Source organism: Stenotrophomonas sp. TWI587, assembly GCF_039674145.1.
Classification (GTDB): domain Bacteria; phylum Pseudomonadota; class Gammaproteobacteria; order Xanthomonadales; family Xanthomonadaceae; genus Stenotrophomonas; species Stenotrophomonas maltophilia_AY.
This window is the reverse complement of the sequence record NZ_JBDJMW010000007.1, coordinates 170368-269410: the sequence shown is the minus strand read 5'-3', so window position 1 is coordinate 269410 and position 99043 is coordinate 170368. Positions and strand designations below refer to the sequence as shown.

At 64.7% G+C, this 99043-nt stretch carries 88 protein-coding genes, 2 tRNA genes and 2 pseudogenes; 38 read left to right on the top strand and 54 right to left on the bottom strand.

All coding sequences use genetic code 11. The features are described from left to right. Positions 1 to 163: 163 nt before the first annotated feature. From ABE464_RS13770 to ABE464_RS13760, 3 genes are read right to left on the bottom strand one after another with little or no spacing between them, the layout of a single operon-like run. Positions 164 to 1003 carry an MBL fold metallo-hydrolase gene (locus ABE464_RS13770; protein ID WP_346472421.1) on the bottom strand — a complete coding sequence of 280 codons (840 nt, stop codon included), beginning with the start codon at positions 1001 to 1003 and terminating at the stop codon, positions 164 to 166. A gap of 21 nt (positions 1004 to 1024) precedes the next feature. Next, a complete protein-coding gene (locus ABE464_RS13765) occupies positions 1025 to 1351 on the bottom strand; it encodes a hypothetical protein (RefSeq protein WP_346472420.1) in 327 nt (108 codons plus the stop codon). After that, complete coding sequence (locus ABE464_RS13760) at positions 1344 to 1904, bottom strand: hypothetical protein (RefSeq protein ID WP_346472419.1); 561 nt, start codon at positions 1902 to 1904, stop codon at positions 1344 to 1346. Before ABE464_RS13760 ends, ABE464_RS13765 begins: the two co-directional genes overlap by 8 nt. Before the next feature lie 158 nt (positions 1905 to 2062). On the opposite strand from ABE464_RS13760, the gene ABE464_RS13755 reads away from it, so the two are divergent. Further along, positions 2063 to 2965 carry a LysR substrate-binding domain-containing protein gene (locus ABE464_RS13755; protein ID WP_346472418.1) on the top strand — a complete coding sequence of 301 codons (903 nt, stop codon included), beginning with the start codon at positions 2063 to 2065 and terminating at the stop codon, positions 2963 to 2965. Between the two features lie 266 nt (positions 2966 to 3231). On the opposite strand, the gene ABE464_RS13750 is transcribed toward ABE464_RS13755, so the two are convergent. The 9 genes from ABE464_RS13750 to ABE464_RS13710 form a co-directional block, all read right to left on the bottom strand. Next, the gene (locus ABE464_RS13750) at positions 3232 to 5217 is read right to left on the bottom strand and encodes a relaxase/mobilization nuclease and DUF3363 domain-containing protein (protein WP_346472417.1); all 1986 of its coding nucleotides are present in this window, start codon (positions 5215 to 5217) and stop codon (positions 3232 to 3234) included. A gap of 460 nt (positions 5218 to 5677) precedes the next feature. Further along, on the bottom strand, positions 5678 to 6277 hold the full coding sequence (locus tag ABE464_RS13745; RefSeq protein WP_346472416.1) for a S26 family signal peptidase: 600 nt from the start codon (positions 6275 to 6277) through the stop codon (positions 5678 to 5680). Continuing rightward, entirely contained in the window at positions 6274 to 6831 is a 558-nt protein-coding gene (locus tag ABE464_RS13740; RefSeq protein WP_346472415.1) for a DUF2840 domain-containing protein, read from the bottom strand. Before ABE464_RS13740 ends, ABE464_RS13745 begins: the two co-directional genes overlap by 4 nt. Continuing rightward, positions 6828 to 7115: a chromosome partitioning protein ParB gene (locus ABE464_RS13735; RefSeq protein WP_198833932.1), complete on the bottom strand. Its 288-nt coding sequence runs from the start codon at positions 7113 to 7115 to the stop codon at positions 6828 to 6830. Before ABE464_RS13735 ends, ABE464_RS13740 begins: the two co-directional genes overlap by 4 nt. Beyond that, positions 7112 to 7750, bottom strand: coding sequence for a ParA family partition ATPase (parA, locus tag ABE464_RS13730; RefSeq protein ID WP_198833954.1), 639 nt, complete (start codon positions 7748 to 7750; stop codon positions 7112 to 7114). Before parA ends, ABE464_RS13735 begins: the two co-directional genes overlap by 4 nt. 289 nt (positions 7751 to 8039) lie before the next feature. Next, positions 8040 to 8888, bottom strand: a complete 849-nt coding sequence (locus ABE464_RS13725) for a replication initiator protein A (protein ID WP_346472414.1) — start codon at positions 8886 to 8888, stop codon at positions 8040 to 8042. Between the two features lie 26 nt (positions 8889 to 8914). Beyond that, the gene (locus tag ABE464_RS13720) at positions 8915 to 9196 is read right to left on the bottom strand and encodes a helix-turn-helix domain-containing protein (RefSeq protein ID WP_014995090.1); all 282 of its coding nucleotides are present in this window, start codon (positions 9194 to 9196) and stop codon (positions 8915 to 8917) included. Between the two features lie 74 nt (positions 9197 to 9270). Then, positions 9271 to 10077: a DUF2285 domain-containing protein gene (locus tag ABE464_RS13715; protein ID WP_346472413.1), complete on the bottom strand. Its 807-nt coding sequence runs from the start codon at positions 10075 to 10077 to the stop codon at positions 9271 to 9273. A gap of 322 nt (positions 10078 to 10399) precedes the next feature. Further along, positions 10400 to 10747, bottom strand: a complete 348-nt coding sequence (locus ABE464_RS13710; RefSeq protein WP_346472412.1) for a DUF2958 domain-containing protein — start codon at positions 10745 to 10747, stop codon at positions 10400 to 10402. A 265-nt stretch (positions 10748 to 11012) separates the two neighbouring features. Here ABE464_RS13710 and ABE464_RS13705 point away from each other — a divergent pair, with 265 nt between their 5' ends. After that, entirely contained in the window at positions 11013 to 11303 is a 291-nt protein-coding gene (locus ABE464_RS13705) for a helix-turn-helix transcriptional regulator (RefSeq protein ID WP_346472411.1), read from the top strand. A gap of 33 nt (positions 11304 to 11336) precedes the next feature. Here the strand turns inward: ABE464_RS13705 and ABE464_RS13700 are convergent, their stop codons facing one another. Continuing rightward, on the bottom strand, positions 11337 to 11651 hold the full coding sequence (locus ABE464_RS13700) for a DUF736 domain-containing protein (RefSeq protein WP_346472410.1): 315 nt from the start codon (positions 11649 to 11651) through the stop codon (positions 11337 to 11339). 606 nt (positions 11652 to 12257) lie between these two features. Here ABE464_RS13700 and ABE464_RS13695 point away from each other — a divergent pair. Genes ABE464_RS13695 through ABE464_RS13685 form a run of 3 tightly spaced genes read left to right on the top strand, consistent with a single transcriptional unit; the run spans position 12258 to position 13890 of the window. Continuing rightward, positions 12258 to 12764, top strand: a complete 507-nt coding sequence (locus ABE464_RS13695; RefSeq protein WP_346472409.1) for a MarR family transcriptional regulator — start codon at positions 12258 to 12260, stop codon at positions 12762 to 12764. Next, positions 12761 to 13537 carry a DNA alkylation repair protein gene (locus ABE464_RS13690; protein WP_346472408.1) on the top strand — a complete coding sequence of 259 codons (777 nt, stop codon included), beginning with the start codon at positions 12761 to 12763 and terminating at the stop codon, positions 13535 to 13537. The genes ABE464_RS13695 and ABE464_RS13690 overlap by 4 nt, the downstream gene beginning before the upstream one ends. A gap of 14 nt (positions 13538 to 13551) precedes the next feature. After that, complete coding sequence (locus ABE464_RS13685; protein WP_346472407.1) at positions 13552 to 13890, top strand: DUF6616 family protein; 339 nt, start codon at positions 13552 to 13554, stop codon at positions 13888 to 13890. A gap of 149 nt (positions 13891 to 14039) precedes the next feature. Here ABE464_RS13685 and ABE464_RS13680 read toward each other — a convergent pair whose 3' ends face one another. From ABE464_RS13680 to ABE464_RS13670, 3 genes are all read right to left on the bottom strand, one after another. Beyond that, complete coding sequence (locus tag ABE464_RS13680) at positions 14040 to 14219, bottom strand: hypothetical protein (RefSeq protein ID WP_346472406.1); 180 nt, start codon at positions 14217 to 14219, stop codon at positions 14040 to 14042. A gap of 89 nt (positions 14220 to 14308) precedes the next feature. Further along, entirely contained in the window at positions 14309 to 16393 is a 2085-nt protein-coding gene (locus ABE464_RS13675; protein WP_346472405.1) for a ParB/RepB/Spo0J family partition protein, read from the bottom strand. An 81-nt stretch (positions 16394 to 16474) separates the two neighbouring features. After that, positions 16475 to 17305 (bottom strand): DUF932 domain-containing protein, encoded by an 831-nt coding sequence (locus ABE464_RS13670; protein ID WP_346472428.1) that lies wholly within the window; start codon positions 17303 to 17305, stop codon positions 16475 to 16477. 566 nt (positions 17306 to 17871) lie between these two features. Between ABE464_RS13670 and ABE464_RS13665 the strand changes: the two genes are divergently transcribed. Further along, positions 17872 to 18885, top strand: coding sequence for an SIR2 family protein (locus ABE464_RS13665; protein ID WP_346472404.1), 1014 nt, complete (start codon positions 17872 to 17874; stop codon positions 18883 to 18885). A gap of 9 nt (positions 18886 to 18894) precedes the next feature. Next, positions 18895 to 20628, top strand: coding sequence for an ATP-binding protein (locus ABE464_RS13660; protein ID WP_346472403.1), 1734 nt, complete (start codon positions 18895 to 18897; stop codon positions 20626 to 20628). Between the two features lie 51 nt (positions 20629 to 20679). Here the strand turns inward: ABE464_RS13660 and radC are convergent, their stop codons facing one another. The 4 genes from radC to ABE464_RS13640 all read right to left on the bottom strand — a co-directional run bounded on the left by radC (position 20680) and on the right by ABE464_RS13640 (position 25017). Then, positions 20680 to 21189 carry a DNA repair protein RadC gene (gene radC, locus ABE464_RS13655; RefSeq protein ID WP_346472402.1) on the bottom strand — a complete coding sequence of 170 codons (510 nt, stop codon included), beginning with the start codon at positions 21187 to 21189 and terminating at the stop codon, positions 20680 to 20682. Between the two features lie 335 nt (positions 21190 to 21524). After that, complete coding sequence (locus tag ABE464_RS13650; RefSeq protein ID WP_346472401.1) at positions 21525 to 22880, bottom strand: DUF3526 domain-containing protein; 1356 nt, start codon at positions 22878 to 22880, stop codon at positions 21525 to 21527. Continuing rightward, the gene (locus ABE464_RS13645) at positions 22877 to 24307 is read right to left on the bottom strand and encodes a DUF3526 domain-containing protein (protein ID WP_346472400.1); all 1431 of its coding nucleotides are present in this window, start codon (positions 24305 to 24307) and stop codon (positions 22877 to 22879) included. Before ABE464_RS13645 ends, ABE464_RS13650 begins: the two co-directional genes overlap by 4 nt. Further along, a complete protein-coding gene (locus ABE464_RS13640; RefSeq protein ID WP_346472427.1) occupies positions 24304 to 25017 on the bottom strand; it encodes an ABC transporter ATP-binding protein in 714 nt (237 codons plus the stop codon). Before ABE464_RS13640 ends, ABE464_RS13645 begins: the two co-directional genes overlap by 4 nt. A 316-nt stretch (positions 25018 to 25333) precedes the next feature. On the opposite strand from ABE464_RS13640, the gene ABE464_RS13635 reads away from it, so the two are divergent. The 3 genes from ABE464_RS13635 to ABE464_RS13625 all read left to right on the top strand — a co-directional run bounded on the left by ABE464_RS13635 (position 25334) and on the right by ABE464_RS13625 (position 31582). Next, complete coding sequence (locus tag ABE464_RS13635; RefSeq protein WP_346472399.1) at positions 25334 to 27496, top strand: TonB-dependent siderophore receptor; 2163 nt, start codon at positions 25334 to 25336, stop codon at positions 27494 to 27496. A 722-nt stretch (positions 27497 to 28218) separates the two neighbouring features. Further along, entirely contained in the window at positions 28219 to 30372 is a 2154-nt protein-coding gene (locus ABE464_RS13630; RefSeq protein WP_346472398.1) for a TonB-dependent siderophore receptor, read from the top strand. Positions 30373 to 30400: 28 nt separating this feature from the next. Next, positions 30401 to 31582, top strand: coding sequence for a PepSY-associated TM helix domain-containing protein (locus tag ABE464_RS13625; RefSeq protein ID WP_346472397.1), 1182 nt, complete (start codon positions 30401 to 30403; stop codon positions 31580 to 31582). 87 nt (positions 31583 to 31669) lie between these two features. On the opposite strand, the pseudogene ABE464_RS13620 reads toward ABE464_RS13625, so the two are convergent. The 6 genes and pseudogenes from ABE464_RS13620 to ABE464_RS13595 all read right to left on the bottom strand — a co-directional run bounded on the left by ABE464_RS13620 (position 31670) and on the right by ABE464_RS13595 (position 37323). Then, positions 31670 to 32687: pseudogene (locus ABE464_RS13620) on the bottom strand (PDDEXK nuclease domain-containing protein). Then, positions 32684 to 33898, bottom strand: coding sequence for a site-specific integrase (locus ABE464_RS13615; protein ID WP_346472396.1), 1215 nt, complete (start codon positions 33896 to 33898; stop codon positions 32684 to 32686). Before ABE464_RS13615 ends, ABE464_RS13620 begins: the two are co-directional and overlap by 4 nt. 244 nt (positions 33899 to 34142) lie before the next feature. Next, positions 34143 to 34646 carry a hypothetical protein gene (locus ABE464_RS13610; protein ID WP_346472395.1) on the bottom strand — a complete coding sequence of 168 codons (504 nt, stop codon included), beginning with the start codon at positions 34644 to 34646 and terminating at the stop codon, positions 34143 to 34145. 39 nt (positions 34647 to 34685) lie between these two features. Beyond that, on the bottom strand, positions 34686 to 34979 hold the full coding sequence (locus tag ABE464_RS13605) for a LysM peptidoglycan-binding domain-containing protein (protein WP_070426094.1): 294 nt from the start codon (positions 34977 to 34979) through the stop codon (positions 34686 to 34688). Between the two features lie 94 nt (positions 34980 to 35073). Further along, positions 35074 to 35892, bottom strand: coding sequence for an NADPH-dependent 7-cyano-7-deazaguanine reductase QueF (queF, locus tag ABE464_RS13600; RefSeq protein WP_346472394.1), 819 nt, complete (start codon positions 35890 to 35892; stop codon positions 35074 to 35076). A gap of 99 nt (positions 35893 to 35991) precedes the next feature. Next, complete coding sequence (locus ABE464_RS13595) at positions 35992 to 37323, bottom strand: M20 family metallopeptidase (protein ID WP_265308729.1); 1332 nt, start codon at positions 37321 to 37323, stop codon at positions 35992 to 35994. Between the two features lie 228 nt (positions 37324 to 37551). Between ABE464_RS13595 and ABE464_RS13590 the strand changes: the two genes are divergently transcribed. From ABE464_RS13590 to ABE464_RS13555, 8 genes are all read left to right on the top strand, one after another. Continuing rightward, on the top strand, positions 37552 to 38790 hold the full coding sequence (locus ABE464_RS13590; RefSeq protein ID WP_346472393.1) for an efflux RND transporter periplasmic adaptor subunit: 1239 nt from the start codon (positions 37552 to 37554) through the stop codon (positions 38788 to 38790). 88 nt (positions 38791 to 38878) lie between these two features. After that, positions 38879 to 42118 (top strand): efflux RND transporter permease subunit, encoded by a 3240-nt coding sequence (locus tag ABE464_RS13585; protein ID WP_346472392.1) that lies wholly within the window; start codon positions 38879 to 38881, stop codon positions 42116 to 42118. A gap of 34 nt (positions 42119 to 42152) precedes the next feature. Continuing rightward, the gene (locus tag ABE464_RS13580) at positions 42153 to 45275 is read left to right on the top strand and encodes an efflux RND transporter permease subunit (protein ID WP_346472391.1); all 3123 of its coding nucleotides are present in this window, start codon (positions 42153 to 42155) and stop codon (positions 45273 to 45275) included. Between the two features lie 243 nt (positions 45276 to 45518). Then, entirely contained in the window at positions 45519 to 47621 is a 2103-nt protein-coding gene (locus ABE464_RS13575; protein WP_346472390.1) for a TonB-dependent receptor, read from the top strand. Positions 47622 to 47762: 141 nt separating this feature from the next. Beyond that, positions 47763 to 49940, top strand: coding sequence for a YccS family putative transporter (gene yccS / locus ABE464_RS13570; protein ID WP_346472389.1), 2178 nt, complete (start codon positions 47763 to 47765; stop codon positions 49938 to 49940). Between the two features lie 82 nt (positions 49941 to 50022). Continuing rightward, on the top strand, positions 50023 to 51912 hold the full coding sequence (locus ABE464_RS13565; RefSeq protein ID WP_346472388.1) for an MFS transporter: 1890 nt from the start codon (positions 50023 to 50025) through the stop codon (positions 51910 to 51912). Between the two features lie 111 nt (positions 51913 to 52023). Then, a complete protein-coding gene (locus tag ABE464_RS13560) occupies positions 52024 to 52383 on the top strand; it encodes a CD225/dispanin family protein (RefSeq protein WP_123729974.1) in 360 nt (119 codons plus the stop codon). Continuing rightward, positions 52383 to 52802: a DUF2752 domain-containing protein gene (locus ABE464_RS13555; RefSeq protein ID WP_346472387.1), complete on the top strand. Its 420-nt coding sequence runs from the start codon at positions 52383 to 52385 to the stop codon at positions 52800 to 52802. Before ABE464_RS13560 ends, ABE464_RS13555 begins: the two co-directional genes overlap by 1 nt. A gap of 9 nt (positions 52803 to 52811) precedes the next feature. On the opposite strand, the gene ampE is transcribed toward ABE464_RS13555, so the two are convergent. The 5 genes and pseudogenes from ampE to ABE464_RS13530 all read right to left on the bottom strand — a co-directional run bounded on the left by ampE (position 52812) and on the right by ABE464_RS13530 (position 56444). Then, on the bottom strand, positions 52812 to 53705 hold the full coding sequence (gene ampE, locus ABE464_RS13550; RefSeq protein WP_346472386.1) for a regulatory signaling modulator protein AmpE: 894 nt from the start codon (positions 53703 to 53705) through the stop codon (positions 52812 to 52814). 120 nt (positions 53706 to 53825) lie between these two features. Next, a complete protein-coding gene (gene nudC, locus ABE464_RS13545) occupies positions 53826 to 54731 on the bottom strand; it encodes an NAD(+) diphosphatase (protein ID WP_346472385.1) in 906 nt (301 codons plus the stop codon). 70 nt (positions 54732 to 54801) lie between these two features. Then, a complete protein-coding gene (gene erpA, locus ABE464_RS13540; RefSeq protein ID WP_346472384.1) occupies positions 54802 to 55191 on the bottom strand; it encodes an iron-sulfur cluster insertion protein ErpA in 390 nt (129 codons plus the stop codon). A 133-nt stretch (positions 55192 to 55324) separates the two neighbouring features. After that, positions 55325 to 55690, bottom strand: a pseudogene (locus tag ABE464_RS13535) (polymer-forming cytoskeletal protein); the annotation flags it as partial. Between the two features lie 4 nt (positions 55691 to 55694). Continuing rightward, positions 55695 to 56444 carry a DUF6776 family protein gene (locus ABE464_RS13530; protein ID WP_346472383.1) on the bottom strand — a complete coding sequence of 250 codons (750 nt, stop codon included), beginning with the start codon at positions 56442 to 56444 and terminating at the stop codon, positions 55695 to 55697. Positions 56445 to 56625: 181 nt separating this feature from the next. Between ABE464_RS13530 and ABE464_RS13525 the strand changes: the two genes are divergently transcribed. From ABE464_RS13525 to ABE464_RS13515, 3 genes are read left to right on the top strand one after another with little or no spacing between them, the layout of a single operon-like run. Further along, the gene (locus tag ABE464_RS13525; protein ID WP_346472382.1) at positions 56626 to 57252 is read left to right on the top strand and encodes a DUF4126 domain-containing protein; all 627 of its coding nucleotides are present in this window, start codon (positions 56626 to 56628) and stop codon (positions 57250 to 57252) included. Between the two features lie 57 nt (positions 57253 to 57309). Further along, positions 57310 to 59169 carry an EAL domain-containing protein gene (locus ABE464_RS13520; RefSeq protein ID WP_346472381.1) on the top strand — a complete coding sequence of 620 codons (1860 nt, stop codon included), beginning with the start codon at positions 57310 to 57312 and terminating at the stop codon, positions 59167 to 59169. A gap of 2 nt (positions 59170 to 59171) precedes the next feature. Continuing rightward, positions 59172 to 61496, top strand: a complete 2325-nt coding sequence (locus ABE464_RS13515; RefSeq protein WP_346472380.1) for an ATP-binding protein — start codon at positions 59172 to 59174, stop codon at positions 61494 to 61496. Position 61497: 1 nt separating this feature from the next. Here ABE464_RS13515 and bfr read toward each other — a convergent pair whose 3' ends face one another. The 3 genes from bfr to ABE464_RS13500 form a co-directional block, all read right to left on the bottom strand. After that, complete coding sequence (bfr, locus tag ABE464_RS13510) at positions 61498 to 61968, bottom strand: bacterioferritin (protein ID WP_019185321.1); 471 nt, start codon at positions 61966 to 61968, stop codon at positions 61498 to 61500. A gap of 106 nt (positions 61969 to 62074) precedes the next feature. After that, positions 62075 to 62281, bottom strand: a complete 207-nt coding sequence (locus ABE464_RS13505; protein WP_088433582.1) for a (2Fe-2S)-binding protein — start codon at positions 62279 to 62281, stop codon at positions 62075 to 62077. A 117-nt stretch (positions 62282 to 62398) separates the two neighbouring features. Next, positions 62399 to 63031 (bottom strand): RNA pyrophosphohydrolase, encoded by a 633-nt coding sequence (locus ABE464_RS13500; protein ID WP_179459853.1) that lies wholly within the window; start codon positions 63029 to 63031, stop codon positions 62399 to 62401. 120 nt (positions 63032 to 63151) lie between these two features. Between ABE464_RS13500 and ABE464_RS13495 the strand changes: the two genes are divergently transcribed. Then, a tRNA-Met gene (locus ABE464_RS13495) sits at positions 63152 to 63228 on the top strand. Positions 63229 to 63277: 49 nt separating this feature from the next. Further along, positions 63278 to 63352, top strand: a tRNA-Gln gene (locus ABE464_RS13490). 450 nt (positions 63353 to 63802) lie between these two features. On the opposite strand, the gene rpsI is transcribed toward ABE464_RS13490, so the two are convergent. Both rpsI and rplM read right to left on the bottom strand, forming a co-directional pair. Continuing rightward, a complete protein-coding gene (gene rpsI / locus ABE464_RS13485) occupies positions 63803 to 64195 on the bottom strand; it encodes a 30S ribosomal protein S9 (RefSeq protein ID WP_017354549.1) in 393 nt (130 codons plus the stop codon). A 2-nt stretch (positions 64196 to 64197) separates the two neighbouring features. Next, entirely contained in the window at positions 64198 to 64626 is a 429-nt protein-coding gene (gene rplM, locus ABE464_RS13480; RefSeq protein WP_017354548.1) for a 50S ribosomal protein L13, read from the bottom strand. A 182-nt stretch (positions 64627 to 64808) separates the two neighbouring features. On the opposite strand from rplM, the gene coq7 reads away from it, so the two are divergent. Next, complete coding sequence (gene coq7, locus ABE464_RS13475) at positions 64809 to 65453, top strand: 2-polyprenyl-3-methyl-6-methoxy-1,4-benzoquinone monooxygenase (protein ID WP_346472379.1); 645 nt, start codon at positions 64809 to 64811, stop codon at positions 65451 to 65453. 152 nt (positions 65454 to 65605) lie between these two features. On the opposite strand, the gene sugE is transcribed toward coq7, so the two are convergent. Beyond that, positions 65606 to 65923 (bottom strand): quaternary ammonium compound efflux SMR transporter SugE, encoded by a 318-nt coding sequence (gene sugE / locus ABE464_RS13470; RefSeq protein ID WP_123729965.1) that lies wholly within the window; start codon positions 65921 to 65923, stop codon positions 65606 to 65608. A 169-nt stretch (positions 65924 to 66092) separates the two neighbouring features. Beyond that, entirely contained in the window at positions 66093 to 66887 is a 795-nt protein-coding gene (gene speD / locus ABE464_RS13465) for an adenosylmethionine decarboxylase (protein WP_019185315.1), read from the bottom strand. A gap of 170 nt (positions 66888 to 67057) precedes the next feature. Between speD and crp the strand changes: the two genes are divergently transcribed. Then, positions 67058 to 67723, top strand: coding sequence for a cAMP-activated global transcriptional regulator CRP (gene crp / locus ABE464_RS13460; RefSeq protein WP_088433580.1), 666 nt, complete (start codon positions 67058 to 67060; stop codon positions 67721 to 67723). A gap of 124 nt (positions 67724 to 67847) precedes the next feature. Next, positions 67848 to 68609, top strand: a complete 762-nt coding sequence (locus ABE464_RS13455; protein ID WP_346472378.1) for a sulfite exporter TauE/SafE family protein — start codon at positions 67848 to 67850, stop codon at positions 68607 to 68609. 49 nt (positions 68610 to 68658) lie between these two features. Here ABE464_RS13455 and ABE464_RS13450 read toward each other — a convergent pair whose 3' ends face one another. The 10 genes from ABE464_RS13450 to ABE464_RS13405 all read right to left on the bottom strand — a co-directional run bounded on the left by ABE464_RS13450 (position 68659) and on the right by ABE464_RS13405 (position 77043). Continuing rightward, complete coding sequence (locus tag ABE464_RS13450) at positions 68659 to 69375, bottom strand: haloacid dehalogenase-like hydrolase (RefSeq protein WP_346472377.1); 717 nt, start codon at positions 69373 to 69375, stop codon at positions 68659 to 68661. After that, positions 69372 to 70166, bottom strand: coding sequence for an indole-3-glycerol phosphate synthase TrpC (trpC, locus tag ABE464_RS13445; protein ID WP_346472376.1), 795 nt, complete (start codon positions 70164 to 70166; stop codon positions 69372 to 69374). Before trpC ends, ABE464_RS13450 begins: the two co-directional genes overlap by 4 nt. A gap of 63 nt (positions 70167 to 70229) precedes the next feature. Beyond that, positions 70230 to 71267, bottom strand: a complete 1038-nt coding sequence (gene trpD, locus ABE464_RS13440) for an anthranilate phosphoribosyltransferase (protein WP_346472375.1) — start codon at positions 71265 to 71267, stop codon at positions 70230 to 70232. Positions 71268 to 71299: 32 nt separating this feature from the next. Continuing rightward, the gene (locus ABE464_RS13435) at positions 71300 to 71878 is read right to left on the bottom strand and encodes an aminodeoxychorismate/anthranilate synthase component II (protein WP_259258836.1); all 579 of its coding nucleotides are present in this window, start codon (positions 71876 to 71878) and stop codon (positions 71300 to 71302) included. A 2-nt stretch (positions 71879 to 71880) separates the two neighbouring features. Continuing rightward, on the bottom strand, positions 71881 to 72666 hold the full coding sequence (locus ABE464_RS13430) for an SIMPL domain-containing protein (RefSeq protein ID WP_346472374.1): 786 nt from the start codon (positions 72664 to 72666) through the stop codon (positions 71881 to 71883). A gap of 65 nt (positions 72667 to 72731) precedes the next feature. Next, positions 72732 to 74207, bottom strand: a complete 1476-nt coding sequence (gene trpE, locus ABE464_RS13425; RefSeq protein ID WP_346472373.1) for an anthranilate synthase component I — start codon at positions 74205 to 74207, stop codon at positions 72732 to 72734. Positions 74208 to 74374: 167 nt separating this feature from the next. Then, a complete protein-coding gene (yegS, locus tag ABE464_RS13420; RefSeq protein WP_346472372.1) occupies positions 74375 to 75307 on the bottom strand; it encodes a lipid kinase YegS in 933 nt (310 codons plus the stop codon). A gap of 191 nt (positions 75308 to 75498) precedes the next feature. Continuing rightward, a complete protein-coding gene (locus tag ABE464_RS13415; RefSeq protein WP_346472426.1) occupies positions 75499 to 75981 on the bottom strand; it encodes a GNAT family N-acetyltransferase in 483 nt (160 codons plus the stop codon). Between the two features lie 12 nt (positions 75982 to 75993). Further along, positions 75994 to 76671 carry a ribulose-phosphate 3-epimerase gene (rpe, locus tag ABE464_RS13410; protein WP_346472371.1) on the bottom strand — a complete coding sequence of 226 codons (678 nt, stop codon included), beginning with the start codon at positions 76669 to 76671 and terminating at the stop codon, positions 75994 to 75996. Between the two features lie 42 nt (positions 76672 to 76713). After that, positions 76714 to 77043 (bottom strand): DnaJ domain-containing protein, encoded by a 330-nt coding sequence (locus tag ABE464_RS13405; RefSeq protein WP_346472370.1) that lies wholly within the window; start codon positions 77041 to 77043, stop codon positions 76714 to 76716. A gap of 143 nt (positions 77044 to 77186) precedes the next feature. Here ABE464_RS13405 and ABE464_RS13400 point away from each other — a divergent pair, with 143 nt between their 5' ends. The 8 genes from ABE464_RS13400 to ABE464_RS13365 all read left to right on the top strand — a co-directional run bounded on the left by ABE464_RS13400 (position 77187) and on the right by ABE464_RS13365 (position 85028). After that, positions 77187 to 78113 carry a phosphoribosylaminoimidazolesuccinocarboxamide synthase gene (locus ABE464_RS13400; protein ID WP_346472369.1) on the top strand — a complete coding sequence of 309 codons (927 nt, stop codon included), beginning with the start codon at positions 77187 to 77189 and terminating at the stop codon, positions 78111 to 78113. Between the two features lie 135 nt (positions 78114 to 78248). Further along, entirely contained in the window at positions 78249 to 78731 is a 483-nt protein-coding gene (locus ABE464_RS13395) for an Mpo1-like protein (protein ID WP_346472368.1), read from the top strand. 359 nt (positions 78732 to 79090) lie between these two features. Continuing rightward, positions 79091 to 81919 (top strand): monovalent cation/H+ antiporter subunit A, encoded by a 2829-nt coding sequence (locus ABE464_RS13390; protein ID WP_346472367.1) that lies wholly within the window; start codon positions 79091 to 79093, stop codon positions 81917 to 81919. Further along, positions 81919 to 82302, top strand: coding sequence for a Na+/H+ antiporter subunit C (locus ABE464_RS13385; protein ID WP_346472366.1), 384 nt, complete (start codon positions 81919 to 81921; stop codon positions 82300 to 82302). Before ABE464_RS13390 ends, ABE464_RS13385 begins: the two co-directional genes overlap by 1 nt. Beyond that, a complete protein-coding gene (locus ABE464_RS13380) occupies positions 82299 to 83834 on the top strand; it encodes a monovalent cation/H+ antiporter subunit D (RefSeq protein WP_346472365.1) in 1536 nt (511 codons plus the stop codon). Before ABE464_RS13385 ends, ABE464_RS13380 begins: the two co-directional genes overlap by 4 nt. Beyond that, positions 83831 to 84337, top strand: coding sequence for a Na+/H+ antiporter subunit E (locus tag ABE464_RS13375; protein WP_346472364.1), 507 nt, complete (start codon positions 83831 to 83833; stop codon positions 84335 to 84337). The genes ABE464_RS13380 and ABE464_RS13375 overlap by 4 nt, the downstream gene beginning before the upstream one ends. Beyond that, positions 84334 to 84618, top strand: a complete 285-nt coding sequence (locus ABE464_RS13370) for a K+/H+ antiporter subunit F (protein ID WP_019185292.1) — start codon at positions 84334 to 84336, stop codon at positions 84616 to 84618. Before ABE464_RS13375 ends, ABE464_RS13370 begins: the two co-directional genes overlap by 4 nt. Further along, positions 84615 to 85028, top strand: coding sequence for a Na+/H+ antiporter subunit G (locus ABE464_RS13365; protein ID WP_346472363.1), 414 nt, complete (start codon positions 84615 to 84617; stop codon positions 85026 to 85028). Before ABE464_RS13370 ends, ABE464_RS13365 begins: the two co-directional genes overlap by 4 nt. A 75-nt stretch (positions 85029 to 85103) precedes the next feature. Here the strand turns inward: ABE464_RS13365 and ABE464_RS13360 are convergent, their stop codons facing one another. After that, complete coding sequence (locus tag ABE464_RS13360) at positions 85104 to 86060, bottom strand: sodium:calcium antiporter (protein WP_346472362.1); 957 nt, start codon at positions 86058 to 86060, stop codon at positions 85104 to 85106. Positions 86061 to 86160: 100 nt separating this feature from the next. Further along, a complete protein-coding gene (locus ABE464_RS13355) occupies positions 86161 to 86769 on the bottom strand; it encodes a hypothetical protein (protein WP_346472361.1) in 609 nt (202 codons plus the stop codon). Between the two features lie 130 nt (positions 86770 to 86899). Here ABE464_RS13355 and ABE464_RS13350 point away from each other — a divergent pair, with 130 nt between their 5' ends. The 3 genes from ABE464_RS13350 (at position 86900) to ABE464_RS13340 (ending at position 88303) form a co-directional block, all read left to right on the top strand. Next, entirely contained in the window at positions 86900 to 87397 is a 498-nt protein-coding gene (locus ABE464_RS13350) for a hypothetical protein (RefSeq protein WP_346472425.1), read from the top strand. A 139-nt stretch (positions 87398 to 87536) separates the two neighbouring features. Beyond that, positions 87537 to 88004 carry a hypothetical protein gene (locus ABE464_RS13345; RefSeq protein WP_346472360.1) on the top strand — a complete coding sequence of 156 codons (468 nt, stop codon included), beginning with the start codon at positions 87537 to 87539 and terminating at the stop codon, positions 88002 to 88004. After that, on the top strand, positions 88001 to 88303 hold the full coding sequence (locus tag ABE464_RS13340; protein WP_346472359.1) for a plasmid stabilization protein: 303 nt from the start codon (positions 88001 to 88003) through the stop codon (positions 88301 to 88303). Before ABE464_RS13345 ends, ABE464_RS13340 begins: the two co-directional genes overlap by 4 nt. 8 nt (positions 88304 to 88311) lie before the next feature. On the opposite strand, the gene hmgA is transcribed toward ABE464_RS13340, so the two are convergent. Both hmgA and hppD read right to left on the bottom strand, forming a co-directional pair. Next, positions 88312 to 89613, bottom strand: a complete 1302-nt coding sequence (hmgA, locus tag ABE464_RS13335; protein WP_346472358.1) for a homogentisate 1,2-dioxygenase — start codon at positions 89611 to 89613, stop codon at positions 88312 to 88314. Positions 89614 to 89733: 120 nt separating this feature from the next. Then, the gene (gene hppD, locus ABE464_RS13330) at positions 89734 to 90849 is read right to left on the bottom strand and encodes a 4-hydroxyphenylpyruvate dioxygenase (protein WP_346472357.1); all 1116 of its coding nucleotides are present in this window, start codon (positions 90847 to 90849) and stop codon (positions 89734 to 89736) included. 127 nt (positions 90850 to 90976) lie between these two features. Between hppD and ABE464_RS13325 the strand changes: the two genes are divergently transcribed. Beyond that, positions 90977 to 91465, top strand: coding sequence for a MarR family winged helix-turn-helix transcriptional regulator (locus ABE464_RS13325; protein WP_259258821.1), 489 nt, complete (start codon positions 90977 to 90979; stop codon positions 91463 to 91465). 31 nt (positions 91466 to 91496) lie between these two features. On the opposite strand, the gene ABE464_RS13320 is transcribed toward ABE464_RS13325, so the two are convergent. Both ABE464_RS13320 and ABE464_RS13315 read right to left on the bottom strand, forming a co-directional pair. Then, on the bottom strand, positions 91497 to 92639 hold the full coding sequence (locus ABE464_RS13320; RefSeq protein WP_346472356.1) for a hypothetical protein: 1143 nt from the start codon (positions 92637 to 92639) through the stop codon (positions 91497 to 91499). A gap of 174 nt (positions 92640 to 92813) precedes the next feature. After that, on the bottom strand, positions 92814 to 98954 hold the full coding sequence (locus ABE464_RS13315) for an IPT/TIG domain-containing protein (protein WP_346472355.1): 6141 nt from the start codon (positions 98952 to 98954) through the stop codon (positions 92814 to 92816). Between the last annotated feature and the right edge of the window lie 89 nt (positions 98955 to 99043).

Genomic DNA, 99043 nt, shown 5'->3' with positions numbered 1-99043 from the left:
TCTTCGCTGAAAATGCGTTCGCCTCGGGAGTTCAGGCGGCAACAGGCTGCAGGCGCTGACCAGGCGCTTTATTGCGAATAGGGTGGGGTCGGGAATACAGGGGCAAGATCATCAGGCTGCTTGTGCGGGAGGGTGTGCCTGACAGACTGCGCGCGCTTCTCACTCAGGACTCGTAAGAAATCCTGTAGGTATGTCCTGTCCGCTCGACCTGCGCAAACCCGAGTTCGCCCAGGTGCATCCCAGCGATCAGAAGTTTGTCCGAGCTGACAACATCCAATAGTTTTGATCGTGTTTCGGCGGAGAGAATCGGATCTTGGTCGAATGCAATGGATACGTCGGGACGAGCAATTTGGATCTGGGGGAAATGAACGATATCCCCCCAAACCAGCAGACTACGATCATCGGATTCGATGCGATAACCGGAATGCCCTGCGGTATGTCCTAGAAGGGACATGGCACTAATGCCAGGGAGAACTTCGCTATCAGTAAACGTGCGCATCTTCTCCCGATACTGATCGAACACCTTCCGAGCAAACATAAAGTTGCCACGAGCCCGCTCACTCGCTCGGCTGAGGTTGCCATCATCCTTCCAAAAAGAAACCTCACGCTGGTGGACGACTAACTCTGCATCGGGAAAGGCAGCTTCCCCTGACGAGTCAAGCAGCCCCCCAACATGGTCGGGATGTGCATGGGTCAGAAGAATGGTGTCAATGTCAGAGGGCTGCACACCAGCAAGTGCGAGATTCGCTATCAACTTTCCACCCCATTGCTTGAACCCGCCAGCTCCCGCGTCGATGAGGATCGTGCGACCCCTTCCACGCACCAGGTAACAGTTGATGTGAATCGAGGATGGGTCGCTCACGCCTGCGTCCTGCTGCAACTTGGACGCCTCCATAGGATCGATATTGGAGAGAAGATCTAGACTTGCGGAAAGGTATCCGTCACTGATGGCCGTGATCGAAAACTCGCCGATCTGCTGGCCTGGAAATTTCATTTTGTTCATTGCGGCGCTCCTTGCGCGTAATCAGTTCCGCGCATAGATGGCGGGGGCCGGATAGCCGAAGCAACGGATGCGCGCCGTTAGCCCCGTATGACGCTTTATGGCCTCATCCAGTCGCGCCATGAAGGCGTCCATGACCAATGGCGTTCTGAGCGGTTCGAGGCGGTACTTGATTTCCGCGTAAGCAGAATGCCCGCGCCCCTGGCGAGCAGCGACATAGATGACATGCACGTTGTCCAGCGCAGCCTGGAGGACGTCCGTGCAAAGCCGAGTGCATCGTTCGGTGAGTTCCGCCAGATTCGCTTCGGGCGGCATCTTTTCCGCCTGGATGAAGATCGTCAGGTTAGGCATGTTGGTTCTGCCCCAGCGTCTGGGACACTGCGCCATTGCCACTCGTCAATTGCGCGGTCATCGGGGCATAGAGGTGCACGTCCTTCGGAAGGGTTTCCACACTGAGACTGATGGAGCTATTCAGCTTCGCCAGCCACCTGTTTTCAGGAAATTTCTCCAATGCGACGGCCCGCATCAGATCAGGCTTGAGCCCCATCTCGATGAGCGGCTCGGGACCGACTGCGCTCACGATCAGATGGTCTCCTTCACCGATGGCAGGCGCGCGTTCCAGGCCGCCATAAAGATTGCGGTGCCAATCGGTGATGTGCTGCTGCCAACGAGCGAAATTGCCGCCACCCTTCTGGCGGTACTCATCGCCCTCAAGCACGGCCAGACCGTCGATCGAGTGGATGGCAAGGTAGACGGGGCAACCAGCGCTCAACGCCTTGAATCGCTGCGAGGTATGGAACCCGCTTACTGAAATAAGCGCGGGCAACTTTTCCAGGCTGTAGAAATCATTCCACTCTGCTTCGCTGGCTGGGTCGGCAAAGCTGCATTCGACGGTATAGATCATGGATCACTCGCTACCGGACCTCTTGTGCATCTGGCCCTCGTTGTTGACGTTGCATCATGTTATGGCTCCGGTCTCAGCGCATAAAACGATTTATCAGTATGCTTCAGTGACAAAAGATCAAGCTTGACTGGATCGCCATACCCAAACCGAGAACGTTTATGCGAAGGAAGATTCCCAGCAGCACGGCCCTGACGGCATTTGAGGCGGCTGCGCGCCACGGCAGCTTTGCGCGCGCGGCAGAGGAACTGTCTTTGACTGAAGGAGCCATCAGTCGCCAGATTGGCCGGCTGGAGGCCTTCCTCGGGGTTTCGCTGTTCGAGCGGATCGGCAATCGTGTCCGGCTCCTGCCCAACGGGGAGCGCTACGCGGCCCAGGTTCGCGAATCGCTCGACCGCCTGGATCGGGACAGCCAGTACTTGATGGGGCAGCGGAGCGATGGCGCGAGCCTGGACATTGCCACTATCCCGACGTTCGCGATGCGATGGCTCATTCCTCGCTTGACACGATTCCAGCAAAAGCATCCGAACATCACTGTGCATTTGGCCGAGCGCATGGACCCCTTTGTCCTGGCCGGGAGCGGATTTGATGCCGCCATCCATTTCGAGCACCCAGCGTGGACGGGAATGCGGACTCACCAGCTTTTGCATGAAGTGCTGGTTCCGGTTTGCCATCCTGAACTTCTGACAGGACGCAAACGAAAAACCGCACTGGACGAATTACCGCGCCTGCACCGACGACAGAACCCGGAAGCTTGGCTTCAGTACTCCCAGGAGACGGGAACCCCGCTGACCAATCCTGCAATTGGTGCACGCTATGACCTCCATGGAATGTTGATAGAAGCCGCATTGGCCGGCCTCGGTGTTGCGCTAGTACCGCGCCTCTACGTTGAAACCGAACTTGCGCTAGGAAATCTGGTGGCCCCGTGGCCAGAGGGGAAAACCATTTCCAAAACCTTCTGCCTCATCCTCCCCGAGCCCATCGGATTGAGCAGAGAGCCAATACAAGCGTTTGCTCAATGGCTGCTCGACGAAGCGAAAAAGGGAACAACGGTTGACTCGTAGGAAATATTTTTCCTCCATTGTTATCAGATAGACGGGCTTGGGCTTCACCGTCATACCGCACCATGCACGCCGGATGTTTTCCCGTCCTGATGCCATTCGAGTGGTCGAAGGTGGTGAAGCGGTGGTCGATACGCTGTGGCTGATCCATCGAGCCGAATGGCCGCTCCCATCGCGTGCGGCATTTGTCGTCGAGCACCTGAAGCAGACGATGAGGTCGCCCGAAACCACAACGAAGCAACGACCTCGACGATCTTGAGCCGCGATCGTCAGCCGATGGACGGGCCTCGCTGCCGCCCAACCTCCCACGACATCCCGCTACCGCGCACCGTCGCCGCGAGCTGCTGCCCCAGCCGCTGTTCGATCACCGGCCGCCACGGCACCAGGCTGAACCCCATTCCATCATCGAGCATCGCGTAGCGCCCGCTGGCGAGAATAATGGAGCGCCGGTAGGTGCCGACGACGCGCTGGCCGTCTGTGACAGGGCGATGCTCCAGGCCAGTTTCCGCCGCAATGTCCTTGGCGGCCTGTACCAGTTCCCGACTGCGCAACGTGCCCAGCAGGTTGCGGGCAAGGATGACGCGCTGCCCGCGTCGCTCGGCCAGTCCTTGTTCGGCCAGGAAGTCGGCGCGCTGCTGCATGGCCTGCTTGGCATCGCCGCCAAAGCCCAGGTCGCCCAGCCCCTTGCCGCCGCCAATCAACTGCTGATCCAGCCAGGTCGCGCCGATCACCCGCGCCTGCCGCTCGATGGGCAGGTGCGATTTCAGTTCCACCGCCACGCCGCCCAGGCGCTGCGCGTCGTACTGGCGGCCACGCTCGGCCAGGTCGTCCGGCACTTTCCATAGCCCTTCGGCCACGCGCTCCACGATGCCGGCCCGGCGCAACGCTTCCAGTCGCCGGACGTGGGCGGCGACAACCTCCTGCGGGTCGCGTCCGGGCTTGGCCCGGCCCTGTTCGATGGACCGGTGATGGTCGGCACGGTACAGGCCATCGCTCGCCAGCGCGGCGATGTTCTTGTCGGCAGCGCGCACGTCGGCCGACCCCTTCACCTCCACCACCGCGCCCGTGGGGTAGTTCGCCAGTTCGTCGCGGGCGTTGAGCGCGACATAGTGGGCCTTGCCGTCCACGCCGTCGATGACCAGATAGCCCCGGTCGTGCAGCTCGTCGGCCAGCCCCTTCGCGGCGACGAGGCCGATGACGGTACGGCCATCGTCGCCCGGCTCGAACACCGACAGCTCTCGCGGCTGGCCGCTCATGGCCCGCTGCATGGTTCGGATGATGTCGCCGCGCTCGCCCAGGGCGCTCATGGTCTTCTCGGCATCGGCATGGACGGCCCAGGTGCCGGGCTGCACCTCGTCGGCCAGGCCCAGGCGCTGCAAGCGTTGCAGGCGACCGATCAGCAGCAGGCGCTGGCGTTGCAGCCGGGGTTCGTTGAAGCGTTCGATCTGCACCCGACAATCCTCGCCGGCCTCTCGTTGCAGGGTGCGGTCGAGGCTCGTCCACCGCTCTTGCTCCACCTCGCGCTGCAAGGTCTGCTGGATCTCCAGTTCGGTGCGTGGCCCCAGCCATTCCGTCGCCAGTTCGGCGGCCCGATGGCGAAAGCCGTGGGCGATGTAGTCGCCCGCGATGATGAGATCTTTGCCGGTGTCGTCGCGCCCGCGCACGATGAGGTGCGTATGCGGGTTGTCGGTGTTCCAGTGATCGACCGCCACCCAATCCAGCCGCGTGCCCAGGTCGGCTTCCATGCGGTTCACCAGATGCCGGGTGTAGGTGCGCAGGTCGTCCAGCTCGGCCCCGTCCTCGGGCGAGACGATGAAGCGGAAATGGTGCCGGTCATCCGCGCAGCGTTCCTTGAAAGCGTCCAGGTCGGCTTCGTCCACCTGCGGCCCGTAGGCCCGGCCCGGTTCGCCATCGCGGCCTGCGCCGTCGCGTTCGACGTAGCGCAGGTGTTTGGCGAGCGATTGCGGGCTGGCCCGCTGGTGATTGACCAGCAAGGTCTTGATGGTCACGCGCCGCGACATGGGGGTTAGCTTCGCCCCGGCGAAGCACGCCGCCGTGTGGCCGCGCCCGAGGCGCGAGCCGGGGCGCTGGCCGGTGCCTCGCGCCGATGCCGGACGGCGCACCGTGGACTTGCCGCTGCTGGCCTTGCCCGCCTGCTTGAGCACCATGGAAACAAAGCTCTGCCCCTGGCCCTTGCCCCGGTTCTTCGGGGCGCTGGGGCGCACGCGGAAATCGTCGTCGCGGCGGTCGGTCATGGCCGCGCTCCCTGCAAGCTCTGGCGTGCCCTGTCGTGCGAAGCACGCGGACATGCCTGCATTGGCGCGGGACTCGTGCCACAAGCGGCACGGCGGCGAAGCCGCTCCGTGCCGCGCCACCCCCACGTGCAGACAGGCTTTCGACGCGGCCCGGTGCCGCGTCCTTTTGTCTTGCCTTCCGCCTTTGCCCTTCGCTGTCGCTCTGGGCGTCGGCGGCCCGGCGGCGCTGCGCTGCTTGCAGCCAGCCCGCCGGCGAACGCGCAGATGGACGCGATGGGGGCCGCAGGCCGTGCGCGTTCGAGGCAAGACGCCTGCACGCTGGACGGCTGCGCCGGATGTTGCGCGAAGCGCGGCGCGAATGCGCCCGCGCTGCACGCGCGACCACACGGCGGCGGCAGCCGGAACGGCATGCCCGATGGCACGATGAGAGGCACGGCAACGTGCAGCGAATCGGCGGCCATCATGGGCGTGCCTCCAGCCAGACCGGATGCGCGACGCCGATCATGCCGGATGCGCTGACTGGGCCGAAATAGCGGCTGTCGAACGACGCCGGATTGGTCACGCTCAACAGGAACAGCTCGCCCGGTTCGAGGCGGCGGCAAAGCTGCAAGGATGGCAGCGGCCGGCCTAGCCGGTCGGTAGGCAGCGCGGCGGCCGCAGGCACGCCGTCGATGCGTACCTGCCCGGCGACGATGCAAACGTGTTGCGGCGCGACCGCGCCCACACGTTTGAGCAGCGGAACGCGGGTCGGCAGGTAGCCGCGCTGCGCAGCCATCATGGCGGCCCTGTCTGGCAGCGGCACCAGCACGATGCTGTCCACGGACAACGGACGTGGCAGCGAGGCGGTGCGCGGGTCGAACGGGTCGATGCGATACCAGCCGACCGCCACGCTGTCGGACGGGTTGTAGGTCAGACGCGGCAGCGGCGACACGAAAGCCGCCCAGGCCAGCGCAGCGAGGCCGACGGCGGCGAAGCCCGCCAGCACGATGCGAGCGCGTAGGCGCGAGCGAGGAAGCTGCGCGACTTCGGGTGCGCGTGCGGTGCTGGAATCAGCAGTCATGGCAGCGCCCTCCCGGCCAGCCAGGCGGCGTGCCGCTCGGCGGTGTATTCGGGCAGCGGCAGGCGGGCCTCCAGACGGTTGCCCAGCGTGCGCCAGTACGCGGGCGACACGTCGATGGCGGCGATACCCTGCGCTTCGATGTTGTCGATGCGTTCCAACACGGCACGCACCGCGTTTTCGCCTTCGGCGTGCAGCAGCAGGCGTGCGCCCGGTCGCACGCCGGGGATGCGCTGCATGTCGTCCAGCGGCGTGGCGGCTTGCATCACCATGAGTTGCCAGCGGATCGTGCCGTAGTCGTTTGCTTCCCAGCGCACGCGGCAGAACATTGCGCGCGGTAGGAACACCGCGCAGCGCCGCCAGCGGTCGAGCCGCAGCGTGCGCGCCGGCTCGCCGAAGCGCAGGTAGAGTTTGAAGCGCGGTTCGATGTAGGCGAGCGATACGCGAGTCAGCGGCACGCTGCCAGCCTGGCCGGCGAGCGTCGAAAGCGAAGGCGGCGGCGCAGTAGCCGGTGCAGCCGTTGCCGCGTGAGCGGCAGGCGAAGCGGATGCGTTCATGGCGTGTTCTCCCTGCGGTGTTCTGGAAACTCGCGCTCCAGCAAACCGCGCAGCAGGTCGGCCACGGTCACGCCTTGCGTGAAGGCCGAGACCTTTATACGTGCCCGCATGGCAGGCGTGATGTCGAGGGTCAGGCGTGCGGTGTAGAGGTCGCACTTGTTGAGCGCATCGGCGTCGCCTTGGCGAATCCACGCCTCGGCGTGCGGATTGGCGGGCGGACGCGCGCCGATGCCGACCCGCTTGGCCGGGCGTTTGCCGTTGGGTGGGTTGCTGTTGTCGCTCATGACGGCCACCGCAGCAGCTCATCGACCAGCGCGGTGATTTCCTGCGCTGCAGCGCTATCGGGAGCCGTCTCCCGCACCAATCGCCCCGCAGTCACGCTATCGGCAAAGACGATGCGCTGACGCACCTCGCTGCGCAGCGCTGGCAACGGCTGTTCGGCCAAGGCTTGCCGTGCTTCGCGCCCGATCACCGTGGTACTGACGCGCCGGTTGATGACGAAGGCCGCGCGCAGCGCAGGCCGGAACACCTGCGCCTCGCGGATCAACGCCACCATCTCGGCACTGGCCCACAGGTCGTAGGGGCTGGGCTGCACCGGGATCAGCACCCGTTCGGCCGCCAGCAGCGCGGAGCGCGCCAAGGCGGCAATCCTGGGCGGCCCGTCGATGATGACGTGATCGGCGCGGCGGGCCAGCTCTGGTGCTTCCTGGTGCAGCGTCTCGCGTGCAAGGCCCACGGCGCTGAACAGCCGGGGTAAGCCTTGCTGGCTTCTGCGCTGCGTCCAGTCCAGCGAGGAACCCTGCGGGTCGGCGTCCAGCAGCACGACGTGCTGACCACGCATCGCCAGCTCGCCCGCGATGTGGGTGGCGAGCGTGGTCTTGCCGACACCGCCTTTCTGGTTGAGTAAGGCAACGATCATGGCGCGGCCCTCCAGTTTGGAAGACCGGACTGCTTTTGCCGTGCCGAACGGGATGGTTTTTGGAGTTTTTGCTGGCTGGTTTTTCGGCCTGCGGTAGTTGTCCACCGCGATGCTGCTTCTCTATCAATAGTTAGATAATTTAAGTTAGTAATGTTAGAGGGATCGCAAACCCGCTCCGTTACTGGCTTTCCGGCGTTTTCGTACTCCTGATAGCACGATAGGCGTACTCCTGATAGCACGACACCTCTTACTCCTGATAGCACGACCCCATCCACAGCTTGTACCGCTGTTATCCCCGTGCCGTCTGCGGCACGGGCCGGAAGGTCAGCAATTCCATGTCTTCCTCGGGAATCCGCACGATGCCCAGCTCGTACCCCGGCAGCGATTGCCGGGCAACCAGCGCCCGCAGGTCGTAGGCGAAATCCGAAAACCGCGTACTGCTGCCGGACTTGCGGTGCAGATGCCGGAAGTCGAACTGCCAGCCGTATTCCTGCCTGCCACCATGCTTGCGCACCAGGCGGTACAACCAGCGCTCGATGCCGCCCGTGAGTCGGAAGTACGTCGGGTCGATGGTCAGCACCAGGGCGGCATCCAGTACGCCCGCATAGAACCAGTCCGGCAGGATCAGCTCGATGCCCAGCGGCGTGCCGTTGGCATTGGCCAGTTCCTTCCATTCGTTGATCCACGAAAAGCGGTGCAAGCGCCTTCCCGTCGTTTCGCGGATGGATGTGGCTACCGTGGTCGATTGCAGCCGATCTAGCGCGGCCTTGAGACGCTGGTAGTCGCGCAGCGACTTGCCGCGCCCGATGAAGCGCAGGATCTCGTAGGGCGTGGCCTGCATCCGCCGGGACGGCTGGATGCCCGCGTCCTTGGCTTCGACGATCTGGCTGGCGGCCCAGATCAGGATGTCCGCATCCCAGATGGTGGCGATGCCATGCTCCTGCGTGCCTTCCACGCGGATGGTGATGTTGCCGCTGCGAAAGTCGATCGGCGCGGTGCGCCGCGACTTCGCCAGCGAGAAGAACGGATACGCCATCAAGTCCTGAGCATCGCGCGGTGCCATGTCCTCGCCCGGCAGTGCGCGGAACAGGTCGAGCTGTTCGCGCTGCTGCAAGGCGTGCCCTGGTGGGCGGGACATGGCGATGGCCACCGGCGATGCGCTGATCAGCGCGCACGGCTGTCAGCCGAGTGGTGCTCGGCATATTCAGGATCGGAAGTGGTCTCGAAGCTGCGCGTTTCCGCCCAGGCATCGAGGTCAGCCACGGCGTACATGACGCGGCGACCGAACTTGCGAAACTTCGGGCCACCACCGATGACGCGCTGTTTCTCCAGCGTGCGCGGTGACAGGCGCAGGTAGTCGGCGGCTTCATCGTTGGTGAGATAGCGCTGGGGTTGTGCGGGTGTGGCAACGGGAGCGGCGGCAGGCCGCAAGGGAGCGGGTCGCATGGGATGTACCTCCATCAAGCCCAGCCACACAGCGCAGCCGGATGGAGCAGTCTCAAGAAACTTGAGGCTCTTGCTCAGGGACGTTCTGCAGGGGATGCGAAACGTCCCCCCTCATGCGAAGTGACAGCCGGAAGCTGTGCCAGACGGCGATAGCCGCCACGCATCAGCCCATCGCCCCGGCGCACCAGCCGCCGCACGCGGGCGCGCAGAGCGCTGTCGGCGTGCCAGTCGGCGGCAACGGCATCCGCACCAAACAGCCCTTCGGCGACTTCGCGCAAGGACGCACCCGCCAGGGTCGCGTCCAGCGCCTGAAGCGTGTGCAGTTCCAGCAATGCGGACAGCGGCGGACGTGGCCGAACGGTCGCCGCAGGTACGGCACCGGCTGCTACGGCGATCTTGTTCAATTCGCTCGCCAGGGCTGCATAGCGTTCGCAAGGCGAGGCGCAGGCCCGGATGGCATAGGCGTAAGCCATGCCGTCGGCCAGGCCGGGCGCGAGCACGAAGCGCAGGCAGCAGCCGGGCCAGCGCGCCACCAGCACCAGGCGCTTGCCGTCATGGATCAGGTGTTTGTGGCCCGGCAGCTTCCAGAACTCAAAGCACAGAGCATCGGGCGGCGGATCGGCGTCCGGGTAGAGCTGCACTACGGCATCGTGATCGGGGAACCAGGCCGGGTGCGCGTCCCGCGCATCCAGAGCGGGATCTTCCAGCAGGCGCAGCCCCCAATGCCCGGCAGTATCCGGCTGGCGACGACGGCGCAGCCAGTCGTGCCGATAGTCTGGATGACGGCGCAGGTACTCCCAGGCCAGCGCCGGGCCATCCAGATGCAGAACGTAGAGATAGGCCGCCGTGGCATACCACGGCTCGGCACTGCGATCAGCCATGAGGCAACCTCCCTGTGCTGGGGATGCGTCGCCACGGCGAAACGGCGTGCTACGAGGCCATCGTCAAAACGTCATGGGTGAAGCGTAAACTGGCAGTGTCAAGACCGATGAACTCCGATGCGTTGCTGAAATCGTCCGAGTGCGACGGCGGCAACGCACTCCACTGGCATGCCGCGTCGGTCAGCTTGCCGCAGCCCGCGCCAGGCATCATGACCGTTTCGATCTGGCATGCACCGCTTCGGTGCAACACCGCCGATTCAGACCTAACGGGTCACAGACCAGACCGAAATAGACACAGTGCGCCACTGCTTCGCAGTGGCCCTCAATCGGTGATCGAGCCGCTGTCTTCGGCCAGTCGCAGGTATTCCGACAACCGCCGCAGCGGCTGGAAGTAGCGATCCCGCATCACGGGCTGCTGGCGCGGCCCGACGATGGCGGCCAGGTCGGACAGCTTCACCGTTCCCAGTGCAGGCATGCCAATCCCCAAGTCGATCAGGCCGTGGGCAGTATCGCCATCGGCTGGGTCGAGCGAAGCCAGTAGCCAGGTGGCATGCGCATCTGGCGTGAACAGGCGTACCACGGGCAGGGGGTCGGTGTCCTGCCCGGCGGCGCGGGCGTGGCCGTTGGCCAGCAGGCACATGCGCTCGTCGGTGGTGATGAGCGTGGTCATGGCTGTACGTCCACGGACTTGCGGAGCAGCAGAGGCGCTTTCACGCCTTCCAACGAAAGCACCAATGCGCAATCCCACGTATCCGCAGAGATGTAGAGGCATGAAGGCACATGCACGGAAGTCAGGAAAGACACGGATCAGGCTCTCCGCTTTTGAAGAAAGCCGCCAATGCGGATTTCAGTAAAGGCGCAAAAACAGGTGAGATCGGATGAATGAGTTAAATATAACGTGGTTTTAATTGTGCTGCGAATCGACGCTTCTGTCTATGCAGAAGCGAACCGTCCAGCGCGGCCGACCGGCCGGCTCCACCACCTTCGACGCCGAGCTGGCCCAGGCCTTCGGCGCAGCCGTGCGTGTGCTGCGCACGGAGCGTGGCATCGCCCAGGAAACGCTGGCCAACCTGGCCGGCATTGAGCGCTCGCACATGGGCAAGATCGAGCGCGGCGAGCATGCCCCGACCCTGGCGATCATCTTCAAGATCGCCGGTGCGCTGGAGTGCAGCACAGCAGCACTGATGGCCGAAGCGGAAAACCGACTTTCGGCTTCCGAGGCGTAGCGCCCCGCCGCGATGGACGGGGCGCTGCGGCGGTTACGCCGCTTTGGGCTTGCTGCGCGACCAGATCAGGTCGTGTGCGCCGTCCTCGCCTTCGATCAGGCGGGCATAGACCGTTGCAGGGAACGATGGATCGTCAAGGGTCACGGACACATAAGAGCGTCCGGCCTCGCTGGTCTTTTTCCACGCTGCGCCGATGTCGTGGCCAGCCGCTTGCAGGCGGTAGTTGGGTGCGCTCTCGTTGTCACCCTTGTCGTTGGGAACCAGCTTGACCTTGACGTTGAGCGTCAGGGTGCGAAGCGTGCCGGTGAAGCCGTCTTTCTCTGCGGTGAAGGTGCCGATGTTTGCCATGATGAATTTCCTTTCGGTTGAACAGGGTTCGCGCCCATCGCGTCCTGTTGTGATCCGATCGGTGGGGGACGGGCTGGCTGCACCGCTTGCGGGCGCAACGCAGTGGAGCGCCTGGAAGCGAAAAGAATTTGTCCCGCGAGGAATGCGCCCAGCGCAGGGGAAATTTTTTTCGCTGTAAGGTTGCAGTCATAGAAGCCCGGCCACCGCCAGGATTCACAAACAGACAGGACGCCTTGGGCCGACCCGCTCCGAAAGGAGCATGGCCGACTCGGCTCCCCGCGTGACGGCTTCACCGGCTCGTGCCCTGGCAGGGCAAGGACAACGCCCAGCGACAAGGTGAACGCGCCCCTGACGTAGCAGGCGGCCTCTTGCTTGAGGTGTGGCGTGGAAGCTCCATTGCAAGGCCGGGTGGCGTGTCGGTGAACCGTCCTTCGTGACGTGCAGGCGACGAACCGCCAGCGTCGAGGACGGCACGCTTTCGTGCAACCTGCGGCAGCAAGCCGGGGCGCAGCCCGAAAGCCCGGCGGCGCATTGCGCCGACACGGCATAGACTGCTTCAAACATCTCACATATAATTAGCCGCCATACTATATGGCGGCATCAATGATGAATCTGGAACAGAAGTACCAAGCGCTACTGCAAGAAGCACAACGTAGGCAACTCCCCGATGTGGCAAGCATCAAGCTGTGCTTTCAAGCGCTGTCTCTGGCATCGGCGATCGACCGCGACTGTGCCGCGCTGCTGGCCCCGCACGGCCTCTCCGAAGGCCGATTCGTTCTGCTCTTTCTACTCAATGCTGCCAGCGAAGGGATGGCCCCGAATGCGTTGGCCGAACAGGCGGGAGTCACCCGCGCCACCGTCACGGGGCTGTTGGACGGGCTGGAACGTGAAGCCCTTATCGAGCGCCAGGCCAACGCCAGCGACCGTCGCGCCCTCCACATCCGACTGACCCGCAAAGGCAAGCAGGTGGCCAAGAAGGTCTTCGACCAGCACGGCCGATGGATCGCCAGCCTGTTCTGCAACCTGTCCGCCCCGGAGCACCAGCAACTGGCGACCTTGCTTGACAAGGTGGCGACGAATCTCGGCGCGTCCGGGCCGGGAAAGCCCCAATGAGCACGACAGCACCACGCAAGGGCGCGATACGCGCATCCGACATTCCCGCCGATGTGCTGGAGGCACTATCACGCGGGGAACTGCCAAGCGCCACGTTGGCGGAAGGGCTGGCACTCGACCAGACCCGACTGCTGCGCACGGTTTTCCCTCATCTGTCGCCGCAAGCCTTGGCGAGCACGGATGCTGCCTGCCAGCTTGGTATTCTCAAGCGCATGGCAGGTATTGGTGCCGTGCTGTTGGAAGAACTGGGCACCGATGGCATTGTGCAATGCCAAGGACATGTCTCTGATACCGTGCGCGGCTGGGCCTGCTTCATGATTGGCGCGCACCCGGAGCTGGATCTGCCGAACCGACTCACTGCCATCCGGCCATTGGCCGATGACGCCCATTTCGGTGTACGCGAATGGGCCTGGATGGCCGTGCGGCGGCACTTGGTTCAGGAACTGAATGCCGCCATCGCGCATTTGGCGACATGGACAATGGAACCCTCCGAACGCTTGCGCCGCTTCGCCTGCGAGGCCTTGCGTCCGCGTGGCGTGTGGTGCGCCCACATCGGCGCGCTCAAGCAGCAGCCGGAACGAGCACTGCCCATCCTCTTGCCGCTGCGTACCGACTCATCCGTCTATGTGCAGGACTCGGTAGCCAACTGGCTCAACGATGCCGCCAAAGATCAACCCGACTGGGTGCGTGGGCTGTGTGCGCAATGGCAGCAAGGCCAACTCAACGACGCCACGTGCCGCATCTGCCAACGGGCCTTGCGCAACCTGAAGTAAAGGAGAACACCGCCATGTCAAATTACCTCGTCGAACTCTATACCCCCAATGCCGCATGGCGTGAACTACCTACCGGCAATCGCCAGCAGTTTCTGGATGGCATTCAGACCGCGATGGGCGGACTGTCCAGCCTTGGTGTCGAAGTGCTGGCATTGAGTGAAACGGATAGGAGCATCGACCACGCCAGCGAGCACCGATTCCTGGGTATCTGGCGCTTGCCTGACGCTCAAGTCAGAGACGCGCTGCTGGCGGGCATCAAGGCCAGTGGCTGGTATGACTATTTCGACCATGTAAATGCCGCCAGCGATACTGGTGGTTTTAGTACTCACTTGGCTGCACTGGCGGCTGAGTGATGATCTTCCGCCCACTTCGCCGCCTGACCGAAAGTGGCGAAGGGGCGATTTTGGTTTTGAGCCTTGAAACCGGGCGCGGCCACCGCCGCGCCCGGATTTTTGGCATTCCCCGCGCCCAAGACGAAACGGCTTGGGCGCGGGGCTGCTCCCTATTCTTTGGTTTCGATAATCCACCACACGGCACGCGGCAAGGCGCGGCCCGTGATGGGGTGTAGGTCGGTCAGGTCGGCGCGGGCTGTCCAGCCGCGAGGCGGGCGGTAGCCGCGCACGTCGCCAGCGCCATGCCAGCGGCGGGCGCGTACCGTGCCGGGGGCGTAGGTCGCGGCCATGCGGGGCGGTTCGTGGTGTCGTGGCTCATGGGGGGATCCTCGGCATGAAGCGCCCCGGCCGAAACCGGGGCGCTATCTGTGGTGCAAGGTCACGCGGCCAGTGCCTCGGCCTGCGGCTGCTCATCCGCCACGGCGGCGACTTCCTCCGGCTGTTCGGCTTCCTCGTCCGCCGCCACTTCCTGCGCGGTCTGCTGCGTGGCTTCGGCGGCGAAGAAGGCGGGCATCCAGCCGGTGCCATCGGCCAGCCGCTCGGCTTCGCTGGCAATGTCGCCTTTCTTCAACTTCGCCAGCCGGGTGACGTGCGCCGGGGCATACTGCTCCACGGCTTCCAGAATCGCGGCCTTCGGCACATGCTGGAAATAGCCGTCAGCGGTGGGCTTCCACCATGCGGCCATGTCCAAGCCGACAGCCTGTGCCAGTTCCGCGCCGGGCTGCTGCGCCGTAGCGCGGGGCGTCACCACGTCCACCGTGGACGCCACGCACACAGTTAGCAGGCGCACCAGTTCATCCTGCGGCTTCGCCAGCAGTGCGGCGAACAGTTCGGCGCTGTCCTCCGGCAAGGCTTCACCCGCTACCTGTTGCAGTTCGCGCAATGCCACAGCGGCGGGCGATTCCGGCCAGTCAGGGGCCATGCCTTCCAGCCGATCTTGCTGGGTCAGCTTCACACCCAGCGGCAGATCGTGGCCGTAGTGGCTGCCTAGCAAGACAGTCTGCACCATGCCATGCACCAGTGCGGCCAGAGCCACCTGCGGATGCCGAGCCACTTCGATTTGCAGCGCGGCGGTACGGTGGGCACTCAAGCGTTGCGCCAGCCGGTCGGACATGGCGGCGGGCTTAGGGGCGTCGTCGGCTTCCTCGCCGGTGTCGTCGTTCCCGGCTTGCCCCTCGCTGCCGAAACCTTGCCGCAGCCGTTCAAGCGTGCGCAGTGCCTTGGCCTCGGCTTCGCGCAGCAGGCCACGATGAATCACGGCCTCGCCGTTGCGGTCGATGGTGACGATGGCACCGGCGGCAGCTTTGACGGCTTCACCGTAGTCCTGCAAGCCATCTTCCAGCGCCTGCAACTGTTCACCCAGGTGTTCGCCTTCCTCCTGCAAGGCTTCGGCCTTTTCTTCATCGTCGGCGTCTAGGGTGGCATCCACGGCCTCGGCCAGCGCCTGCATCTTGGTTTGCAGCTTCTCGATGCGTTGGGCTTCGCGCTTGTTCGGGCTACGGCGTTCCTGCGGGGCACACTGGAAGGCGTGCAGGTCGGCATGGGTCATGCCGGGCGTGGCATCCACCCATGCCCAGCCTTCGGCCTGCACCTCGGCGGCAAGGCTGGCCAGCTTGTCCTGCGCCAACCGTTCCAGCAACGTGGCATCGGTCAGATACACGCCGCTATCGGCTTCCGCGAACAGATCGCGGCGGGTGCCACCGCCTGCGGCCTCGTAAGCAATCAGCCCAACGAAGCGCACCAGCGGATGCCGGTGGGCATCAATCTCGCGCTCGGTCAGGCGGTCGCGCAGGTTGTGCGGACTGCGCTGCCATGTGGGCGCATCGTAGAACGCAGCTTCCTGCGCGGCGTGGTCGTCGGTGATGGCAAGGGCCATCAACTGGTCAAGGCTCACGGCCTCGGCCCGGTAGTCGGCCAGCAGGCGCGGCGACACGTTGGCAAGTTTCAGGCGGCGCTGCACCACCAGCGGCGTGACGCTGAAATCTGCGGCAATGTCCTCGATGGGGCGGCCTTCGGCCACCAGCGCGGCAAATGCCTCGAACTGGTCGGCGGGGTGCATGGCTTCACGCTGCACGTTCTCGGTCAGGCTGGCTGTGCGGGCGGTGCCATCGGCCACCAGCAGGCATGGCACCTCCCATTCCTTGCTGATGCGGTGCTTTTTCGCCAGCAGCTTGAGGGCGGCAAGGCGACGGCCTCCGGCCACGACCTCGTAACGCTCGCCGTCAGCGGTGGCGGTGACGATCAGGTTTTGCAGCAGGCCGACACGCTGGATGCTGGCGGCGAGTTCGGGAATCGACATGCGCGGGGTCTTGCGCACGTTGCGGCCCGTGGGGCGCGATACCAGCCGCGACAGCGGCACAAGAATCAGATTCTTGCTCGGGTCGGCGGCTTCCAGCAGCACGGCAGGCGCGGCGCTGGCCGTGGCGTGGATGGGTTGGGCTTCGGTGTGGTTGATGGCGTTCATGGTGAAAACTCCTTGCGATGATGGAATGCAGCAGCGAATGACGCGGCAAGGGCTGCTGCCTGCCCCTGCCGCACAGGGAAATCAGGCTTTCAACTGGCGCAGGCCATCGGCCAGCAGCCACAAGGCGCGATTGAGGCGAATATCGGAATCAATGCCCTGCACCGGGCGGGTCTGCTGGCGGCGTCCGTTGGCGCTGCGCCCATGCAAACCGCCTTTGGTCAGGTTCTCTTGGGTGCGGTTGAACACACTCCACAAGTCCGGGCGGCGGTCGTCGAACCGGCGCGGCATCAGGATTTGCGATTCGGTGATGGGTGCGGGCTTGTCCGGGTCGTCGTACTTGAGCGACAACGCGGCGCGGGCGAACACTTCGGCCTCGCCTTCGTCCAGCGTGATGGCCTGCATGGATTCGCGGGACTCCAGCGCACGGTCAAAACCGTGCAGCACCTGATAGGCACCTTCGATCACTTGCCCGGCCACATCGCCCTTATGCGGCACGCGCACATCGGCCACGGTATCGCCGCACACCAGCCCATTGCTGCAAACGAAACGGAACATTCCGGCCAGCATCTGGTAACTGCTGGTGCCGTCGTGCGAGTTCAGCAGGATGATTTCGTTGGCTTCACCTCGGGCGTTGATCTGGCTGGCATGACGCAGCCGGATCATGTGCTTGGTGTAGTCGCGCCGGTCTTCGTGGCGGGTGCGGGTCTGCGTCACCATGAAGGGCTGAAACCCTTCCTTGCGCAGTTCGGTCAGCACCGTGGCGGTGGGGATATAGGCGTAACGCTGGGAACGGCTTTCGTGGGGCGTTTCCGCAAAGATGGACGGAGCCACGCGGTGAATCTGGTCATCGGACAGCGGGGAGTCGCTGCGCAGTACCGGGGAACGGGAAGCAAAACGGGATGCAAGCATGATCTTTCTCCTGACGAAAAGGGTTTGCTGTTCAAACCGCACACCGGATTCCAAGATTCGGAGCCCAGCCTTTCGGCGGTTCGGTGCGGTTGGCACGAGGAACCCGGTTGGCCCTGTTGCCACCGTCTTCCCTGAGTTCATCGCCCGCGACGGTCAGGAGCCCACGAACGTGGGCCGTCAAGGAGAAAAGCGGCAGGTAGGTGCGGCCCGCAGGCGCAGCCGAGGACACGGCCTGGCGCGCCTTGATGGCACGCGGCCACGGGCTACAGTCGCGAGCAAGGTGATGGAGTCAGGAGAGACGGCTGGACATGGCAACGGCCGTCCCTGTGTGCTGAACTGCACGCAAGCAAAGCGCGCAGGCCCGAAGCTGGAAGTCGGGCCGTAGGCGTCAGGGATGTGGAAGGCTGGCGAATGCCAGTCCCGTCAGGGATGAGCGAATAGCGAACTTGGAGCAGCGCGGTCCGCGAAGCGGAGACGCAAGACTCTTCTTGGCTTATTATCTATTTGTGTGTTTCTGAAACCAAAGAAATTTTCCATCTCAGGAATCTAAAAATTGAAGGGGTAGCGCCTTGTCTGATGTCAACTACGAAAAGCAAGCTCAGGACTATTACGGCAAGGCTCCTATCATTATTTTGGGTAGTGGAGCCTCGGCTGCACATGGAATGTCTGGCATGTGGGGGCTTGCGCAGCATTTGATCAGTAAGACTGATGTTTCAGGGTTATCTGATGCTGAAATGGGGTCCTGGGGTATCTTCTGTCAGACGCTGACAGATGGCACGGATTTAGAGGCGGCTCTCCACCAAGTAGCAGTATCTGAAGAGCTGACGTGCAGAATCATAAACGCCACCTGGTCACTTATAAATCATGAAGACTGCAGCATCTTCAAGAGTGGCTTGCAAAATAGCTCGATGTTTCCATTGAGCCGCCTGCTTGAGCATATGTTCAAAACAAGCCTGAAAAAGATCAACATCATCACTACGAATTATGATCGCTTGGCCGAGTATGCATGCGAGCAAAGCAGAATTCATCACTACACTGGTTTCACTCACGGATTTTTCCGTCAACTCGCCACGCCTAATGAATTAACCTGCTCGCGCAGAGTAAACATTTGGAAGGTGCATGGTTCTCTCGACTGGTTTCAGTCTCCGCTAGAAGACACCATCGCCATCTCAGGCGCTCAAGAAATCCCAGAAAGATATAGTCCGCAAATCGTAACTCCCGGAACTCAGAAGTACCAGAAAACGCACCTTGAGCCGTTCCGATCCATCATCAATAATGCCGACGTCGCGATTAATGAGGCGGGCTCATATTTGTGCATCGGATACGGATTCAATGATGAACATATTCAACCAAAAATGATGGCCAAGTGTCATCGACAGGGAGCACCAGTGACCCTAATCACATATTCGCTTTCTGATTCTGCCAGGCGACTTATTCTGGGTGGTAAAGCACAGAATTACCTGGCAATCGAACGGGGGGCGACAAATGAGCAGTCCATTGTTTACTCATCCCTGAACAAGTCTTCGTTTACGGTGGAAAAGAACATTTGGAGCCTTGAAGGCTACTTGTCACTCATCATGTAGAGAGGAAATATGCCGATTTTTAACTTTAGGGATGAAGATGCACTTGGGAAGGTTGCCTCCGTTGACACTACGAATGTTATCGTGGATGTGGAGAATGTCGATCACCTCAAAAGGCTACAGGTCAACCACCTCGCTGTACTTCAAAGCAGTCGGCCTGGGCAGCATCTAATTGGCCTCATCACGCAGGTCACCAGAAAGCGAGGCGCCGAGGATCTTTCTGATGATGGAATCATCGGGCAAAACTCGGAATTAAATTTATGCCGTATTGCACTAATTGGAACTATGCTAGATCGCGACGGTGCCAAGGAAAATGTCTTTCGCCGGACGCTCGAAAGTGTTCCTGAGATAGATGCAAATTGTTTTTCACTGGAAGGCGAAAATCTTACTGGATTTATGCGCACCCTCTCCAGTGTTTCAGCGGATGGGAATGCTCTAACACTTGGGAAATACACACTGGATGAGCATGCGGTAGCCTATCTGAATGGCAATAAATTCTTCCAGCGACATGCTTTCATCGGAGGAAGTACAGGCTCTGGAAAATCATGGACAACCGCCAAAATTATTGAGCAGATGTCTGGTCTTTCTACAGCGAACGCCATTGTCTTTGACCTTCATGGTGAATACGCCCCATTGACAGAGCCAGGAATTCAACACTTTAAGGTCGCAGGGCCGGCAGATGTCGAAGCCAAGCGCACGATCTCTGATGGTGTTCTCTATCTTCCTTACTGGTTGCTATCCTATGAAGCGCTGGTTTCCATGTTTGTGGATCGTAGCGATCAGAATGCACCAAACCAAGCCATGATCATGGCTCGCGAGATCAACTATGCGAAAAGAAAATATCTCGAAGATAATGGGCAGCAGGATCTGCTGAAGCATTTCACTGTTGATAGTCCTGTTCCATTCGATCTCGATTTTCTTATGGGGCGACTGAATTCGATTAACGTCGAAATGGTTGCCGGCGCCAAAGCTGGAACTGAAAAGCAGGGCGATTTCTTCGGAAAGCTCGCGCGTATGATTTCCAGGCTTGAGAACAAAATCTCCGACAGACGCCTCGGATTTATGTTTAATGGTGGCAGGGATGTTCTAGACTTTACCTGGCTTGAGAAATTTGCCAGCGCCGCACTGGGCAGTACAGGGGAGAACGGCAAAGCAGGTATCAAGATTATCAATTTCTCAGAAGTTCCCTCGGATGTTCTGCCCTTGATCGTTTCCCTGGTTGCACGTGTCACATTTTCAGTGCAACAGTGGACTCCATCTGAGCTTCGACACCCGATTGCACTCCTTTGTGATGAGGCCCATCTCTACATGCCTCAACGCAACATGGCAGATTCCGCCGATGATATTTCATTAGACATCTTCGAGCGCATTGCGAAGGAGGGTCGAAAGTATGGTGTCAGCCTAGTTGTGATTAGCCAGCGCCCATCGGAGGTAAACAAAACATTGCTTAGCCAGTGCAGCAACTTTGTATCCATGAGGCTGACCAATGCTGAGGATCAAGGTGTAATAAAACGTCTTCTCCCTGATAGCCTCGGTGGCTTTAGCGATATTCTTCCCACTCTCGACACTGGAGAGGCTTTGGTCGTCGGTGATGCCAGCTTATTGCCAAGTCGCATTAGAATCGACGAACCAAAGAACAAGCCAAATAGTGGAACCATTAACTTCTGGGATGAATGGCAGAAACCAGTCAAAGATCGGCGTCTATTGATTGCCGTTGATAACTGGCGCAAGCAGAACATCCAATAGTAAAAAAAGTGCACATAGACTGGAAAAGGGGGTGCAAAGCCCCCCAGGGCTTCAAATCAGCCCTTGCTCCGCAAACGACAAGGTATTCACACCCGCAACAATGACGTGATCCAGCGCGCGCACCTCCACCAGTGCTAGTGCTTCCTTGAGCCGCGGTGTCAGCACCTTGTCGGCGCTGCTTGGCTCAGGGTTCCCGCTCGGATGGTTGTGCGAGAGGATGACCGCCGCCGCATTGGGCCGCAACGCCTCCTTGACCACTTCGCGCGGATACACCGAGGCACTGTCGATGGTGCCGTGGAACATCTCTCGGTACTCGATCAATCGATGGCGCGTATCCAGAAACAGCACCGCAAAGACTTCATGCTCAAAGCCTGCCAGCTTGTTGCGCAGGTACTCTTTGACCAGCGCCGGGGAAGTGAACTCAGCACCACGCTGCATCTTCAGCTCGATGGCCTGGCGTGCCGCTTCGAGAATTTGATCCACCGACGCCGGCAGGTAGCGCCCTTGGGCATCACGCACCAGCAAAGCGTCATCGAACGAGGAAAAGGACAGTTGCGACATGATCGTGCTCTGGTTGCTCGGGCGGAATTGCCCGGAACCGTGGCCAGCACGGCGCAGCGCAAGCAGTCAGGGGTCAAGGACGGCCACAGGCCGCAAGCGAGCTGGCACGCGCAGCCCTTGACGGCGAGAACACCGTGATACGGTGAAGGGAACAGCAAGACCGCCTACACCCCGCTCAGTCACACGCCCGCCGTTGGCAAGTACGCAGCACGCGCAGGCCCGAAAGGGCCGAAGTGGTCTTGGTGTAAATAGAACGTCGCCGAAGTTGACCGACACAGCCAGATGAAACGAAAGACGGCACCGAAGTGCCGTCGTGATCCTTCTTTCCAGTGGTATCAGCGCAATCGGAATCGCCCAATTCCCAATAGCCCCAGTCCTGCAATCAGCCAACACAGCACCAGCAGGATCAGAGCATTCGCGTTCGGTGCCGTCGCATCGTGTGGCTGCGGCTGGAATACTGGGCGAGCCTGGAAATCCGCAGCGCCAAACGGTCGATCATTGAACAGATAGGGATAGTAGAACTCACGGATCTGTCGATGGAAATCCGCAATCCGATCCTGATATACCAACTGCGCAGGCAGATCGGTGCTGGCAATCTGGTGAAGTGCGGCCTGCGCACCGACACCGGGTAGCAGCCAACCGATGCGATCCGTCCATGCCTGCCGTGATAGCAATCCGCCACGGTAGGCTTGCGCCTGTGCGGCCACGCTTTCATCGCCAACCTGATGGAAAGCAAAGTACCACTTCCAGTGGAACCCCGCCGGCAATGGTGCCGTGTCCTTCCATTCCGGGTGATTCACGAAGAATTGCTGCATGGTCTCTTCGCGCGGGATCTCCCATGCACCATGCACGGCCTGACGTTGCGCCAGCATCAGGTCCACACCCTGATGAACCGGAATGGCACGCACCAGCGCGACGTTGGCCAACGTCGGCAATACCAAGGTCAACAGTACCCATGCGCCCATCAGCGCTGTGGCGTTGGCCACCGAGCGCCAGCCACGGGCGGCAATCAGCAGCGACAAACCAACCCAGAACGCCAGATAGCTGGCCGCCACAACAAGAACCATGCCCAGCTTGTCCAGTGCCGTTCCCGCTACGGCAGCACCAAGCACTACCGGCACAGCCAGGCAGACAAACAGCAAGCCATAGCGCAGCACTACGCGCCGCCGCCAAACATGCGCGCCACCGGGCAGCGACAGCAACAGCCGCAAGCGGCCTGACTGGCGTTCTACGGACACCAGATCGTGCAGCAAAGCAATGACAAACAAGGGCACCAGGTAAATCAGCACAAAGGCAAAATCGAATCGACCCGGCAATGCCAGTTCCGGGTTGAACACTTCACCTTCGTACAACTGCGCTTGCAAGCCCAAGGCACGCACCCTCAACACGTAGGGTGCCGCATCACGTAATCCCATTGCCAGAAACGCGGCATGGGAGGGGGCATCCCAAGTGTTGTAGAAGGTGTAATAGGCCGGGCTTCCGGCATCCCCACCTTCTGCATACTGCGCCGCCACGACCGCCACATCCTGTTCGTGCAATGGTGCCAGCCGAGCAATGGTTTGCTGCTGGCGCTCGATTTCATGCAGGCCCGACCACACAGCCACACCTGTCAAACCCAACAGCAAGAGCAGCGCCACCATAGACAGACGCGAGCGCAGCAACAAACGCCATTCGTGGATCAGCCAGCTCATCGCACAGCCCTCCCGAAACGGCCCGCGTGCAGCCAAGTGGCAGCAATCAAGAGACTCAGCCACAGCAGCAGGATGCCTCCTGCCGGCATGGCACGCTGCAAGGTCTGAATTGCCGTCCTCGGCGAGAACTGGAATGGCGGGAAAGACTGCCAGTGCGTGTGGCCGATGCGGTTTTCCTTGTCGGGATCGGTGTCATCGGCATAGGCCAGCTCTTCCGCCTGCAACTGATTCAAGCGCTGTATCAGGTCATAGCGGTACTGCTCTCCTTGCTCCAGAAAACGGCGGAAACTGTCCAGATCAGTACCGGATGCCGTCATCGACAAGCGTCGCAATGCCAGCGTGGGGCTGAGCCAGCCGAAGCCATCGACCATACGATTTTGCTGCACCTGCCGGTCAAGAGTTGCCGCTGCGTAGCGGTTGAACAGTTCACTGGATTTGCGTTCTCCCTCCATGCCAACCAGTCCTTTGAAGTTGACCGGCAAGTCTTCAATTCGTGTAACGCCGTACTTCTGGAGCACCTTGTAGCGGAACGCGGCAAACTTCGGATCATCGGGATTGTGCGCATCACCCAAGGCTAGATACTCACGTTCGACGTGGATCTCGTTTTCGAAGCGGGTTGGCAGTGCGATGGCCGTATTCGCCACATCCGGTACCCAGCGTGGCAACAGAATCACCATCACCGCCCAGACCGCCAGCAATGCGAGCAGTGCATCTCGGCTTCGGGAAAATAGACTAGATACCAGCACGACCATCAGTACCCAGAGCAGAACCCATGCGGTGTAACCAGCCGACAATAGCAAGGTCGGCAGCCAGCCAGTCTGACCGCTGAAGGCAAGCCACATCAGAGCCAGCACTACGGGCAGCAGCACCAGGCCTGCAAAGCCAGACAATGCCAGCCCTTTGCCCAACACGAGCTGCCGACTGCCAACGCCTTGTGCCAGCAGTATCCGAAGGGTGCCGGACTCGCGTTCGCGCGCCACCCCCGCATGGCCGACAAAGACCAGCAACAACGGTACCAACATCTGCAAGACGAAGGCCGGGGTCAACTGGCCAAAGCGCAACAGCAAAGAGGACTGCCGCACATCACCAAAGTTGGCACTGTTCTGACGATGCGCCTCCAGAAAGAGGGTGTTGCCCGTGTAGGCGTCAATGCCGGGATCAAACGCCGCTAGAGAATTGAGCGGCCTGAACAGGAAGTGTCCATAGTGCGCCACCCGATGCGGGTGCCGGTCGGGCTGGGCCTCGAAATCATGATTGGCTTGCGCCTGGTAGCGTGCACGCTCGGCATTGGCATTGCGCTGGTGTTCCCAGGCATTGAAGGCCGCCACCAACATCAGCACGGTAAACAGCGACAAACCTATGAGAGCAACACGGTCACGAAACAGGGATCGCCATTCTTCGCGGGCGATACGCAACGCAACCGTCATACGGCATGCTCCACCTGTCCGGCATAGCGGCGATGGAGGGTACGTACATCAAAGCGATCATCCCCGGTGGCAGCCACTTCCTCCACCAGTCGGCCAGCATCGAGGAACCCGATGCGGTCAGCCACATCAGCAGCACTGAGCAGATCGTGCGTCACCATCAGGATGGCAACGCCTTGCTCACGCAAGAGGCCCAGCAAGCGGTTAAATTCGGTGGTGGCCTGCGGGTCCAGACCGGACGTCGGCTCATCCAGCAGCAACGCAGGCACCTTGCGCGCCAGCGCCAGCGCAATGGCGACCTTCTGGCGCATGCCCTTGGAGAACCCACCGACACGGCGATCGAAGGCATCCGGGGCCAGCCCCGCTGCCGACAGTGCCTGGTCGATCACGTCACGTCCCGCGTTCTGGCCCGCCAGATCAAGCAGGTAGGCAACATTTTCCCGCGCACTCAGGTGCTCGTAGAGAGCGACGTTCTCGGGGATGTAGGCCAGATGGCGGCGTGCCTGGGCAGGCTGTGCAATGGGATCGACCCCTTGCACGCGAACCTGACCGGCACGCGGAGCAATAAAGCCCAGGAACAGGCTCAGTGTCGTGGTCTTGCCCGCGCCGTTGGCACCGAGCAAGGCATAAATCTCGCCGGGGCGGATATGCAAATCCAGTTGCTGGACAATGGTCTTGTTGCCGTAGCTGGCAACAACAGCACTGGCATCCAAGACATAGTCGTTGCTGTCAGCGACGGCAACGGGTACTGCTTTTTCTTCGGTACTCAAGCGCAGAGCCTTTCTATCAAATTTGGATGTCATGTGGCGCACCGCTTCAAACGACGAAAGGCACGACACGCTTACCAGCCCGCCACAGTTCGCCACCGCTATTGCAACTTTGTTGCAATTGATAATGAGAATGTTATATCATCACAAATTGTAATGCACCACTTCTGTGCGTCGCGCCTAGCCTTTTTCGCTTATCTCAGCGGTACGCCAGCGCCTCCAGGGGGTGCTTCCGCCCATCCCATCAGAAGAAAAGGTTGACATGCAGGCTCACGCATTCGTGGCCCCCGTTTGGCGCAAGACGCTGCTCGCGGGCCTCATCTCAGGCATTCTTGGCACCTCTGCCTACGCGCAGGACACCACCCAGGACAGCACTACCGAACTGGATGCCGTCACGGTCACAGCACCACTGCTGAACAAGGCCTTCGAGGTCAATGCGGGTGCCTTCGGCGCCAAGGACACGATGGAAGTGCCGTTGGCCATCCAGAGCTACGGCGCCAAGTCCATTGCGGACACGTCGGCGCGCACCGTCCGCGACGTGCTGGCAATCGACCCATCCGTGCTCAGTTCGTCTTACGGCGGTGGTTTCGACAATTTCCGCCTGCGCGGTTTTGCGATGGACAACTTCAACACCATCCGCCGCGATGGTATGGCGTTGGCACCGCACTACGATGTGCCCATGGAACTGATCGAACGAGTGGATGTGCTCAAGGGGCCGTCCGGCTTCCTGTACGGTTTCAATTCGCCCGGCGGCACGATCAACTACATCCCCAAGCGTCCCACGCGCGATCCCTTCACCAACCTGACGTTGCAAGGCTCGTCCTTGCAGGGAAAGTATATCGCTGTCGATACCAGCAACGCTTTGGCAGATGGTGCTGTAGGCTACCGCTTGAATGCGGGTTACGAGAAAGTCGGCAACTTCAACCACTTTGGTGATCTGGAGCGCAAGTTCGTTGGTTTGGCGACTGACTTCCGTTTCAATGACCGCGCACTGCTGCAATTGAATGCGGACTGGAACTGGAAAAGCGCCATGTCCGATCCGCTGTTGCGCGCCTACCAGAGTGGCCGCGCAGATCCACTGAATCCGGCCAGTTATGTGCTGCCGCCTGAATTTGACCGCCGCGATGCGCTTTCACCGTCGTGGTATCGCCACAAGACCGAGGCTTACAACCTGGAAGCCAAGTTCGACTACACCCTGAGCGATAACTGGACTTCGGTCACGCAAGCGAACTGGTCGCAAGTCAAGCGCCATGGCGGTTACGTCGATCTGTTCGACATCCAGCCCAATGGCGACATTGGCTACGCTGACCTGTATCAGTCGCGCGGAGAGGTCTTCACCACCTGGTCGCTGCAATCCTATCTGTCAGGCAAGTTCACTACCGGCAGTCTGTTCCACGATCTGTTCGTAGGCGCTTCGTATCGCCAGTTCCGCGACAAGAGCCCGTATTGGGATTTCGTTGAAAGCGCCAATGGCATCAGCGTCGGTGACATTTCGGTGGGCAATATCCGTAATCCGGTGCAACCGCCGCGCTGGGACTTCGGCCCGGAACAAGAGATCGACTTCAAATCCAGCATCAAGGAAAGCTCGGTCTTCGCCAGTGACCTGATCACGATCAACGAGCAGTTCCAGGTACTGCTGGGCGGGCGCTACATCTGGTACAAGGCACGCAACCTGTCAGCCACTGCCGAGCCTCAGGACAAGAATGTCTTTGTGCCGACGGGTGCGCTGATCTACCGCCCGACCGATAGCGTGATGACGTACTTCAGCTATTCGCGCGGCTTCGAGAAGGGAGACTACGCCCCCTACAACGCCAACAATGCGAACCAGCCGACCAACGCCATCGAGTCCGAGCAATACGAAATCGGCCTGAAAGCAGACATCAACCAGAACCTCAATTTAGGCGTGGCATTGTTCGATATCAAGCGCGATGCCAGCTACCTCAACACGGCCAACGACTATGTCAGCAATGGCCGCTTCCACCATCGCGGGATTGAGTTCAACGCTACCGCTCGTGTCACGCGAGGATTGACGTTGCTGGGCAACGTCGCCTACCTCGATACCGAACTGCAGGATGTGACCGACACCACCACGCTCGGCAAGCGCAGTGAAGGCGTGCCGCGCTGGAAGGGTGCAGTAGGTGCGCGTTATGCGTTCGCCGACATCCCCGGCCTGTCGGTCGATACCACGCTCAGCTACGTCGGCAGCCGTCCTGTCGATGCGCAAAACAGTGGTTTCATCCCCAGCTATACCCTGTGGGATGCGGGTGTCAGTTATGAGACCAAACTGGGCAGTACGCCGACCACCTTCCGCTTACATGCCAAGAACCTGACCGACAAGTATTACTACGCTGGCGTGTATTACAGCGGAGGCCTGGAAGTCGGTCGCGGCCGTGAAGTGTTCCTGTCTGCGAACTTCAAGTTCTAATTGTCGGCATGGCAGGCTTGCCGTACCGATGGACAGCCATGGGAGACGCAATGCGTGTCTCCCATGGTTGCCCCGGGTGCCCGTTACGGGTGGTGGTCAGCGGTTTGAACGCGCCACTGAGATTGGCATTTTGGTTGCCATGTGCTGATGGGACAAGCACGTAGTCGCAAATTCAACTTGATTGCCGTCTGGATCGCGCTATTCGCTATCCTGGTTAATCCTGTCGCGTCCGCGTTTTCCTATACCCAGCATGTTTCTGCTCGCGGTGAGTGGCATGAGCTTTGCCATGGCGGCGGCTTGGCGAAGGTCTTTGTTGCTGCGACAGAAGATTCCGAGCCAGGCACGCCAGATCACAACACGCATCACTGCCCCTTGTGCTGCCTGGGCCATGGCGCATCATGGGCGTTGCCGCCATCGCTACCCGATTGGGTACTTCAGCAACCATCAGGGACGTCATATCCCCGTCCATTCCTTAACACTCGCCATACCTCACATGTGTGGCTTTCGGCGCAACCGCGCGGTCCACCCTCGCATTCCTGATCTTTCCCGACTCAAGGGAGTCTATTCATCCCATCTCGTTTTCTCGCCCATCAGGCGAGTGCTCTGCTGTCGCGCATATTGCCAAGGCAGTCCATCCATGCGAGATCGGGCCAGCGTTTACAGGCGACCAACCGGAGGAGACGACTTCTCCGTGATCGTTCATCAAATCAGGAATGCCACACATGTCATCACAACACTTGCCTGCCAGGATCATTCTGGCCAGCGCGACTGCCGTCGCTTTTAGTACCGCATCGTTCGCACAAACAACCGCCAGTCAAGAACCCATCGCCGAATTGGATGCGGTGACTGTCACAGCACCACCGCTGAACAAAGCACTGGAAGTCAATGCCGGCGCATTCGGTGCCAAGGACACCATGGAGGTTCCCCTCTCCATCCAAAGCTACTCGGCAAAGGCCATCGCCGAGACCTCGGCCCGTACCGTTCAGGACGTTCTTGAAAGAGACCCCTCCGTCACGGGCGCTTCCTATGGAGGAGGCTTCGACAATTTCCGAATCCGCGGATTCACGATGGACAATTTCAATACCTTGCGGCGCGATGGCCTGTCCCTCGCGCCGTACAACGACATGCCGTTGGAACTGTTTGAGCGCGTCGATGTACTGAAGGGACCATCGGGATTTCTCTATGGGTTCAATTCACCTGGCGGTACCGTCAATTACCTGAGCAAGCGACCCACGCGTGAGCCGTTCTTGAATCTGACAGTACAGGGCTCTTCGCTGCAAAACCGCTACATAGCGGTGGATGCCAGCAATTCGGCCATGGATGGCACCGTGGGGTACCGGCTGAATGCGGGGTACGAAAAAACAGGCAACTTCAACCATGCCTATGACATGGAGCGAAAATTCGTCGGCCTGGCAACGGACTGGAAATTGGGTGATCGCACGCTCTTACAAGTCAATGCGGACTACTCCAGCAAGACGGCATTGGCCGACCCTCTGCTGCGTGCCGACCAAAGCGGACGCGCCGACCCCTTGGATCCGTCCAGCTACGTGTTGCCTCCCAAGGTAAATCGGCGTGATGCATTGACCCCTTCATGGTTTCGCCACAAGACCGAAGGCGTCAACGTGGACGCGAAACTGGAACATGCGATCAATGACAGGTGGACTTTTATTGCGCAAGCAAACCACTCCCGTTCCAAACGAAACGGAGGGTTCAATGATTTATTCGATATCCAGCCCAATGGCGATATTGGCTATGCAGACTACTACGTGTCGCGCGGGGAGGTGTTCACCGTCGCATCCGTACAAAGCTATTTGTCCGGCCGATTTTCCACTGGCCCGCTATCTCATGATCTATTCGTAGGTGCAGCTCATAAATATTTTAAGGACAAAAGCCCTTACTGGGATTTCGTGGAAAGTGCGGATTGCGTTACGGTCGCACAGACTTCGGTTGGAAACATCCTCAATCCCGTACAACCATCTCGCTGGGATTTCGGCGAGGAACTGGGAACGGCGTTCACCAGCAGGATCAAGGAGAACTCCGTCTTTGCCAGTGACCTGATCACTTTCAACGACCATTTCCAGGTATTGCTTGGCGGCCGCTACATCCAATACAGGGCGCGAGACCTTTCGGCTGATGCGGTGGCGCAGGACAAGAATGTTTTTGTTCCGACCGGTGCATTGATCTATCGCCCGACGGATCGCATCATGACGTACGTCAGCTATACGCGCGGATTCGAGCACGGCGAGTACGCTCCCTTCTACGCCGAGAACGCCAATCAGCCATCGGACGCCATCGAGTCGGAACAGGTGGAAATTGGTCTGAAAGCGGATATCAACGACTGGTTGAACCTGGGGGTTGCCGCATTCAACATCGACCGCGATGCGAACTACGTGAATCTGGACAACTACTTTGTCAGCGGCGGCCAATACCGCCATCGAGGCGTCGAGTTCACGGGCAATGCCAAGGTCAATAACCAACTGACCGTGTTCGGCAATCTGGCGTACCTGGACACCGAACTGCGCGGCGTGGTCGATCAAACCGTCCTGGGTAAGCGCAGCGAAGGTGTACCTCGCTGGAAAGGTGGTCTCGGTGCGCGCTACGCCTTTGCCCAAGTACCCGGCCTGTCGTTGGACACCATGCTCAGCTACACCGGGAGTCGCCCTGTCGATGCGCAGAACAGCGGCTTCATTCCAGGCTACACCCTGTGGGATGCAGGCATCAGCTATGACACCAAGGTTGGCGGCACACCAACGACCTTCCGTTTGCATGGCAAGAACCTCACCAACAAGTACTACTACGCCAGCGCCTTGTATCAAGGAGGGCTGATGGTGGGCCGTGGACGAGAGGTCTTCCTGTCAGCCCAGTTCCGCTTCTGACATGCTTCGGCGACTGCGGGCAGGCTGCTTGCGTCTGCATCGCTGGTTCGGTCTGGCTGGCGCGGCATTTCTTCTCGTCGTCGGCCTGACCGGCGGCGTTCTGGCCTTTTACGAAGAATTGGACGCGTGGATGGCACCTCAGCTTGTGGCAGCCGAACGACTGGGCCAGCCACGGCTGGATCTGGCTGTGCTGGCCGAGCATGCGCAGGCACTGGCTCCCGAGGTGCTGGTGGTGGAAGCCACCTGGCGCCATGACGGGCGGCAGGCCGAAATTCGCACCCAGCCCCGCGCAGGAACGAATGCCAGCAGTGATCCAGAGTTCGACAGCATTCTGCTCGACCCTTGGACCGGTGCCGAACTGGGGCGGCGTACCTGGGGTGACATCCGGCAAGGTACGATCAATCTCATCCCGTACATTTACCGTTTGCACTATGAGTTGGCCCTCGGGCATCCCGGCATGCTATTGCTGGGCCTGGTGGCATTAGGCTGGACGCTGGATTGCTTCATTGGCCTGGTGCTGACCTTACCCATGCCGACGCAGCATGCAGGTAGTCGCCGGCCAACAAAGCGCTTTTGGTCGCGCTGGGCGCCCGCGTGGAAGATCAAGCATCCGGCATCTGGTACACGGCGGCTGTTCGACCTGCACCGGGCATTCAGTCTCTGGTGCTGGGCGGTGCTTCTGGTGTTTGCCTGGTCCGGCGTGTCCTTCAATCTGCCATCGGTGTATGAGCCAGTGATGCGGGTACTGACCGGATACGTGCAGTCAAAGGCGGTCGCCACACAGCCAGAAACATCCCCTTCATTGTCCTGGCCACAGGCATTGCATCGTGCGCGTTCGGCGATGGATCAAGCCTCTGCAGATCAAGGACTCACTGTGCAGCGCGAAGTCATGCTCCGGCTTCTCCCCGAGCAAGGGTTGTGGCTGTATCGCACCCATACCAGTCGCGATATTCTGGATCGTCGCGGTGCCAGTGACCTGTACATGGATGCTGCCACCGGCCAAGCATTGGATTTCAGATTGCCGACTGGCCAAGACACCGGCACGACCATCACGCACTGGCTTTATGCCCTGCACGTTGCCAATGTGGGCGGATGGCCTTGGCGGGTTACAGTGGTGCTCATCGGTCTTGTTCTAACCCTGCTATCGGTAACGGGGGTATTGATCTGGCAGCGAAAGCGTCGCGTCAAGCTGCCCGCAGTCAAGTCATGACTCAAAGGCTTCATCCTCCGGCCCGATTCTGAGATGCTGACACGCGTAGGTTCAATAGCGGCACGCTTGGACGTATGAATGCTGTTTTCAGGATTTCTCGTCGGACTGCCTCTGCTCGATCTGCAACCGCGCTCGCTCCGTCGCCTGCTGTAACTTCTCGCCCAGCACCGCACGCGGCGGCAAGCTGGTCAGGTACTCGGCAACGTGGATGCCTGACTTGTCCAGTTCCAGCAACTCGATCTGTTCGCGCTTCTTGCCAGTGCAAAGGATGATCCCCAATGGAGAAGCCTCTTCTGCTTCCCGCTCGTGCTTGTCCAGCCAACGCAGGTAAAGCTCCATCTGCCCCTTGTAGGCGGCTTTGAACTCGCCAATTTTTAACTCCACCGCCACCAGTCGGCGAAGCTTGCGGTTGTAGAACAGCAGATCAAGGTGGAAATCCTCGTCGTCGATCTGGATGCGCTTCTGCCGGGCAACGAAGCAGAACCCCGCACCCAGCTCCAGCAGGAAAGCTTCCATTTCGCGGATGATGGCCGCCTCCAGGTCGCTTTCCTGCCAGCTATCCCGCAGCCACAGGAAGTCAAGGATGTACGGGTCGCGCATGACCAGCGCCGGGGTCATGAGCTGCGCATCACGCAGGGTCGCCAGCTCCTGCGCGATGGTTTCTTCCGGCTTTTGGGACAGCGCCGTGCGCTCATACAGCATCGAGTCGATGCGCTCGCGCAGCGTCCGCACGCTCCTTGAGCGCCAGCAGCAGGACGAAATGCGACCAGCTCAATTGTCGCGACAGTGTCGCGACAATTGGTTCCTCGGGAAACGTGGCGGCGAACTTGACCATCCGGCGCAAATTCTTTTCCCCAAAGCCGCGCCCATAGTCGAGGGTAAGCTGCTCGGCCAGGGTCGGCAGGATTTCTTCGCCGTACCCGGCCCGCTGCCCGGCCAGCACCTCCGTATGGATGCTCTGGCCGATCTGCCAGAACAACAGGGTCAGCTCGGCATTGACCGTCGAGGCGACGCGCTGCCTCGATGCCTCGATCAGTGCCCGTATGTCGCCCAGCAGCGTCGTCGGCGCTATGGGTGACGCGATGGATGCCTTACGCTTGGTCATGCTGTCGCCTCCGCAGCCGGAAGATGCTGCTTGGTGCCAGTGATAGTTTTACGCCGGTTCGCCACCAGTTCGGCCGCTTCCCGCACCGGTTTGTCCTCGGTGTGGACGTAGCGCATAAACATCGCCACGGTCTTGTGCGCCGTCAGCACCATGCCGACCTTGACCGGGATGCCCGAGTTGGCAATGTCGGTCGCCGAGCGGTGGCGGATGCCGTGCGTGCCCACATGGGACACGTCGGCGCGCTTGAGGATGCGTGTCCAGCCGCTGTAATACTCGCCGGTGGTCATGTGTTGCCCCGGATGGTTCGGTGACGGGAACACATACGGGCATCCGTCTTGGCGGGGCGCGGTGGACAGCAGCCGATAGGCTTCCTCACTCAATGGCTTGGACATGCCGCCGGTCTTGCTGTCGGGCCAGACCACACGCCGGTTCTCCAGATCGACCCAATCCCATTGGAGCGTGACAATCTCGGAGCGCCGACCGGCGAACTCGAATTGCAACCGGATAGCCAGCGGCAGGACGGCATGATCCAGACCCAGCCCGTCGTTTTCCAGATAGTCGAGATACCGGAACAGCTTGCCCATTTCTTCGTCGCTGATGAGGTGTGTGGCCTTGCCGTTGGGATACATCGGGACGTGACGGCACGGGTTGGTGCCGTCGGGCCGGTAGCCCCACACTTCGGCCAGATTGAACATCTTGCGCATCACGCTGAACGTGCGGTTTGCGTCGGCGGGCTTGTGGGCCATCTTCTTCATCATCGTCGCCACGTCCGGGCGCTTCACGTCCTGCACCTTCATGCGGCCCAGCATCGGGATGATGTTGTTGTCGATGCACTTCTGGTAGCCGACTTGCGTGCTGGGCTTGTTGCGCTGCTTGGAGTGATCCTCCATGAACTTCTTGCACAACTCCGCGACTGTAGGAGCGGATCGGGCCGCTGCCTTGTCGGCGGCCGGGTCGCCGCCCCGGCGCACCTGGGCCAGCCATTCCTGCGCCAGCGAGCGGGCCTGTTCCACGGTCAGTTCCCCGTACAGGCCCAAGGCGGGTTTGCGGCGCTCCCCGGCGTTCGTCCGGTACTGGAGCATAAACACCTTGCGGCCCGCTGGTGTAATCTTGCACAAGAAGCCGGGCACCAGGGTATCCCTGAGTTCGACGGCTTGCGCCTGAGGTTGTGCCGCATCGACTGCGGACTTGGTGAGCTTGATCTTAGCCATGATGACTCCTCGGAAAGACCCGTTTCCAAGAGCCACATGGGGGCCAAGCGGACGGAAGCCGGGTCAGGTTTCAGAAAGCACCGGCATATGTTGAACCCGCGTAACCTATTGATAAACCTGCTGTATAGGGTCTGAGCGCAGTCCAGCGAATTTCGGTGCTGGAGTCATGGTGAAATAAAAAAGACGCAGCCTCGCGGCTGCGTCCATCGTGAGCCTGTTGCCGGGAGAGAGTCGGCGTCTAGGCTTACTTGACCTCAAACTCCTGCGGCGATCCAGCCGCCTTACCATCTACCGTGACTTCCGCGCGGTACTTGCCCGCCGGCCAGCCATTGGCATTCTTGAAGGAGATGTTCGTGGTCTCGGCACCGGTGGTATTGACCACCTGGTTCTGCTCACCGGCGACCTGACCGTTCTGGAAGGTCAGCTTCGCCGCCACGTTGGCATTGTTGGCGCTGCCGTCGGTGCGGATCGAGACGATGATGTCGTCCTTCGGCGCGAACAACGCAGCCGAAGTAACCGTCTTGTCGGCCGCAGCGGTCTTGCCGACAGTCACGTTGGAGACGTTCACCCCGGCCGCGGCGGTCATCGGCTGCGGGGCGGCTTCGGTCATCGGCGCCGGTGCGGCCGGTGTGGTCGCCGCCGGCTGCGCATTGTTGTCAGCGGTGTCTTCTTTCTTCTTGCAGCCGGCCAGGGCCACGGTGGCCAGAAGCGCGGCGAGAACGGCAGTACTGATGGACGACTTCTTCATGGAGGTTGCTCCCTGTGTGATGGTGGGCAGTGCAGCGGATCAGGCTTTGGGCGGCAGTTTCAGGGTCTGGCCCGGCTGGATCTTGTCCGGGTCGTCCAGCACGTCGCGGTTGGCCTCGAAGATGCGCTTCCACGCATTGGCATCGCCCAGTTCCTGCTTGGCGATCTTCGAGAGCGAATCGCCCTTCTGCACCGTGTAGGTGCCTCCGACCTTCTCCGCGGTGGTATCCACCGAGGCGGTCACGCCCGAGAAATCGACCTGATCGACTTTCTGCGCGGTGGTATCAACGCTGGCGCTGACACCGGAAAAGTCGACTTTCTTATCGGTACTCATCCATACACTCCCGTCTTGATTGACGACATGGGAGGCACGGTGTCACAGCCCTTGTTAATGGGGCATGGCGTGGATGTGAAGACGTGCGGAACGCCTACTGGCGCAGGTCGCGGACGGTGCGCGCCGGGGCGGCGATGCCCGGGCTGGCCCGCCACGGGTTGATGTCCAGCCCACCGCGGCGGGTGTAGCGCGCTTCCACTTCCAGCCACTGCGGCTGGCAGCGCTGGGTGATCTCGCTGAAGATCCGTTCGACGCACTGCTCGTGGAACTCGGCGTGTTCGCGGTAGCTGATCAGGTATTTCAGCAGGCCGTCGCGGTCGATCTTCGGGCCGCGGTAACGCACGCTGACGCTGGCCCAGTCCGGCTGGCCGGTGACCGGGCAGTTGGACTTGAGCAGGGCCGAACTCAACGTTTCGGTGACCACCTCATCGGCATCGGCAAACAGGAACTCCGGGGCCGGCGGGCCGTAGCGCTCAATGGTCACCTCGCGCTCGTCCAGCGATTCCCCTTCGGCCTCTTCCACCAGCGGCGGCACCCCGAGCACCACGGTCACCACCGCGCCGGCACACGCCGACAGATCGCGGGTGATGCACAGGCGTGCGGCCGCGTCATCATCGAAGCGCGTGCTGTTGAGCGAGTTGAGATACAGCTTGAACGACTTGGATTCGATCAGGTTCGGCGAGGTGCACGGCACGCTGACCGTGGCCACGGCCACGCGCGGTTTGCCGCGACCGTCCAGCCAGCTCAGCTCATAGGCCTGCCAGCGGTCATGGCCGACGAACGGCAGCGCCGCCTCGTCCAGGCCGATCTCCTCGCGGGCGCCACGGCGCGGGATGGGGAAGAGCAGGCCGGGATCGTACTGCGACGGGTAAGCCACCTCGCGACCGAGGCTGGAGTCCTGGGGGGTATTCATGCCGCCATTTTACGCCGGTAGGCGCGCGGCGTCCGCCGGCGAAAACGAAGAGCCCCGGCCAGCGGCTGGGACCTACCGTCTACCAGCCGTCGTCTGACGTCAGCCTGCGCCAGGCGCCGCAGCCGCCGTCCCATTGAGATAATCCAGGCTCACCTGCAGCAGCGCGCGCAGGCCCACATCCAGCGCCTTCTCATCGAGCAGGAACTTCGGCGAGTGGTTGGCCGGCGCCGTGGCCGGATCGATCCCCTCGCTGGTGGAGCCCACGAAGAAGAACATCCCCGGTACCTGCTGGGCGTACAGCGAGAAGTCCTCGGCGCCCATCTGCAGCGGCGGCTCGTAGACGTTGCCCTCGCCCACCACGGCCTGAAGGCTCGGCAGCATACGAGCGGTCAGTGCAGGATCGTTGACCGTGGCCGGGTTGCCCTCGGACTCGTAGATCTCGGTTTCCGCCTTGGCCCCGTGCGCGGCCGCGGTGTGCTCGGCCACGTTGCGCAGGTCGGCGAAGATCTGCTGGCGCATGCCTTCGTCGAAGGTGCGGATGGTGCCGACCATCTCCACTTCATCGGGAATGATGTTGTAGCGGATGCCGCCCTTGATCGCGCCGAAGGTCACCACCGCCGGCTGCTTGGACAGGTTGGCGCGGCGGCTGACGATGGTCTGCGCGGTGCCGACCAGGTCGGCGGTGGCCACGATCGGGTCCACCCCGTTCCACGGCGCCGAGCCGTGGGTCTGGCGACCGATCACCTTGATCCCGAACCGGTCCGAGGCGGCCATCAGCGGGCCGCCACGCACCGCGATCTGGCCGGCCGGCACGCTTGAGAACACATGCAGGCCGAACACGGCTTCGGGCTTGAAGTCCTTGAACAGCCCTTCCTTGAGCATCAGCGCCGCACCGCCCTCTTCCGGCGGCGGCGCACCCTCTTCGGCGGGCTGGAAGATCAGCATGACTTCGCCGGGCAGGTTCGCGCGCATCTTCACCAGCGCATCGGCCACGCCCAGCAGGGTGGCGGTGTGGGCGTCGTGGCCGCAGGCGTGCATCACCCCGACCGTCTCGCCGCGGTAGGTGCTGGTGGCCTTGGAGGCGAACGGCAGGCCGGTCTGTTCGGTCACCGGCAGCGCATCCATGTCCGCACGCAGGGCGATCCGCGGGCCGGGCTTGCCGCCCTTGATGATGGCCACCACGCCGTGGTGGGCGATGCCGGTCTGCGGCTTCAGGCCCATCGCGCGCAGGCGCTCGGCCACCTTGGCCGAGGTGCGTTCTTCGCGGTTGGACAGCTCCGGGTGCTGGTGGAAGTCACGGCGCCAGTCGATCACCTGGGCCTTGAGGCGGGTCGCAGCGGCGGCCACTTCCGGGCGTTCGGCGGGGGCGGCGGCGGCCAGGCCGGGGGCGGCCAGCAGCAGGGCGGACATCAACAGCGACAGACGGGGCATTGAAGGTCTCCACGGGTCAGAACGGCGGTCGAACCTGAATGTAGGGCATCGGCGCCGGTCGCGCTGTAACTTTCTGCCCCGGCGAACGTTCATGGATGGAACCTCATCCGTCACATCCGGTCTGATCGCCCGTCCCATCCGTCATGCATGAAAGGCCACGGGCGACGAGTATGCTTTGCGCCTAGCCAACCGGGCCCCCGCCCTCCGCCAGCCCTCGGGAGTTATTGAATGTCGCGTTTCTGGAAGATCGTGCTGCTGGTGGTCGCAGTGCTGGTGATTGCCGTTGTGGGTATGCGTCTGATGGGTGGCAAGAAGGGTGACGCGGCAGGCCCTGCAGCCGAAGGGCGCCAGGGCGCTGACCCGGCCAACGCAGGCCCGGTGCCGGTCACGGTGATCGAGGCGGTCCGCCAGGACGTGCCGGTCTACGCCAGCGCGCTGGGCACGGTGGCGGCGATGAACACCGTCACCGTGAGCCCGCAGGTCGGCGGACAGCTGATCAGCCTGAACTTCAAGGAAGGCCAGGAAGTGAAGAAGGGTGACCTGCTCGCGCAGATCGATCCGCGTACCCTGCAGGCCAGCTACGACGAGGCCGCGGCGGCCAAGCGCCAGAACCAGGCCCAGCTCGCCACCGCCCGCTCCAACTACCAGCGCTCCAATTCGGCCGAGTACCGCCAGTACGTGGCCAAGACCGATCTGGACACCCAGCGCAATCAGGTGGCCCAGTTCGAAAGCGCCGTGGCCGCCAACGAGGCCAGCATGCGCGCCGCCCAGGTGCAGCTGCAGTACACCCGCGTCACTGCCCCGATCTCCGGCATCGCCGGTATCCGTGCGGTTGACGCCGGCAACATCGTCAGCGCCGGCACCGCGCTGGTGACGCTGACCCAGATCCATCCGATCCATGTCGTGTTCAACCTGCCCGAGCGCCAGCTGCCGGCCGTGCGCGAGGCCCAGGCCGCCGGCGCGGTGGACATCGCCGCCCTGGACCGCAACGACGCGCACGTCCTTACCGACGGTGGAAAGCTGGACGTGGTGGACAACCAGATCAGCAGCGACAGCGGCACCTTCCGCGCGCGTGCCCTGTTCGACAACGCCGACAATTCGCTGTGGCCGGGCCAGTTCGTCAACGTCCGCATGCAGCTGCGCACCATCGCCGGCGGCGTGGTGATCCCGACCCAGGCCGTGATGCGCGGGCCGGACGGTGAGTACGTCTACATCGTCACCCCGGATAGCACCGTGGCCATGCAGACGGTCAAGAGCGGCGTGGAGGTCGGCGACAGCCAGGTGCAGATCACCGAGGGCCTGAAGGGTGGCGAGCGCGTGGTGAGCGAGGGCCAGTTCCGTCTGAAGCCGGGCGCCAAGGTCACCGCGCTCAAGCCGGGCGAAACCCCGGCCGCACCGACCGAAGCCGAGCTCAAGGCCGCCCAGCAGCAGGGTGGCGGTGGACGCCGCGGCGGCGGTCCGCGCTGATCGCGCCCGCCCTACGTTCCTGACGCCGGCTTACGTGCCGGCGTTCGCCTGATCCAACGCAGCACGACGCACCAGCAAGGACCCGCCCGTGGGCTTTTCGACGATTTTCATCCGCCGCCCGATCGCCACCTCGCTGCTGATGGCGGGCCTGCTGCTGCTCGGCATCCTCGGCTACCGGCAGCTGCCGGTGTCGGCGCTGCCCGAGATCGATGCGCCCAGCCTGGTGGTGACCACGCAGTATCCCGGTGCCAACGCGGTCACCATGGCGTCGCTGGTGACCACGCCGCTGGAGCGCCAGTTCGGGCAGATTTCCGGGCTGGAGATCATGACCTCCGATTCGTCGGCAGGGTTGTCCACGATCATCCTGCAGTTCTCGATGGACCGCGATATCGACATCGCCGCGCAGGATGTGCAGGCCGCGATCCGCCAGGCCACCCTGCCCTCCTCGCTGCCCTACCAGCCGGTCTACAACCGGGTGAATCCGGCCGACGCGGCCATCATCACCCTCAAGCTCACCTCCGACACGCGCCCGCTGCGCGACGTCAACAATTACGCCGACTCCATCCTCGCCCAGCGCCTGTCGCAGGTGCAGGGCGTGGGCCTGGTCTCCATCGCCGGCAACGTGCGCCCGGCCGTACGCATCCAGGTCAACCCGGCACAGCTGTCCAACATGGGTTTGACCCTGGAAGAGCTGCGCAGCGCGCTCACCCAGGCCAACGTCAACGCGCCCAAGGGCTCGCTCAACGGCAAGACCCAGTCCTACTCGATCGGCACCAACGACCAGCTGACCAGCGCCGCCGAGTATCGCGACACCATCATCAGCTACAAGAACGTCCGCCCGGTGCGCCTGTCGGACGTGGCCAACGTGGTCGACGGCGTGGAAAACGACCAGCTGGCCGCGTGGGCCGATGGCAAGCCGGCCGTGCTGCTGGAAGTGCGCCGCCAGCCGGGCGCGAACATCGTGCAGACCGTCGAGCGCATCCGCGCGTTGCTGCCGCAGCTGCAGAACGTGCTGCCGGCCGACGTGCACCTGGAGATCTTCAACGACCGTACCGAGACCATCCGTGCCTCGGTGCATGAAGTGCAGTTCACTCTGATCCTGACCATCGGCCTGGTGGTCGCGGTGATCTTCGTGTTCCTGCGCCGCCTGTGGGCGACCATCATTCCCTCGGTGGCAGTGCCGCTGTCGCTGGCCGGCACCTTCGGTGTGATGGCGTTTGCCGGGATGTCGCTGGACAACCTTTCGCTGATGGCGCTGGTGGTGGCTACCGGCTTCGTGGTCGACGATGCGATCGTGATGATCGAGAACATCGTGCGTTACATCGAACAAGGAAAGAGCGGACCCGAAGCGGCCGAGATCGGCGCGCAGCAGATCGGCTTCACCGTGCTCTCGCTGACGATTTCGCTGGTGGCGGTGTTCCTGCCGCTGCTGCTGATGCCCGGCGTCACCGGCCGCTTGTTCCATGAATTCGCCTGGGTGCTGAGCATCGCGGTGACGCTGTCGATGCTGATCTCGCTGACGCTCACCCCGATGATGTGCGCCTACCTGCTCAAGCCCGATGCGCTGCCCGAAGGCGAGGATGCGCACGAACGCGCGGCCGCTGCCGGCAAGACCACCGTGTGGTCGCGCACCGTGGGCCTGTACGAGCGCAGTCTGGACTGGGTGCTCGAGCACCAGCCGCTGACCCTGGCCGTCGCTGCCGGTGCGCTGGTGCTGACCGTGGTGCTGTACCTGGTCATTCCCAAGGGCCTGCTGCCCGAACAGGACACCGGGCTGATCACCGGCGTGGTCCAGGCCGACCAGAACATCGCCTTCCCGCAGATGGAGCAGCGCACCAAGGCCGTGGCCGAAGCCCTGCGCAGCGACCCGGCGGTGACCGGCGTGTCGGCCTTCATCGGCGCGGGCACCATGAACCCCACGCTCAACCAGGGCCAGCTGTCGATCGTGCTCAAGGAGCGTGGCGACCGCGATGGGCTGGATGAGATCCTGCCGCGCCTGCAGAAAGCCGTGGCCGGCATCCCCGGCGTGGCGCTGTACCTCAAGCCGGTGCAGGACGTCACCCTGGATACCCGCGTGGCCGCGACCGAGTACCAGTACTCGCTGTCGGACGTGGACAGCGCCCAGGTCGCGCTGCAGGCCACCCGCCTGACCGAGGCGCTGCGCCAGCGCCCGGAGCTGGCCGACGTGGACAACAACCTGTCCAACCAGGGCCGCGCGCTGGAGCTGACCATCGACCGCGACAAGGCCAGCGTGCTCGGCGTGCCGATGCAGACCATCGACGACACCCTGTACGACGCCTTCGGCCAGCGCCAGATCTCCACCATCTTCACCGAGCTCAACCAGTACCGCGTGGTGCTGGAAGTGGCACCGGAGTTCCGCACCAGCACCGCGCTGATGAACCAGCTGGCGGTGGCCTCCAATGGCGCCGGTGCGCTGACCGGCAGCAACGCCACCAACTTCGGCCAGGTCACCTCGTCCAACTCTTCCACTGCCACCGGCATCGGCGCGCAGAACACCGGCATTCCGGTCGGCGCCGGCAACATCATCCCGTTGGCCGCCCTGGCCGAAAGCAAGGTCACCAGCACCCCGCTGGTGGTCAGCCACCAGCAGCAGCTGCCGGCGGTCACGGTGTCGTTCAACATCGCGCCGGGCTATTCCCTGTCCGATGCGGTCAAGGCGATCGAAGACACCAAGGCCGGCCTGGACATGCCCTCGCAGGTGCATGCGCAGTTCATCGGCAAGGCCGCCGAGTTCACCGGCAGCCAGACCGATGTGGTGTGGCTGCTGCTGGCCTCGCTGGTGCTGATCTACATCGTGCTGGGCGTGCTGTATGAGAGCTACATCCACCCCTTCACCATCATCTCCACCCTGCCCCCGGCCGGCGTGGGCGCGCTGCTGGCGCTGATGGTGTGCGGCCTGCCGTTGTCGGTGGATGGCATCGTCGGCATCGTGCTGCTGATCGGCATCGTCAAGAAGAACGGCATCATGATGGTGGACTTCGCGATCGAGGCCCGCCGCACCGGTGCCAACGCGCATGAAGCGATCCGTCGCGCGTGCCTGCTGCGCTTCCGCCCGATCATGATGACCACCGCTGCCGCGATGCTCGGTGCATTGCCGCTGGCGCTGGGCACCGGCATCGGCTCGGAACTGCGCCGCCCGCTCGGCATCGCCATCGTCGGCGGCCTGCTGCTCTCGCAGCTGGTCACCCTGTACACGACGCCAGTGATCTATCTGTACATGGAGCGCTTCTCCGAGCGCCTGCGCCAGCGCCGCGAACAGCGCGCGCTGCGCCATGGGCACGCGCCGGCGCAGGAGCCGCAGGCGTGATGATGAGCACCGTAGGCCGTTGCGGAGGCGTTCGATGAACATCTCCGGTCCGTTCATCCGCCGCCCGATCGGCACCGCCCTGCTGGCCATCGGCCTGTTCGTGGTCGGCGTGATCTGCTACCTGCAGCTGGGTGTTTCGGCGCTGCCGAACATCCAGATCCCGGTGATCTTCGTGCACGCCAACCAAGCCGGCGCGGATGCCACGACGATGGCCTCCACGGTGACCGCGCCGCTGGAGCGTCACCTTGGCCAGTTGCCGGGCATCGACCGCATGCGCTCGTCCAGCTCGGAAGGCAGCTCACTGGTCTTCATGATCTTCCAAAGCGACCGCGACATCGATTCGGCCGCGCTGGATGTGCAGACCGCGATCAACTCGGCTCAGTCCGACCTGCCCGCCGGGCTGGGCACGCCGATGTTCCAGAAGGCGAACCCGAACGATGACCCGGTCATCGCGATCGCCCTGACCTCGGAAACGCAGTCGGCCGATGATCTCTACAACGTGGCCGACTCGTTGCTCGCCCAGCGCATCCGCCAGATCACCGGCGTGTCCTCGGTGGATATCGCCGGTGCTTCCACGCCGGCCGTGCGCGTGGACGTCAACCTGCGCCTGATGAACGCCCTCGGCCTGACTGCCGATGATCTGCGCAACGCGGTGCGTGCGGCCAACGTGACCTCGCCGACCGGCTTCCTCACCGATGGCAACACCACCACCGCGATCATCGCCAACGACTCGGTGGCGCGCGCGGCGGACTTCGCCCAGCTGGTGATCAAGACCGCCGACAATGGCCGCGTGATCCGCCTGCAGGACATCGCCAACGTCTACGACGGGCAGCAGGACGCCTACCAGGCCGCGTGGTTCAACCACAAGCCGGCGGTGGTGATGTATGTGTTCACCCGCGCCGGCGCCAACATCGTAGAGACCGTGGACCGGGTGAAGGCGCAGATCCCGACCCTGCGCGACTACTTGGAACCGGGCACCACGCTCACCCCGTATTTCGACCGCACCCCGACCATCCGCTCCTCGCTGCACGAGGTGCAGATCACCCTGCTGATCGCGCTGGCGATGGTGGTGCTGACCATGGCGCTGTTCCTGCGCCGGCTGGCCCCGACCCTGATCGCCGCGGTGACCGTGCCGTTGTCGCTGGCCGGCGCGGCACTGGTGATGTATGTGTTGGGCTTCACCCTGAACAACCTGAGCCTGCTGGCGCTGGTGATCGCGATCGGCTTCGTGGTCGACGATGCGATCGTGGTGATCGAAAACATCATGCGCCACCTCGACGAGGGCATGCCGCGCATGCAGGCCGCGCTCACGGGCGCGCGCGAGATCGGCTTCACCATCGTCTCGATCACCGCCTCGCTGGTGGCGGTGTTCATTCCACTGCTGTTCGCCGAAGGCATGATGGGCGCGTTCTTCCGCGAGTTCACCGTCACCCTGGTGGCGGCCATCGTGGTCTCGATGATCATCTCGCTGACGCTGACCCCGGCGCTGTGCAGCCGCTTCCTGAGCGCGCATGCCGATGCGGGCGAACCGAGCCGCTTCGGCCGCCTGCTCGATGCCGGCCACGACCGCATGTTGCGGATCTACGTGAAGCTGCTCGACTTCTCGCTGCGCCACGCACTGCTGCTGTCGCTGACCCCGCTGCTGCTGATCGGCGCGACCATCTTCCTGTTCGGTGCAGTCAAGAAGGGCGCCTTCCCGGCCCAGGACACCGGGCTGATCTGGGGCCGCGCGAATTCCAGCGCCACGGTCTCCTTCGAGGACATGGTCAACCGCCAGCGCCGCATCACCGACATGCTGATGGCCGACCCGGCGGTGAAGACCGTGGGTGTACGCCTGGGCAGTGGCCGCCAGGGCTCCAGCGCGCAGTTCAATGTGGAACTCAAGTCCCGCAAGGATGGCCGCCGCGAAACCACGGCACAGGCACTGGCGCGCCTGAGTGCCAAGGCCGACCGCTACCCCGATCTGCAGCTTCGCCTGCGCGCCATCCAGGATCTGCCCAGCAACGATGGCGGCGGTGCCAGCCAGGGTGCGCAGTACCGCGTGTCGCTGCAGGGCAACGATCTGGCCCAGCTGCAGGAGTGGCTGCCGAAACTCCAGGCCGCGCTGAAGAAGAACCCGAAGCTGGCCGACGTCGGTACCGACGTGGACGCCGCCGGCCTGCGCCAGAACATCGTGATCGACCGCGCCAAGGCCGCGCGCCTGGGCGTCTCGGTCGGTGCCATCGACGGCGCGCTGTACGGCGCCTTCGGCCAGCGCCAGATCTCCACGATCTACTCGGACATCAACCAGTACAGCGTGGTGGTCAACGCCCTGCCCGAACAGACTGCAACACCCGGAGCGCTGGACCAGATCTACGTGCGGGCCGGCAATGGCGAAATGGTGCCGATCACGGCGGTGGCCGAGCAGGTGCCGGGCCTGGCACCGTCGCAGATCACCCACGAAAACCAATACACCACGATGGAGCTGAGCTACAACCTCGCCCCCGGCACCAGCATGGGCGAGGCCAAGGCCATCATCAACAGCACGGTCAACGGCATGCGCATGCCCGGTGACATCCGCCTGGCCGAGGACGCAGGCTTCGGCTTCGATTCGGACCCGATGGCAATGCTCATCCTGGTGATGGCGGCGATCATCACCGTCTACCTGGTGCTGGGCATGCTGTACGAAAGCCTGATCCACCCGGTCACCATCCTCTCCACGCTGCCGGCGGCAGGCGTGGGCGCGCTGCTGGCGCTGTACGGCACCAACACCGAGCTGTCGGTGATCTCGATGATCGCGCTGGTACTGCTGATCGGCATCGTCAAGAAGAACGCGATCATGATGATCGACTTCGCCGTGGTGGCGCAGCGCGAGCACGGCAAGACGCCGCTGGAGGCCGCACGTGAGGCCAGCATCGTGCGCTTCCGCCCGATCATGATGACCAGCATGGTGGCGATCCTGGCCGCGGTGCCGCTGGCCATCGGCCTGGGCGAAGGCTCCGAGCTGCGCCGCCCCTTGGGTATCGCGATGATCGGCGGCCTGCTGTTCTCGCAGAGCCTGACCCTGCTCAGCACCCCGGCGCTGTATGTGATCTTCTCGTGCCTGCGCGAGCGCTGGGTGGCCCGGCGGGCCCGCCGCAGGGAGCGACGGGCGTTGAAACGCGCCGCACGCGCCTGAGGATCAGCGCGCCTGCACTGAACGTGGTTCATGCAGGTAGGTGCCGACCGTTGGTCGGCACCCCGCCGGATTGACGCTTCCGGCCTAAAAGAGAACAATTCGCATCAGCCACGGTCCTGCACTGCCCCTTGCGATGCCCCGCTGCCGCTGACGCGGCACGCCTGACGACTCAGCCACCCCCTCTTTTTCCGCCTTCTTCTGATCGCGGACGGTGTGCTGCTGTCCGCGGAGGACCCCCACAACATGCGCCAGTCTGTGTCTTTGCTCCCGGCCGTGGTGCCGGGCCGCCGTGCCCTGCGCCCGGCCCTGCTCGCCCTTTCCCTTGCCGCGGCCTGCGCTGCGCATGCCCAGTCCACGCCCGACGGCGCCGCCCGGGCGCGCTCGGCCACCGATCTGGATGCGATCAAGGTCACCGCCGAACGCACCCATACCGACACCGGTGCGCTGGGTGACCGCGCCGTGCGCGATACCCCGTTCGCGATCTCGGTGGTGGGCCGCGAGGATATGGATAAGCGCCAGGTGGTCTCGCTGGGCGAGGCCTTCCTGACCGATCCCTCGGTGGTCACCCAGGTCAGCGCCTACGCCAGCGGCTGGAGCTCGCCGATCCGCAACCGCGGTATCGACCTCAGCTATGACAGCTACCGCGTCAACGGCCTGCAGGTGTCCTCATGGGGCACCGAGTGGCCGCTGGAAGTGATGGAGCAGGTGGAACTGCTCAAAGGCCCCGGCGGCTTCATGTACGGCTTTGGCCAGCCCGGCGGCATCGTCAACTACGTGACCAAGAAGCCGACTGATGTGACCACGCTGTCGGCACAGCTCGGCTGGCGCGAGGCGGGCATCGTCAGCGGCCAGGTCGATGTGGGCGGACGCTTCGGCAACGAGGACATGTTCGGCTACCGCTTCAATGCCTATCAGGAGAAGGGCGAGACCTTCAACGGTGGCGAGGTAGACCGCAAGGTCGGCGCACTGTCGCTGGATGCGCGTCTGAGCGACCGCCTCACCTGGACCTTCGACGGCGTGTTCCAGTCACGCGATCTCAGCAACGAATCCCCGCAGTACTACTTCATCGGCCTGACCGCGCTGCCGCGTCCGCTCGCGGGCGACATCGACAACAGCATCGACGGCAGCTACTACGACACCCGCTCCAGCCTGCTCTCCACCGCGTTGAACTGGCAGATCAACAGCGACTGGAAGGCCAGCCTGAGCTATGGCGTGACCACCTCCTGGAACGACGTCAACAAGATCTTCGCCTACATCGATGACGTCAACGGCGACTACAACGTCAACACCTACGAGCTCGGCGGCAAGAGTGAGTGGAAGCTGGCCCAGGCCATCGTGCAGGGGCGGTTCCAGACCGGCCCGTTGTCGCACCAGGTCGTTGCAGGCGTCTCCCACCAGACCGGCCTGGGCTGGGACCGCCCATACGAATGGAACACCATCGGCCGCGGCAACCTCTATCAGCGCCCGACGCTGCGCCATGACGCGGTCGGCTCGCGCGTGCTCAGCCGCGGCAGCGAGACCGTGCAGCAGGCCGTGTTCGTGAGCGACACGGTCAGCTTCGCCGATGGCTGGTCGCTGCTGGCAGGCGCGCGCTACAACGACTTCGAAAACAAGGGCGCGTACCACACCTATCCGGTCACGCCGACCTACGCGCTGATGTACAAGCCGGCCGATGCGGTGACGGTGTACGCCAGCTATGTCGAGTCGCTGGAAGCCGGCAGCCGCGTCGGCAGCGATTACATCAACGCCGGCGACGTGCTCGACCCGACCATCAGCAAGCAGGTCGAGATCGGCGCCAAGATCGAGTACCCGCGCTGGAGCGCCAATGCTGCCGCTTTCCGATTGGAGCGTGGCGCCAACATCGACCTGATTACTCCCGCCGGCAAGCGGCTGGTGCAGGACGGCATCACCCTGTACGAAGGTGTGGAAGTCAGTGGCGATGTGCGCCTGACCGATGCCTTCACCCTCGGTGGCGGCGTGACCTGGCTGGACCCGACCTACGACAAGCTCTCCCCCGACAGCGTCGCCCAGGAAGGCAACCGCACCGCCGGCGCCGCCCGCTGGCAGGGCGTGCTGCACGCCGACTACAGCATCGCGCAGATCGAGGGCCTGAGTGTGTACGCACTGGCCCGCTACTACGGTGACGTCTACTACGACGCCGACAACACACTCAAGCTGCCCGACTACACCCTGGTCAACGCGGGCGTCGGCTACCGCATGCAGGCCGCCGGCCATCCCGTCACCTGGCGCGCCGGCGTGGAGAACATCGCCTACAGGAAGTATTGGTCCAACGCAGGCGTCGGCATGCCGCGCACCTTCGCGGTCAGCGTGCGGTTCGATATGTAAATTGCACCGGTCCCGCTTTTCGATGCGCACCGACCCACTGTCGGAGGGTCGGCGTGGGCACGCCGACCCAGCCCCGCAGACAGAGGTGTCCCCTTCACCCCGCTCCGGCAATAATGGCGGCCTGCCTTCCGCCGAGTCGCCATGCCTTCGTTCGAAACCCGCGTCAGCCGCCTGTGGGCGCATGAAAAGGCCAGCTATGGCCTGCGGGTGTTCATCGCGCTGTCCGCAGCGATGGGGCTGTGCTGGCATCTGGACCAGCTGCCCGCCCTGCCCGGCGTGTTCCTGGGCATCATCGCCAGCGCGATCGCCGAGACCGACGACAACTGGTGGGGCCGGATCAAATCGGTGGCGCTGTCACTGCTGTGCTTCGTGGCCGCCGCAGCCGCCGTGGTGGTGCTGTTCCCGCATCCGTGGTGGTTCATCACCGCGCTGGCCGCCGCGACGTTCGGGCTGACCCTGCTCGGCGCGCTCGGCGAGCGCTATGCCTCCATCGCGCAGGCCACGGTGACGCTGGCCATCTACACCATGATCGGGCTGGAACAGCACGGCGCGACCGACCTGCCCCAGGCGATCAACGCGGTCAGCCACCTGCTGGCCGGTGCGGTCTGGTATGCGTTGCTCTCGATCCTGTGGACCGCCCTGTTCGCCAACCGCCCGGTGCGCGAGCGGGTGGCCCGCCTGTATCTGGAGCTGGGCCGTTACCTGCAGCTCAAGGCCGATCTGTTCGAGCCGGTGCGCGATGCCGACGTGCAGAAGCGCCAGCTGGCGCTGGCCGAACAGAACCGGCGCGTGGTCGAGGCCCTCAACATCGCCAAGACCGCGATCCTGGCGCGCTTCGGCCGCTCCGGCCGGCCCGGCGTGCAGTCCGGCCTGTACCTGCGGCTGTATTACATGGCGCAGGACTTCCACGAGCGCGCCAGCTCCTCGCATTACCCCTACGGCGCATTGACCGAGGCGTTCTTCCACAGCGACGTGCTGTACCGCTGCCAGCGCCTGCTTGCGCTGCAGGGGGAGGCCTGCGCCAACCTCGGCCAGGCGATCCGCCTGCGCCAGCCGTTCCAGTACGGCGAGCGCACCAAACAGGCCACCGCCGATCTCACCGATTCGCTGAGCTGGCTGCGCGCCCAGCACAACCCGCAATGGCAGCGTCTGCTGGCCTCGCTGGAACTGCTCGGCCACAACCTGCAGAGCATCGAGCGGCGCCTGTCCGAGGCCGAGAAGTCCGAGTCCACGCTGGACAACGTCGATACCCGCCTGCGCGATACCAACCCGCATACCCTGCGCGAGATGGGCGTGCGCATCCGCCAGCAGCTCACCCCCGGCTCGGTGCTGTTCCGGCACGGCCTGCGCATGGCGCTGGCGCTGATCGTCGGGTTCGCCGCGATCCGGCTGTTCAACGCCCAGAACGGCTCGTGGGTGCTGCTGACCATCGTGTTCGTGTGCCGCCCGCACTTCGGTGCGACCCGCCAGCGCCTTGCGCAGCGGATCGCCGGCACGCTGATCGGCCTGGTGCTGACCTGGGCGCTGATGCAGCTGTTCCAGGACCTGCGCATCGAACTGCTGATCGCGCTGCTGTCGGCACTGCTGTTCTTCTTCACCCGCAGCGATCGCTACCTGGTGGCCTCGGCGGCGATCACGGTGATGGCGCTGACCTGCTTCAACCTGATCGGCGATGGCTTCCTGCTGATCTGGCCGCGGCTGGTGGATACATTGCTGGGCTGCGCGATCGCCGCGGCTGCCGCCTTCCTGATCCTGCCCGACTGGCAGGGCCGGCGCCTGAACCTGGTGATGGCGCGCGTGCTCGACAACTGTGCCAAGTACCTGCACGCGGTGCTGGGCCAATACGGTAGCGGCATGCAGGACGATCTGGCCTACCGCATCGCACGCCGCGACATGCACAACGCCGATGCGGCGCTGTCCACCGCGTTGTCGAACATGCTGCGCGAGCCCGGTCACGTGCGCCGCAATCTGGATGCCGGCTTCCGCTTCCTGGCGCTGTCCAACACTCTGCTCGGCCATCTCTCCGCACTGGGCGCCCACCGCACCCAGCTGGACAGCTACGGCCAGGATCCGCTGGCGCTGTCTGGCGGCGAACGGGTGCAGCAGGCGATGCAGCAGATCGCCAGTGCGCTGCAGCAGCGGGAGCCGGTGGCCGAGGACGCCAACGAGGGCGATCGTGCCTTGGCCGAGCAGCTGGAGCAGATCACCGACGACATGCCGCCCAAGCTGCAGCTGATCCGTACCCAGATGGGCCTGATGCTGCGCCTGCTGCCCAAGCTGCGCGGTGCCGCCAATGAGGCCGCCCGCACGCTGCGCTGAATCCGGCCGGGCCGTTCCGCGGCGCTGCCATGCTGCGCCAACAGGGAGAGTGCTAGGCTGCGCCGGTTCGCAAGGAGTCTCCATGTCCGGCCATAGTCAGTTCGCTCTGCTCAGGCAACGCCGTTTCCTGCCGTTTTTCATCGTCCAGTCGCTGGGCGCGTTCAACGACAACGTCTACCGCCAGGCCATCATCGCGCTGCTGTTCTTCCTCGGCACGCCGATCGAAGAGCGCTCGCTGTATACCAACCTGGCCCCGGCGATCTTCATCCTGCCGTACTTCCTGTTCTCTGCACTGGCCGGCCAGATCGCGGAGAAGCTGGAGAAATCCCGGCTGATCGTGATCACCACCACCATGGAAATCGCGATCATGTCGCTGGCCGCGCTCGGCTTCCTGACCGAGAGCATGCCGGTACTGCTGGTCGCACTGTTCTGCACCGGCATGCAGTCCACGCTGTTCGGGCCCGTGAAGTACTCGGTACTGCCCTCCATCCTCAAACCCGAAGAGCTGACCGGTGGCAACGGCCTGGTCGAGATGGGCACCTCGCTGTCGATCCTGACCGGCATGATCGCCGGCGGCCTGATCTTCGCCCTGTCCGGGAGCCATGGTCCGATCGTGGCCGCGACCGCGGTGATCGTGCTCGCCGTGGCCGGCAACCTGACCGCACGGATGATTCCCAAGGTCGATGCGGGCGCGCCGGACCTGAAGATCAACTGGAACCCGCTGCCCGAGTCGCTCGCGGTGCTGCGCATGGCCAAGAAGCAGAAAGCCGTGCGCAACGCGATCCTGGGTGTGTCCTGGTTCTGGTTCGTCGGCACCATGCTCACCTCGCAGCTGCCCACGTATGCCGAGGTCAACCTGGGCGGCGGCTCCCTGCTCTACATCTTCGCGCTGGCCCTGTTCTCACTCGGCACCGGCACCGGCTCGCTGCTGTGCGAGAAGCTGTCCGGGCGCACCGTGGAAATCGGCCTGGTGCCGCTGGGTGCGTTCGGCATGACCGCCTTCATGCTCGACCTGTACTTCGCCCGCGTCGGCGAGGCTGCCGTGGCCGGGCTGTCGATCTGGCAGTTCGTGCAGGCCCCGGGCAGCGCGCGCATCATCATCGATCTGATCGGCATCGGCCTGTTCACCGGCTTCTTCGTGGTGCCGTTGTTCGCGCTGATCCAGAGCCGCACGGCCAAATCGGAAATGTCGCGCGTGTTCGCCGCGCTCAACATCCAGAACTCCGGCTTCATCGTGCTCGCTGCGGGTCTTGGCCTGCTCACCCAGCGCGTGCTGGACTGGACCATCCCGCAGCTGTTCCTGGCGCTGGCGATCGCCAATGCCGTGGTGTCGATCTACATCTTCACCATCGTGCCCGAATTCCTGATGCGCTTCCTCAGCTGGGTGATGGTGCGCACGCTGTACCGGCTGCGCCCGCATGGGATCGAGGCCAACGTACCGGACGAAGGTGCTGCGCTGATCGTGTGCAACCACGTCAGCTACATGGACGCGCTGATCCTGTCGGCGACGATCCCGCGCCCGGTGCGCTTCGTCATGTACTACAAGATCTTCAATATCCCGGTGATGCGCTGGATCTTCCGCACCGCCAAGGCGATTCCCATCGCCGGCGCCCGCGAGGATCCTGCGTTGATGCAGGCCGCCTTCGACGAGGTGGACAAGGCACTGGCCGAGGGCGAACTGGTGTGCATCTTCCCCGAGGGCGCGTTGACCCGCGACGGGCAGATGGGCGCGTTCAAATCGGGCGTGGAGAAGATTCTCGAACATCGCCCGGTGCCGGTGATACCGATGGCGTTGCGTGGGATGTGGTCGAGCATGTGGAGCCGGCGCGACACGCGCCTGGGCCGCATGCGTGTGCCACGCCGCTTCCGTGCGCATGTGGAGGTGGTCGCCTCTGCGCCGATCGCGGGGGATGCTGCCACCGCCCCGATGCTGGAAACCCAGGTGCGACAGCTGCGGGGCGATCAGGCCTGAGCCCCGCCCTGCCTGCATGTAACCGTATACATAGAGGCAGGGACATCGGTTAGATTACCGCCCGGGACACCTCGTGCGTCCACACCCACCCAAGCAAATGGAGTTTCGCTGATGAATGCCACCGCCCCACTGCCGCCCGCCCCGGGCAGCATTCCGAACCACCTGATCTGGTCGATCGTCGTCACCATCCTGGCGTTCTTCGTGTGCTGCCTGTCGTGCCTGAGCTTCCCGGGCATCGTCACCGGCGTGGTCGCGATCGTGTTCGCCAGCAAGGTCAACGGCCTGCTCAACCAGGGCGACCTGGAAGGCGCACGTCGTGCTTCCAAGAACGCCAAGATCTGGGCATGGGTCACCACCGGCTTCCTGATCGCCGGCGTCGTGCTGTTCGTGATCTCGCTGGCCTTCATGGGCGTGGACGGTTACATGGAGCAGATGCAGCAGTTCCAGCAGCAGATCGAAAGCAACAGCTGATGATCGCGCTGCACGGCAAGCGCTGGTTGCTGGCGTTGTTGCCACCGGCCGCACTGGCGGCCGGTGCGGGGTTCTGGGTGCTGCGGCACTACGACCCCAACAGCGCCGGCAGTCCGTTCCCGCCGTGCAGCTTTCTGGCGGTCACCGGGTATTACTGCATCGGCTGCGGGCTGACGCGTGCACTGCACGCGCTGGCCCACGGCGATGTGGTCACGGCGTTTTCGATGAACCCCCTGGCCATGCTGACGCTGGCCATCGCTCCGCTGGTACTCGGTTGGGCGCTGGGCTGGCGCCCACGCGTGCTGCAGCCGCTGATCACGCTGCTGATGAAGCCCGCCTTCTGGCTGATCCTGCTGCCCGCGTACTGGATCGCACGCAACCTGCCGTGGGTGCCGTTTTCCTGGTTGGCACCGGGCTGATCCCAACCGCTAGGTGACCCAGCCGGCGATCACCAGCAGCGCCAGCACCGCCATCCACAGCAGCAGCATGCGCCACACCAGGCTCATCGCATCGCGCAGCTCCGGCAGACGACGCCACACCGGCACCATCCCCGCATCACTGTAATCGTGCGCGTCCTCACGCAGCTCGGCGCTCACGCTTGCCCGCGCGACCGCACCGAGGAAATGTGTGGAGGCCGACCACTGATTGCCGTGCGCCTCGCGCCAGGCCTTGAAGGCCGTATCGAAATTGCCGACCAGCGCCATCGACAGCGACATCAGCTGCGCCACCGGCCACTCCAGCCAGGACAGCACCACGCGTGCACCGGCAACCGCTTCCACGCTGGCCAGCGAGCGCATCGGGCCCACCGCCAGCAAGGCCAGCAGGCGATACAGCAGCGCGCCGACCGGGCCCAGCAGCAGGAACCAGAACAGCACCGCGAACCAGCGCCGCAGCGCGTTGAGCACGGTGGCTTCGACCAGCGAAGGGACGTCTTCGTGCAGGCTGCCACCGGCCGATTGCAGCTGTGCGATGCCCAGGTGCCGCGCGTGGGCGTCATCGGCGTCGATCACCGCCTCGACATCGCGGTCCAGATCGCGCGGGCCCCAGCACATCACCAGCACCAGAACGCCCAACAGCAGTGACGGCAGGCCGTAGACGCGGTCATCGAACAGCCACTGGACCAGACCCAGCGCCACCACGAACGGCAGCACGGCCAGCCAGGCGCCCTTGCGGCCGCGCCAGAACCCATCTTCGGCAGCATGCCGGTCCAGCCACTGCAGCCAGCGCCGGTACAGGCCGAACCGCCGCAGCGCGACGGCCACGCCAGGCGCGACATGGCCCAAGGCCAAGGCAACCAGCACGGCGACCAGGGTGGTGAACATGTAAGCCTCCGGCTCGGGACGTGGAACGCGCCGCTACTATGCCTTGCGGCCCGGCAATTCCCCGGGCCGTTGGTAATGTACCGCGCCGCGTGTTCAGCCTGCGGCAACGGCAGGCGACCGTCAGGCGACCTGCTGGCGGTACCAGTGTTCGATCAGGCTGCGCGAGATCGAGATGGGCGGGGACAGACGGATGCCTTCGCCGTCATCCTCCACGTCGCGGGCCAGGGCCGCTCCTACTTCCTCGGCGGTGAACCAGCGTGCATCTTCCAGCTCGCCGTTCACGGTGGGCACGTCGTCTTCGGCCGTCGCCGCGAAGCCCAGCATCAGCGCGCCGGGGAACGGCCACGGCTGGGTGCCCAGGTAGCGGCACTCGCGCACGCGCACCCGGCTCTCTTCGAACACCTCGCGGACCACGGTCTGCTCCAGCGATTCGCCCGGCTCCACGAAACCGGCCAGCACCGAGTAACGGCGCGGGGCCCAGTTGGCCTGGCGACCGAGCAGCAGCCGACCCTGGTTTTCCACCGCCACGATCACCGCCGGGTCCACGCGCGGGTAGTGCTCGGTGGCGCACTGGCAACACCGGCCGACGAAGCCGCCCCGGCTGAAAGTCACCGCGCCACCGCAGACCCCGCAGAAGCGGGTGCGCGACTGCCAGTAGGACATGCCACGGGCGTAGCAGAAGGCGGTGGAATCGGCGATGGACCAGGTCGCGGCCGACTGGCGCAGATCCACGCGCTGCGGCGCGGTCACCGTCACAGCGGCGGCCTCCATCGAGAACCACGCCTGCTCGCCGCGCAGACCGAGGAAGATCGCGGTGCCGGGCCCGCCGCCGAGATCGGCGCCGGTCAGGGGCAGTGGCTGACCGTCATCGCCGGCCAGGGCCGTGCCATCGGGATCGAGGACCAATACGCGCGCGTCCGGCCACAACCGCAACAACGCGTCGGCGTCATCGCGCAGGGTATCGGCGCGCTCCAACGGCTCGCTGACAAAGGCGAAACCGGAAAGCTGCGAAGAAAATCTGGACATCGCAAGAGCCTGCCCACATTCGGCGGGACTGGCAAGCGGCAACCGACCGTTGTGGCCGGTTGCACGCGCATCACATGCTGAAACTGCTGCCGCAGCCGCAGGTGGTCTTGGCGTTCGGATTGCGGATCACGAACTGCGCGCCGGTCAGGCTTTCGGTGTAATCCACCTCGGCACCCATCAGGTACTGCAGGCTCAGCGGATCGACCAGCAGCGTGACGCCGGCGGTATCCACCGCCAGATCGTCCTCGGCGCGGTTCTCATCGAACTCGAACCCGTACTGGAAGCCGGAACAGCCACCGCCTTCGATGTAGACGCGCAGGGCGAGGGCAGAGTTGCCCTCATCCTGGATCAGCTCCTTGACCTTGGCCGCAGCGGCCTCGGTGAAGTTCAGCGGACGGTCCAGGGACTGGTAATTCGGCGCGGCGGCGGGAGCGCCGGGCAGGGAAACAAGCGTGCTCATGCCCCCAGCATGGGGGTGCATGAGCACGGTTTCAAGCTCAGGCCATCGCCTCGGCCAGCTTCTTGCGGGCCGCGGTGTCCTTGCCCTTGCCCTCGTCCGCATCCCCGGACGGCGGCGGCAGGGCCATCTGCGCCGAGGTATGGATCAGGCGGCCGGTCAGCTGGGCGCCGGCGTGCATTTCCACCACCTGGTAGTGGATGTTGCCCGTCACCCGGGCGCTGGGGGTCAGTTCGACCCGCTCGGTGGCGTGTACATCCCCGTCCAGGCGGCCGCTGATGACCACGACCTGGGCGCGGATCTCGCCCTCGATGGCGCCGTGCTCGGCCACCGTCAAGGTGGCGTTGCTGGCGCCGTCCTGGGCGATCACCTTGCCCAGGATGGTGCCTTCCACGTACAGGCCACCACTGAATTCCACGTCCCCGCGGATCACCACCTGCGCGCCGATCAGCGCGTCCACGACCAGATGTCCGTCGCGGTTGGACTTGTTGCTGCCAAACATGGGCTTACTCCCCTTCTTTTGCCGATGCCGCCGGTGCGCCGGCCTGCTTCCAATCGAATACCTGGGTGGCGCCCCCCGCGCCGGATCCCAGCGTGACCCGCACACGTTGCGGGGTGAAGCCTTTGGGCAGCATCACACTGCCGGTGAGCTGCTGGAAGTACCGGAAGGAATAGTCCTGGCCCGGCACCTTGGTGCGCTGGTGCAGCTCGTCCCAGCTGACCGAGGTCAGCTTGCCGTCCTTGACGCCTTCCACCGTGAAGCGCATCTGCCCTTGGCTGATCGCCCCGCGGTTCAGGTTCTGGGTCAGCACCACGGCGTACTGCCAAGTGCCGCCCGTTTCCGGCGCGAACTCCACCGAATGGGTGTTCAGCCCCTTGCGCTGGCTGGTGGCACCGACCAGGCGCTCGTAGAAGGCCACGTCGGCGCGCAGGCCGGCGATCTCTTCATCGCGCTCGCCCAGCGAGGCCTGGACCTCGGTGTTGGCGGCGCGGCTGATGCGATCGGACGCCTGCAGGGTCGCCTGGCGCTGCTGCAGCTCGATGAGCTGCTGCTGGAGGCGATCATTGCGGGTCTCGGCGGCCTTGAGCTGGGTGCCGACGTCGCCGCCGGGCGAGCCCATCCAGGCACCGAGCAGCGCGGCGAGGACCAGCGACACCACCCAGGCCCCGCCCAGCACCAGCAGGCGCTTGCGGTCCTGCACGGGCGGCGCGCCCGGCCGGCGGATCTGGATGCGGGAAGGTGTGGGTTTGTTCATGGCAGTCCTGGGCGACCGCGCCTGGCGGCGATGTCGCAACGGCCCCTGTCTGGAACGACTTGCTAGTGTAAGTCAGGGAAAAGGCCTTGTCCGCGCAGGGCCCGGATCGGGGCAGTGGCGTTCATGGACGTCATCCCCGATAGTGTGCGCCTGTGCACATTCTGCAGCCGGAGCGCGTGCCATGACCGAAGCCCACCTGTTCGTGATCGGCATCCTGCTGGCCTGGCTGGCCGGCATCCGCGTGTACCTGACCGTGTTCGGCGTCGGCCTGGCCGGGCTGCTGGGCTGGGTCGATCTGCCGCCGGCCCTGCAGGCCACGGAGTCCTGGTGGGTGCTGGGCACCTCGGCCGCGCTGGCCATCGCCGAATTCTTCGCCGACAAGATCCCCGGGGTCGATTCGGCCTGGGATCTGGTCCAGACCCTGGCCAGGGTGCCGGCCGGCGCTTTTCTCGCTGCCGCTACGCTTTCGCCCAGCGGCGAGCTCAGCAGTACCGCGCTGGTCGCCGGGGCCGGTGTCGCCCTTGCCAGCCACGGGCTCAAATCCGGTACCCGCGCCCTGCTCAACACCTCGCCCGAACCGGCCAGCAACTGGGTCGCCTCGGCGGCCGAAGACACCGTGGTCGTCGGCGGGCTGGCGCTGGCGCTGGCCCACCCGTGGCTGGCATTGATCCTGGTGGTGGCCTGCAGCCTGATCGGTGCGCTGATCGTGTGGATGATCTGGCGGACGTTGTGGAGAGGCATGCGCTGGCTGATGCGCCAGGCTGACAGTGGGCAGACCCAGGTCAAACCGGGAACCCTGCCACGGTAATGCGTGCCCTGCCCTCGGGCGTTCGTCGCATAATTGCGGCGCAGACTGGGAGTACTGATGGCCGTTCACGATAATGTTGTTGCACCCTCGCGCGCCGTGCGCGCTGAAACGCCGCCGGCCGACCACTGGCAGCGCTGGCAGCGCCCGGACGCGCCGGCACCCGTGCCCATCAGCAATGTCATCGCGCTCAATGCCGCACCGGCCAGCCCGCCGCCGCTGCTCCCGCCACTGCCCACCGACGCCAGCCAGATGGTCCCGCCCGGGATCGACTCGCCTTACCGCGTGCTGATCGTCGAGGACGACCGCTCGCAGGCCCTGTTCGCGCAGAGCGTGCTGCACGGTGCCGGGATGGAGGCACTGGTGCACAGCGATGCCGAGGGCGTGCAGCAGGCCATCGCCGAGCACCGCCCCGATCTGATCCTGATGGACCTGCATCTGCCCGGCCTGGATGGCATGCGCTTGACCGCGCTGATCCGCCAGCAACCCGGCCAGCAGTTGCTGCCGATCGTCTTCCTCAGTGGCGATCCGGATCCGGAGCGCCAGTTCGAGGTGCTCGACAGCGGCGCCGATGATTTCCTCAGCAAGCCGATCCGCCCGCGCCATCTGATCGCCGCCGTGTCCAACCGGATCCGCCGCGCCCGCGCCCAGGCCGCCTCGCAGGCAGGCAACGCCGGTGCCCCGGCAATGAACAACCCCGAGACCGGCCTGCCCACGCGTCATCACGTGTTGCAGCAGCTCGGCGCCTCACTCGCCCATCGTGATCGGGGCGGCCTGTTCTTCATCGAGATCGCCAGCGCGCTCGGCCTGCGCGAACGCTATGGCTATGCCGCGTTCGAGCGGCTGATGACCCAGGCGGGTCAGCGTTTGGCCGATGCGGCCCAGCCCCATCTGCTGGCACGATTGAACGACAACAGCTTCCTGGTGCTGGGCCGCGATGCCGACGAGGACAACCTCGATGCGATGGCCCACGCGCTGCGCGAGCAGTTGTCCACGCGTGCGTTCGTGATCCGCGATGACGAATCGGTGCACCTGCGCGGTGTGGTCGGGCATGCCCAGCTCTCGCCGGGCTTCCCCGATGCGGGCAGCGCGCTGGAGGCGGTCGAACGCACCACGCTGCAGGCGCGCCTGCTGACCGCGGGCGTGGCCGCCTACGTGCGCCGCGAGGATGTCGCCGCGCAGGAGCACCTCGCGTTGCTGGAAGGCCAGTTGGAACTCGCCTATCAACCGATCGTCGCGGTGGCTGGCGGCAACACCGCGCAGTACCAGGTGCTGCTGCGGCTGCGCCAGGCCGATGGCAGCGTGCTCGCCGCCGGCCAGGTGATCCCGGCGGCCGAAGCGGCCGGGCGCATCGCCGATCTGGACCAGCAGGTGCTCGACCACGCATTGGGCCTGCTGGATCTGTACCGCCACGCCGCGCAGCCGCTGCACCTGTTCGTGTCGCAGTCGCTGCGCACACTGGCCCGCGATGCCTTCGGCGACTGGCTGCTGGAGTCGCTGGCGAGCCGGCAGATCGACGGCAGCGCGCTGGTCATCGATGTGCGCCTGCCCGATGCACTCATCCACACCGTCACCCTGCAGCAGTTCTGCACGCGCATGCATGCGGCCGGTGTGCGCTTCTGCCTGAGCCAGTTCGAGCCGGGCGATGAAGCCAATGTGCTGATGTCGCAGCTCCCGCTGGCCTTTGTGCGCATGGCAGCGCGCTTCTCCAACAGCCATACCAACCAGCAGACGCGTGACGAACTGCGCGCGGCGATCGATCTGGCCCACCGCGCCGGGCTGCGCATCATCGGCCAGCAGATCGAAGACCCGCAGGCTGCTGCGGCGATGTGGATCGGCGGGGTCGATTTCATCCAGGGCAACATGGTCCAGTCGGCCGGCAGCGAACTGAACTTCGACTTCCAGAATTCGGTGCTCTGAACATGGGACGCCACGGACGGCCAACCCACTCCCCCACCCCGGCCTCGCTGTGGATCGCTGCCGCGGCGGCCGCGGTCTGCGCCACCGCTGGCGTGATGGCGCGGATCGGGGCCAACGGCCCGTGGATCGACATCGCCGCGGGTACCGGCGTGATGGCACTGCTGGCGGCGATCCAGGTGGTGCGCCGCTGGCGGCAAGCGCAGGACTCCATCCACACACTGCAGCAGCGCAGCGAAGCGCTGTTGCTCGAGCGCGATCAGCTTCAGCAGCGCCGGCAGCAGCAGAACCAGCTGGAACAGGAACTGCTCAGCGCCAAACAGGCCGCCGAAGCCGCCGCACTGGCCAAGGGCGAGTTTCTGGCCACGATGAGCCACGAGATCCGTACGCCGCTCAACGGCATCCTGCCGATGCTCGATCTGATCGCGCGCGGCCAGCTCGGCAGCGACCAGCGGCAGATGCTGCAGACCGCCGCCACCAGCTCGCAGCAGCTGCTGCGCATCGTCGATGACATCCTCGATTATTCGCGGCTCGAGGCCAAGGGCCTGAACCTGGAGATCACCACGTTCAACCTGCGCGAGCTGCTGGAAGGCCTGGTGCAGCTGATGCAGCGCGCCGCCGATCCCAAGGGCCTGCGGCTCTCGCTTGAACTGGACCAGGCGGTACGCCTGTCGGTGCGTGGCGACCCGGTGCGGCTGCGCCAGGTGCTGAGCAACCTGCTGGTCAACGCGATCAAGTTCACCGAGCGTGGCCAGATCCGGCTGCGCGTGCAGCGCCAGGGCGAAACCAACGCGCAGCACCAGCTGCGGTTCGAAATCGTCGACAGCGGTATCGGCATCGACGCGGCACTGCAGGCGCGCCTGTTCCAGTCCTTCAGCCAGGCCGATGCCTCGACCACACGCCTGTATGGCGGCACGGGCCTGGGTCTGGCGATCTGCAAGCGCATCATCGACCTGATGCACGGCCGCATCGGCGTGCACTCCACGCCCGGGCACGGGGCCACGTTCTGGTTCGAGATTCCGCTGCTCAAGGTGATCGGCGATCTGCCTGCCGCACTGACTGCGCGCCGCGCGCTGCTGGTCACCCGCGACCCGTTGCTGGTCCAGCGCATCGAGCGGGTGACCCAGCACCATGACCTGCGCCTGCACGCGGTGGAGACCAGCGCCGAGGCGATCGATGTCCTGCGCGCACCGCAGCGCCGCGGCGTCGACCCGGTCCTGGCCTGGGTGATCGCAGACACCGACGGCCTGCGTCTTGGCAGCCAGGCACTGCAGAACGCGGTGGCCGGCAATGATCGGCACCCGGAGGCACAGCTGCTGTGGCTGTATGGCGATGACGCACCCGCGCCCGAAGCGCTTGGCCCGGGGCCGGCGCTGTCGCGGCTGGCTGCCGAGAGCGAGCTGCACGCGCTGCTGCGCCCGATGGTGCCCAGTGCACGCCCAGCCGCCCTGCTTGCCGAGGTGGAATACGCCGGCTCGCCCACGGCACTGCCGCAGTTCCCGCTGCGTCTGCTGCTGGTGGAAGACAACAGCGTCAATCTGCTGGTCGCGCAGCGGCTGCTGCAGGTGCTCGGGTGCGAAGTGGTCACCGCCACCCAGGGTGAGCAGGCACTGGAGGCGCTGCATTCCCAGGCGTTCGATCTCGTGCTGATGGATTGCCAGATGCCGGTAGTGGATGGCTACGACGCCACCCGCCGCTGGCGCGCGCACGAAGCCACGCAGGGAGCCGCACGGCTGCCGATCATCGCGATGACCGCCAATGCGATGGCCGGCGACCGCGAGCGCTGCCTGCAGGCCGGCATGGACGATTACCTGTCCAAACCGATCAACCGCGAAACCTTGCAAGCCGTGCTGGCGCGCTGGGGCAACGTGGTGGCGGACGTGGTGGCGGACGAGACGGCCCAAGCGCCGTCGCACGCCACGACGCCGGTGACCCCGGGCCCGCCGTCATCCATGCGCGACGAGACACCCGCCGCGGTGCTCGACCAGGACGTGCTGGATGAATTGCTGGAGGTGATTGGCGAGGACACCGCGCGCATCATCGGCGTCTTCCTCGATGACACCCCGCCGTTGATCCGTCAGTTGCAGGATGCCTCGGTCGCGGCGGACCTGGACCAGCTGCGCGCGTTGGCACACAGCCTCAAATCGGCCAGTGCGAATGTAGGCGCGATGGCGCTGTCGTCAGCGGCCTGGCGGATCGAGCACGATGCCCGCGCCGGCACGCTGGAGCGCCCCGCCGTGGCGGTGGCGCTGTTGATCGCTGAATTCGCGCGTGCGCGGATCGCGCTGGCCGGCTATCACGCCCGCCTGCGCCTTCCGCTGCAGGGCTGAGTCAGTCTTCGATCTTGGTCAGCAGGTAATTCGGTTCGCCGATGCGCTCGATCAGATCCAGCTGGGTTTCCAGCCAGTCGATATGCTCTTCCTCGGACTCGAGGATCTTCACGAACAGCTGGCGGCTGACGTAGTCGCCGATCGAATCGGCATAGGCCACCGCTTCGCGCAGCGTGACCACGCCATCGCGTTCCAGGCTGAGGTCGCACTGCAGGATCTCGGCGGGGTTCTCGCCGATGCGCAGCTTGCCCAGCGCCTGGAAGTTCGGCAGGCCCTCGAGGAAGAGGATGCGGTCGGACAGGATGTCCGCATGCTTCATCTCTTCGATCGATTCCTTGTACTCGTGATCGGCGAGTTCCTTCAGACCCCAGTTCTTCAGCATCTTGGCGTGCAGGAAGTACTGGTTGATCGCGGTCAGCTCGTTGTAGAGGACCTTGTTGAGGAATTCGATGACTTTGGCGTCGCCCTTCATGAGCGTGCTCCTGCTGCGTGGAATCGAGCGCACTGTAGCGTGTCGCGCGCAGGCATGAAGGAACGCGAATCGTGCTCAGTTGCGGCCCGCGACCGGGCAGGCGATCTCAGGCGGCTTGCAGGCCCAATACCGGCAGCGGCAGATCGTGGGTGGCGCTGAACTTGGCCAGCAGGTCCGCCGCCATGTCCAGGCAGGAACCGCAGGTGGCGCCGCAGCCGGTGCGCATCGTCAACTCGGACACGCTCACGACACCGCTTTGCGCGGCTTCGCGGATCTGATGGTCGGTAACCCCGTTGCAGATGCAGACGTACACGTGCGGACTCGGCAGGCAGGCCCGGATCGGCCTGCTGCTATTCCAATCGAAACGAGAATGGTTGTCAATTTCGAACCTGAATCATTCTCGATACGGTTCAGAGCCGCCGCCGAGCGATCAGACGGCGCCCGGCTCGCCCTTGGCCTTGCTGCGCGGCCAGTAGCCACCGCCCCGCTTGGGCGTGGTGCGCTTGCGCGGCCGGTCGTGGCCGGCGGCGTTGCCTGGCATCCAGGCCTCCTGGGCGGACTTGGGCATCGATTCCACCCCGGTCCCGGCCACCCCCCGCGCCAAGGGCGCCAGATGGCGCAGGGCGCGCGCGTAGACGCCCCGCTTGAACATCACCACATGCTCCACCGGGTACCAGAAATCGACCCAGCGCCACTGGTCGAACTCGGGGCTGTCGGTATGGTCCAGGGTGACGTGGGATTCGTCCCCGGCCAGCCGGAGCAGGAACCACACCTGCTTCTGGCCGATACAGACCTGCCGTTCATTGCGGCGGATGGCCCGTGCCGGCAGCCGATAGCGAAGCCAACCCGGCGTCGCCCCGAGCACTTCAACGTGCTCAGGCAACAGCCCGGTCTCTTCCTGCAACTCGCGATACATGGCTTCGACAGGCGTCTCATCGGTGTTCATGCCGCCCTGCGGGAACTGCCAGCCATCCCGGCGCACACGTCGTGCCCAGAAAACCTGCCCATCCTGACGCATCAGCACAATACCGACGTTCGGTCGATAGCCGTCCGGATCGATCACGATGCGGACTCCTAGAAAAATCTACTGATCGGACTGTGCCATGCCCGCTGCCCACTCACAAGCGCGGTGAAAAAGTGTTGACAGATTCCGAATACATCTCCAGAATTGCCGGCTCCCTGAGGCTATGTAGCTCAGCCGGTTAGAGCACAGCACTCATAATGCTGGGGTCGGTGGTTCGAGTCCACCCATAGCCACCAAGTCCGCTTGGTTTTTCAGGGAAAAAGTGCAATAATTGCACGCACATATTGCCCCGTCGCCAAGCGGTAAGGCACCTGACTCTGACTCAGGCATTCGGTGGTTCGAATCCATCCGGGGCAGCCAAACAAACAGAAAAGGCCGATCGAAAGATCGGCCTTTTCTGTTTGTTTGGGCGCTTGTCCGGGCGCGAAGCGCCCGGACCCCACACCTTGCGCAGCAAGGTGTGGGCGCCAGCCCTCCCCTGCCACATCCCCGCGCCTGGCGGCGCGCCCCCTTGGACTCCAAGGGGGCTGCTTCACCAGAAAGAGGGTGGGCGGCCGACACCCTGCCCATGCCGGGCCGCGAAAGCAGCCGACCAGCGGTCGGCACCACCACCCGCGCCACACCCCACATGAAACAGCGGCGAGCGCACAGTGACGCCGCGGCGTCGCCAGTCCGCGCAGCACCCCTCCGACAGCCAGATGATCTGCGCGGCGGACACCCACTCCCGGAAACGACAAAAGCCCGGCCGAAGCCGGGCTTTTGCGTACCTCCCAGGGGGATCCCGAAGGATCCCACGCCAGGCGCGATGGATCAGCGCTTGGAGAACTGGGTGGCGCGACGTGCCTTGTGCAGGCCGACCTTCTTACGCTCGACTTCACGGGCGTCACGGGTCATGAAGCCAGCCTTGCGCAGCTCGGACTTCAGGGTTTCGTCGTACTCGACCAGTGCACGGGCGATGCCCAGACGGATCGCACCGGCCTGACCGGTGGTACCACCGCCAGCGGCGGTGACCATGATGTCGAAGCTTTCGGTGTTCTTGGTCAGTTCCAGCGGCTGACGCACGATCATGCGTGCAGTCTCACGGCCAAAGAACTCGTCCAGCGGACGGCCATTGACGGTGATGTTGCCGGCGCCCTTGCGCAGGAACACGCGGGCGGTGGAGGACTTGCGGCGGCCGGTGCCGTAGTTTTGCGTGATAGCCATGATTAGATATCCAGAACCTGAGGCTGCTGAGCGGCGTGCGGGTGCTCGGAACCCGAGTACACCTTGAGCTTGCGGTACATGGCGCGGCCCAGCGGGCCCTTCGGCAGCATGCCCTTGACGGCGGTCTCGATGACACGCTCCGGGTGGCGCTCAAGCGCCTGGGCCAGAGTTTCGGTCTTCAGGTTGCCGATGTAGCCAGTGAAACGGTGATACAGCTTGTCCTGCAGCTTGTTGCCGGTGACGGCAATCTTTTCTGCATTGATGACAACCAGGTAATCACCGGTATCAACGTGAGGGGTGTAAACCGGCTTGTGCTTGCCGCGCAGACGGCGGGCCAGCTCGGTGGACAGACGGCCCAGCGTCTTGCCGGATGCGTCGACGAGATACCAGTCGCGCTGGACGGTCTCGGACTTTGCAGTGAAAGTGCTCATGAAAGAACTCTAGTAGGTCGGGCTCATTACGGCGCAGTACGGCCGGAACTCTGCCACGCGTTGTGAAGAGGCGGGATTGTACTGGCCATCCCCGCCACATGCAAGTTGACCCTGATCCCGGCTTGGCACACCGGCCGCGGGGGGCGAGAATCGACAGTCCCCCGCCGCGACATCCCCCTGCCATGACCGCGCTCCGCCAGATCACCCCGCTCGACCACCTGCTGACCGAAGCCCAGCGGGCCCTGGATACGGTGTTCGGCAATCCGCCGGCCAGCCGCCCCTACCCTGCCGAGGCGACCCCGGACGTGCAGATGGCCGCTCCCGAGCGCCGCCACGCGGCCGGGCTGATGCGCATCAACCATGTCGGCGAAGTCTGCGCCCAGGGCCTGTACTTCGGCCAGGCCGCGGTCGCCCGCGAGGCGGAAACCCGCGCCCACCTGCTCGACGCCGCCCAGGAAGAGACCGACCACCTGGCCTGGTGTGCCCGGCGCCTGCGCGAACTGGACAGCCGCCCCAGCCTGTTCAACCCGATCTGGTATGCGGGCAGCTACACCATCGGCACCCTGGCCGGCCTGCGGGGCGACGGTTGGAATCTGGGCTTCGTGGTCGAGACCGAACGCCAGGTCGAAGCCCACCTCGATGAACATCTGGACACCCTGCCCCCGGCCGACCTGCGCAGCCGCGAGGTGATCAAGGTGATGAAGATCGACGAGGCCCGCCACGCCGACCACGCCGAGCATGCCGGCGCCCGGAAGCTGCCCGCACCGATCCCGTCGGTGATGGCGCTGGCCTCCAAGGTCATGAAGACCATCGCGTACCGCCTTTGAGCCTCCACCGCGCCGCGTGCATCTGGTGAAAAGCCCCCCCCCCCTGAGTCAGGGGGGGCGCCGCAAAGCGGCGGGGGTGTGGGTGTTCAGTGAGTCGGGGGCCCACGGTTCGCACAGCGAACCGTGGGAGCGCCAGCGCGAATGCGAGGGCGTTACCCCGAGACCAGCTTCAGGCCGATCACACCGGCCACGATCAACGCGATGCAGGCCAGCCGCGACGGCGAGGCACTGTCGCCGAACAGGAAGATGCCGAGCATCGCCACGCCAAGCGCGCCAATGCCGGTCCAGATCGCATACGCCGTGCCAACCGGGATGGATTTCATCGCCTGGCTCATCAGGTACAGGCTGACCAGCGCGGCGCCAACGGTGGCCAGGGTGGGAAGCGGCTTGCTGAAGCCTTCGGAGTACTTCATTCCGATGGCGAAGCCGATTTCGAACAGACCGGCGACGAGAAGATAGATCCAGGGCATGGGGGATTCCTTGGGTTAACAAAAGCAAAACGGCCCGGTGTTTTCACACCGGACCGTCGTCGGTAGCTGCCGTGGAACCGGGCTTTGCGCAAACACCGGTTCCACAGGGCGGGCCGTCCCGCCTGAACGAGGCCGCCCGGGGATCGCCCGGCGCGGCATCGCGAATCACTCACTCGGCCAGGTTGCGCCCGTGGAACAGCTCTTCGATCTCACGGCGCAGCAGCGCCTCGATCTTCATGCGTTCCTTGAACGACAGGTTCTTGGCCTTCTCTTCGAACAGGTACTGATCCAGATCGAAGTCCTTCAAGTGCATCTTCGTATGGAAGATGTTTTCCTGATAGACGTTCACGTCGAACATCTCGTAGCGCGACTTGATGTTCTTGGCCAGGAAGTTCTGGATCGAGTTGATCTTGTGATCGATGTAGTGCTTCTTGCCCTTCACATCACGGGTGAAGCCACGCACGCGGTAATCCATGATCACGATGTCCGATTCCAGACTCTCGATCAGGTAGTTCAGCGCCTTCAGCGGGGAAATCACGCCACAGGTGGCCACATCGATGTCCGCGCGGAACGTGGCGATGCCCTCCTGCGGGTGGGTTTCCGGGTACGTATGGACGGTGATGTGGCTCTTGTCCATGTGCGCGACCACGGCGTCGGAGATCAGCTCCTTGCCGGCCTGCTTCTTGTCGATCACCGGCTCTTCCGAGATCAGGATAGTCACCGAGGCACCCTGGGGATCGTAGTCCTGGCGGGCCACGTTCAGGATGTTCGCGCCGATGATCTCGGCAACGTCGGTCAGGATCTGAGTCAGCCTATCGGCGTTGTACTCTTCATCAATATATTCGATGTAACGCTGACGCTCCTCTTCGGTGCGGGCGTAACAGACGTCATAGATGTTGAAGCTCAACGCCTTGGTGAGGTTGTTGAAACCCTGCAACCTCAGGCGAGGCAACGGCTTGACCACGGCGGTCGATCCTGTGTGTGGTGGGAAAGAAGTAATTATGGGGCAAAGTGATCGAGGGCGAAACTTGCATTGAAACGAGTACCTGTGTTCGGTTTGCCCTTAACAATTCGGATCGTTAAGCTCCCGGCACATAGCCGTGAATTCTTCATGAGCAATCGGAGCGCCTCAACGTGTCAACTGTGCGCCTTGCTACAAGTCCGTTGGCCCTGGACATCGCCACCATCGATCGCTTCCTGGCTCACAGCCACCGCCGGCGCTATCCCGCGCGTACTGACGTCTTTCGTCCGGGGGATCCGGCCGGGACCCTGTACTACGTGATCAGTGGCTCAGTCTCAATAATGGCTGAGGAAGATGACGATCGTGAGCTGGTGCTGGGCTACTTCGGCTCTGGCGAGTTCGTGGGTGAAATGGGGCTGTTCGTGGAATCGGACCGCCGTGAGGTCATCCTGCGCACCCGGACGCCGTGTGAACTGGCCGAAATCAGCTACGAGCGCCTGCATCAGCTGTTCCTGGGCCCGCTCTCCGCCGATGCTCCGCGCCTGCTCTACTCCATCGGCCAACAGCTTTCCAAGCGCCTGCTCGATACCAGCAGGAAAGCCAGCCGCCTGGCCTTCCTGGATGTCACCGACCGCATCGTGCGGACCCTGCATGATCTGTCGCGCGAGCCGGAGGCGATGAGCCACCCGCAGGGCACCCAGCTGCGCGTCTCGCGCCAGGAACTGGCCCGCCTGGTCGGCTGCTCGCGTGAAATGGCCGGCCGCGTGCTGAAGAAGCTGCAGACCGACGGGCAACTGCATGCCCGTGGCAAGACCGTGGTTCTGTACGGCACCCGCTGATCCTGCCCTGGTAGTGCCGGCCGCTGGCCGGCAACCACGCAACTCCACACCGACGCCCGTCGACCTGGACGAGGTTGCCGGCCAGCGGCCGGCACTACCTGCCATTTGCCGCTAGGCTGTTCGCATGGAACTTGGCAGTGAATTCTATTGGTTCATCCTGATCGGCCTCGGCGCGCAGCTGGTGGATGGCGCGCTGGGCATGGCCTTCGGGTTGATCTCCTCCTCCGTGCTGCTCAGCATGGGCCTGCCGCCAGCAGCGGTCAGCGCCAGCATCCACACCGCGGAAGTCTTCACCACGGGGGCCTCCGGGGTCTCGCACCTGGTCGCCGGCAACGTGGACCGCCGGCTGTTCCTGCGCCTGGCGCTGCCCGGCGCGGTCGGCGGCGTGGTCGGCGCCTACGTGCTGACCCAGCTTCCCGGTGACGTGATCCGCCCCTTCATCTATATGTATCTGCTGGTACTGGCCATCTTCATCCTGCTGCGCGCGGCCGGACGGATGCTGCCGGCACAGGAAGTGAAGCGTGTCCCGCTGCTGGGGTTCGTGGCCGGGCTGCTGGATGCCAGCGGCGGCGGCGGCTGGGGGCCGGTGGCCACCTCCACCCTGCTCGCCCGCGGCGGCCAGGCCCGTACCACCATCGGCACGGTCAACGCGGCCGAGTTCGTGGTGACGCTTGCGGTCTCGATCACCTTCCTGCTGACCATGGGCGTGCAGTACCTGAACATCGTGGCCGGCCTGCTGATCGGCGGCATGATGGCTGCACCCGTCGCCGCGGTTCTGGTCAAAAAGGTCAAGGAGCGCTGGGTGCTGATCGCCGTCGGCGTGCTGGTGCTGGGCATCAGCCTGTTCCAGATCGGTCACGCCATCGTGCGGTGGCGCGCAGGCTGAGCCGGACGCGACACTTTTCCAGACCCTTCCTGGCTATTTCAACGTCGCATCAGACCTTGTCACCGGCCCGATCGACACAGCCCCAGTTGAGCACCGGGGTGCCCGGTGGCAGCACCTGGCGGAAATAGTCCACGCGTGACGCCTTCGGATTAACCACCACCGGGGCCGCCGCGGCCAGCAGCAGCGGCAGGTCGGCGCTGCTGTCGGAGTACGCAACGTCGATGTCGCCATAGCCGCGTTCGCGCAGCATCCGCATCTTTTCTTCGTTGTGGCAGTGCCGGGTGGCGATCACCGCGCCCAAGAACGGGCCGACCTCACTGCCGATCACCGGCACGCCCTGGTGGGCGACGAAGGCCAGGATGGCGCGGGCAAGCTCCGGCGGTGCGCCAGTGGCGACCACCACGCGGTCGCCGGCGGCACGATGCCGGGCAAACACGTCCAGCGCGACCGGTAGCAGGCGGCGGCGGATATCGGCCTCGTGCTTGAGCACATAGCGGTCGATCACCTTGTTGAACTCGCGCGCCCGGTGCAGACCGAACGTGGCGATCCAGACATAACCGGAAATGCCCCGGCGGCGGGTGGGCAGGAACGCCACCAGCGGGCCGAGCAGCGGCGTCGCGATGAGCGCGGCCAACAGCCGCAGCGGGTTGCGCTTGATCAGCCAGGCAAACAGATGGCTGCCGGAATCGCCGTCATACAGGGTGTGATCGAAATCGAAGACCACCAGCGGGGCGTCGTCGCGCGGCGTTGGGTAGATCGCTGTCATGCGCTGAAGAATAGCTGACGCAGGCCCTCGCCGGGCTCTTCCACACGCATGAAGGCCTCGCCGACCAGGAACGCGTTGACCCCGGCCTGGCGCATCACGGTGACGTCCGCCGGGCCGAGGATGCCGCTTTCGGTCACCAGCAGGCGGTCGCGCGGCACAGCCTGGCGCATGTCCAGCGTGGTCTGCAGCGACACCTCGAAGGTGCGCAGATTACGGTTGTTGATGCCGATCAGCGGCACCGGCACCTGGATGGCGCGCTCAAGCTCATCGATGTCATGCACTTCCACCAGTACGTCCATGCCCAGCTGCATGGCCAGGTCGGACAGTTCGGCCAGCTGACGGTCGTCGAGGGCGGCCACGATCAGCAGGATGCAGTCCGCGCCGAGCACGCGCGCTTCATACACCTGGTAGGCATCGATCACGAAGTCCTTGCGCAGCACCGGCAGCGTGCAGGCGTCACGCGCCTGCTGCAGGTAGGCGTCGCTGCCCTGGAAGAAATCCACGTCGGTCAGCACCGACAGACAGCTGGCACCGCCGAATTCGTAGCTCACCGCGATGTCGGCCGGATGGAAGTCCGGACGGATCACGCCCTTGGACGGGCTGGCCTTCTTGATTTCGGCGATCACGGCCGGGTTGCCCGCGGCAATCGAGGCGCGCAGCGCATCAGCGAAGCCGCGCACCGGCGGCGCCTGTTCCACGCGCGCGATCAGTGCTTCAAGCGGCACCTGGGCACGGCGTGCAGCGACTTCGTCGGCCTTGCGGGCCAGGATGGTATCGAGGATGTCGCTCATGTCATTGGGGTCCTGGAGGCCGGCCATTATCGACCAGCCCCGCTGAATTCTGAAAACGCGGGCTCAGACGGCCGCCCGGATACGTCGGGTGGCGGCAACGTACTGCTCCATCCGCGAGCGCGCACTCCCATCGGCCAGCGCCGCACGGGCACGGGCCAGGCCATCGGCGATGCTGTCGGCGACACCGGCCACATACAGCGCCGCACCGGCGTTGAGCGCCACGATGTCCAGCGCCGGGCCGGGCTGGTTTTCGAGCACCCCGCGCAGCATCGCGATGGATTCCTCCGGGCTGTCCACCTTGAGGTTGCGGCTGGCCGACATCGCGATGCCGAAATCTTCCGGATGGATCTCATACTCGCGCACCTTGCCGTCGCGCAGCTCGCCCACCAGCGTGCCGGCGCCGAGCGAGATCTCATCCATGTTGTCGCGGCCCCACACCACCAGCGCGCGTTCGGCGCCGAGTTCACGCAGCACGCGCGCCTGGATGCCGACCAGATCCGAATGGAACACGCCCATCAGCACGTTGGTCGCACCCACCGGATTGGTCAGCGGGCCGAGGATGTTGAAGATCGTGCGCACACCCATCTCGCGGCGTACCGGCGCGACGACCTTCATCGCCGGGTGGTGCATCGGCGCGAACATGAAGCCGATACCGGTCTCGGTGATGGCACGTGCGACCTCCTCCGGCTGCAGATCGATGATCGCGCCGAGTGCTTCAACCGCATCGGCGCTGCCGGACTTGGAGGAGACACTGCGGTTGCCATGCTTGGCCACCTTGGCCCCGGCCGCGGACACCACGAACATCGCGCAGGTGGAGATGTTGAAGGTATGCGAGCCATCGCCACCGGTGCCGACGATATCCACCAGATGCGTCTTGTCCTCCACCGGCACCGCCAGCGCGAGCTCGCGCATCACGGTGGCGGCACCGGCGATTTCGCCGATGGTTTCCTTCTTGACCCGCAGGCCGGTCAGGATCGCAGCGGTCATCACCGGCGACACTTCACCGCGCATGATCTGCCGCATCAGGTCGACCATTTCGTCGAAGAAGATTTCGCGGTGCTCGATGGTGCGCTGCAGGGCTTCCTGGGGGGAGAAGGTCATGCGGGGTCCTTTGTGATGCAGGTGCAGCGCGCTCAGCGCTGCAGGAAATTCTTCAGCAGGGCGTGGCCATGCTCGGTGAGGATCGACTCGGGATGGAACTGCACGCCCTCGACCGGATACTCGCGATGGCGCAGGCCCATGATCTCTTCGATCGAGCCGTCCGCGTTCTCGGTCCAGGCCGTCATTTCCAGACACGCCGGCAGCGTGGTCTTGTCGACCACCAGCGAGTGGTAGCGCGTGGCCTGGTAGCGGTCCGGCAGGCCGGCGAACACGCCCTTGCCCTCATGCCGGATCGGCGAGGTCTTGCCGTGCATGATGTTGGTGGCGCGGATCACATCGCCGCCGTAGACCTGGCCGATGCTCTGGTGGCCCAGGCACACGCCCAGGATCGGCGTGGTCGGGCCGAGCCGGCGGATCAGCTCCAGCGACACGCCCGCTTCGTTCGGCGTGCACGGGCCGGGCGAAATCACGATGCGCTCGGGGGCAAGCGCGGCGATCTCATCGACGCTCAACGCGTCGTTGCGCACCACCTTCACCTCGGCGCCCAGCGTCTGCAGGTACTGCACGAGGTTGTAGGTGAAGCTGTCGTAGTTGTCGAGCATCAACAACATGGTCAGGGTCCGTCTTGAATGAGGAAAATGGCGTACACGTTTTCGGTGTACGTGATGGGGCCGGATGCGATGACTTCGCCGCTGTCGCTGAAGCCATCTTGGGGCGCGCCGACCGGGCCTGGCTTGGGCGGAGACAGGTTCTTGACCGGCGGCAGCGCGTCCTGCGCACGCGACCATTGACCTGCCTGCACGCCGTAGGCGAAATCCGGGGCGACATCGGAAATGCTGTATAGGCCGATGACCTTTGCGCCATAGGCCGCCGCCAGGCCCTTGGCAGACTCGCGAGTATGCGCGGCTGCCTCGGCCTTCAGCTCGGCGCGCAGCGTCGCTTCCGCGGAATAAGTAGGCCTCTGGGTGGACACCTGCACTTCCTGGCTGGCCTGAAGATCACCGAGAAACCGCTGCAGACTCGCGCCATCGGCGAAAGTGGCCTGCAATGACTGGCTCACCGAGATGCCAACAAAGACGCTTGTGCCGTCCTTGTAACGGGTCTGCGGACTCACCTGCAGGTTCTCGGCCTTCACGCTGTCGGCCAATGCTCCATTGCGCTTCAACAGCGCGATGACCTGCCTCCCGTTTGCCTGCACGCGACGTCGCGCCGATTCGGTCTTCAGGTCCACCGACACCAGGTGCACTGAAACACCGAAACGATCAGGCATGACCTGGCGCGCAGCATCGCCCTTGACCAGCAGGTGTGGCTGCGAAGGAATGGTATTCGCCTGCGCCCACGCATTCGGGGCCACCATGGCAAGCGTCGACGACAGCAGCAGTGCGTGCAGCAGCTTCATGCATTTGATCCTTGTCGAGTGTGGGATGCAGCGAACGCCGCGGCCAAGGCCACGGCACGGAAGCCTTACAGGCCCTTGGCAGCCTGCGCGACCGCACGGAACAGCGCGCGGCCCTTGTTCATCGTCTCGTCCCATTCCTTGCCCGGGTCCGAGTCGTAGACGATGCCGGCGCCGGCCTGCACGTGCAGGCGGCCATCCTTGATCACCGCGGTGCGGATCGCGATCGCGGTATCGGCATCGCCATGCCAGCCGATGTAGCCGATGCTGCCGGCGTAGACGTTGCGCTTGATCGGTTCCAGCTCGCGGATCACTTCCAGCGCGCGGATCTTCGGCGCGCCGCTGACGGTGCCGGCGGGGAACGTCGCGCGCAGCACGTCGGCGTAGCTCAGGCCCGGCTGCAGCTGCCCGGTGACTTCGCTGACGATGTGCATGACGTGGCTGTAGCGTTCGATCACGAACTGCTCGCCCACTTCCACGGTGCCGGCCTTGGAGACGCGGCCTGCATCGTTGCGACCCAGATCGATCAGCATCAGATGCTCGGCACGTTCCTTGGGATCGGCCAGCAGTTCGACTTCCAGTGCGTTGTCTTCTTCCACCGTCGCGCCACGCGGGCGGGTGCCGGCGATCGGGCGCACGGTGACTTCACCGTCCTGCAGACGCACCAGGATTTCCGGCGAAGAGCCGACCACCTGCACGTCGCCGGTGTCGAGGAAGTACATGTACGGCGAGGGATTGAGCGCACGCAGCGCGCGGTACACATCCACCGGGCGCGCCTTGAACGGCACGCTCAGGCGCTGGCTCAGCACCACCTGGAAAATGTCGCCGGCGCGGATGTATTCCTTGGATTTGTCGACCGCGGCGATGAAGCCCTCGCGGGTGAAGCCGGAGACGAAATCGTTCTCGTCCAGCACGTCGCGGGTGATCGGCGCGGGATAGCCGGCGCCGGGGGCACGCAGCTTGGCGACCAGCGCATCCAGCTTGGCCTGGGCATCCTCCCAGGCACCGGGCTGACCCGGGTCGGCATGCACGATCAGGTACAGGCGGCCCTTGAGGTTGTCGAACACCGCCAGCTCTTCGGAGTGAAGCAGCAGGATGTCCGGCGTGCCCAGCTCATCGCGGCCACGCGGCGGGGCCAGGCGCGGCTCGATGTAACCGATGCACTCAAAGCCGAACCAGCCGACCAGGCCACCGGTGAAGCCCGGCAGACCGGCCAGCTTGGGCACCGAGTGGGCGCTGCGCAGCGCTTCAACTTCGGTGAAGGGGTCGGCGACCTCGCGGGTTTCCACCACGGCGCCGGACTCGCTGATGATCAGGGTATGGCCGTGGAAGGCATACACCCGGCGCGCCGGCAGGCCGATGATGGAATAGCGCCCGAAGCGTTCGCCGCCTTCGACCGATTCAAACAGATAGGTATGCGGGCCGTCGGCGAGCTTCAGATAGACCGAAAGCGGCGTGTCCAGGTCGGACAGCACTTCACGGACGACGGGGATGCGGGTGTGGCCTTCAGCGGCCTGCTGCTGGAACTGCTCGAGCGTAATCAAGACGACTTTCCTTCCGGGAAACGGCGGTGGCGGGACGGACGACGGCAACAGGCCACCATCGCCACCAACGGCGAGCGGAAGAAAGGGTATGCGGGGTCGTCAGAATGGACACCCGGCGACTGTACCGCATTGACGGCACCGGATGGAACCCGGCGCCGCCTGGCGTATCAGCCCCGCGACAGCAGCGGGCTGTCCAGCGCCACATGCAGGTTGACCCGCCCCGGCACGCAGTCGATGCGGAAGTGCCGGGCCTGGACCGGTTCGCCATCCAGATTGAGCGTCAGCGGCGCCTCGGCGTCGATCTCCACCCACGGCGCCTGCACACGTTCGGCTACCTGTTCCAGCGCACCGCGCTTGCCGCCTTTGACCAGTGCGGCAAAGGTGGAGGCGACCTCCCCGCTCAGCTCAGGGATCACCGTGATATCGAGCACACCATCGTTGATCAGCGCCTCCGGGCACAGCACCTGCCCACCGCCGGCCTGGCGGCCGTTGCCGACGCCGAGGGCGATGAAGCCACCGGCCCACTCGAACCCCGGCGCCCGGACCCGCGCCTGGATCGGATCGATCCGCCCCAGCCGCGATATTCCGGTAACCAGATAGGCCAACCCGCCGAGCACCTTCTTCAGGCCCTCATCGGTCTCCACCGTGACTTCGGTGCCGAACCCGCCGCTGGCGACGTTGGCGCACCACCACACCTTGCCATCGGCATCGATGCGCAGCAGATCGACCGGGCGCGCCGGCGCATGCATGATCAGCTCCAGTGCCCCCAACGGTTCATCGGGAATCTCCGCCGCGGTGGCGAAGTCATTGGCAGTGCCCAACGGCAACAGGCCCAGCGACGGCAGCGCGTCAGCCGACTCCTCGCGATGCGCCAGCGTTTCGGCCACCTCACTGAGGGTGCCGTCACCGCCGGCCGCGATGATCGTATCGACTCCATGCGCGATGGCCTCGGCCACATAGCGCTCGGCATCGCCCGATTCCCAGGTCACCCGCACCTCCAGCTGCACCCCGCGCTCGCGCAGCGCCGCCACCGCCTCGCGCACATCCTCATTGCCGGTGGCCTTGCCGTTGAGGATCAAACGCCAATGGGGACGGCTCATGCGGTACTTCCAGGGAGTGGGGAAGCGAAGGCTAGCAGCGGACGGCGTGGCCGCCGGTGAACGTCATCAAAGCGTCACCAAAGGCCAGGAGAATGGAAGGCCATAGCAAGGAAGATGGATGGAGGCAGGATCAGCCTCCCGCTATTCCCAGGGCCGCACCAGAAATGGTGCGGTCTTTTTTTTAAGACAGCTCAGCCTTGGGCGAAGGTCCGCAACGCTTCACCTTCCATCCGGTACACCGTCCACTCGCTTTGCGGCTTCGCACCGGCGGCCTGGTAGAACTGGATCGCCGGTTCATTCCAGTCCAGCACCGACCACTCGAACCGGCCGCAGTTTTCGGCTACGGCGATGCGGGCGATGTGCTGCAGCAGCGCCTTGCCGGCACCGCTGCCGCGGCTCTCCGGGCTGACGTACAGATCCTCCAGATAGATCCCGTTGCGGCCCAACCACGTCGAGTAATTGTAGAAGTACACGGCATACCCGATGGCCACGCCGTCAGCTTCGCAGATCAGTGCATGCGCCTTGGCATCGGGGCCGAACAGACTCGCCCGGATGCCCGCTTCATCGGTCTGCACCGACGACTCGGCCTTCTCGTAGATCGCCAACTCGCGGATGAAGCGCAGGATCAGCCCCGCATCCTCGGCGGTGGCCACGCGGATGGTCACGGCAGCCACCGGTTGCATGGCTCAGCCCCGCGCCGCGGCGACGTTGCTGCGCATCTGCGCAATGATGTCCTGGTAGCTGGTCTTCGCATTGAAGATCGCCGAGCCGGCCACGAACGCATCGGCCCCCGCCGCCGCGATGGCGCCGATGTTGTCGGCCTTCACGCCACCGTCGATCTCCAGGCGGATGTCCTTACCACTGGCATCGATCTTCTTGCGGATCGCGCGCACCTTGTCCAGCGCCGACGGAATGAAGGCCTGGCCGCCGAAACCCGGATTGACCGACATCACCAGCACCAGATCGAGGTCATCGAGCACCCAGTCCAGCACCTCAACCGGCGTGGCAGGATTGAGCACCACGCCCGGCTTGCAGCCCAGCGACCGGATCAGCTGGATCGTGCGGTGCACGTGGCGACTCGCCTCCGGATGGAAGCTGATGTAGGTCGCGCCGGCCTCGGCGAAATCGGGAATGATGCGGTCCACCGGCTCCACCATCAGATGCACGTCGATCGGCGCGGTCACGCCGTGCTTGCGCAGGGCCTGGCAGACCAGCGGGCCGATCGTCAGATTCGGCACGTAATGGTTGTCCATCACATCGAAATGCACCCAGTCGGCGCCGGCCGCGAGCACGTTGTCCACTTCTTCGCCCAGGCGGGCGAAATCGGCGGACAGAATGGAGGGAGCAATGATGCAGTTGGACATGGCCGGGGCCTTCAGGAGGTTGAAAGGGGGCGCCGCGCGGAATCAGCGCTTGCGCAGGGTCTTGATGCGGTCGTAGGCGGCATTGAGCTGGCGCGACTTGCGCTCGGCCTGCTGGCGCAGCTCCGGCGCTGCGCCGACCACCTTGTCCGGGTGGTACTGGGACATCAGCCGGCGGTAGGCCAGGTCGATCTCGGCATCGGTCGCCTCGGAGGTCAGCCCCAGCTCGCGGTAGGGGTTTTCCCTGTTCAGCCGGAACCAGTCGGCATCGAAGGCATGCCCCAGCAGCAGCCCGAACACGGCCCCGAACAGCGGATTGGGCCTGAACAACAGGGCGCCAGCAATGAATCCGAGCAGTTTTCCGTACCAGCGCATGGTGGTCTGGGCAGCCGAGGCGATAAAGGATCCTCATTTTACGTCACAGCGGGCCCAACCCGCTTTACACTAGGCCGCCCGCTGTCTGTGCGGGCCCTCCGGGTCCCCTGGACAGCTGTCATGACGAAGCCTCAGGAGTGCCCGTGCCGACCACGTTGTTGCAATCCGATCTCCCCGGCCTGCCCTTGCGCCATCGCGGCAAGGTGCGTGATGTTTTCGACATTCCGCGCGACCGGCTCCCCGCCGGCACTCCGCCGGGGGACTACCTGCTGATGGTCGCCACCGACCGTCTGTCAGCCTTCGACGTGGTGCTGCCCGACCCGATCCCCGGCAAGGGCGAAATGCTCTGCCAGGTCTCGAACTTCTGGTTCGCCAAGACCGCGCACCTGATGCCCAATCACCTGACCGGCATCGATGTGGCCAGCGTGCTGCCCGAGGGCGTCGATCCGGCCCTGTACGCCAAACGCGCCGTGGTCACCCGCAAGCTCAAGCCGGTCCCGGTCGAGGCGATCGCCCGCGGCTACCTGATCGGCAGTGGCTGGAAGGACTACCAGCGCACCGGCAAGATCAGCGGCATTGAGCTGCCGGACGGCCTGCGCCAGGCCGAACAGCTGCCCGAACCGATCTTCACTCCCTCGACCAAGGCCGCCGTCGGCGACCATGACGAGAACATCGATTTCGATGCGATGGTCAAGGCGGTGGGTGCGGACCTGGCCGAGCGCGTGCGCGATGCCACCCTGCGCATCTACACGTACGCGGCCGAGTACGCCCGCGAGCGCGGCATCATCCTGGCCGACACCAAGTTCGAGTTCGGCACCGATGCCGATGGCCGTCTGTACATCATGGACGAGATGCTGACCCCGGATTCCTCGCGCTACTGGCCGGCCGACGAGTACGAGGTGGGCACCAGCCCGCCGAGCTACGACAAGCAGTTCGTCCGCGATTACCTGGAGACGCTGGACTGGGGCAAGACCGCCCCGGGCCCGAGCATCCCGGCCGAGATCATCGAGCGCACCCGCGCCAAGTACGCCGAGGCGCTGCAGCGCTTGGCGGGCATCTCGGTCGACTGACCGGCACGGCGTTCCCCGGCCATGCGCCGGGGAACGCGGTTTTCGATGCCGGGGCCATGTCGGGCCGCCGATGGAAGGCAGGCGACCAACGGTCCGCTCTACCGGCGGTATGCTCTGCAGATCCTGGGAGGGAACATGGCCACCACCACCGTCGCACGCCCGATCGACCGCTACTTCGCCAGCTATTCCGACGATCACCGCAATGCGCTGAACCAGCGCATCCACGTCGCGGCCGTCCCGGCGATCGCATGGTCGGTGATCGCCCTGCTGTGGTGCCTGCCGCCACTGATCACCTGGTTCCAGAACGGGATCTGGGCCGGCCTGGCGATGTTCGCCGCCTGGTGCTTCTACAACCGCCTCTCGCGCACGCTGGGCTACGGCATGCTCGCGTTCTTCTTCGTCAGCGGCTGCGTCTGCCGGCTGCTGGAGGCCGAGATCGGCCTGGTGAACCTGTTCTGGCTGGCGCTGGGGGTTTTTGCCGTGGCGTGGGTGGCACAGTTCATCGGCCACAAGCACGAAGGCCGCAAGCCGAGCTTCCTGACCGATCTGGTCTACCTGCTGATCGGTCCCCTGTGGGTGCTGGCCAAGCTCTATCGCCGGATGGACTGGCGCTACTGACCCGCTTTTCCTGAACGAGCGCGGACACTCACCGGCACTCCACGCCGCACCCTCCAGCATCGTCCGCAGTGGCCTTTCGAGCGACGGTCACCGTTCATCTTCGTGCACACCGTTTCGGCCCCGCAGCCCCTGCGACGACTGGTTCCGGACCCGTTTCGACAGGCGTCGGGAGGCCACAGTCGGCAAAGTCGGCAGCGGGCTTCCATACGGCCGCCGACGGACCCGAATGGGGCCGGGCGCTGCCCGGAAAAAATGAATCAGTGCACGTTACATGCAATTGAGGGCGTATTCGGGTGTATCGGCAGCAATTGCCTGCCTGTTAGACTGAACGGCCTGCTCGTGAATCCCGCATTCCCTGCATGAATCCTAGTCTGCTCCTGCTGCTCGCCCTGCCCTTCCTGATGGCAGTGGCCGTCGCTTCATTCCGCCGCACCTCCCGCTCCACGGCCGCCTGGGTAGCCGCGGCCGCTCCGCTGGGAGGACTGGCGCTGTTGGCGACGATGACCCCGGCGATCATGGACGGCGGGATCGTCCGCAGTTACGGGGAATGGATACCGCAGATCGGCCTGGCCTTCTCGCTGCGCCTGGACGGCCTGGCCTGGATGTTCGCCGGGATGGTGCTGGCGATCGGTGCGCTGGTGGTGATGTACGCCCATTACTACCTCAGCGCCCGCGACAGCGCCCATCGCTTCTACTGTTACCTGCTGCTGTTCATGGGCGCCATGCTGGGCATGGTCCTGTCGGGCAACTTGTTGCTGCTGATGGTGTTCTGGGAAATGACCAGCATCAGCTCGTTCCTGCTGATCGGCTTCTGGTCGCACCGCCAGGACGCCCGCGAGGGCGCCCGCATGGCCCTGGTGGTCACCGGCGGTGGCGGCCTGGCCCTGCTCGGCGGCGTGCTGCTGATCGGCCGCATCGTGGGCAGCTTCGAACTGGATGCCGTGCTCGCCGCCGGCGATCTGATCCGCGCCAGTTCGCTGTATCCGTATGCGCTGTTCCTGGTCCTGGCCGGCATCTTCACCAAGAGCGCCCAGTTTCCGTTCCACTTCTGGCTGCCGCACGCGATGGCCGCGCCGACCCCCGTCTCGGCCTATCTGCACTCGGCCACGATGGTCAAAGCCGGCGTGTTCCTGCTGGCACGGCTGCATCCGGCGCTGGCCGGCACCGATCTGTTCTTCTATACGGTCAGCGGCATCGGTGCGATCACCCTGCTGATCGGTGCCTGGAACGCGATCTTCCAGCATGACCTCAAGGGGCTGCTGGCCTATTCGACGATCTCCCACCTGGGCCTGATCACCATGCTGTTCGGCCTGTCCACGCCGATGGCGGTGGTGGCCGGTGTGTTCCACATCCTCAACCACGCCACCTTCAAGGCCTCGCTATTCATGGCCGCGGGCATCATCGACCACGAGACCGGCACCCGTGACATGCGCAAGCTGGGCGGCCTGCGGCGGTTGATGCCGATCACCAGCGCGCTGGCGATCATCGCCTCGCTGGCGATGGCCGGTATTCCGCTGCTCAACGGCTTCCTGTCCAAGGAAATGCTGTTCGCCGAAGCGCTGACCGCGGGCGGTCCGGAAACCATGCGCGTGGTGATGTCGATCGCCGCACTGCTGGCCGGCGTGTTCGGCGTGGCCTACAGCCTGCGCTTCGTGCACGACACCTTCTTCGGCAAAGGCCCGCATGATCTGGACCGCGTCCCGCATGAGCCGCCGCGCTTCATGAAGGTGCCCGTCGAGATCCTGGTCGTGGTCTGCGTGGCCGTCGGCGTCGCCCCGGCGATCACCATCGCCCCGGTGCTGCACGCGGCCGCCTCCTCGATCCTCGGCGCGGCGATGCCGGCCTACAGCCTCTCGGTCTGGCATGGCTTCAACACCCCGTTGATGATGAGCATCGCCGGCGTCATTGGCGGTATCGCGCTGTACTTCGGGCTGCGCCGCCTGATCAACCTGCATGCGGTGGTCAGCCGCAGCATCGGCCGCAACCTGTTCCACAAGCAGCTGGACCTGGTGTTCGGCTTCGCCCACCGGCTCACCCAGGGCCTGGCCAACGGCAGCCTGCAGCGCATGCTGATGGCGCTGGTGGTGGTGGCGATCATCGTCGCCGCCGCACCGTTCGTGGCCAATCCGGCGTCGCCCAACTGGCCCTCGCCACAGCCGATCCCACTGCTGGGCTGGGCGCTGTGGCTGGTGATGATGGCCTGCGCGCTGGGCGCACTGTTCGTCTACCGGCAGCGCCTGCTGGCGGTGCTGGTGGTCGGCGGTGTCGGCCTGATGGTCTCGCTGACCTTCGTGTTCCTCTCCGCGCCCGATCTGGCCCTGACCCAGCTGCTGGTGGAGATGGTCACCCTGGTGCTGATGCTGCTGGGCATGAACTACCTGCCGATCCAGTCGCCCCCGGAGAAGTCGGTCTGGCGCAAGCGGCGCGATGCGGTGATCGCGATCGTCGCCGGCGGCGGCCTGGCCGCGATGGCCTACACCGCCATGACGTTGCCGCCGAACACCATGGCCGGCGAGCTGCTGGCGCGTGCGCTGCCGGAGGCGTATGGGCAGAACGTGGTCAACGTGATCCTGGTCGACTTCCGTGGCTTTGATACCTTCGGTGAGATCACCGTGTTCGGCATCGCCGCGCTGGTGGTGCACGCCATGCTGCGCCGCTCGCGGATGGCGCCGGAACAGATCATGCCCGGCCCGCCGATCAAGCTGCCAGTGCCGGCCGATCTGGCCCAGATCATGTTCCCGCTCACCCTGACCGTCTCGATCTTCCTGTTCCTGCGCGGCCACAACGCGCCCGGCGGCGGCTTCATCGCCGGCCTGGTGCTGGCCGTGCCGCTGCTGATCCAGTACGTCATCCAGGGCACCACCTCGGTGGAATCGCGCTTCGGCTTTGACTACATCCGCTGCATCGGTGCCGGTCTGCTGATCGCCATCCTCAGTGGCTGCGCCTCGATGCTGTTCGGCGTGCCGTTCCTGACCAGTGGTCATCTGGACCTGCACATTCCGCTGATCGGCGAGGTACCGCTGGCGAGTGCGATCGGCTTCGATACCGGTGTGTACCTGGTGGTGTTCGGCGGAGTGATGCTGATGCTCTCGATGATGGGCACGATCAAGCCCTCGCGCACCCGCAGCGCCCGCAAAGGCGAGATCGATCCCACCCGCCGTTCGGCAAAAACCGGGGAGATGCACTGATGGAACTGGCTCTGGCAAGCGCCATCGGCGTACTGAGCGCGATCGGCATCTACCTGTTGCTGCGCGCGCGCAGCTTCGATGTGATTCTCGGCATGACCTTCCTGTCGTATGCGACCAACCTGCTGATCTTTGCCGGTGGACGCCTGGTCCAGGGCAAGGCCCCCGTGCTCCGTGAGGGCATCGACAGCGATCTGGGCAACTACACCGATCCGCTGCCGCAGGCGCTGGTGCTGACCGCCATCGTGATCGCCTTTGCGATGACGGCGGTCAGCATCGTGCTGGCCATGCGCAGCCGCAGCGACAACCACAGCGACCACGTGGACGCGCACGAAGAAGAAGAGCTCCCCGCCGATACCGCGCCGGGCCGGGAGGGCGGCCCATGAACCATGCGGTGATCCTGCCCATCCTGATTCCGCTGTTCGGCGCGGCCTGCTCGCTGTTCGTCGAGCATCGCCGCTATGGGCCGAAGGTGCAGCGCACTGTGGCGTGGACCACGCTGACCGCGCTCGCCGCGGCCGTCGCGCTGCTGTTCGCGCAGACCGCCGATGGCAGCATTGCGGTGTACCTGCTGGGTGACTGGCCCTCGCGCCTGGGCATCGCGCTGGTGGCCGACCGGCTCTCGGCATGGATGCTGGTGACCACACTGCTGCTGGCCATCCCCTGCCTGCTGCACGCCTGTTCGGGCTGGGACCGCCGCGCGCCGCACTTCCATGCGTTGTTCCAGTTCCAGCTGGTCGGCCTCAACGGCGCCTTCCTGACCGGCGACATCTTCAATCTGTTCGTGTTCTTCGAGGTGATGCTGATCGCCTCCTACGGCCTGCTGCTCAGCGGCGGCCGCGGCCTGCGCATGCGCATCGGCCTGCACTACGTGGTGTTCAACGTCACCGCCTCGACCCTGTTCCTGATCGCACTCGGCCTGCTGTACGCCTCGCTGGGCTCGCTCAACATGGCCGAACTGTCCCAGCGCATCGCTGAAGTGCCGGCTTCGCACCTGACCCTGGTCAAGGCGACGATGGGGCTGTTGCTGCTGGTGTTCTGCAGCAAGGCCGCGCTGATGCCGCTGTACCTGTGGCTGCCCGAAGCGTATGCGCGTGCGCCCGCCGCGGTGGCCGCGCTGTTCGCGATCATGACCAAGGTCGGTCTGTACGCGGTGCTGCGGGTCAGCACCCTGTGGTTCGGCGACGGTGCCGGCCCGATGGCCGGCTATGGCAGCCAGTGGCTGCTCTGGGCCGGTGTGGCCACCCTCGTGCTGGGCGGCCTGGGCGTGCTCGCCGCGGCACGCCTGCGCGTGCTGATCTCCTATCTGGTGGTGGTCTCGGCGGCGACGCTGTTCATCGCCTTCTCGGTGCGTACGCCCGAGGTGCTGTCGGCCGGCCTGTACTACCTGCCGCACAGCACCTTCGTGGCCGCCGCGCTGTTCCTCATCGCCGACCTGATCCGCCGCCGCCGTGGCGGTGCCAGCGACAAGAAGGAAATCATCGCGCCGATGCCGGGCAAGGAAACGCCTGCGGTGCTGTTCCTGATCGGTGCCGTCTCGGTGGCCGGCCTGCCGCCGCTGTCCGGCTTCCTGGCCAAGGCGGCGCTGCTGGCCGGCATGCCGGCGCAGTACACCTGGGCGGTCTGGGCCGCGGTGCTGGGCAGCAGCCTGATGGTGATCGTCGGCCTGACCCGTGGCGGCATCCGCCTGTTCTGGCGCGTCCCGGTGGTTGAAGAAGGCGCACCCAAGCCGCGCAAGGCGCCCACGCGCACGGTGGAATTGTTCGCCGCCGCGTTGCTGCTCAGCTACGGCATCGCGATGAGCGTGTTCGCCGGCCCGCTGATGCAGCACACCGATGCGATGGCCACCCAGCTGCTGCAGCCCCAGGATTATGTGGGTGAACTGCGCGCCACTACGCCGGAGATCCGCCAGCCATGACGCGCAAGCCTTCCCTCTACAAGCGCATCCTGCCCTCGCCTTCGCTGAGCGTGATGGTGGTGGCGTTCTGGCTGCTGATGTCCGACAGCTTCACCCTCGGCCAGATCGTGCTCGGCATGATCCTGGGCGTGGTGGTGCCGTTGTTCGCCGCGCGGCTGGACCGCGAGTTCGCGCGCATCGGCTCGCTCCGGCCGCTGCCCAAGCTGCTGTTCGTGACCCTGTGGGACATCCTGATCTCCAACATCCGGGTCGCGATCCAGGTGCTGGGGCCGGAGCGCCGCATCCACCCCGGCTTCATCTGGCTGCCGCTGGACATCGCCAACATCCACGGCATCGCCGCGCTGACCAGCATGATCACGCTGACCCCGGGCACGGTCTCGGCCGCGTTGTCCGATGACCGCCGCTATCTGCTGGTGCATGTACTGCATCTGGATGATCCTGACGAGCTGATCCGGCAGATCAAATCCCGCTACGAAGCCCCGCTGATGGAGATTTTCCCATGACCGGACATATGTTCATCCAGACCACCATGGTGGTGTGCATGCACGTGGTCGGCCTGGCCATGCTGCTGGCCACCTGGCGCCTGCTGCGCGGCCCGACCGTGCCGGACCGCATCCTCGCCTTGGACACGTTGTCGGTGACGGCCATCGCCGAGCTGATGCTGTTCGGCATGTACCTCAACTCGGCGGTGTATTTCGAAGCCGCGCTGATCATCGCCATGCTCGGCTTCGGCAGCACGGTGGTGCTGAGCAAGTTCGTGCTGCGCCGGGACATCGTCGAATGATCACCTTCATCCAGATCGTACTGTCGATCCTGCTGCTGTTCGGCTGCTTCTTCATCCTGGTTGGCGCGCTGGGCCTGGTGAAGCTGTCCACCTTCTTCAAGCGCCTGCACGCACCGACCAAGGCCAGCACGCTGGGCGTGGGCTGCGTGCTGGTCGGCTCGGTCTGCTATCACATTTTCTTGGGCGAAGATCCGCAGCCGCGCGAGCTGCTGATCACGGTGTTCCTGTTCATCACCGCACCGATCAGCGCGCACATGATGGCCAAGGCCGCGCTGTCGCTGCTGATGGAAACCCGGCCGCAGCTGCCGGGCCACAAGTCCGCCGAGGACGAGGCCCTGCCCCCGCCGGAACCGCGTCATCCGGGCGATACCGAGGGTGCCGAGGCCCCCGTTTCCCGGGACAGCCAGTAGAGCCGACCGTTGGTCGGCTGCATGCATCGTGGCAGACAGCAGCCGACCCACGGTCGGCGCTACGCATTGCGACGTTCAGCCGCCCCGGATCAACGCCAGCTCCAGCGCGATCCAGCCGACGAAGGCCACCACCAGCACCGCGCCCTCGCGCCGGCTGATCGTCAGGTCACCGCGCAGCATCGGATAGAGCACCAGCACGAAGGCGATCGCGGCCGGCAGCTCCAGTTTCACGAATGATCCGGGCAGCGCCAGCGGCCGCAGGGCGGCCATGCCACCGACCACCACCAGCAGGTTGAACAGGCTCGAGCCGATCACGTGGCCGAGCACCATGTCGCCCTGACCACGCCGGGCGGCGGCAATGGCGGCCGCCACTTCGGGCAATGCCGTGCCGATCGCCACTGGCAGCAAGCCGACCAGCAGCGGCGACCACCCCAGCCCGGCGCCGAACACCGGTGCGGCCTGCACGATCCAGCGCGCGCCGAAGTAGAGGGACACACCCGCAAACAGCAGCCGCAGAAGATTGAGGAACAGCCCGGTACGGGTCATCGCAAAGCCGGCGATGGCCTCGCGCACCGGCTCGGATTCCAACCGTGCCCGGCGCAGCAGGAACACCAGCAGACCGACGAAGGCGAGCAGCAGCACGCCCCCTTCCCAGCGCGCGATCACGCCATCCAGGCCGAACAGGATCAGCAGCACGCTGGCGGCGGCAAGACACACCAGCAAGGGCGAGAGCAGCCGCGCGCGGACCAGCAGTGGCGCGGCCAGCGCCGCCAGGCCCAGGGTCAGGCCGACGTTGACGATGTTGCTGCCGACCGCATTGCCCAGCGCAAGTTCTTCCGCGCCGACCACGAAGGCGCGCGCATTGACCACCAGCTCCGGCAGCGACGTGCCAAAGGCGACCAGCAACAGCCCTGCAACGAACGGCGACGCCCCGAAGCGCTGGGCCAGCCCCGAGGCCGCCCGGACGATGGAGTCACCGCCCAGTGCCAACAGCACCAGGCCCAGCACGAACCAAACAGTGGCAGCGATCATCTGGGGCTCCCCGGTGACAGATGTGAGCCGATTCTAGGGCCAGCCCACGCCAAACAGTGAAGGCCCGCCCCGGCGCTGTGGCCGGGGCGGCGCCGGTGGCTCAGGAGCAGCCTTCCACGTAATCCACCTGCGGAGTCTTGCCGACGCGCCAGGCGGTGACGTTGCCATCGCCGTTGATCTCGAAGTTGACCAGCGCACCGCCCTCGGTGGCCGGGCGCACGCGCAGGTTGTGGCCCTTCTCATCGTACTTGTGCGGGGTCAGGTCGCCGCGATCCGGGTACAGCGTCTGCAGCTGGCCCAGCGACATGCCGACCTTGCCGCCACCGGGGGCGACGATACGGTCATTGCGCACGTCGTAGCGCACCAGACGCTTGCCTTCGATCATGAAGATCACGTCCTCGGCCTGCGCGCCTTCGGGCCGCAGCGCGTGGCAGTAGTCGTCGGCCACTTCGCCCTGCAGGGGTTCCTTCCAGGCGGCCCGGACTTCCTCAAGGGTGCTGCCCAGCGCTACGGGGCCGTAGCCATCCAGCCGCGCCGGGCCCTGCGTTGCCGGGCCCGGGGCCGCCGTGGCGGGCGCTGCCGGCGCGGTGTCCGCCGCCGGTGCAGGCACGGCCGCTTCGGCATCGGCCGACGGCGTCTCCGGCGTGCGCTCGCACGCGGCCAAGGCCAGCACCATCCCCACTGCCATCATGCTTCCCAGCTGTTTCATGCCTGCATCCTCCCGGTGAATGGGCGCAGCCTACCGCGAGCGCCGTGTGGGCGGCATGCACAGTGTCGCTGTCATCCGCGTTTCACCTGCCGCGTTCAGGCTCGGCCTGCACCGCATCGACCCCGCCCCCATGCAACCGCAGAAGACCGACCTCGCCCGCACCGCTTTGCAGGCCCACCGTGCGCCCTTGGACATGCGCCAGCGCCGGCTGTTGATCCTGTGCGACGGCCAGCGCGACCTGGTGCAGCTGGGCCAGCTGGTGGGCCCGGAAACCCCGGCGATGGTGATCCAGCTGATCCAGAGCGGGTATCTGGTGTTGAGTGCGGTGACACCGACCGCGGTGCCGGTGCCGGTGCCGGTGCCGATGACCGAACGCCGCCGATCGCTGGTGGCCGCCCGTATCTATCTGCTGGACATTCTGGAACTGCAGCGTCATCCGCAGGCGGCGGCGCTGTTCCACACCCTGCAGCAATCGCGCAGCGACGAGACGGTCATGGCCGCGCTGCAGGCCGCACTGGATGCGCTGCCGGGCCTGACCTCCACCGGCTACGCCGAGCGGGTGCGGCAGCGGTTGCTGGAGGTGCTGCCGAAGGAACATGCCGAGCGGTTCCAGATTTCGGTGGTTTGAGCCCGTATTGAGCGGATCGGGTTTCGATGAGGACATTGAATTGGACGCGGCGAGGGGCAACGCGCAGGGTGAAGGCCTGTCCGAGAGCGAGGTTTTACTAATGTATGATTCCCAAATAACAGTTAATTGGGAGTCGAGCATGGTCGATACGATCAAACTGGCGACTGCCCGGGAACTTGCCGCCGCTGGCAGCCTGCGAGACACCACGGTGACCGCGGAACCGGGTGGCTACGTCGTCACCTTCGCCTTGGAGAACAGCGACCGCGCCCTGGCGACCAAAGATGGGACGACCCGTCTGTTCTCCGGCGTCCAGGCAGCCGCGCGTGTCTTGGCCCAGTTGGGGATCACGCGCTATCGCGTTGACGCGACAGCGATTGCCGGAGCCGAGCCCTCGCGCCGGTTACGTCCGGATCGGTCACGCGCCCTGAAGCAGTTGCATGAAGACTCGGCCTATCTGGAACGCATCCGTGAAGCAGTGGCCGAGGCGCGCGCGGATTCACGGCCGGCACTGTCCCGCACCGATGCGCACCTGCACATGGCGGCGCTCAAGGCGCGACTCGGTGACGAATTGCAAACGGCATTGAAGCCCCCCTCGTCCACGAAATGACGGTTGCGTGGGGCAGGCTGGCCCTCGAGGATAGAACCCAGCTACTCATTGCAGCCTTTGAGCGCGCCGTGGCGCTGCCGGACCCGCACCTGTTCATCGCAGCCCTCGCACGCGACGATGCGATCGAGAACGAAGGAGATGCCTTGGATGGTGCGGCGGTGTATCGCGTCGATGCCATCAGAGGAACATTTCTGTATGCAACACGCGACGGCAGGTATCTGATCGCCTACCAACGCACGGGGAACGACGTTCACATTGACCGCGTGCTGCCGACCCGCCGCGGGTCGGACGGCGTCTAAGCGCCCGTTTACTCCGAAAAATTCGCCTTCAATCCCTGCCAGCACTGCTGGTACCCGCGCTGGCGATGCGCCGCGTCCATCGCCTGTGCGGTGGGGCGGATCACGCCGCGGGTTTCGAACATGAAGGCCATGGTGTCCTTGATCACGTCCGGCCTGCTCAGGTCGGCGGCGGAGGCCTTTTCGAAGGTGGCCGCGTCCGGGCCGTGCCCGCTCATGCAGTTGTGCAGCGAGGCGCCGCCGGGCACGAAGCCTTCGGCCTTCGCATCGTAGGCGCCGTGGATCAGGCCCATGAATTCGCTGGCGATGTTGCGGTGGAACCACGGCGGGCGGAAGGTGTTCTGCGCGACCAGCCAGCGCGGCGGGAAGATCGCAAAATCCATGTTGCTGGTGCCCGGCGTGTCACTGGGCGAATGCAGCACGAGGAAAATCGAGGGATCCGGATGGTCATGACTGATCGAGCCGATCGTGTTGAAGCGGCGCAGATCGTAGCGGTACGGCGCGTAGTTGCCGTGCCAGGCCACCACGTCCAGCGGCGAATGATCGATGTCCGCACGCCACAGCTGACCGGCGAACTTGGCGATCAGTTCGAACGCGCCGTCGATGTTCTCGAACGCCGCATGCGGGGTTTCGAAGTCGCGCGAGTTGGCCAAGCCGTTGGACCCGATCGGCCCCAGGTCGGGCAGCTTGAGCAGCGCGCCGAAGTTCTCGCAGACGTAGCCACGGGCATCGCCATCAGGCAGCTCGACACGGAAGCGCACGCCGCGCGGGATCACCGCGATCTGCTGCGGTTCGATCTCTATCACGCCCATTTCGGTGAGCAGACGCAGGCGGCCGAGCTGCGGAACGATCAGCAGCTCGCCATCGGCGTTGTAGAAATAGCGGCCCTGCATGTCGCGGTTGGCGGCATACAGGTGGATACCCACGCCATGGTGGGCGTCGGGCGAGCCGTTGCCCCCCATCGTGTACAGCCCGTCGATGAAATCGGTGGGCGTGGTGGGCAGCGGCAACGGATCCCAGCGCAGCTGATTGGGCGACACCGCGCCGTGCGCGAAATCGCCGTGTAGATGCGGCTGGGTAAAGGGGGTGAACTCACCGTGGGTCACCGCCGGGCGGATGCGGTACATCCAGCTGCGGCGGTTGCTGCCGCGCGGCGCGGTGAACGCGGTGCCGGACAGCTGTTCGGCGTACAGGCCATGGGCGACACGCTGCGGGGAGTTCTGCCCCACCGGCAGCGCACCGGGCACCGCCTCGGTGGCGAACTCGTTGCCGAAACCGGTCTGATAGCCGCGCGATGACATCGGGTTGTTCATGGTCCTGCTCCGCCGAAGGCGTGGATGGCAAGGGAATACAGCCGGTGGCACCCACGCGGACGCGGATGCCACCGTTGAAGCGTAACGCCGACGGGTGCCGGGCGCTTTACAGCAGGCGGCTTACAGCACGCCGCGCTTGATCTGATCGCGCTCGATGCTCTCGAACAGCGCGGTGAAGTTGCCTTCGCCGAAGCCTTCATTGCCCTTGCGCTGGATGATCTCGAAGAAGATCGGGCCGATGCAGTTGGTGGTGAAGATCTGCAGTAGCTTGCGCTGGTGGGTCTCCGGGTCGGCATCGATCAGGATCTTGTTCTTCGCCAGGCGGGCCACGTCTTCACCGTGGTTGGGCACGCGCATGTCGATCACGTCGAAGTACGTGTCCGGGGTATCGAGGAACTCCACGCCCTGGGCGCGCATCGCTTCCACGGTGTCGTAGATGTTTTCGGTGAAACAGGCGATGTGCTGGATGCCCTCGCCCTTGTAGGCATCGAGGTATTCGTTGATCTGGCTCTTCGGATCGGAGGATTCGTTGAGCGGGATGCGCACGATGCCGTCCGGGGCGGTCATCGCCTTGGACACCAGGCCGGTCTTGAGGCCCTTGATGTCGAAGTAGCGGATCTCGCGGAAGTTGAACAGGCGCTCGTAGTAGTCCGACCACTGCTGCATGTTGCCGAAGTACAGGTTGTGGGTCAGATGATCGATGAAGGTCAGCCCGAAGCCCTTCGGGCGCGGGTCCACGCCGTCGATCGGCGCGTAGTCGGTGTCGAACATGCTGCCGTTGGCGCCGTAGCGGTCAACCAGGTACAGCATGCAGTCGCCGATGCCCTTGATGATCGGGGCGGCAACCGCACGGGTTTCAGGCTTGAAGTCGATCGCTTCGGCGCCGTTGCCCAGCGCCATCTGGTAGACCTCGTCGCCCGGCTTCTTGAAGCGGATCGCGAAGCCGCAGGCGCAGGGGCCGTGCTTGTCGGCGAAGTCCGAGGCGAACGAGTCCGGCTCCTCATTGACCAGGAAGTTCACGTCGCCCTGGCGATAGACCGTGATCGCTCGCTGCTTGTGGCGCAGCACCGCGGTGAAGCCCATCTTGCGGAAATAGTCGTGCAGTTCCGCGCCACGGCCGGCCGGGGCGGCGAACTCGACGAACTCGAAACCATCGATGCCCATCGGGTTTTCGAAGGTGGTGACCTGCATGCCCGGATCGGGTGCGTAGGACGCGGTGCTCGTTTGGCTGGTCATGCTGTGGCTCCAAAGCAGTCCGCATCGGAAAAAACCAGGTGCGGTAGGAAGGCAGACCCGCGAGAATGCGGAGTCCGGAACGTAGGTTATAGTTTCACATGAAACCACCATCAAGGTGCACCGCAGCATGAGCCCGCCCGATCCCAGCAGTCACAGCATCCGCGCCTCGCACGCCCTGCTCGATCTGGAGCAGTTCCTGCCCTACCGGCTGAGCGTTCTGTCCAACCGCGTCAGCGGCAACATCGCCAAGCTGTACGGAGACCGTTATGGCCTGGCGATCCCCGAGTGGCGGGTGATCACGGTCCTGGCGCTGTACCCGGGCTCGTCGGCCAGCGAGGTGTCCGATCGCACGGCGATGGACAAGGTCGCGGTCAGCCGCGCCGTGGCCAGACTGCTCGAACGCGGCTTCATCAAGCGTGAAACCCATGGCGACGACCGCCGCCGCTCGGTGCTGGCGCTGTCGGCGGCCGGGTTCGAGGTGTACGAGACCATCGCCCCGCTGGTGATCGATATCACCCGCAAGCTGATGTCCGTGCTCAGCGAAGAAGAGGAGCAGCTGCTGGAAACGCTGATCCTGCGCCTGGCCGGGGAAGGCCTGCAGCGGATGGACGAGTAGCCAGCAACCGTTGGCCACTGGCCGACGCGGCTCAGCTCAGGTGTTTGCGCCGTGCATGCACCCAGGGCGCGGCCAGGGCGCCGATGGCGCCGGCGGCAAAGCCCAGCGAGGCGGCCACTGCGGCCGCCTCGATCGCGCCTGGCAGGGCCAGTGCAGCGACCACCAGCAGCAGTGACGGCAGGCCGATGAACACGGCCATGAAGTAGCGCCAGCGCGGTGACCAGGTCCCGACCTGGAGCAGGCTGACCGGCATCCACGTCTCTGCCGATGCGTCCTGCGCGACCTTGGCCGCGACCTTGGTCAGGTCCGCCTCCACCGGCCCCTTGCCGGTGCGCGCGGTGGCCAGCATCGCGGCCACCTCATCCACGGCCGGGAAGCTGGTCGGCCAGGTCTGCGGTGGGTTTACCCCGTAGGCGGTCAGCAGCGGCACGCTGATCCAGGGCGCCAGCAGCGGCCGTACCTTGCGGCGGTCGAGCACGCACCATAGCTGCGGCACGCCGTGCGCGACGACGCTGTAGAGCGCCAGCTGCGCGGCGGCCGGGTACGGCAGCATGTGCACCCGGGCGGCCATGCTGTCATAGCCCATCGCGCGCAGGAAGCCGGGGCGGGTGCGGCCCTCGTGTACCCACGCCAGGCCAAGCGCACCGACTAGGTAGGCCTCGGCCGGATCTTTCACGCCGGCACTGGCGCGATCATCGCTGGCCAGGAAGAACGCCAGCGATTTGGGCTCGGCGACGTCGTGCTGATCCCAACGCCCGGCATCGCCGAGCACATGCTTGAGCGGCAGGCGGGCCGGCGCGGTTTCGTCCTTGCCCGCGTTCTGCAGGAACGGCACCACGCTCAGCACGAAGCCCTGCAGGTCCACCCCTCGGATCCCACTACCCTGCCACTCGGCGGGAATCAGGCCGGGCAGCGTGCCCTGGCGCGCGAGTGCGTCCAGCTGCGCTTTCTGCTCGACCAGTTTCTGCACGGCCGCTTTGAGCAGTACGTTGTCCGGAACGGACACCATCGGCAGGCGGTAACGGATCGCGCCCGGTGCCGGAGTCTCCGCCTCGGCATCCAGCGCATCCGGCGCGGTCTGGTCGTCGAGCAGCACATCGACCGGCGGCAGGCTCACGCCGGCCGGCGCATCAAGGGAAACTTCGGTGGTGCTGTCGCTGGTGCCCGGCTGCATGCGTGGATTCCGTCGGTTGTCCGCCACGAACAGCGCGGCATGAGGTCCTTGGAGGTAACGGCAGACCAACGAAGAAGTTGAGCAGAAATAAACGCCTCGATCCCTGGTGGGATCGAGGCGCTCTTGTTCAACGAACTGCAGTGCGACCGTGGATCGGCCGTCATTGGGCGCCGGTCAGCGCGCCCCGGTCATCCCTGCCCGCGGCACAGCGGCAGACACACAACCGGCTGGCATGTCAGCGCACGCCGGCTGCGCCTGTGCCGCACCCAACAGGTCGTTGCCCTGAGGACGCGAGCGCACGGTGGGCGCGCTGCTGCGGCTCCCATAGCGCACCTGCAGCCCGATGCTGTTGCTGCGCAGCGTGTTGCGGCCCTGATCGTGACCGATCAGCAGCGAGAACATCCAGCCGCTGTCGAACTGCAGGTCCACGCCCGCGCCGACCGACAGGGTGTCGTCGTTGTAACTGTGCATGGCCAGCAGGTAATCGCGTGCAACCGGACGCTGGACGTAGTTCATCGCCACGTCGCTGCGATCATCCAGCGCGGTGCGGTATTCCAGGCTCCAGTACGGACGCCAGGTCACCCGGTCGGTCTTGAACGCGTGCGTTCCTTCCAGACCCACCGCCAGCGCGTTGCTCTCCACGTCCTGACGCCCGTAGCTCAGGTCGTATACCCCCAGGCCATGCTCGCGGTAGGGGTCCAGCTCGGCCTTGTGTCCGTCATAGCGGCCGTACGTGGTAAGCGTGGTTCCGGTGGCGGTGCGGTGTTCGTAACCGAAGGTGAGCGAGCCGAACAACTGGTCGCCGGCACGATTGCTGCGCGCCGATGCCGCAGCCAGCTCACTCCAGCGGTTCATGCTGAAGTCCAACTTGCCGGCTGCCAGCATTGCATCGATGAAGACGTGCTCGCCACTGCGCCACAGGCCGTAGACGGCCAGCGAGCGCTGGTCGGCGTCGGTAGTGGACGGGCTGCCATCGAACGAGGTGTCCTGGCGCCCCCAGCTGCCCGCCACACCCAGCAGCACGTTCTCGCCCAGCGCGCGATCCGCGCCGACCGTTATGCCACCGGTGTTGAAGTCGGCACTGGTGCGGCCCCGACCGACACTGCCAAAGCTCAGCGTACCGGCCGCCCACGTGCCCCAGCCCTGCGGCAGCGCCGGCGCCTCGAGCAGGCCATTGCCCACCGGCACCGACAGGCCCTGCTGACCGTTGCCGCCGGCATAGGCCAGCACCACGTTCATGCTGGACGCATTGGTACCGGTGCGTATCTGACGGAGGCGATCACGGATGTTGGCCTGCTGCACCTGGGCAAAGCGCACGGTGGAGTCCACCTGTGCCTGCAGGCTGCTGACCACCTGCTGGTCCTGGGTCGGGTCGGGACGACCGACGACCACCAGCTGCACCTGCACGCTTGCGGCGGCATAGCCGGCGCTGGCGGCCTGGGCCGCGGTGATCGTGGTGGTGCCCTCGCCCTGCAGCGTTACCGTGCGCCCGTTCAGGGTGGCCACCGCGGTGTTGGAGCTGCTGAAGGTGAACGCGCCAGGGCTGTTGCTCTGCGGTGCCTGCAGCTCGAACGCGTCTTCGCCGTACACCTTGGACAGGTTCTCCACCCAGGTGATCACCGGCGTGGCCGCCGCGACCACCACGTCCATGCGCACCTGCGGGGCTGCAGCGTACAGACCGTTGCCGGCCTGATCGGCGGTCAGCGCGCAGGTGCCGGCGGCGAGCATGGTGACCGTGCCACCCTGCACGCTGCACACCGACGGGCTGGCGCTGGCGAACAATACCGGCTGGCCGGACGCACCGCCGGCGGCGGACACGGTGAACGTGCCGCCCGGGCGGTACACCGGGGCGTCCGGGGTAGCAACGAAGGCAGCGATGGCCTGGGCTGCGGACTGCACCACGAAGGTATAAGCGCGGTTGCCGCCGAAGCCGTTGGCATCGGTTACCTGCACCTCGAAGGCGAACGTGCCCGCCTCGCTTGGCTCGCCGGATACGGCACCGGACTCGGACAACACCAGGCCCGTCGGCAGGCGCCCCGCACGCAGCGCGAAACGATACGGCGCGGTACCGCCGCTGGCGGACAACTGCTGGGTGTAGGACTGTGCACCGCCGGCATCGGGCAGCGTGGGCAGATCCAGCACCACCGACGGCGCGGCAATGACAAGGCTGTAGCTGCGGTTGGCCGTAAACGGGCCATCGCCGGTGCTGCTGTCGGTGACGGTCACGTCGAAGGCAAAGGTGCCAGCAACCGTGGCGCGGCCGGACAACGTGCCGTTGCCCTGCAGCGTAATGCCGGCCGGCAGCGCGCCGGCGGTTACTGCAAAGGTATACGGCTCGGCTCCCCCGGTGGCGTGCAGCGTCTGGCTGTAGGTGGCACTGGTACTGCCTTCGGCCAGCGTCGCCTGCGTCAGCGCAACGGCCGGCGGGGACACAGTGATGCTCACTTCGGCCGGCGCGGACGTACTGAACGCATCGCTTGCGCGGTAGCTGAAGCGGTCAGCACCGGCATAACCCGGATTGGGCGTGTACTGGATGCCGTTGCCGCTGATCACGGCGGTGCCATGGGCAGGCGCGGCGACCACCGCGACTGTGGCTGGCACACCGTTGATGACCAGTACGATCGGCGTGGCCGATGCACCGTAGGCGATCGTGGCGTTGACCGGGCCTACCACCAGCGCCGCGATCGGCGTGGCGGTATTGGACGGCGCCGAGCCCACGCTGGTACCGGCCGCATTGGTGGCGGTGACCGTGAAGGTGTACCCGGTGCCGGCGGTGAGGCCTGTCACCGTCAGCGGCGAGCCGCTACCGGTGACGGTGGCGCCACCTGGGTTCGCGGTCACGGTGTACTGAGTGATCGCGGCACCGCCGTCGCTGGGTGGGGCGCTGAAGGTGACCGTGACCGCACCGGTGCCGGAGAGCGTGGCAGTGCCGATGCTCGGGGCGCCCGGTACCGAGGCACTGATGGCAAGCGTGAGCGCGCTGCTGGTGGCGGTGAAGGCCGCGCTCGAGCTGTCGGTGATCTCGGCGGCAAAGGTGAAGCTGCCACTCTGGGTGGGGGTGCCGCTGAGCGAGCAATCCGCGTTGAGCTGCACACCGGCCGGCAGCGTGCCCGAGGCAGGCATCGCCGCACAGGTGTATGGCGCACGACCGCCGCTGACGCTGATCGCCGCTGCCGAGAGGGCAACGCCGTGCACGCCGTTGCCGGCAAGCGCTGCGGTCAGCGTCGGGTTGCCCAGCGTCAGGGTGACCGTTGCCGGCGGCGAGGTACCACCGCCGTTGCTGGCGGTGTACTGGAAGCTGTCATTCACCGCGCGATGGCCGACCGGTGCCACGTAGCTGACCTGGCCGGCAGCGTCGATGCTGACCGAGCCGCCCAGCGTGGTGACAGACGAGGTCACCGCGAAAGCCGTGGGCGAGTTGCTTGCCTGGCTGGCCAGGTTGAATACCAGCGGCAGGTTGCCGCCCGCGTTGTAGGGCACTTCGCTGGCATAGGTGAAGCTGCTGGCTACCGGCGCTGACAGGTAACGGTATTCGTTGCCCACCCCGTCCGCACTGACGCCACCGGCGGTGGTCACCCGCACGTTGACTGTGCCGGTGCCTGCCGGTGCTTCGGCACGGATCTGGGTGGCGCTGTCGACCGCGTAGCCAAGCGCAGCCTGGCCACCAAAGGTGACCGCGGTGGCGCCGGTGAAGCCGGTACCGGTGATCAACAGCGTGTTGCCCCCACCCGGTGGGCCCGCCGTCGGAGACACCGAAGTCACTGTTGGTGCGCTGACATAGGTGAACTGATCGGCGACGCTGGTCGCGCTGGTACCGCCACCCGTGGTCACGCGGATGTCCACCGTGCCGGTGCCGGCCGGTGCGGCCGCGGTGATCTGCGTGGCGCTGTTGACCGTATAACCGGTCGCTGCGGTCGCACCGAAGCTCACCGCCGTGGCGCCGCTGAAGTTGCTGCCGGTGATGGTGACGCTCGTACCGCCCGTGCCGGGCCCGGACGTCGGCGATACCGAAGTGATCGTTGGCACAGCGGCGTAGCTGTACTGATTCGCTGCGCTGGTCGCACTGGTGCCGCCGGCGGTGGTCACCCGCACGTTGACTGTGCCGGTGCCTGCCGGTGCTTCGGCACGGATCTGGGTGGCGCTGTCGACCGCGTAGCCAAGCGCAGCCTGGCCACCAAAGGTGACCGCGGTGGCGCCGGTGAAGCCGGTACCGGTGATCAACAGCGTGTTGCCCCCACCCGGTGGACCCGCCGTCGGCGACACCGAAGTCACTGTTGGTGCGCTGACATAGGTGAACTGATCGGCGACGCTGGTCGCGCTGGTCCCGCCACCCGTGGTCACGCGGATGTCCACCGTGCCGGTGCCGGCCGGTGCGGTCGCGGTGAGCTGCGTGGCGCTGTTGACCGTGTAACCGGTCGCTGCGGTCCCACCGAAGGTCACCGCCGTGGCGCCGCTGAAGTTGCTGCCGGTGATGGTGACGCTCGTGCCGCCCGTGCCGGGCCCGGACGTCGGCGATACCGCAGTGATCGTTGGCGCAGCGGCGTAGCTGTACTGATTCGCTGCGCTGGTCGCACTGGTGCCGCCGGCGGTGGTCACCCGCACGTTGACTGTGCCGGTGCCTGCCGGTGCTTCGGCACGGATCTGGGTGGCGCTGTCGACCGCGTAGCCAAGTGCGGCCTGGCCACCAAAAGTGACTGCAGTGGCGCCGGTGAAGCCGGTACCGGTGATCAGCAGCGTGTTGCCCCCACCCGGTGGGCCCGCCGTCGGAGACACCGAGGTCACTGTTGGTGCGCTGACATAGGTGAACTGATCGGCGAAGCTGGTCGCGCTGATGCCCGCGCTGGTGGCGACGCGCACATCCACCGTGCCGGTGCCGGCAGGTGCGGTCGCGGTGATCTGCGTGGCGCTGTTGACGATGAAGCCGGTTGCATGGGTGGCACCGAAGAACACCGACGTCGCGCCAGCCAGGTTGGCGCCGGTAATGACCACGGTGGTACCGCCAGCGGTAGGGCCGGATGTTGGCGACAGCGATGTCACGGTCGGCGCGGAGAGATAGGTGTACTGGTCGGCGACGCTGGTCGCACTGGTGCCACCGGCGGTGGTCACCCGCACGTCGACCGTGCCGGATCCGGCCGGGGCGGTCGCGGTGATCTGGGTGGCGCTGTTGACCGTGTAAGCGGTCGCTGCGGTCGCACCAAAGGTCACCGCATTGACGGCACCGAAGTCGGTACCGGTGATGATGACGGTGTTGCCTCCCGTGCCTGGACCGGACGCCGGCGACAGCGAGGTTACCGCGGGCGCGGGCACGTACGTGAACCGGTCTGCCACACTGGTCGCGCTGGTGCCACCGGTCGTGGTAACGCGGATGTCCACCGTGCTGGTGCCGGCAGGTGCGGTCGCGGTGATCTGGGTATTGCTGTTGACAGTGAAGCCAGTGGCCGACGTACCGCCAAAGGTCACCGCGGTGGTGCTGGCGAAGTTGCTGCCGGTGATGATCACCGTCGTGCCGCCCGTGGTCGGGCCGGCCGCCGGCGACACAGCGCTGACTACAGGCGCGGCGACATACGTGAACTGGTCCGCGGCGCTGATGGCACTGGTACCCGCGCTGGTGGCGACGCGCACATCCACCGTGCCGGTGCCTGCCGGGGCAGTCGCGGTGATCTGGGTAGCGCTGTTGACCGTATAACCGGTCGCTGCGGTCCCGCCGAAGGTCACCGCCGTGGCGCCGCTGAAGTTGCTGCCGGTGATGGTGACGGCCGTCCCGCCCGTGTTTGGCCCGGCCGATGGCGACACCGCAGTGACCGCAGGCGCAGCCGCCGTGGCTTGGCTGTTGCCCGCGAAGCCGTTGAGGGTCACCCCGAGCAGGTCCAAGCCCGTCATGCGGATCTCATCCACCTCCAGGGCGCTGAAAGACTGCACGCCGTAGAAGAAAGGCGTTATCTGCCGCTGCATTACCTCCGAGCCGCTGCGTAACAGGCTGACGGTAACATCAAAGTCTGGCCCGTAATCGCCATTGAACCCGAGCGTATTGAGCACGAACGGCGCGTTGTCCAACCGCCGGATGGTCATTTGGGTGACGGATCTATTGACCAGCAAGCCGGAGACGGGCTCCCAGACAAATGCATTGGTGGGAGCGGTGAAAACAAACACTTCCCCCCCCAGGGTCATCTGGAACGAGGCAACGCCAGCGCCGTTGGTATTGGCTGATACCCCCGATGGTGGGCTGCTGAAGCTCTCGTTGAACGACGCAGCGCGGGCCGTTGGCATCAGGATCCAGAACAGCAAGAGTGTCGAGGCGAGCCAGGTCCACGCCATGCGGCGCGATGTACCCGTGCGTCCTGCGTGCCCAGCATCCTCTGCGGCGACGATTCCCATGTGCAGCTCCATGTTCTGATCCTTGAGTA

Bases quoted from the DNA above. Each gene is read 5' to 3' on its own strand.
- ABE464_RS13380 (WP_346472365.1), top strand. From the start codon at position 82,299: ATGAACCATGCGGTGATCCTGCCCATCCTGATTCCGCTGTTCGGCGCG.
- ABE464_RS13435 (WP_259258836.1), bottom strand. From the start codon at position 71,878: ATGTTGTTGATGCTCGACAACTACGACAGCTTCACCTACAACCTCGTG.
- hppD (WP_346472357.1), bottom strand. From the start codon at position 90,849: ATGACCAGCCAAACGAGCACCGCGTCCTACGCACCCGATCCGGGCATG.
- yegS (WP_346472372.1), bottom strand. From the start codon at position 75,307: ATGAGCCGTCCCCATTGGCGTTTGATCCTCAACGGCAAGGCCACCGGC.
- queF (WP_346472394.1), bottom strand. From the start codon at position 35,892: ATGAATACCCCCCAGGACTCCAGCCTCGGTCGCGAGGTGGCTTACCCG.
- ABE464_RS13345 (WP_346472360.1), top strand. From the start codon at position 87,537: ATGGTCGATACGATCAAACTGGCGACTGCCCGGGAACTTGCCGCCGCT.
- ABE464_RS13710 (WP_346472412.1), bottom strand. From the start codon at position 10,747: ATGACCACGCTCATCACCACCGACGAGCGCATGTGCCTGCTGGCCAAC.
- ABE464_RS13560 (WP_123729974.1), top strand. From the start codon at position 52,024: ATGAATGCCACCGCCCCACTGCCGCCCGCCCCGGGCAGCATTCCGAAC.
- ABE464_RS13375 (WP_346472364.1), top strand. From the start codon at position 83,831: ATGACGCGCAAGCCTTCCCTCTACAAGCGCATCCTGCCCTCGCCTTCG.
- ABE464_RS13530 (WP_346472383.1), bottom strand. From the start codon at position 56,444: ATGAACAAACCCACACCTTCCCGCATCCAGATCCGCCGGCCGGGCGCG.
- ABE464_RS13385 (WP_346472366.1), top strand. From the start codon at position 81,919: ATGGAACTGGCTCTGGCAAGCGCCATCGGCGTACTGAGCGCGATCGGC.
- ABE464_RS13685 (WP_346472407.1), top strand. From the start codon at position 13,552: ATGTCAAATTACCTCGTCGAACTCTATACCCCCAATGCCGCATGGCGT.
- ABE464_RS13360 (WP_346472362.1), bottom strand. From the start codon at position 86,060: ATGATCGCTGCCACTGTTTGGTTCGTGCTGGGCCTGGTGCTGTTGGCA.
- sugE (WP_123729965.1), bottom strand. From the start codon at position 65,923: ATGCCCTGGATCTATCTTCTCGTCGCCGGTCTGTTCGAAATCGGCTTC.
- ABE464_RS13605 (WP_070426094.1), bottom strand. From the start codon at position 34,979: ATGAGTACCGATAAGAAAGTCGACTTTTCCGGTGTCAGCGCCAGCGTT.
- ABE464_RS13340 (WP_346472359.1), top strand. From the start codon at position 88,001: ATGACGGTTGCGTGGGGCAGGCTGGCCCTCGAGGATAGAACCCAGCTA.
- trpC (WP_346472376.1), bottom strand. From the start codon at position 70,166: ATGAGCGACATCCTCGATACCATCCTGGCCCGCAAGGCCGACGAAGTC.
- ABE464_RS13610 (WP_346472395.1), bottom strand. From the start codon at position 34,646: ATGAAGAAGTCGTCCATCAGTACTGCCGTTCTCGCCGCGCTTCTGGCC.
- ABE464_RS13320 (WP_346472356.1), bottom strand. From the start codon at position 92,639: ATGCAGCCGGGCACCAGCGACAGCACCACCGAAGTTTCCCTTGATGCG.
- parA (WP_198833954.1), bottom strand. From the start codon at position 7,750: ATGATCGTTGCCTTACTCAACCAGAAAGGCGGTGTCGGCAAGACCACG.
- ABE464_RS13450 (WP_346472377.1), bottom strand. From the start codon at position 69,375: ATGACAGCGATCTACCCAACGCCGCGCGACGACGCCCCGCTGGTGGTC.
- ABE464_RS13615 (WP_346472396.1), bottom strand. From the start codon at position 33,898: ATGGCTAAGATCAAGCTCACCAAGTCCGCAGTCGATGCGGCACAACCT.
- ABE464_RS13650 (WP_346472401.1), bottom strand. From the start codon at position 22,880: ATGAGCTGGCTGATCCACGAATGGCGTTTGTTGCTGCGCTCGCGTCTG.
- ABE464_RS13520 (WP_346472381.1), top strand. From the start codon at position 57,310: ATGGCCGTTCACGATAATGTTGTTGCACCCTCGCGCGCCGTGCGCGCT.
- ABE464_RS13695 (WP_346472409.1), top strand. From the start codon at position 12,258: ATGAATCTGGAACAGAAGTACCAAGCGCTACTGCAAGAAGCACAACGT.
- ABE464_RS13430 (WP_346472374.1), bottom strand. From the start codon at position 72,666: ATGAAGCTGCTGCACGCACTGCTGCTGTCGTCGACGCTTGCCATGGTG.
- radC (WP_346472402.1), bottom strand. From the start codon at position 21,189: ATGTCGCAACTGTCCTTTTCCTCGTTCGATGACGCTTTGCTGGTGCGT.
- ABE464_RS13370 (WP_019185292.1), top strand. From the start codon at position 84,334: ATGACCGGACATATGTTCATCCAGACCACCATGGTGGTGTGCATGCAC.
- ABE464_RS13720 (WP_014995090.1), bottom strand. From the start codon at position 9,196: ATGCGACCCGCTCCCTTGCGGCCTGCCGCCGCTCCCGTTGCCACACCC.
- ABE464_RS13525 (WP_346472382.1), top strand. From the start codon at position 56,626: ATGACCGAAGCCCACCTGTTCGTGATCGGCATCCTGCTGGCCTGGCTG.
- hmgA (WP_346472358.1), bottom strand. From the start codon at position 89,613: ATGAACAACCCGATGTCATCGCGCGGCTATCAGACCGGTTTCGGCAAC.
- ABE464_RS13760 (WP_346472419.1), bottom strand. From the start codon at position 1,904: ATGATCTATACCGTCGAATGCAGCTTTGCCGACCCAGCCAGCGAAGCA.
- ampE (WP_346472386.1), bottom strand. From the start codon at position 53,705: ATGTTCACCACCCTGGTCGCCGTGCTGGTTGCCTTGGCCTTGGGCCAT.
- rpsI (WP_017354549.1), bottom strand. From the start codon at position 64,195: ATGGCTATCACGCAAAACTACGGCACCGGCCGCCGCAAGTCCTCCACC.
- ABE464_RS13715 (WP_346472413.1), bottom strand. From the start codon at position 10,077: ATGGCTGATCGCAGTGCCGAGCCGTGGTATGCCACGGCGGCCTATCTC.
- trpD (WP_346472375.1), bottom strand. From the start codon at position 71,267: ATGACCTTCTCCCCCCAGGAAGCCCTGCAGCGCACCATCGAGCACCGC.
- ABE464_RS13575 (WP_346472390.1), top strand. From the start codon at position 45,519: ATGCGCCAGTCTGTGTCTTTGCTCCCGGCCGTGGTGCCGGGCCGCCGT.
- ABE464_RS13515 (WP_346472380.1), top strand. From the start codon at position 59,172: ATGGGACGCCACGGACGGCCAACCCACTCCCCCACCCCGGCCTCGCTG.
- ABE464_RS13315 (WP_346472355.1), bottom strand. From the start codon at position 98,954: ATGGCGTGGACCTGGCTCGCCTCGACACTCTTGCTGTTCTGGATCCTG.
- ABE464_RS13705 (WP_346472411.1), top strand. From the start codon at position 11,013: ATGCAGAAGCGAACCGTCCAGCGCGGCCGACCGGCCGGCTCCACCACC.
- ABE464_RS13325 (WP_259258821.1), top strand. From the start codon at position 90,977: ATGAGCCCGCCCGATCCCAGCAGTCACAGCATCCGCGCCTCGCACGCC.
- ABE464_RS13395 (WP_346472368.1), top strand. From the start codon at position 78,249: ATGGCCACCACCACCGTCGCACGCCCGATCGACCGCTACTTCGCCAGC.
- ABE464_RS13635 (WP_346472399.1), top strand. From the start codon at position 25,334: ATGCAGGCTCACGCATTCGTGGCCCCCGTTTGGCGCAAGACGCTGCTC.
- ABE464_RS13405 (WP_346472370.1), bottom strand. From the start codon at position 77,043: ATGCGCTGGTACGGAAAACTGCTCGGATTCATTGCTGGCGCCCTGTTG.
- rplM (WP_017354548.1), bottom strand. From the start codon at position 64,626: ATGAGCACTTTCACTGCAAAGTCCGAGACCGTCCAGCGCGACTGGTAT.
- ABE464_RS13350 (WP_346472425.1), top strand. From the start codon at position 86,900: ATGCAACCGCAGAAGACCGACCTCGCCCGCACCGCTTTGCAGGCCCAC.
- ABE464_RS13745 (WP_346472416.1), bottom strand. From the start codon at position 6,277: ATGACTGCTGATTCCAGCACCGCACGCGCACCCGAAGTCGCGCAGCTT.
- rpe (WP_346472371.1), bottom strand. From the start codon at position 76,671: ATGTCCAACTGCATCATTGCTCCCTCCATTCTGTCCGCCGATTTCGCC.
- nudC (WP_346472385.1), bottom strand. From the start codon at position 54,731: ATGTCCAGATTTTCTTCGCAGCTTTCCGGTTTCGCCTTTGTCAGCGAG.
- ABE464_RS13660 (WP_346472403.1), top strand. From the start codon at position 18,895: ATGCCGATTTTTAACTTTAGGGATGAAGATGCACTTGGGAAGGTTGCC.
- ABE464_RS13355 (WP_346472361.1), bottom strand. From the start codon at position 86,769: ATGAAACAGCTGGGAAGCATGATGGCAGTGGGGATGGTGCTGGCCTTG.
- ABE464_RS13770 (WP_346472421.1), bottom strand. From the start codon at position 1,003: ATGAACAAAATGAAATTTCCAGGCCAGCAGATCGGCGAGTTTTCGATC.
- erpA (WP_346472384.1), bottom strand. From the start codon at position 55,191: ATGAGCACGCTTGTTTCCCTGCCCGGCGCTCCCGCCGCCGCGCCGAAT.
- ABE464_RS13700 (WP_346472410.1), bottom strand. From the start codon at position 11,651: ATGGCAAACATCGGCACCTTCACCGCAGAGAAAGACGGCTTCACCGGC.
- ABE464_RS13590 (WP_346472393.1), top strand. From the start codon at position 37,552: ATGTCGCGTTTCTGGAAGATCGTGCTGCTGGTGGTCGCAGTGCTGGTG.
- ABE464_RS13595 (WP_265308729.1), bottom strand. From the start codon at position 37,323: ATGCCCCGTCTGTCGCTGTTGATGTCCGCCCTGCTGCTGGCCGCCCCC.
- ABE464_RS13555 (WP_346472387.1), top strand. From the start codon at position 52,383: ATGATCGCGCTGCACGGCAAGCGCTGGTTGCTGGCGTTGTTGCCACCG.
- ABE464_RS13765 (WP_346472420.1), bottom strand. From the start codon at position 1,351: ATGCCTAACCTGACGATCTTCATCCAGGCGGAAAAGATGCCGCCCGAA.
- ABE464_RS13565 (WP_346472388.1), top strand. From the start codon at position 50,023: ATGTCCGGCCATAGTCAGTTCGCTCTGCTCAGGCAACGCCGTTTCCTG.
- ABE464_RS13630 (WP_346472398.1), top strand. From the start codon at position 28,219: ATGTCATCACAACACTTGCCTGCCAGGATCATTCTGGCCAGCGCGACT.
- ABE464_RS13645 (WP_346472400.1), bottom strand. From the start codon at position 24,307: ATGACGGTTGCGTTGCGTATCGCCCGCGAAGAATGGCGATCCCTGTTT.
- bfr (WP_019185321.1), bottom strand. From the start codon at position 61,968: ATGAAGGGCGACGCCAAAGTCATCGAATTCCTCAACAAGGTCCTCTAC.
- ABE464_RS13750 (WP_346472417.1), bottom strand. From the start codon at position 5,217: ATGACCGACCGCCGCGACGACGATTTCCGCGTGCGCCCCAGCGCCCCG.
- ABE464_RS13735 (WP_198833932.1), bottom strand. From the start codon at position 7,115: ATGAGCGACAACAGCAACCCACCCAACGGCAAACGCCCGGCCAAGCGG.
- ABE464_RS13740 (WP_346472415.1), bottom strand. From the start codon at position 6,831: ATGAACGCATCCGCTTCGCCTGCCGCTCACGCGGCAACGGCTGCACCG.
- coq7 (WP_346472379.1), top strand. From the start codon at position 64,809: ATGACCGCGCTCCGCCAGATCACCCCGCTCGACCACCTGCTGACCGAA.
- ABE464_RS13580 (WP_346472391.1), top strand. From the start codon at position 42,153: ATGAACATCTCCGGTCCGTTCATCCGCCGCCCGATCGGCACCGCCCTG.
- ABE464_RS13690 (WP_346472408.1), top strand. From the start codon at position 12,761: ATGAGCACGACAGCACCACGCAAGGGCGCGATACGCGCATCCGACATT.
- ABE464_RS13675 (WP_346472405.1), bottom strand. From the start codon at position 16,393: ATGAACGCCATCAACCACACCGAAGCCCAACCCATCCACGCCACGGCC.
- ABE464_RS13365 (WP_346472363.1), top strand. From the start codon at position 84,615: ATGATCACCTTCATCCAGATCGTACTGTCGATCCTGCTGCTGTTCGGC.
- ABE464_RS13755 (WP_346472418.1), top strand. From the start codon at position 2,063: ATGCGAAGGAAGATTCCCAGCAGCACGGCCCTGACGGCATTTGAGGCG.
- ABE464_RS13455 (WP_346472378.1), top strand. From the start codon at position 67,848: ATGGAACTTGGCAGTGAATTCTATTGGTTCATCCTGATCGGCCTCGGC.
- ABE464_RS13680 (WP_346472406.1), bottom strand. From the start codon at position 14,219: ATGGCCGCGACCTACGCCCCCGGCACGGTACGCGCCCGCCGCTGGCAT.
- yccS (WP_346472389.1), top strand. From the start codon at position 47,763: ATGCCTTCGTTCGAAACCCGCGTCAGCCGCCTGTGGGCGCATGAAAAG.
- ABE464_RS13725 (WP_346472414.1), bottom strand. From the start codon at position 8,888: ATGTCCCGCCCACCAGGGCACGCCTTGCAGCAGCGCGAACAGCTCGAC.
- ABE464_RS13390 (WP_346472367.1), top strand. From the start codon at position 79,091: ATGAATCCTAGTCTGCTCCTGCTGCTCGCCCTGCCCTTCCTGATGGCA.